Source organism: Rathayibacter iranicus NCPPB 2253 = VKM Ac-1602 (assembly GCF_003149025.1).
GTDB classification, from domain to species: domain Bacteria; phylum Actinomycetota; class Actinomycetes; order Actinomycetales; family Microbacteriaceae; genus Rathayibacter; species Rathayibacter iranicus.
On record NZ_QGDV01000003.1, the window covers coordinates 223149 to 336473 of the forward strand.

The following is a 113325-nucleotide window of genomic DNA, read 5'->3' on the forward strand; positions in this document are numbered from 1 at the left end:
TAGCGACCTCACCCGGATCAGCAACCAGCAGGTGTTCCTCTCCTCCCTCGTGCGAGAGATCAAGAGCGCCGACACGCTGCTGAACCCGGTCGCCCTCTACGGCCTCGCCAAGGCGGCGCTGGGGAATATGACGCTCTCGACCGAGCTGAACAACGTCAACACGATGGTGCAGATGGGTCTCGCCCTGAAAGACGTCGATCTCGCGAACGTTGTCTTCGCGCAGTATCCGACCGGTCCGACGGGAAGCGGCGTCATGCCCGACCGTGCCGCGGGCGACGTCCTTGCTACCGCGCTCCAGACCGACCAGACCATTGCTCTGACCGGCGGCACGGGCGCCGGAGCGAAGACGGAGGGCGAGACACCGGCTCCGTCCGATCCTTCTGCTCCCGCCGGCTCGGCGAGCACCGACCCGCTCGCGACGGCGCAGGCGACGCCCGGCACTTCCGCATCCGCCGCCGAGGACGAATCTAAGGTTGCCCTGCCACAATCGGTGACCGGCCAGAGCGCCGACCAGCAGACCTGCTCGGTCGGGTTCTTCGGCTGAGTCGAGGGCGGGCGCGCACTGCGGGTGCGTACCTCCTCGCACGCTGACTCCGGGACGACCCGCGCCCCGCAGCCGAGAGAGAGTACGACCCGATGAGAGAACGCGCCCCCGGCAGGACCACCGCAGCACGGCACGGCCGCCTGCGACGTCAGAGCGGGCTGCGCTTCCTCGCGCAGGTCCTCGCGGCCTGTGTTGGAGTCGGAGTGGTGAGTACCGTCTGCATCGTCGCTATCGCGGTCTCGATGATCGCGGGTGGCGCGCGGGACGCCGTCGATCTCGGCAGTGGGCCGGCTCCCGAAATCAGTGCGATCGAGGGCGGGGTCAACATTCTGCTCGCCGGTAGCGACAGCGCGGAGGGATCGGCCGCGGGCGCGTTCGGGGAGCGTTCCGAGAACCTCAACGACGTCACGATGCTGATGCACATCTCGGACGATCACTCGACAGTCGAAGTCGTTAGCTTTCCGCGCGACCTCTACGTGCCGATCCCCTCGTGCACGAACCCGGCCACGGGCGCTGTCTCCTCGGCGGTCGACTCCGCCAAAATCAACACCTCGCTCGAGGCCGGAGGATTGGCCTGCACCGTGAAGACGGTGGAGCAGCTCACCGGGCTGCAGATCCCCTATGCCGCACTGATCCAGTTCGAGGGCGTCATCGAGATGTCGAATGCGGTCGGCGGAGTCGATGTCTGCGTCGCCTCGCCGATCCAGGACGAATACACGGGGCTGAACCTCGGCGCCGGGACCCACACGCTGGTGGGAGCCGAGGCGCTGGCCTTCCTGCGCACCCGGCACGGAGTCGGCGATGGCAGTGACCTGACGCGCATCTCGAGCCAGCAGGTCTACCTCTCGTCGCTCGTGCGAAAGGTGAAGAGCGCGTCGACGCTCTCGAATCCGGTCAACCTCTACGGACTGGCGAGGGCGGCGGTCTCGAACATGCAGCTCTCGACGTCACTCGAGAACATCAACACGCTTGTCTCGATCGGGCTCGCCGTGAAGGACGTCGACCTCGCCAAGGTTGTCTTCGTGCAGTACCCGACATTCATCGAGGGCAATGGCGTGTATCCCAGCAAAGAGGCGGCGTCGGCACTGAACGCCGCGCTGCTCGCCGACCAGCCGATTACGCTGACCGGCACGACGGGCGGAGGAGCGCAGGCGCCGGGTGCCACTCCGGCTCCGACCGCCGCGGCTTCTGCGGATCCTGCCCCCGCTGCGCCGACGACGCAGGGCCCGGTGACTCTTCCGACTGACGTCTCGGGCCAGACTGCTCAGCAGCAGACGTGCACGGTCGGTCGCCCGCTCTCGGACCAGTAGGGTGGCGGCGCACCGCTGTCGGCGCACCGCGACGGTCCGCTGGTGCGAAGACACCGTCGCCGCCGGGCCGTCTCGGTTGGCCTCGCGGTGTCGGACCGCTGCTGCCGAACGCCGGTGTCGCAGGCGTCGCGTACGTGCGGTTATGATGGTCGTCGTGCGTCCGCCAGCGGGCGCTCAGGAGTCGTCGCATAGTCCGGCCGAGTGCACCACCCTGCTAAGGTGGAGAACCCTTTATTGGGTTCCGTGGGTTCAAATCCCACCGACTCCGCACTTCCCGAATGCCCCGCTCCGGCGGGGCATTCGCCGTTTTTGAGCGTGTCGCCTGGGGGCCGCACGACCTCGCGGTCGGGCCTGGCGTCGGATGGACCGGCTACCCTAATCGAATGCCCAGCCCGATCCTCGACACCCTGTCCGCACCTCCCGCGCGGAGGGACGTCGCCTCGATCCGCGGCGCGCTCGCGGAGGTCGCGATCGGTGACTCCGTCCGCGTCCTCGTCCGCTCGCCGCGCTACGGTCTCTACGGCATTGAGGGTGTCGTCAGGCAGGCGGTTGGCGGCGAACTTGTTGTCGCTGACGTGTTCCTCGGCACCGGCACCGAGATTCAGAGCATCGCTCTTGCGCCGGTTGCCGACGAGGTGGGCGGAGAACGCTCGGTCGAGGGGCTGCAGCACGGGGACTTCGTGCGGGTCGCCTTCTCCACTCCCGCGCTCGGCTCTTTCACGATCACCGGTCCGCTGACGGCCGGTGGTCGCGATCCGCTCCTTCTCGTGGGCAGCTGGATCGTCGCCGATGGCTCAGACGTTGGGCGCCATGTCGACCGCATCGAGCGTGTAACCGCATCGAGGATTCACGAGAAGCACGTCCCTGGGCACCGGTCGGCGGTCGAGGAGTAGCCGCCGTCAGCTTTGGTGGTTCTGGTGCTCGGTCAGCTCTGACAGTGCGGGCACCAGTACGTGACTCGCAGCTGTAGCTCGTCGTCGCCGAGTTCGCCGCGCTCGATCGGGGTGCCGCACCGACGGCACGGCTTTCGGTCGCGCCCGTACGCCCAGAGCTGCTGACCGGGGCGCAGGTTACCGGTGGTGGTGCGCTCGATGCGCTCGCGGTTGACCGTGATGAGGCGTTTCGCGAGCGCGATGGTGCGCACGAGGTCGCCGCTGTCGCCGACCGGGCGAGTGGGGAGAACGCCACGAAGGAAGCAGAGTTCGGCGCGGTAGACGTTGCCGAGTCCGGCCATGATCCGCTGGTCGAGCAGGGCCAGTCCGATCGGGCGATCGCGGTCGGCGGAGAGACGGCGCAGCGCCTCATCGGGGTCCCAGTCCGGGCCGAGCAGGTCGGGGCCGAGGTAGCCGACGACGTCGTCCTCCGCTGAGCGCGGCACGATCTCGAGCAGACCGAGCTCGAAGCCCACGGCTTGCCAGCGCTCGGTCTCGAGGATGATCCGCGCCTGGAACGCCGGCCGATGCCATTTCGGCTGCCGGTCGTCGCTCCGCGCATAGAGGTGCCAGCTGCCCTCCATCTTGAGGTGGGAGTGGATCAGCGCGTCACCCACCCGCATCAGCAGATGCTTGCCGCGGGGGATGACCTCGTGGATCGTCTCGCCGGAGAGATTGATGGTCGCGTACTTCGGTACGCGGACGTCGCAGCGGGTCAGCACATGGCCATCGAGCGCTTCGGCGAGGTTGCGGGCGGAGCGGTAAACGGTGTCACCCTCGGGCACGGCTGCCCCTTCCTGCGCTCACGAGCGCATCCTCAGGCCGCGGGGGTTGGCGACGAAACCCGCGGCGACGAGCGCGTCGCCGAAGGGCGTACCTAGTGCGAAGACACCGTCGATCTTCTCGACGGTGAGTTTGTCCACTCCCCGGGAGCGCACGAGCTGCGAGAGCGCTCCGGCGGCGTCGGCCAAGACGGCCTGGTCGTCGCTGAAGGTGAGCGCGGTCTTCCCGCCGCGCTCGAGGTACACCGCGAGCGCGCCATCGACCACGGCGACGAGGGCGCCCGCTTTGCGGCCAGGACGGTGGCCCTCGCTCTGCGGCCACGGGAGCGCTGCTCCGAAGGGGTTGGCCGGGTCTGTCGCGGCCAGCGCGAGGACCGGCCATGGTCGCTCCTGGGCCTCGTCCTGCGGCGCGAAGGTGCGGAGGCGGTCGACGCTGCCAGCGGTGCCGAACTGGGCCGCGCCGAGCTTCTCGATGAAGTAGCCGCGGCGAGCCCGGCCCTGCTGCTCGAAGCCGCTCAGCACCTTGTAGGCGAGCGCGAAGCCGCCAAGAACCCCCTCGGCCTGCACGGAGCCGCGAGTCACGATGCCGTAGCGCTCGAGCAGGGTTTCGCCGAGCGCGTGCCCGCGGACCGTCGCGTCGGACTCGGCCAAGGGCACGATCGACCAGCGACCGCCCGCAGTTGGGGGACCGACCCGGGTGGCCATGGTGGGGCGCACGGTCATCCGGCCTCGGGGGGCGCGAGCCCGGGCAGGTGCGCGCGGCTGCCGATGCGCACCCCCGGTCGATCCGACGAGCGTGCGCAACGGCGCGAGCGTGTCGTTGGTGACCAGCCCAGCCCATACCAGCTCCCAGAGGGCCTGGACGAGGCCGGCGTCGTCAGTTGAGCCCACCGCGTCCGAGAGCTGGCGGAAGAAGTAGCCGCCACCGGAGCCGAGTACGCCGACGATCTCCTGCTGCAGATCGCCGAGCGGCACAGTCTCGGCGGCGGGGACAGGCAGGGTCAGGCCGGCGGTATCGGCGAGGTGCAGGCTCACCCAGCCGTCGTTGCCGGGGAGGGTGCCAGCGCCGGCCCAGAGCACCTCGCCAGTGGCGGTCAGCTCATCGAGCATGGCGGGAGAGTAGTCACGTACCCGCGCGGGTAAAATCAACGACTCCCAGGCCGAGGCGGGGATCGGTGCGCCAGCGAGCTGGTCGATGACGGACGCGACGCCGTCGACTCCGCGCAGCGAGCCTCCGACGTGCTGCCAGGCGGGGAGGAAGCGGCCGTACACGGCGGCATCGACCGGCTCGACCTCTTTGCGGAGCGCGGCGAGCGATCGGCTGCGCAGGCGCCGCAGCACCTCAGCGTCACACCACTCCGTGCCGGTGCCGTTCGGCCTGAATTCACCCTCCGAGACGCGGCGCTCCCCGGCGAGCCGGCGCAGGGTATCGGTGACGACCGCGACGCCGAGGCCCAGCCGCGCGGCGACTGCGGCAGCGGTGAACGGGCCGTGGGTGCGGGCGTAGCGGGCCGCGAGATCGCCGAGCGGATCACGGACCGGGTCGATGAAGGCGACGGGCACACCGATCGGGAGGGGCACGCCGAGTGCATCGCGCAAGCGCGAGGCGTCCTCCATCGCGGCGTAGCGCTGCTCGCCGCCGAGGCCGACCGGCAGCACGCGCTTGGCGCGCACGAGTGCGGCGACCTGCGTCTCCAGGACTTCGCGGTCGATCGGCGCGGCCTTCGCGACGTCGGCGGAGGTGACCGACTCGTCGACCAGCCGCTCGCCGAGTTCGTCGATGGTCAGGGGTCCGAGCAGGCGGAGGAGATCGGCGGCCCCTTCGAGGCCGCGCAATCGGCGTTCCGGCTCGACGCGCTGCAACTCCCGCTCGATCTGCGCGAGGACGAGCGGATCAAGCAGCTCGCGCAGTTCGGCGCGGCCGAGGAGTTCACCCAACAGGGTGGCGTCGACCGAGAGCGCGGCGGCGCGGCGCTCGGCCAGCGGGCTGTCACCCTCGTACATGAAGGCGGCGACATAGCCGAACAGCATCGAGCGGGCGAACGGGCTGGCGGTTGGAGTCTCGACCTCGAGAATTCGCAGCTCGCGGCCGTCGAGACGTGCCGCGAGGCGCAGCAGCGCGGGCAGGTCATAGACATCCTGGAGACACTCGCGCACGGTCTCGAGGATGATCGGGAAGGTCGGGTAGGTGCGCGCGACGTCGAGAAGCTGCGCCGCGCGCTGACGCTGCTGCCAGAGCGGGGAGCGCTTGCCGGGGTTGTAGCGGGGGAGCAGCAGTGCTCGGGCCGCGCACTCGCGGAAACGGGCGGCGAAGAGCGCCGAACCACCGACCTCGCTGGTCACCAGCTGCTCCAGCTCCTCGCGCTCGAACAGGAACAGCTCGGCGCCGGGCGGCTCGGATTCTGTGTCGGGGATCCGCACGACGATGCCGTCATCGCCGGCCATCGCCGCTCCGTCGACCCCGTGTCGCTCGCGGACGCGGGCACCGATGGCGAGTGCCCACGGCGAGTGCACCTGCATGCCGTAGGGCGAGTGCAGGATGAGCCGCCAGTCGCCCAGCTCATCACGGAAGCGCTCGAGCACAAGGGTGCGGTCGTCAGGGATCTGCCCGGTCGCGAGTCGCTGCTCGTCGAGGAAGGAGAGCAGGTTGTTCGTCGCGAACTCGTCGAGACCTGCCGCGATGCAGCGCTCGCGGGCCGTCTCCGGCGCTGATCCGCCGACCTCCCGGGTGAAGGCTCCGATTGCCTCGCCGAGTTCGGCAGGGCGGCCCTGCGAATCGCCCTTCCAGAAGGGGAGGCGCCCCGGCTCGCCGAATGCGGGCGTCACGATCACGCGGTCGTACGTGATCTCTTGAATCCGCCAGCTCGTCGCTCCGAGCGCAAAGACGTCGCCTACGCGCGACTCGTACACCATCTCCTCGTCGAGTTCGCCCACCCGGTTGCCGGTGGAGCCCGGCTCGCCGACCATGAATACGCCGAAGAGCCCGCGATCGGGGATGGTGCCGCCGCTCGTGACGGCGAGGCGCTGGGCGCCCGGGCGGCCCGTGAGCGTGTTCGCATCGCGATCCCAGACCAGGCGCGGACGCAGTTCGGCGAACTGATCGGAGGGATAGCGGCCAGAGAGGAGGTCGAGGGTCGCCTCGTACGCCGATCGCGGGAGCGACACGAATGGGGCGCTGCGGCGGACGGTGTCGAACCACTCATCGACATCGAGACTTTCGAGTGCGGTTGCCGCGACAGTGTGCTGGGCGAGGATGTCGAGCGGGTTCGCCGGCACCGAGAGGGACTCGATCATCCCTGCGCGCATTCGCTCGGTGGTGACGGCCGTGTGGAGCAGGTCGGCGCGGTGCTTGGGGTAGAAGGAGCCGCGCGAGACCTCGCCGACCTGGTGCCCGGCGCGGCCGACGCGCTGCAGAGCGCTGGCGACCGAAGGCGGCGTCTCGACCTGCACGACGAGGTCGACCGCGCCCATGTCGATGCCGAGCTCGAGGCTCGAGGTCGCTACCACACAGCGCAAACGACCCGACTTGAGGTCGTCCTCGATGATCGCCCGCTGCTCCTTGCTCACGGAGCCGTGATGCGCGCGGGCAAGCAGCGGTTCGTCTTCTAGAGCCGACTGTCCGATTCCGCTGGTGCCACCGGCAGCGCCCATCAGCTCGGCAGGTGGGCGGCGGGTAGAGGAGGAGACGGCTTCGCCCAGCAGCGTGCCGACCGCGACCGGTTCGCTCGCCTCGCGCGCCCGCTCGGCCTCTGCCTCCCGGCGCTCAGCGTGGATCTCGTTTAGCCGGGCGGTCAGCCGCTCGGCAAGCCGTCGGGAGTTGGCGAAGACGATGGACGAGGTGTGCGCGAGCACCCGGTCGACGATCGACTCCTCGACGTGCGGCCATATCGATCCACTCTGCGGGCCGGTCGCCCCCATCGTCGAGCCCTCCTGCGGCGTGGCGGCGCCCAGCTCGGACATGTCTTCAACGGGGACGACGACGCTGAGGTCCCATTGCTTCTCGGAGGCGGGCGCCACGATCGCGACGGGCGAGCGGCCTGCAAGAAACCGCGCCACCTCCTCCCGGGGTCGCACGGTCGCGGAGAGGCCGATCCGCTGGACAGGCTTCGGGAGTAGCGCGTCGAGCCGCTCGAGCGAGACGGCGAGGTGCGCACCGCGCTTGGTCGACGCGACGGCGTGCACCTCGTCGACGATGACCGTCTCGACCCCGCGCAGCGACTCCCGCGCCGCAGAAGTCAGCATGAGGTACAGCGACTCGGGCGTGGTGATCAGGATGTCGGGCGGCGTCTTCTGCAAAACCCGACGCTCGGCAGCCGGAGTGTCACCGGAGCGGACGCCGACCGTGACAGTAGCCGGCTCTGTGCCGACGCCCTCTGCACTGAGCCGGAGCGCGGTCTGCGTGACGCCGACCAGCGGAGAGCGGAGATTGCGCTCGACGTCGACCCCGAGTGCCTTCAGTGGCGAGACATACAGCACGCGTGTGCGGTGCTGCGGATCCTCCGGAGGTGGGCCCTGCACCAGCCGGTCGATCGCCCAGAGGAACGCAGAGAGCGTCTTGCCCGAGCCGGTGGGAGCAACGACGAGGGCGTGCGCTCCGCTCGAGATGGCCGACCACGCCCCCACCTGAGCGGCGGTAGGAGCCGGGAACGCGCCCTCGAACCATGCCCGCGTGGCGGGGGAGAAGCGATCGAGGACGTCCGGCATGCGTTTATCCTCTCTGCCACCACCGACATTGCCCGGCGCGTCCGCCGGGGGCGAGCCCTTGACGGCGGGTCTGGAGCGCTCGGTGGCGTGCGTCAGGCGAAACCGAGGCGGATAAAGGTGCCGATGTCGGCGAGCTCCGCCTGGCTCACGCCGTGGGCTACTCCCTCGTAGACGCGCGCGTCCAGGGCCGTGTGCTCAACAAACCACGCTCCCGCGTCTCGGACGAGCTGCTCGGGAATCACGGAGTCGAGCGTGCCGCGTCCCCAGAAGACCGCAGGACGGTCGCGGGCGAGACGCTCGTCGGCGTCGTCACCTTCGGCGAGCGGCACGACGAAGCCAGAGAGCGCGACGGCGAAAGCGAAGCGGCCGGGCGCCCGCCGCAGCAGCTGCACCGCGAGGGCCGCGCCCTGCGAGAAGCCGAGCAGCCCGACCGGACCCGAGTATTCGAGGGCGTCGAGCCAGTCGAGGACCCCGCCCACTGCCTCCTCGACCGCGGTGGGGTCCGCGCGCGGCTGGTCCGGATCGAGCGGAACTTGCAGTGACCACCAGGCGTTCGCTCCGCCGCCCAGAGGCAGGGGCGCCCGCAGCGATGCGAGCACCGGCTCTAGCGGCAGGTAGGCGCCGAGCGAGAAGAGATCGCCCTCGTGGGAGCCATAGCCGTGCAGCAACACCAGGAGAGGACGTCCCCCGTGATCGCGTTCGGACGAGGACCACAGCACTGCGTTCGCGTCAATTCCCACCTGACCATCCTCTCCCGAAGCGCCCGAAGCGCCCGTGGCGGATGTGGCCCGAAGAGCCTTCGCGTCGGGTAAGAATGGCACCATGAGCGTGCGAACCCCTGACCCGAACTCTGGGTGGCTGTCTGACGATGAACTCGCCGAGATCCGCCGTCGGCTCCCGCTGCTGTACGTCGAGGCGGTGCCGGTGCGGGTCGACGGACTCGGGCAGGTCATTGAGGTTGGCATGCTGCTACGCGCGACGCCCTCGGGCCAGATCACGCGCACGATCGTCTCGGGCCGCGTGATGTACGGGGAGACGTTACGCGACGCGCTCTTCCGCCACCTCGAAAAGGACCTCGGCCCGATGGCCTTCCCCCTCCTTCCGGCGAGCCCCCTGCCCTTCCACGTCGCGGAGTATTTCCCGATGCCTGGGATGGGCCCGTTCACCGACGACCGTCAGCATGCGGTCTCGCTCGCCTACGTGGTCCCGGTCACCGGCACGTGCGACCCGCGTCAGGACGCGCTCGAACTCACCTGGATGACCCCCGACGAGGCGTGCTCCGAAGCAGTCTCAGCCGAGATGGAGGGCGGCCGCGGCGCCCTGCTGCGCGCCGCACTGGCGTCCGTCGGCAAGCTGAGCTGACCATCGTGGACGCTGGTTAACAGACCTGGTAGCCGTCGGAGGCCCGCTCGTAACCGAGGTTGAGAATCGGTTTTCGGGGGATTCCGAGAGGTGTGGCCGCGACCAGCCTCGGTTACAGACACGAGTGACTGCTGCATCCGATGCCGCAATCGAAGATCGCGGTGGATCACGACAAGCTCGACGCCGTGGTTCTTACTCGTGCGGGCGGATCGGCGTGGCCCGCTGCACCCCGCTCCGCAAGAAGCAAGAAACACCGACAAGCGGCGTTGGTGCGCCGCCTCGCGGCGCACCAACCCGTCAGCCCTGCGCGCGTCGCCCTCCGCGGCGCTGACCGCCGGCAGACTCGCGGGCGGGTGCAGCCGAGGAGGCACCGCCCGTGGCGGTGCTATAGAACGAGCGCGATCCACCTGAGGTCGAGGGTGCGCCGGCCGAACGACCGCGGCCACCGCGCGCACCCCCGCGAGCGGCTCCCTCGGTGGCGCGGTCGCGACGGGGACGGTCGGAGTCCGCGTTCGAGCGTCCTCCGCGGGATGCCATGGTGCCCTCGGTGCGTGCAACGCGCTTGCGCTGAGCGTTCGCGCCCTGAGAACGGCCGCCCTGCGACTGGCCGCGGACAGGCTCGACGACGGCGGTCGGTGTGACGTAGGCGGCGACGTCACCGACGAGCTTCGCGACGGCGGCCGAATCGGCCGTGACCTGCTGAGGGGCGACCTGGATCGCGGCCTTGCGCAAGAGCGTCTTCACGTCGCCGCGCTGCGTCGGTAGAACGACGGTGACGACGTCTCCCTCGCTGCCGGCGCGGGCGGTGCGGCCCGAACGGTGCAGGTACGCCTTGTGTTCCATCGGCGGGTCGACATGGATCACGAGCTCGACGTCATCGACGTGCACGCCTCGAGCGGCGACGTCGGTGGCGACGAGGACCCTCACGGTGCCGGCTCCGAACGCCGCGAGGTTGCGGTCGCGAGCAACCTGCGAGAGGTTGCCGTGCAGGTCGACGGCGGGGATGCCCTGGCCAGTGAGCTGCTTGGCGAGCTTCTTCGCGTGGTGCTTGGTGCGCATGAAGAGGATCCGGCGGCCGGTACCCGATGCGAGCGTCTTCACGAGCGCGTTCTTGGCGTCGAGACCATCGACCTCGAACACGTGGTGGGTCATCAGAGCGACCGGCGAATTAGCCTCGTCCACCGAGTGCAGTACCTCGTTCTGCAGGTACTTCTTCACCAGCTTGTCCACGCCGTTGTCGAGCGTGGCCGAGAACAACAGACGCTGGCCACCACGCGGGGTCTTGTCGAGGATCCGCGTCACGACGGGGAGGAAACCGAGGTCGGCCATGTGGTCGGCCTCGTCGAGCACGGTGATCTCGACGGCGTCGAGGTTGACGAAGCCCTGCTTCATCAGATCCTCGAGGCGCCCGGGGCAGGCCACGACGATGTCGACGCCCTGCTTGAGCGCGGCGACCTGACGCTGCTGCGACACGCCTCCGAAGATCGTGGTGGTGACGATGCCGTAGGCGTCCGCGAGGGGCTGCATCGCCGCGGTGATCTGCGTCGCGAGTTCGCGGGTCGGCGCGAGGATCAGGCCGAGCGGACGGCCCGGACGGCGGCGACCACCGGAGAGGGCTCCGCCAAGTCGGGCGATCATCGGGATGGCGAAGGCGAGGGTCTTGCCGGAGCCGGTCTTGCCCCGGCCGAGGACGTCGCGGCCGTTCAGGGTGTCTGGCAGCGTGTCGACCTGGATCGGGAAGGGCTCGGTGATGCCGCTCGCGGTGAGCGCCGCCACGAGCGGGGCCGGAACGCCGAGAGCGCTGAAGGAGGGGATGTTCGACATGGAGTGGTGCCTTTCAGGGGCATCATGCCGATCGGGAGTCGCGCGGGCGGTGGCCGGGGCGCGGTGATCGGCGTTCGGGCGAAGGTGACGGTGGTCACATCCGTTCGCCGTACGATTCGGTGCGCGCGGCCGGGGGCCTCATGCACGTGCGCCAGATGGTCGGGACGGATCCTCGACGGTCAGAGTCCTAGGGGACAAGGGGCGTTCTACGACGCGGGGGAGCGCAGTCGTCGCGCTCGCACCGCTCCACTCTAGCGCGTGGCGATCCATCCGCGCATCGCCGCCTGCACCCGGGAGCCGTCGATGTCGCTCAGCTTGGTGCTGACGAAGCGTTCCGCCCAGTCCGAGGTCTGCACCCGGAACGGCGGCATCTCTTCGCGCAGGGTCCTCAGGATGACGGCGGCGACGTCGCCCGGATCCTGCGCGTGTGTCGAGGAGAAGGTGGACGCGGCACGGTCGAGGTACGCGCTGAGTGCGGACGCGTAGGGGCCGGCCTGGGCGAGCATCGCGCTCGCGTCGATGCCTGCGTTCTCGACAAAGCTGCTCCGCACGGCACCCGGTTCGACAAGTGACACCTGCACGCCGACCGTGGCGGCGACCGGAGCCAGCGACTCGAAGAAGCCCTCGACGGCGAATTTTGCGGCGCAGTACGCCTCGGCGAACGGTTGGCCGACCGCGCCGCCAATGCTCGAGACCGTGACGATCCGCCCGCGCGAGCACCGGAGCATCGGTAGTGCGGCGCGCGTAACCGCGACCGTGCCGAAGAAGTTGACCTCCATCACCCGGCGCAACTCTGCCGGGTCCTCGTGCTCCGCCGTGCCGAGGTGACCGACGCCGGCGTTGTTGACGAGGGCGTCGAGTCGGCCATGCTCCTTCTGCACGGTGTCCAGGCATACAGCGACGGAGTCCGCATCCGTCACGTCGAGTTCCCGGATGTCCATGTCGACCCGGGCTTCTGCGGCCGCGGCGCGAAGTCCCTCGGCCCGCTCCGAGTCGCGGACCGTCGCGACCACCTGCCAACCGGATCGGGCGGCCTCGACCGCGGTCACGCGGCCGATCCCGGTAGAGGTTCCGGTCACGAGGAGGACGGGACGGGGCATGCGAGGTTCCTGCTTCCCGGCGCTCGGCAGCACCGCGAGGAGGCTAGCGGCCGAGGCTCCGAGCGCGTCCAGCCTCAGGCCGGGCCGCAGCATTCGATGCCCGAATCAGCCGCGGTAGCGCTCGCCCACCGGCACCTCGACCGCAAGCGTGTTGCCCGCCGGGGCGAGAGGGCACGCCCAGGCCGGGTCATACGCGCACGAGGGGTTGTAGGCAAAGTTGAAGTCGAGCACCAGGGTTCCGGGCGCGGCACCCGGTCCGAGATCGGCTCCCTTGATGGTGTCGAGAAGGTAGCGCCCGCCCCCGTAGGTGCCCCCGGGCGTCCCGGCCAGGGCGTCCTTGACCGGGAGAAACAGCCCGCCGCCGTAGGAGGCGAGCCGCCACACATCGAGGCTGCCGACGTGAGGCACCTCGACCGTGCCGACCAGCTCGAACGGTACGGTGCCGTCGGTGCCGGTCTCCACCTCCATCTGGCGTGCTTCCTCAGCCGGAGCGATCGCCAGCTCGAATCGCCAGGCAGCGTCGTAGGGCGCGATCGGGAGGGAACGGAAGTGCGCTCGATCGCCCGGTAGGAGGGGAGTGGCTGGATGCTGTGCGAAGAGCGCGTTCCGCCCGCGGATCCACGAGGCGTGCGCGGCGAGCAGGTCGACGTTCGAGAGACGACGAACCTCGGCGTAGAGGGCCTGCGTGCGGCGGCGCCAGTCCGTGACCTCGATCGCGCTCGCCAGCGTCCTGCTCGGTGAGGCGATGCCGGTGTCCTGCTCATCCTCTCCGGCCGAAGGCCAGTGCAAGTGCAAGAGCTCAGAGCGCGAGATCTCTTCCGTGCCGTCGGGACTCATTCTGCGGCCTCCCCACGCGCGCGGGTGTCGGCGCCGACGTCGTGCCGCCACGAGGGCGCGAGCGAGCGGATGCGGATGCCCCGCCACTGCCAGAACGCCCACACAGACGGCCAGAGCGCCGCGGAGGCAAGGCCCGCCGAGAATTCGAGCCGGTCGCGGAACAGGGTGCGTCCGTCAGCGAGCGGTGCGACGGCCATGCGGTGATCCCAGGCGGTGATGAGGCGGAGGGAGCCCGAGAGCGGACCGCCGCTGTCGCGGAGGATCCGCACGTGAGGCATCGAGGGCACGCGGCGGTAGGAGAGGTCGATTTCCTGCGCGCCCATCGGCAGGATCCCGAGCGCGTCGATCGCGACGTCATGCGGGCCCAGCCCCCAGGTCGGCCGGAAGCCGCCCTCGTCGAGCGAGGCAGCGCTGAGGAGGGGGGACATCACCTCGCGGAATACGGCCGGACTCTGCAGGGCGCGCCAGGCGGAGTCGGCGTCGGTATCGAGCACGTGCTTGAGCATCACCTTCACGAAGGACATCCTCCTCTGCCGGCCGCCGCGCGGGAACCGGATGCGCACGCGCGCTGCGACGTGTATGCGCCGCGTGCTCGGTAGCGTGGCAGCGTGATCGCCGCTTCCCTCGACCAGTCGACGTACCAGATCCGCTTCGACTGGGGAGCTCGGGCGCTGCGCGTGCTCGCCCCCGCCGCTGTCACTGTCGTCGTGGATGCTCTGCCGGGCGGTCGCGAGTTCGACGCGGGCTCCGTCGAGGGCTCCGTCGAGGGCCGGATAATCCGCGCCGGGCTGACCGACCGCACCGCTGTCGCCCGCTGGATCCTAGCCCGTCAGCACGAGAACGGTGGCCGCATCAGCATCAACGTCGTCGCGATGGGTGATGTCGACGAGAGCGGCGAGGTGCGCTTCGCAATGGAGGACCAGCTCGCCGCCGGTGCCGTCATCGACGCCCTGATTGGCCTCGGCGTCGACCACGTGTCGCCCGAGGCGGCCGTGGCCTGCGCCTCCTATGACGGACTGCGCCGCGCCTGTGCGCACCTGCTCACCGCCTCCGCCTCCGGTCGGCTGCTGGCTGCGGAGGGACGCGCCGATCAGGTGCGCGCCGCCGCTCGCGTCGACACGGTCGATGAGGTGTCAGTGCTGCGCTGATCCGCGCGCGCCTCCCTCGACTCCGGCCTCGTGCGATTCGCAGGACGACGTGCGATTCGCAGGACGACGTGCGATTCGCAGGACGACGTGCGATTCGCAGGGGATCCATGCCTCGACATCGCGATCGTGCGGTGGGATCCACGTCCGCGGACGCATCCCCTGCAGATCGCACCGTCCCCTGCAGATCGCACCCGTTTCCTGCAGATCGCACGAGTTCCCGCGCCCCCTGCAAGCCCCGCGGATCGCAGCCCGCCCTCGACCACCGCGCCCGCATCGGCGTAGCGTTCGGACGGGAGCGGATACTCCGCCCCTGCGCCCCGACCGAAAGCTGGCCCCATGAAAGCCGTCCTCCACGACGTCGTCCTCGCCGACGCGCCCGACTCCGACCTGATCTCAATTGAGGGCAACTGGTACTTCCCGCCGTCGAGTATCGCCGAGGGCGTCCTCGTCGAGAGTCCCACCCCCTACACCTGTCCCTGGAAGGGCGAGTGCCAGTACTTCTCGGTACAGACCAGCGACGGTCTCGAAAAAGACAAGGCCTGGTCGTACCCGCACCCGTACCCGACTGCGTTCGACCGCGTCGGCAAGGACTTCTCGGGCTACGTCGCTTTCGACGCCTCCGTCCGCGTCTCCGACTGACCCGCTTGCCGTGGCGTCGACGCAATCACTCGGACGGCGCCACGGCAGGTCGCTGGGAGGCGGCCGCACGCTCGCGATGGGCGCGCACCTTCGCCCGGTTCCCGCAGCGCTGCATCGAGCACCAGCGCCGGGATCCCGCGCGCGACGTATCGAGGTACAGCATCCGGCACTCGGGAGCCGCGCATCGCCGCAGCCGGTCGGCCGCAGACCCCAGCAGCTCGACCGTCTCGCGAGCGATGGTTGCTAGCGCTTGCCCGCCCGACGCGCTTGCGCGCCCCGCCTGTCGCGAGCCGCCGCTGAGCGTGGGTGGGATGTCGGGCATCGCCGCGACGAGATTCACCACGTCGATGTCGCGCGGGTCGAGTCCCGTCGCAGCCTCGGCCGCCTCTGCCAGCCGAGCGATCGCCGAGCGGAGCATCAGGGCGTCATCGAGCCGAGCGTCGCGGCTTCCCGTGTCCACCGCATCGAAGTGCTCGGCGAGCCAGAGAGTGAGCGCAGCGTCGGAGCCAAACTGCTCGGTCGCCCCGAAAGTGAGGGCTCCGGTCGTCGCAAAGTCGAGCGCGAGGCTTCCGGAGTCGAACCACCAGCGCCGGCCGTCCGCCTCGGCGAGCCATTGCCCGGTGCTCGGAGCGTGCCCGCGGATCGTCCGTAGCTCCCTGCTCATGGAAGCTGCACCGTTCGTCGCCGCCACTGGATCGCGTTCGCCGCGTCGAACCTGCGCGCGCACCTTCCGCAGGCGAGCGGCCGGGTGGGGCGACGGTGGCGGTAGAAGAGGTGCCCGCCCGGGCAGCTGCCGATCCACGGGGCGAGTTCATCTGCGGTCGGGCTGTTGTGTGTGCGCCCTCCGGTATAACCCAGGCGATCCGCGATCCGGCGCCACTGGCTGCCGTGCGCCGCATCCGGTCCGGCGAGTGCGTGCGCGACCTCGTGCAGAAGAGTCTGGTGTACCTCCTCGTCGCTCCAGCGTGCGGCGAGATGGCGGGAGACGGTGATGCGGTGCCGCGTCCAGTTGCAGGCTCCTGCTCGGGTGCGCGCGTGATCGAAACCGAAGCTCCACGAGTCGTCGAGGTGCTTCTGGATCAGTGCGTGCGCCCAGCGGGTGACGTCGTCGAGGTCAGCCACGCGGCGTCTCTTGAAAGGTCAGGACTCGTCGGCCCGGCGGCGGCCGCGGAGACTGCCGTCGGCGCGCGAGCCGCGCTCGGACTCGGACTCCTCCTGGAACTCGGAGGCAGCGGCGAACCCCAGCCGCGCGACTTCCAGATCCGCCTCGGAGACGCCGACGCGCTCGCCGAGGGCCGTGGCCGCGTCGAAGTCGCGGACGGCCCGGCCGTACTCACCGAGCTCGAAGAAGGCCAGCCCGCGGTGCTTGAGCGCGAAGGAGTGTTCGAGGTGCCACTCGTGGGTACGCGCCTCTTCGACGCACAGGGCGAGTTCGGAGAGTGCCTCGTCGGGGCGGCCGCGGAGCTGCATCAGGCGGGCGCGGCGGACGCGCGCGGTGAGCAGCTCGGCGCGGTCGCCCGAGAAGCGGGTGCGGCGGACGGCCTCGTTGGCGATATCCCATGCCTCGTCGATCCGGCCCAGCAGGCGCAGCAACTCTGCCTTCTCGGTGAGTGCGGCGAGGCTGCGCAGCGCTCCGATTTCCTCCAGGCGGTCCTGGGCGGCGTCGGCGTCGATCTCCTCGCGCAGTGTCGCGGGGTCGTGGCGGATGATGATGCTCAGGGCGATGCTTCCTCGTGGAGTGCGGATCCGGGTCATCGCGCACGGTGGACGGGAGGATGGGCGGCGGCGCGTGGGGACGCCGACCCCCCGGCGTCGAGTGTACCGGCGGGTCCGGCGCCCAGATCCCGGCGTGCGGCGCGTTCGGTTCCGCTTGCTGCCTGCTCAGCCGCGACGAACCTGGAAGACGCTGCGCGCCGGTAGCGGCGAGGGAGTTGCCGTCTCATCAGTGACGGCGAGGGCGCCCGCCACGAAGTTCGCGAGTTCGTGCCCGTGCACCAGCTTCGATGGCGCGGGGTCGGCGGCGAGGCGCCGCGGTAGCGCGTCGAGCGGCAGCGGGTTGGCGGAGGCGAGCATCACCACATTCCCGAATCGCTGTGCCTTCAGCATCTGCGTGTCGGTCATGATCGCGGTGTGCGCGAAGACGGAGGCGAGGGTCGCCGCCTGCGCGCGGGCGAAGGCGAGCGCACCCCCGTCCGCGACGTTGACCGCCACAACGCCGCCCGGTGCGAGCAGCGGTCCGATCGCTCCGTAGAACTCGGCGCTGGTCACGTGCGCCGGTGTGCGGGCGCCCGAAAAGATGTCCACGACGACCACATCTACTGCGCCCCGGAGGCCGGGCGGGAGCGTGCCGAGCACCTCGCGCGCGTCACCCTGCCGTATGCGGATCTGCGCACCGCGCGGCAAGGGCAGCTGGGCGCGGACGAGTTCCACGAGTGCCGCTTCGATCTCGATGACCTGCTGGCGTGAACCTGGCCGCGTCGCGGCGACGTAGCGCGGGAGGGTGAGCGCGCCGGCTCCGAGGTGCAGCGCCGTGATGCTCTCGCCCTCGGGAGCGAGGAGGTCGATCGCGTGCCCGATGCGCCGGACGTACTCGAACGAGAGGTGGGTGGGGTCGGCCAGGTCGACGTGCGACTGCGGCGTGCCGTCGACGACCAGCGTGGCCGCCTGGGCCGAATACCGGTCGGGCTCGATCTGCGCGGTATAACCACTCGCGAGTACCGCGCGGGGGTGATCGGAGTCGTCCTTGCGTCGGCGTCCGGTGCGTTCCTGCATCCGATCAGTGTGCCGTGGGAACGACGTGTGCCGCGGGAACGACGAGTCGCGCCGCCCGGGAGCCAGCCGTATACCCGACCCCGGGGAGCGACGCAAGCATCTGCACTTGCGCGGCGTGGCGCCGTGCGTCTATAGTCGTACTTTGCGCTCCCGAGTACCCATGCCCTCATATCGCGGTCGGCAGGTCACCGGAACCCGGCATCAGATGGTGGATGCCGTTGCCACACTCTAGCTCCGCTCCGAAGACCGAGTCACGTCGGTCCGCACGGCTCGGCAGACGAGTGTCGGCCCGCGACGGCGGGAGCCCACTCCACACATCCCACAGATTGAGACCCGCGAGGGTCTACGGAGGTTCCTTCCTTGGCTGCTGCGTCCACCGCGACCACCACCTCACCCAAGAACGGACGCGGAGCATCGCGTCTTTCGTTCGCCAAGATCAGCGACACCCTGACCGTTCCGGATCTGCTCGCGCTGCAGACCGAGAGCTTCGACTGGCTCGTCGGCTCGGAGGCGTGGAAGACCCGCGTGGCCGAGGCGAAAGCCGCGGGCAGGGAGGACCTTCCTGCCAACTCCGGTCTAGACGAGATCTTCGAGGAGATCTCCCCGATCGAGGACCTCAGCGAGACGATGCAGCTGAGCTTCACGAACCCGTACCTCGAGCCCGAGAAGTACACCATCGGAGAGTGCAAGGAGCGCGGTAAGACCTATGCCGCCCCGCTCTACGTCGAGGCTGAGTTCATGAACCACCTCACGGGTGAGATCAAGACTCAGACGGTCTTCATGGGCGACTTCCCCCTGATGACCGAGAAGGGCACGTTCATCATCAACGGCACCGAGCGTGTCGTGGTGTCCCAGCTCGTGCGTAGCCCCGGTGTCTACTTCGAGCGTCAGCAGGAGAAGACGTCCGATAAGGACATCTACTCGGCCCGAGTCATTCCGAGCCGCGGTGCCTGGCTCGAATTCGAGATCGACAAGCGCGACCAGGTCGGCGTGCGTATCGACCGCAAGCGCAAGCAGTCGGTCACCGTGTTCCTCAAGGCTCTGGGCCTGACGAGCGAAGAGATCCTCGAGCAGTTCGCCGGCTACGAGTCGATCGAGCTGACCCTCGAGAAGGACAACATCCTCACCAAGGAGGACGCGCTCCGCGACATCTACCGCAAGCTGCGCCCGGGCGAGCAGGTCGCCGCCGAGGCCGCGCGTGCGCTGCTCGATAACTTCTACTTCAATTCCAAGCGCTACGACCTCGCAAAGGTCGGTCGCTACAAGATCAACCGCAAGCTCGGCATTGATAAGGCGCTGTCCGACTCGGTGCTCACGGTCGAGGACATCATCGCGACCATCAAGTACCTGGTCGCGCTGCACGACGGCCGTACCACGCTCCCCGGCGTGCGCGACGGCGGCGCTGTCGACCTGCGCCTCGATGTGGACGACATCGATCACTTCGGCAACCGCCGCATCCGCGCGGTCGGCGAACTGATCCAGAACCAGGTCCGTACCGGCCTATCCCGCATGGAGCGTGTCGTCCGCGAGCGCATGACCACGCAGGACATTGAGGCGATCACCCCGCAGACCCTGATCAACGTTCGCCCCGTCGTGGCTGCGATCAAGGAGTTCTTCGGGACGAGCCAGCTCTCGCAGTTCATGGACCAGAACAACCCGCTCGCGGGCCTGACCCACAAGCGCCGCCTGTCGGCGCTGGGCCCCGGTGGTCTCTCCCGTGAGCGCGCCGGCGTCGAGGTCCGCGACGTCCACCCGTCGCACTACGGCCGGATGTGCCCCATCGAGACTCCCGAAGGTCCGAACATCGGCCTGATCGGTTCGCTCGCCTCCTTCGCGCGGATCAATTCGTTCGGCTTCATCGAGACCCCGTACCGCAAGGTCGTCGACGGCACCGTTACCTCGCAGATCGACTACCTCACGGCGTCGGAGGAGGACGAGTACCTGGTTGCCCAGGCGAATGCTCCCCTCACCGCCGATTTCCGCTTCGCCGAGGGCAAGGTCCTGGTTCGTCCGAAGGGCGGAGAGGTCGAGCTCGTCGATGCCGACCGCGTCGACTATATGGATGTCTCCCCGCGCCAGATGGTGTCGGTCGCGACCTCCCTGATCCCGTTCCTCGAGCACGACGACGCGAACCGCGCGCTGATGGGCGCCAACATGCAGCGTCAGGCCGTCCCGCTGCTGCGCAGCGAGTCGCCCGTGGTCGGTACCGGCATGGAGGGCTTTGCGGCCGTCGACGCCGGCGACGTGATTACCGCCGACAAGGCGGGTGTTGTCCAGGAGGTCTCCGCCGACTCCGTCACTGTCCAGCTGGACGAGGGCGGCACGCAGACCTACTTCCTCCGCAAGTTCGACCGCTCCAACCAGGGCACCTCGTACAACAACCGCGTGGTCGTGTCGGCCGGTGAGCGCATCGAGGTCGGCGAGGTCGTCGCCGACGGTCCCGCCACCGAGAAGGGCGAGCTCGCACTCGGTAAGAACCTGCTGGTCGCGTTCATGCCGTGGGAGGGCCACAACTTCGAGGATGCGATCATCCTCAGCCAGAACCTGGTGAAGGATGACGTCCTCTCCTCGATCCACATCGAGGAGTACGAGGTCGACGCCCGCGACACCAAGCTGGGCAAGGAGGAGATCACCCGCGACCTCCCGAACGTCAGCCCCGAACTCCTCGCCGATCTGGACGAGCGCGGCATCATCCGCATTGGAGCCGAGGTTCGCCCCGGCGACATCCTCGTCGGCAAGGTCACGCCGAAGGGCGAGACCGAACTCTCCGCTGAGGAGCGCCTGCTCCGCGCCATCTTCAATGAGAAGAGCCGCGAGGTCCGTGACACGTCGCTGAAGGTGCCGCACGGCGAGCGGGGCACGATCATCGGCGTCAAGGTGTTCGACGCACAGGACGGCGACGACGAACTCGGTTCGGGCGTCAACCAGCGCGTGGTCGTCTACATCGCCCAGAAGCGCAAGATCACCGAGGGCGACAAGCTCGCCGGCCGCCACGGCAACAAGGGCGTCATCTCGAAGATCCTGCCGGTCGAGGACATGCCCTTCCTGGTCGACGGCACTCCGGTCGACATCGTCCTCAATCCGCTCGGCGTCCCCGGTCGGATGAACTTCGGCCAGGTCCTCGAGATCCACCTCGGCTGGATTGCGAAGCAGGGGTGGAAGGTCGAGGGTCAGCCGGAGTGGGCTGCGCGCCTGCCCGAGCACGCCCGCGAGGCGGCGCCCGGTACCAAGGTCGCGACTCCCGTCTTCGACGGTGCGGCGGAGGAAGAACTCGCCGGCCTCCTCGACTCGACCATCCCCACGCGGGATGGCGAGCGCTTGATCGGTTCGTCCGGCAAGACGCAGCTGTTCGACGGCCGCTCGGGCGAGCCCTACCCGGACCCGGTCTCGGTTGGCTACATGTACATCTTGAAGCTGCACCACCTTGTCGACGACAAGATCCACGCGCGCTCGACAGGCCCGTACTCGATGATCACTCAGCAGCCGCTCGGTGGTAAGGCGCAGTTCGGTGGTCAGCGCTTCGGCGAGATGGAGGTGTGGGCCCTTGAGGCCTACGGCGCTGCATACGCCCTCCAGGAACTCCTCACCATCAAGTCGGATGACATTCTCGGCCGCGTGAAGGTGTACGAGGCCATCGTCAAGGGTGAGAACATCCAGGAGCCGGGCATTCCGGAGTCCTTCAAGGTCCTCATCAAGGAGATGCAGTCGCTCTGCCTGAACGTCGAGGTCCTGTCTGCCGACGGCACCGCGGTCAGCCTGCGCGACACCGACGACGAGGTCTACCGCGCCGCGGAAGAGCTCGGGATCAACATCTCCTCCCGGTTCGAGTCGTCCTCCGTCGACGACATCTGATCCGCGCCAGCCTCCGACGACTCCCGTCTCTACGAGACACCCTGTTTTCCGACAAGGAGAAAACATTGCTCGACGTAACCACATTCGATGAGCTGCGCATCGGCCTCGCGACGGCCGATGACATCCGTCGCTGGTCGCACGGTGAAGTAAAGAAGCCCGAGACCATCAACTACCGCACCCTCAAGCCCGAGAAGGACGGTCTGTTCGGCGAGCAGATCTTTGGACCTTCCCGCGACTGGGAGTGCTCCTGCGGCAAGTACAAGCGAGTCCGCTTCAAAGGCATCGTCTGCGAGCGCTGCGGGGTCGAGGTCACCAAGTCCTCGGTCCGCCGTGAGCGGATGGGCCACATCGAGCTCGCCGCCCCCGTCACCCACATCTGGTACTTCAAGGGCGTTCCCTCGCGCTTGGGATACCTCCTGGACATGGCCCCGAAGGACCTCGAAAAGGTCATCTACTTCGCGGCATACATGATCATCGACGTGGACGACGACGGTCGTCACGCCGACATGCCTGGCCTCGAGAACGAGCTCCGGCTCGAGATCAAGACCCTCTCGGATCAGCGCGACTCCCGCATCGCGGACCGTCTGGCACGCCTCGAGACCGACCTCGCCGCCCTGGAGGCGGAGGGCGCGAAGAGCGACCAGAAGCGCCGCACGAAGGATGGCGCCGAGAAGGAGATGGGCCAGATCCGCAAGTCCTTCGACGAGGACATTGCGCGACTCGAGAGCGTGTGGGAGCAGTTCCGGACCCTCAAGGTCGGCGACCTCAAGCCCGAGGACGCCGTCTTCAACGAACTCGTCGACCGCTACGGCATCTACTTCGAGGCGTACATGGGCGCCGAGGCGATCAAGAAGCGCCTCGAGCAGTTCGACCTCCAGGCCGAGGCCGAGACGCTGCACCTGCAGATCGCCGAGGGCAAGGGTCAGAAGAAGATCCGCGCCATCAAGCGCCTGCGCGTCGTCAACTCGTTCCTCGCCACCGGTAACTCGCCGGCCGCGATGGTCCTCGACGTCGTCCCGGTCATCCCGCCGGAACTGCGCCCGATGGTGCAGCTCGACGGAGGCCGCTTCGCCACGAGCGACCTGAACGACCTCTACCGTCGCGTCATCAACCGCAACAACCGACTTCGCCGCCTGCTCGATCTCGGTGCCCCCGAGATCATCGTGAACAACGAAAAGCGCATGTTGCAGGAGGCGGTCGACGCCCTCTTCGACAACGGTCGCCGCGGTCGCCCCGTCACCGGTACCGGCAACCGTGCCCTCAAGTCCCTGAGCGACATGCTCAAGGGAAAGCAGGGGCGCTTCCGCCAGAACCTGCTGGGCAAGCGCGTCGACTACTCGGGCCGTTCGGTCATCATCGTCGGCCCGCAGCTCAAGCTGCACCAGTGCGGTCTGCCCAAGCAGATGGCGCTGGAGTTGTTCAAGCCCTTCGTCATCAAGCGCCTGATCGACCTCTCGCACGCGCAGAACATCAAGGCTGCCAAGCGCATGGTCGAGCGTTCACGCCCGCAGGTGTGGGATGTGCTCGAGGAGATCATCCGCGAGCGCCCCGTCCTGCTGAACCGTGCGCCCACCCTGCACCGACTCGGCATCCAGGCCTTCGAGCCTCAGCTGGTCGAGGGTAAGGCGATCCAGCTGCACCCGCTCGTCTGCGCCGCGTTCAACGCGGACTTCGACGGCGACCAGATGGCCGTCCACCTGCCGCTGTCCGTCGAGGCCCAGGCGGAGGCGCGCATCCTGATGCTTGCGTCGAACAACATCCTCAAGCCCTCCGACGGTCGCCCGGTCACCCTGCCCACGCAGGACATGATCATCGGCCTGCACCACCTGACGACCCTCCGCGAGGGGGGCGCCGGTGAGGGCCGCGCGTTCTCCTCCGTCTCGGAGGCGATCCTCGCGAAGGACCAGGGCTCGCTGCACCTGAACTCGAAGGTCAAGATCCGCATGTCGGATGTCTACTTCGCGCAGGGCCAGGCTCCCGAGGGAGTCGAACTCGACGAGAGCGGCAAGGTCACCGCACCGATCCTGCTCGAGACGAGCCTTGGCCGCGCTCTCTTCAACGAGGCGCTGCCTGAGGACTATCCCTACTTCGAGCAGGTCGCCGACAAGACGACCATCTCCGGGATCGTCAACGACCTCGCGGAGCGTTACCCGAAGGTAGAGGTCGCCGCCTCGCTCGACCGGATCAAGGACGCTGGCTTCTACTGGGCCACCCGCTCGGGTGTCACCGTGGCGCTGTCCGACATCCTCACGCCTCCGTCGAAGCCCGAGATCATCGCGGGCTACGAGAAGAAGGCCGCGAAGGTCGAGACCGAGTACGACAAGGGTCTGACCACTCAGGCCGAGCGTCGTCAGGAGCTCGTGAAGATCTGGACCGAGGCGACCGACGAGGTCGCCAAGGCGATGCGCGCGAACTTCCCGAAGGACAACACCATCAACCGCATGGTCACCTCCGGTGCCCGCGGTAACTGGCTGCAGGTGCGCAACATCGCCGGTATGCGAGGCCTGGTGAACAACCCGAAGGGCGAGATCATCGCCCGACCGATCATCTCCTCGTACCGCGAGGGACTCTCGGTCGCCGAGTACTTCATCGCCACGCACGGTGCCCGCAAGGGTCTGGCCGACACCGCGCTCCGCACCGCGGACTCGGGGTACCTGACACGTCGACTCGTCGACGTCTCGCAGGACGTCATCATCCGCGAGGACGACTGCGGCACCACCAAGGGCCTCGATCTGCCGATCATGCTCCAGGACGCGACCGGCACCTGGATCCAGGACTCGAACGTCGAGAACTCGGTCTACGCCCGTTCGCTCGCCACCCCGGCGACGAATGAGGCGGGCGCCGTCATCGCTGCCGCAGGCGAGGACGTGGGCGATGTGCTCATCGAGAAGCTGGTCGGAGCAGAGGTGCGCCACATCAAGGTGCGCTCCGTTCTGACCTGCGAGTCCGCCGTCGGCGTCTGCGCGGCCTGCTATGGCCGATCGCTCGCCACCGGCAAGCTCGTCGACATTGGAGAGGCCGTTGGCATCATCGCGGCCCAGTCGATCGGTGAGCCCGGCACCCAGCTCACGATGCGTACCTTCCACACCGGCGGATCGGCGTCGGCCGACGACATCACGCAGGGTCTGCCCCGCGTGCAGGAGCTCTTCGAGGCCCGTACCCCCAAGGGTGCGTCGCCGATCGCGGAGGCTGCCGGTCGCATCACGATCGAGGACACCGACCGTGCTCGCCGGGTCATCCTCCAGCCGGACAACGGCGACGAGGCGGTCATTTACCCGGTGCTCAAGCGCTCGCAGCTCCTCGTCGAGGACGGCCAGTCGGTCACCCTCGGGCAGCAGCTGCACGTCGGAACGGTCGACCCCAAGGAGGTCCTGCGTGTGCTGGGCGTCCGCGAGGTTCAGAAGCACCTGGTCGGAGGCGTCCAGGGCGTCTACCGCTCGCAGGGCGTGCCGATCCACGACAAGCACATCGAGGTCATCGTTCGTCAGATGCTCCGCAAGGTCACCGTGGTCGACCACGGCGACACGGAGCTGCTGCCGGGTGAGCTCGTCGACCGCTCGCGTTACAGCGAGGTCAACCGTGCGGCTCTGACCGAGGGCAAGCGGACCGCGTCCGCCCGCCAGGAAGTCATGGGTATCACGAAGGCCTCGCTCGCGACCGAGTCGTGGCTGTCAGCCGCGTCCTTCCAGGAGACCACCCGCGTCCTGACGCAGGCGGCCATGGAGGGCAAGCGCGACCCGCTGGTGGGCCTCAAGGAGAACGTGATCATCGGAAAGCTGATCCCGGCGGGGACCGGTCTGCCGAAGTACCGGAACGTGTCGGTCGAGGCAACCGAAGAGGCGAAGTCGGAGCGGTACCCCAACCGCATCTTCGCCGACGACGCCGCCTTCAGCGATGCCGATCTGTCCTTCGTCGACTTCGACTCATTCTCGAGCGACGGTTACGAGCCGGGCAACTACAGCTGACTCCAGTGAGCTGACTGATCGAGGGCCCCGCCGGCATGCTGGCGGGGCCCTCGTCGTACCTGGTCGCGATCAACCGCACGGACGGCGGAAAAGCTGGTTAGGGCTGGTCGTCACTGATGACGTTTCGGTGACGTGAGGTGGGGAAATGTGGGCCCTTCCCGTATCGAACTGCCGTACCGCGTGTCTGAACAGAGGTCCTCACCAGGATCTCCTGACCTACGAGTTCTTGAAGTATGTCGCGAGACGTGTAGACATCGACGTCGAAAAGCCGCTGAATTGTCGCATTGTTGATGGAGTCGTATTCGCGGACATGGTCGACTATCTTGCGGTTTCGATCGCTAGCCGACCGTGTCTGGTACGACAGCGCTGGTCCGAGTGCTGCGATGGCTGTGGCGCGTAATCGGTAATCAGGGTACAAGCGGGAGGCCGTGCGGGACGTCGGTTCGATAAGACCCACCTCGTCGGCCGCCAGCCTCAGGAGGGTCGATTGCGCAGCTGGTGCATCGCGTTGGGCGATGGGGGCAAGCTTCGTCGCGTTGGTCCACCGTTGATGTGTCAGGATCGTCACGACGAGCAGACCGTTCGTGTCGTCCTGCGCCTGTTCCGGCAGGGAAGAAATGAACTTCGCGATCCTGATGTTCGGCGGGCCGCCGAGGAAGCGCACAATCGTCTCCGAACCTTCTCCGACTGATTCCGAGAATGTCGGCGTGGATCTGCCGTTTCGAATCGTCTCTCGATACATCCGACGCGAGCGAGAGTGTGCGTGGCCGTCCTCGACGCCGATTCCACGTGAACTCTTTCTCGATCCGTTCTGCGAGGATCGCGTAGTGCTCGGCCGTCATTCCCGTAGTAGTCTGTGTGCACACCGGCTGGTTCCTTTGCGAAGAGTGTCTGTCAGATGTTGCTCTTCAAGCACAGCGGACCAGCCGGTGTTAACCGTGAACGACACGCACAAATCCATCTCTATGAGGCTTATGCAAAACGGAATCACGCGCTTAACGAAGGTGCCTTTGACCTGGGGTTTTGTGACGCTCAAGCGAGTTTTGCATAAGCCTCTATACAATGGCAACAAATGACCAACCGGGTTCGAGATCGAGTAGGAGATCGACGGGGATTTTGTTTCTGATACCATTTCGGATTCTTAACAGGAGGATGAGCGTGGAAAACGAAACCGGTTTTGAGAGGCTTTCGCACCTTCAGGGATCCTCAAGAGGCGCACCGACGCGAAGTTGAACTCAGAAACCCGGACATCCAGCCCTGGATCGGTGATCTCGAAAATCCGGCGCCGGAGGACGGAGGCATCCAAGGCGGTACCGAGGAACGCGTCAGGGCCAGCACTGCGATCGCCGATTCCTACGACGATCGTTCCGCCCCCGGCATTCGCGAAGCAGGCGGAAGCCTCAGCGAGGACGTGGTGCGTGTCCTTTAGGCTGGCTGCCTCCCGCTTAAAGTCGAGCGACTGCCCCTCGAGGTCGTCGGCGACCGCGTGGCCGGCCAAAATCTGCCGCAGCGCCTCATCAATGGACATCCTTTGGTCCTCCTTTGGGGTTTCTGCAACTCGTGCACGTTCCCCAAAGGGACGCCACACTCCGGTCGAGACATCCGGCGGGGGCCTTCGTTGTGCCCGGACGCGGTCACCCGCACGGGGGCTCCCTGTCTCGCATCGCTGATGCCCCCACTCGGGGGAGGGGTGATTAACTTATGGGGGCTTGCTCGGTCGAGCCTGTACCCGTTCCCCGTCATGCCGAGGCACGGGAGGAGACGCGCGGATGAGAGTCGTGATCATCGTGCTGGCCGCCCTGCTCGTCGTGGTCGGTGCTGTCGTGGTGCCCCTCAGCCGAGCCGATGCAGCGGAGGCAGTTGCGCCCGCGTCCTGCGGCGTAGCACAGCTCGCTCCGGTCCTCGCCGGCGACGACGTGCAGCCGCGCTCCGTCTCCGCTGTGGTTCCGATCGTGCTGTTGCACGGCTGGCTCGGTACCGCGACCCACGACGTGAGCCGCACCGGTGCCTTCTCGCACCTCGTCGACCTGGTCTCGTCGGAGTCGCCGACCGCTCCGCTTGGCGCGCCCGAGCCCTCCCTCCTCGGCCGTCTGCAGCAGATCGAGGGCGCCGCCGTGTACACCTTCGACTACCGTCGGCTTGCGGCGCGCTGGGTGACCGACCCTGGGATCAGCGACGCTCTGGCCGCCTCCATCACCTGCGTCGTCGCGGCGACCGGGCATCGCGCGATCATCGTTGCTCACTCGATGGGTGGTCTTGCAGCCCGGCAAGCTCTGAGCGCCACCGTCGACGGCACAGCGGTGGCGTCGATGGTGTCGACCGTGCTGAGCTTCGGCACGCCGAACACCGGGTCGGACGTGGCGGCGCAGCTTGGGCGGATGGTCGATGCCTCCCCAGCCGCGAGCCCGGCTGCCACGGCGGGGCTCGACCTGCAGAGGCTCGGGTTGTCGTCCCCTCTGGCGTCGTGCGGCGACGCGGTGTCTGAGAATGCGGCCTCCGCGGGCGAGTGCACTGGAGTGCCGATGATCGACGCTCTCTCGTCGGAGGCGGGGCTCGGCCTGCGGACAGGATCCGCTCAGCTCGGTTCACTGCCGCCGTGGCCGGCCGGCGTGCATGTGCTCGCCCTTGTCGGCGACATCCAGGTCACGGCGGGTGTCGTGCTCGGTCAGGCGACGGAGCCGGTCGACCTGGGCGACATCATGGTCGCAACCGGCTCGGCCGCGGCGGGGGTCGACGACTCCGTCGTCTCGACCTGTCGCTACACGCTGCTCGCCGTGCCGGACGTCCCCTCGGTGGTCGCCGAGATCTCGCCGCTCGCGCGACTTGGTACGAGCCTGCGCTTCGCAAAGCTTGTCATCGACGTCGATGCGAGCCCGTGTCATCACGCCCGTCTCACCCGCAACGTCGACCTGGTCCGGCACGCCACGTCGGCGGTCGCGGAGGCGATCGCTGCCGAACTCTCGGCGCCCCGGCTGGACAATCCAGGCACCAAGGGCGCGCCTCCCGCGCCAGAGCCGAGGCGCGTTCGGTGCCCGGTCCGCGACGAGTCGTCGTGCGCGACGTGACGGAGCGGCGTCGGGTATCAGCCTGTTCCGGAAGGTGGACGGGCAGGGGACGGGCAGCGCGGCCTTCGCGGCAGTCGAGTGCGCGAAAGACCCCCGTTCGCAGGCCACGACTCCCCTACCTGCTCTCCTGCCCGGTACGCTCACTGCACACCAGATGTCGGGGGGATCCCCGCTTGTCCCGGCGCCGGAGGCAGAATGAGCGACAATCCCCTCGAGGCGCAGGCGAGCGAGCGTAGCGCCCGCCTCAGCCGCGAACAGGTCCGAACGAGGCTCCTCGATGCCGCTCTGGCGGTGGTGCGGGTCGAGGGTCTGCGGGTCGGAGTAGGGCACCTTCCGCTCGAGGAGGTGATCCGCTCCGCAGGCGTCCCACGGAGCGCCGTCTACCGGATCTGGCCGACTCGGCAGTCTTTCTACAACGACCTCATCGCCGCAGTCCCCGAGCGCGTGCTCGCGACCCGGCTCGATCAACCATCGTTGACGGCGGGGGACTCGTTCCTGCACCGCCACCGCATCGAGGAGCCGACCGCCGAGCAGCGTCGAGCGACGCTGGTTGCCTCGGTGCGAGTTGCGGTCGACGCGAACGTCGAGAATGTCTTTGCCTCGCAGCACTGGCGCAACTTCATCGCGCTGGCTGGGGCGGTCGAGTCGCACCAGGAGCCGGCGCGTACCGGCATCCGGACGGCATTGCGAGTACGGCAGCTGCACTTCATCGACAACATGGCGAAGTACTACCGACACACGCTCGAGGAGGCGGGCCTACACCTTCGTCCGGGGCTCGGCCATGCGGAGCTGGCCTCCGCAGTCTCTGCGCTGGTGGAGGGACTCTGCATTGCACGGATCGCGGCGCCAGAGCTGGTCACAGGCCCGGTCGACCCCGACGATCCGGACTCGCCCTCGCTCGCCGTCACTGCGGTGCTGATGCTGATTGACGGCTTCACGGAGCCGACGCCCTAGTCCTCCGGGTCGACCGGCTCCAGCATCCCGTCGACGATCGAGCGGATCGTCCAGGCCGCAAGAGTCCACTCCACCGGCTCGCCGTCGAGGCCGGGAGCCGTGACCGGGGAGTCGAGGTCGTCGTCGAGGAGAAGGCCGCGATGCGCGAGCCCGTCCACGACGATCGCGGTGAGGTGGGCGAGCTGCAGCGTCGTGAATCCGGGCCGCATCGAGCTGCTGAACACTGCCAGCATCTCGTCGTAGTAGGCCTGCATACGGCGGGTCAGCATGCTCTCGATGCGCTTGGCGGTCGCGCGCACCGCATCCCGAGCAGGACCTTCCTCCATGGAGAACGTGCAGGCGAGCAGTGCGTTGTATGACGACCAGTCGACGGAACGGCGCAGCGTCTCTGCATTGGAGTTGGCGCCGATGCGGATGGTTTCCCAGGCCACCCGGCGACGACCCGCAGCGGTGAGGAGCAGGTCGCCGGAGCGCTCGTACACCTCCCGGATCCGCTGCTGAGCTTCGGGGTCCACGCCGTCGGCGTAGCGGTCTCGCTCGAACACCTCGCCGATCAGGTCGGCGACGAACTCCTCGCGGGTGCTCCAGATCCGGTAGACGGAGCTGCGGGGGACTTCGGCGAGGCGGATGTACTCCTCCATCGGGAGATGCGCGAAGCTGACCGTCAAGCCGTTGGTGGAGATGACCGCACGCGCCGCGTCGATCATGCGGCTGCGGACCTGGTCCGCAGGGATCCTCCTGGCGCGGTTCGGGCCTGGTGCGCTGTCGCTCATGCGTACGGACACTAGTCGGACGCGTCTCTGCGCAACCTCCACATCTGTCCTCTGGGACGCCTCCGTCGAGTCGCGAAATTGAGACGGAATGTCGCAAAACGTGCGGATCGCGACACAGAGCCGCTACCGTGCAGCCGGGGCGGACCTGACCTGTCCCTGCAAGGGGATACCTGTGACCGAGTTTCATCGCTTCGCGTTGGCCGTCGTCGACGGCCCAGCGATCAGCCGTGCGGCGTTGCGCGCGCTGCTCCTGCAACTGCTGCCGCAGTTCTCCCGCGCGGAGGGTGAGGCTGGCATCGAGACGATCGCGGTCCTCGACCTCGATGGCGTGCCGGGTGACGAGGTCGCGGCCGCGATCGAGCGCGCCGCCGAGCGCGCCGTCGGCCTCGTCGTCCTGTCCTCATCCGACTCCATGCAGCCGGCGCGCGCCGTGCTGCGCCGCGAGCGTTCGGCCTTCGTCTGGAAGGGCGATGACCCTACCGAGCTCGCCGCCGCCGTCGTCTCCGTGGCATCGGGCCGGACCTGGGTCTCGGACACCGCCCGCCATCGTCTGGTGCACGGCCTCGAGGAGCGTCGTCCTGTGCTGAGTCCGCAGGAAAGCCGCGTCATGCGTGCCTACGGGTCGGGCGCCGCGGTGCGGACGGTCGCGCTCGACCTCGACGTCGCGGAGCACACCGTGCGCACCTACATTAAGCGGATCCGCGCGAAGTTCCTCGAGGCCGGGGTTGTCCTGGATTCACGGATCGACTTCTACCGGCACCTCGGCGAGCACGACGTCGCGATCCGGCGCAGCAGCGACCGGGTGCGGCCCGGCGCGCAGCAGATGGCCGGCGATGCGCGAGGCGCGTCCGGAGCGTGAGCCGAGCAGGATCGCGTTGCCGCTCGTACGTCCCTCGAGGAATGCCGTCGGAGCGACCGCGACCGTGACAGGGAGCGCCGTCCTCAGGGCCGCGCGCAGCCGCTCGAGCCGGTGGTGCTCGGCATCATCGGCGACGTTGATCGCGAGCACGCCTCGCGGGCCACAGTGTGAGGCGAGGTGCGCGAGGAGATCGGCGTCGTAAAACACCTCGGGGATCTCGTCGCCGTCGTAGACATCGAGCACAACGAGGTCTGCGTCCCACTCAGGAAGCGGGCTCGCCGCGTCGCCGGTGACCAGCTGCAGTCGGGTGCCGCGAGGCAGCGGTGCGTGGGCGAGCACGAAGTCAACCAGGCCCTCCGCCCGCTCCACCGCGAGTTGCTCTGACCCGGGACGGGTCACCGCGACGTACCGGACGAGCGAGAGACCGCCCGCGCCCAGGTGCAGCACGCGGAGCGGGTGCTGTGCGGGCGCGAGGGCGTCGACCACCGCGCCGAGTCGCGCCATGTACTCCAGGGGGAGTGCCCGTGGATCGCGCGGGTCGATCAGCGACTGCTCCGCGCCATCCACGGTGAGCAGCAGGGCAGTGGGGCGTACCGGGTCCGGCTCAAGCGCAGCGACGCGGCCGTCCGGGAGCACGAGCGACGGAGGCATCCCGTCACGCTAGCGCGCAGCTCGCGGTCTGCGCCCCGCCGCCACTACGGTGGCAGGCATGGCCGCGCTGATCCTGCTCGACGTTGACGGTGTCCTCAACCCCTCCGTTCGCAGTGACCGCGCCGCGAGCAGCCATCGTCTCGAGCTTGCGCCCGCTCGGGAGGAGTTGGTCCGCCGCCTCGCCGCGGTGGGGACCGTCGTCTGGGCCACGACCTGGCCACCCCGGCTCACCTCCGTCCTCACCGAGGATCTCGGCCTCCCGAGCACCACCGAGGCGATCGTCTTCGACGGCGGTCTCCCGCACGACCCGCGCTTTCCCGGGCAGACCGGCAAGCTGGAGCCGGTCGCCGCCTGGCTCGACGCAGCACGCGGACGCGGGCCAATCGACGCGGTGGTCTGGATCGACGACAATCTTCGTGAGGACGCCTACGCCTGGGCGCGGGAGCAGAGCACGCCGTTCCACCTTGTCCGGCCGGACTCGGCCGCGGGTATGACGAGCGACGAGGTGGCCGGTGCGGAAGAGTTCCTTGCCGCGCTGCCGCCGTCACACAATGACATCCGGGAATAGGCGTGACCCCTCCGCCGGTTAGTGTCACTCTGGGTGGTACCGCCACGAGGTGGTCCGCTCCCTGACGACCCGCTCCGTCGTCGCCCCTCTCGCCCCTCCGTGCAGGGGGATCGCGACTCCTCTCGTATTGCACTGAAGGACAGATACTGTGACTCTCTCCGCCCGCGCGTCTGTGCGCGTCCTACTCGGCACGACCATCGCCGCAGCCGCCCTGGTCCTCGCCGGCTGCGCCCCTGCCTCCACGAATGATGTCGTGCCGGGGTCCTCGGGAGAGAGCACGACCTCTGCGAACGCCGGACTGACTCTGGCGGAGGTCAAGGAGGCCGGGAAGCTGACCATCGGCACCGAGGGCACGTACCAGCCCTTTTCATTTCATGCGGACGGCGGCACCGGCGCGCTGACCGGCTATGACGTCGACGTCATCACCGCGGTCGCCACGAAGTTGGGCGTCGAGCCCGAGTTCGAGGAGACGCAGTGGGACGCAATGTTCGCGGGTCTGGACGGCGACCGCTTCGATGTGATTGCGAACCAGGTTTCGATCAATGACGAGCGCAAGGCGAAGTATGACCTTTCGAAGCCCTACTCCCTCAGCCCCGGAGTGGTGATCGTGCCTGCCAGCGACACTTCGATCACCGACCTCGCGGGTTTGTCGGGCAAGACCACTGCGCAGTCACTCTCGAGCAATTGGTCCACCGTGGCGAAGAAGAACGGCGCCGAGGTCGAGGGCGTCGAGGGCTGGGCTCAGGCCATTGCCCTTGTCGAGCAGGGTCGAGTCGACGCGACGGTCAATGACCGCCTCACCTGGCTCGACTGGTCCACGAACTACCCGGATCAGGCCGCCGGTCTCAAGGTCGCCGTCACGATCGACGACACCTCTGCGAGTGCTTTCGCCTTCCCGAAGGGATCGGATGATCTCGTCGCCGCTGTCGATTCCGCCCTCGACGAGCTGCGGGCCGACGGCACCCTCGCCTCCATCTCGACGCGCTACTTTGGAACCGACATCACCCAGTAGCCCCTGTGCCGAGCGATTCCGAGGATGCGCGTGAGCATGTCACGGGAAGCGGACTCGAACCGTTGTGCTCATCACCATCACCCGACCAAACCGACCGCGGTCTTGTCCCGTTTCGGTGGGAGAAGACATGGATCTAGCACTGCGGTCGTTTTGGCCGATCCTCTCCGGGGGAATCGTCGGAACAATTCCGCTTGCTCTCGCAAGCTTCGTTCTCGGTCTGGCGCTCGCGTTAGCCGTGGCGCTGATGCGCCTCTCGCGGGTGCGGATCCTGGCATGGATTGCCCGGGCCTACATCTCTGTCATCCGCGGGACGCCACTACTGGTGCAGCTGTTCGTGATCTTCTACGGCCTGCCGAGTCTGGGAATCAAAATCGATCCGTGGCCGAGCGCGATCATCGCCTTCGCCCTCAATGTCGGCGGCTACGCAGCTGAGGTGATTCGCGCTGCCATTCTCAGCGTCCCGAAGGGGCAGTGGGAGGCGGCGCACACCATCGGCATGGGCCGTTCGCTGGCGTTGCGGCGGATCATCCTGCCTCAGGCCGCGCGAGTCTCGGTGCCGCCGCTGTCGAACACGTTTATTTCACTGGTGAAGGACACCTCGCTTGCGTCCCTGATCCTGGTGACCGAGCTCTTTCGGCAGGCGCAGCAGATCGCGACTGCTTCCAGCGAATTCATGCTGCTCTACCTCGAGGCGGCTCTGATCTATTGGTTGATCTGCCTGGTGCTCTCGAGCGGCCAGGGTCTGCTCGAAAAGCGATTGGACCGCTATGTCGCCCGCTGAGACTCCGAGCGATGCGCGCCCCGTTCTGACTGCCCGCGGCCTGCGCAAGTCCTTCGGTGGCGTGGAGGTGCTGCGTGGCATCGATATCCAGGTGCGCCGAGGCGAGGTTGTCGCCCTGATTGGTCCCTCTGGGTCGGGCAAAACCACCGTGCTGCGTTCCCTCAACAGCCTCGACGTACCCGACGGCGGAGTCGTCGAGCTTGCTGACGGCACCGTGCTCGACTTCGACCGGGGCGTCGGCAAGAAGGCGCTGACCGCGTTGCGCGACCGCTCCGCGATGGTCTTCCAGCATTTCAATCTCTTCCCGCATCTGACCGTGCTGCAGAACGTGATCGAGGGCCCAGTCCGCGTGCAGCGCCGTCCAGCGGCAGAGGTCGTCGCCGAGGCGGAGCAGCTGCTCGAGAGAGTCGGTCTGGGCGGGCGCGGCGGCGCGTACCCCTTCGAGCTCTCCGGAGGCCAGCAGCAGCGCGTGGGCATCGTCCGCGCCCTCGCGCTGCGCCCCGATCTCCTACTCTTCGACGAACCTACGTCCGCACTCGACCCGGAACTCGTCGGCGATGTCCTGTCGTTAATGCGGGAGCTGGCGGGGGAGGGCTGGACGATGCTCGTCGTCACCCACGAACTCGAGTTCGCTCGACAGGTGGCGTCGGAGGTCGTTTTCATGGCCGAGGGCGTGGTCGTGGAGCGCGGTACCCCTGCGCAGGTGCTCAGGGAACCACGCGAGCCGCGGACCCGCCAGTTCCTGCACCGCCTCCTCCACCCCCTGGAGTAGGCACCGGAGGTTCTCTCCTCGTGAGGCGCGAAGCCGCGCGGCGCGCCGGGCGGGCGAGGGACCCGTGCCTATGCTGTCCGGGTGACCTGGAGCAGCGACGCCGAGACCACGCGGATACCCTCCGCGACCGACACGCCCGGCGGAACCGGGCCCGAGCCGACCCGGGAGTACGTCTGGCCCGAACCCGAGACGGACCGACCACCGACTACCGAGCCTCCTGAGGCGACGGCGTCTGCCGGTGCCACCGCTCTCGGTGTCGTGGAGGCGGAGCCAGAGCGGGTGGTGCGCTCCGGGAATCGCCTCGCGGGCGTCGCTCTCGCCCTGCTGACGACAGCGTTCTTCGCGGGGCTGTACCTCGTCGCCCTTACCGCGATCCGCGTCCTCGCCGACCAGACCGGCGCAGATCCCGTCGCCCTCGGCCTCGCTCAGGCGCCGACGGCCCTGTTCCTCGCGCCGGTGGCCGCCTTCTTCGTCGGCCTCGCCCTGATCGTGCTAGTCGTGAACCGCGCCGGATGGTGGGCGTACGTCCTTGGCGGGTTCCTCGTCGCCGTCCTCACCGCCGCAGCCGCTTTCGTCGGCAGCTGGAGCGGCGTCGGTGGACTCGCTGTCCCGGCCGCCCCCTCACTGCTCGCTGACCACCTCCGCGATCCGGTCGTCCTCGCGTCTGTACTCGCGGCGGGCGTCCTCGGGCGTGAAGCCACTGTCTGGGGTGGCGCTCTCATCGCCGCTCGCGCTCGCGGCGTCAAGCGACGCAACGCCGAGCGGGAAGCCGCCGCCTCGTCGTGACTGCCCAGGGGCAGGGTCGCGGGTCGGGGCTGGGCTACGGCCTCGCCCTCGCTGGCTTCGCCGCCTTCCTCTACCTCGCGCTCGTCGTGTGCGCGTTCGGAGTGCTTAGTCTGCTCCTGGATCAGGATGTCGTGCCCGAGCGCGACGCCGGGCCGATTCTCGGGCCGGTGTCCGTCGCCGTCTGCGTCGTCGCCGTGCTGATCGCGATGATCACGCTCGCCGCGCGCCCGGCGGTGCACCGCGTGGTCGGTCCGTCGCTGCTCACAGGATTCGTGGTCTACCTGCTCTTCCTCCTCACTGGAGGCGCGCTCTACGGCCTCGGGAAGCAGGAACCGAGCGAGATCCTCGGCTGGGTGCTGCACCACGCATCGACCGTCTTCGCCCTCGCAACGGGAGTGCTGGCTGTGGCGGTGCAGATCGCCTTCCTGCTGCTCCTCGCGCGCCGTGACGCGGGTGGCGGGACTCCGCGCTGGGGCTGGGAGGGCGACGAGCGCGAGTGACCGGCCCGGACGCGGTGCTCTCCGCAGGCGAACGCGCGTCGGTTGACCGGCCCCGTCACTCCCCGTAATATTCTCTTGGTGTGCGCTGTGTCGTGCGCTTGTGTCGTGCCTTCGGGCCGACGTGATCGCCGCATAACGCTCCACCGGGTCCGTAAGGATCCGCGGGTTCGTCCGATCGGGCGGCCCCCACGGCATACCCCTCATTCTCCTCGAACCCGCTTGCGGGCTCAGAGGAGCGCGGTGGGTCCAGATGAACTCGGCCGTCCCGGAGACGGGTAGGCCGAATGTCGACCATCGATCCGCTGTCACCGTGCAGCATCCAAGGAGCAAACCAGTGCCAACGATTCAGCAGTTGGTCCGCAAGGGACGCACGCCGAAGGTCACCAAGACCAAGGCTCCCGCCCTGAAGGCCAACCCCCAGCAGCGCGGCGTCTGCACGCGCGTCTACACGACCACGCCTAAGAAGCCGAACTCGGCCCTCCGCAAGGTGGCCCGCGTGAAGCTTTCCAACGGCACCGAGGTCACCGCCTACATCCCCGGTGAGGGCCACAACCTGCAGGAGCACTCGATGGTGCTCGTGCGCGGCGGTCGTGTGAAGGACCTCCCCGGTGTCCGCTACAAGATCGTTCGCGGCGCCCTGGACACCCAGGCCGTCAAGAACCGCAAGCAGGCTCGCAGCCGCTACGGCGCGAAGATGGAGAAGAAGTAATGCCTCGTAAGGGCCCCGCTCCCAAGCGCCCCGTCGTCGCAGACCCCGTCTACGGCGCACCGATCGTCAGCCAGCTCGTCAACAAGATCCTTCTCGATGGCAAGAAGGGCCTCGCCGAGCGCATCGTCTACGGTGCCCTCGAAGGCGTCTCCGCCAAGAATGGCCAGGATGCGGTCGTTACCCTCAAGAAGGCGCTCGACAACGTCCGCCCGACCCTTGAGGTCCGCAGCCGCCGCGTCGGTGGCTCGACCTACCAGGTCCCGGTCGAGGTCAAGCCGCACCGCGCCAACACCCTCGCGCTGCGCTGGCTCACCAGCTACGCGAAGGCTCGTCGCGAGAAGACGATGACCGAGCGTCTCATGAACGAGATCCTCGACGCGTCGAATGGTCTGGGTGCCGCTGTGAAGCGTCGCGAGGACACCCACAAGATGGCCGAGTCGAACAAGGCCTTCGCGCACTACCGCTGGTAGCGCGCACCGCGGCCGTCCCTGGCGACCGCGACCGCCGGGTCCGCAGTGGCAGCGCTGCGGACCCGGTCCCGGCGGCGGATCTTCCGATCCCCGCGACCGGGAGATCCGCCACCACAAGACCCCCAGCCATTCGGCCAAGAACCCGGTGCGCTGGCTCCATCACCTATCGGAGGAACTCCGTGGCACAAGATGTGCTCACCGACCTGAACAAGGTCCGCAACATCGGCATCATGGCCCACATCGATGCCGGCAAGACCACCACCACCGAGCGCATCCTGTTCTACACGGGTATCACGCACAAGATCGGCGAGGTCCACGACGGCGCCGCAACGATGGACTGGATGGCGCAGGAGCAGGAGCGCGGCATCACGATTACGTCTGCCGCGACGACCTGCTTCTGGAACAAGAACCAGATCAACATCATCGATACCCCCGGACACGTCGACTTCACGGTCGAGGTCGAGCGCTCGCTCCGCGTCCTCGACGGCGCCGTCGCCGTCTTCGACGGCAAGGAGGGTGTCGAGCCCCAGTCCGAAACCGTGTGGCGTCAGGCCGACAAGTACGACGTTCCCCGGATCTGCTTCGTCAACAAGATGGACAAGCTCGGCGCCGACTTCTATTACACGGTCGACACCATCGTCAACCGCCTCGGTGCGAAGCCGCTGGTCATCCAGCTTCCGATCGGCGCCGAGTCGTCGTTCGAGGGAGTGATCGACCTGGTCGAGATGCGCGCGCTCACCTGGCGCGGCGACTCTAAGGGAGACGTCGCTCTCGGCGCCAAGTACGAGATCGAGGAAATCCCGGCGGATCTCGCCGATAAGGCTGCCGAGTATCGCCACAAGCTCCTCGAGACGGTCGCCGAGACGTCTGACGAGCTGCTCGAGAAGTACTTCGGCGGCGAGGAGCTGACCGTGGCCGAGATCAAGGCCGCGATCCGCAAGCTCACCGTCAACTCGGACATCTACCCCGTTCTCTGCGGCTCCGCGTTCAAGAACCGCGGAGTGCAGCCGATGCTCGACGCGGTCGTCGACTACCTCCCCTCTCCGCTCGACGTCCCCGCCATCGAGGCGCACGACGTCCGCGACGAGGAGAAGGTCATCCTCCGTCACGCCGACTCGACAGAGCCCTTCTCGGCGCTCGCGTTCAAGGTCGCGGTGCACCCGTTCTTCGGGCGCCTCACCTACGTCCGCGTTTACTCGGGCAAGCTCGACTCCGGCGCTCAGGTCATCAACTCGACCAAGGGTAAGAAGGAGCGCATTGGCAAGATCTTCCAGATGCACTCCAACAAGGAGAACCCGGTCGACTCGGTCACCGCCGGCCACATCTACGCCGTTATCGGCCTCAAGGACACCACCACCGGTGACACCCTGAGCGACCCGCAGGCGCAGGTCGTGCTCGAGTCGATGACTTTCCCGGAGCCCGTCATTGAGGTCGCCATCGAGCCCAAGACGAAGGCCGACCAGGAGAAGCTCGGCACCGCGATCCAAAAGCTCGCGGAGGAGGACCCCACCTTCCGCACCGAGCAGAACCAGGAGACTGGTCAGACGGTCATCAAGGGAATGGGCGAGTTGCACCTCGACATCCTCGTGGACCGCATGAAGCGCGAGTTCAATGTCGAGGCGAACGTCGGCAAGCCTCAGGTCGCGTACCGCGAGACGATTCGCCGCACGGTCGAGAAGTACGACTACACCCACAAGAAGCAGACGGGTGGCTCCGGTCAGTTCGCCAAGGTGCAGATCACCATCGAGCCGATGGAGGTCGACGCCGACAAGACCTACGAGTTCGTCAACGGCGTCTCGGGTGGACGCGTGCCCCGCGAGTACATCCCTTCGGTCGATGCGGGTATCCGCGACGCCATGCAGGTCGGCGTCCTCGCCGGCTATCCAATGGTGGGCGTCAAGGCGACCCTCGTGGATGGAGCCGCTCACGACGTCGACTCGTCTGAGATGGCGTTCAAGATCGCCGGCTCGATGGCGTTCAAGGAGGCTTCGCGCAAGGCGCAGCCCGTCCTCCTCGAGCCGCTCATGGCCGTCGAGGTCCGTACTCCCGAGGAGTACATGGGCGACGTCATCGGCGACCTCAACTCGCGTCGCGGGATGATCCAGTCAATGGAAGACGCGACCGGCATCAAGGTCATTCGGGCCAATGTCCCACTGTCTGAGATGTTCGGCTACATCGGGGACCTGCGCTCGAAGACCTCGGGTCGGGCCGTCTACTCGATGACCTTTGAGACCTACTCCGAGGTCCCGAAGGCCGTGGCCGAGGAAATCGTTCAGAAGAACAAGGGCGAGTAGCTCCGCTCTGGGGCCACCGCCGTTCCCCGGAGCGGCGGTGGCCTGGTAATGTCGTGCGGGTTTGCTGCCGAGTGCAGCGCGCCCCCTGTCGCAGCGGGACGGCCGCACGACCACTGCCGGTAACATCACTACACAAACCCCCGCAAGTCCTCCTGTCCTCATGCCGCCCTGTGCGGTGGTCGGATGCGGATGCTTGCACCTAAGTCCTGAGGAGGACCCACAGTGGCTAAGGCCAAGTTCGAGCGGACCAAGCCGCACGTCAACATCGGAACCATCGGTCACGTCGACCACGGAAAGACCACGCTCACCGCGGCGATCTCGAAGGTTCTTGCCGACAAGTTCCCGTCCGCGACCAACGTCCAGCGTGACTTCGCGTCGATCGACTCCGCTCCTGAGGAGCGCCAGCGCGGCATCACCATCAACATCTCGCACGTCGAGTACGAGACGCCGAAGCGCCACTATGCGCACGTCGACGCTCCCGGCCACGCCGACTACATCAAGAACATGATCACCGGTGCGGCGCAGATGGACGGCGCGATCCTCGTGGTCGCCGCCACTGACGGCCCGATGGCTCAGACCCGTGAGCACGTCCTCCTCGCCAAGCAGGTCGGCGTCCCCTACCTCCTGGTCGCCCTGAACAAGGCCGACATGGTGGACGACGAGGAGATCCTGGAGCTCGTCGAGCTCGAGGTGCGCGAGCTCCTCTCGTCGCAGGGATTCCCGGGCGACGATGCTCCGGTCGTCCGTGTCTCCGGACTCAAGGCCCTCGAGGGCGACGAGGCCTGGACCCAGTCGATCCTCGACCTGATGGACGCGGTCGACGAGTCGATCCCGGACCCGGTGCGCGACAAGGACAAGCCGTTCCTCATGCCGATCGAGGACGTCTTCACGATCACCGGTCGTGGAACCGTCGTCACCGGCCGTGCGGAGCGTGGAACCCTCGCTCTGAACTCTGAGGTCGAGATCGTCGGAATCCGCCCGACGCAGAAGACCACGGTCACCGGCATCGAGATGTTCCACAAGCAGCTCGACGAGGCCTGGGCCGGCGAGAACTGTGGTCTGCTCCTGCGTGGCACCAAGCGCGAGGACGTCGAGCGCGGTCAGGTCGTCGTCAAGCCGGGTTCGGTCACGCCGCACACGGACTTCGAGGGCACCGCGTACATCCTGTCCAAGGATGAGGGTGGGCGTCACAACCCGTTCTACGCGAACTACCGCCCGCAGTTCTACTTCCGCACCACCGACGTCACCGGCGTCATCACGCTGCCCGAGGGCACCGAGATGGTCATGCCCGGCGACACCACCGACATGACGGTCGCGCTGATTCAGCCGATCGCCATGGAGGAGGGCCTCGGCTTCGCCATCCGTGAGGGTGGACGCACCGTGGGTGCCGGAACGGTCACCAAGATCGTCAAGTAGGTTCGTCCTACCGATCTCGGGAGAGGGGTCGTCCGCGTGATGCGGGCGGCCCCTCTTCGTCGTTCGTGATCGATGCGGCGACGAGCCCGGCTAGCGTAATCGGATGCCTTTCGTGAAGAGCGACCCCGACGCGCACCCGCTGTTCTTTGAGTGGGAGGCAGCCGGCCTTGATTGGCTGCGCGAAGCCCGCGGGGGAGCGGCCTGCGTCACCGTGCTCGCGGTCTCCTCGGGGCGGATCGAGCTGGAGGAGGTTCGCTCAGTGCGGCCTACGGCGGCGGCGGCGCGGGCGTTTGGTCGGGCGCTCGCCCGGACCCACGATGCCGGCGCGGAGGCGTTCGGGGCTCCTCCCGAGGGTTGGTCCGGCCCCACCTACATCGGTCGGCGGTCGATGCCGTGCGTGCCCGATACGTCGTGGGGTCGCTTTTATGCGGAGCAGCGGGTGCGACCGTTCCTCGCTCCCGCCGTCGACGCGGGCAACCTCGCCCCGGCTGCGGCTCGGATCGTCGAGCGCGCTCTGGACCGGGTGGCCGACGGCGCCCTCGACGACGACTCCACCCCCGCCCGCATCCACGGTGACCTGTGGTCCGGCAATGTGCTCTGGTCCGCCGAGAGCGTCGTGCTGATCGACCCCGCCGCGCACGGCGGCCATCGCGAGACCGACCTGGCGATGCTCGCCCTGTTCGGGGCGCCGCACTTCCGCGCGATCCTTGAGGGCTACCGCGACGAGCATCCGCTCGCTGCGGGTCTGGAGGAGCGGGTGCCGCTGCACCAGCTTCATCCGCTGGCGGTACACGCTGCTGGTCACGGCCCCTCCTATGGCCGTGCTCTGTCCCAGGCCGCGGCCCGCGTGCTCGCGCTGGCGGGCTGACCGGCGCGCCGCCCCATTCGCTCAACCGGTGCGCCACACTGAGGCACGCGCCACTGTCGTGCGCGTCGACAAGGAGGCACCATCGTGGATCTGGGAAAGCTCGGACAGCAGGCCGGCGAACTGCTGAACAGTGAGAAGGCGCAGGAGGCTCTGCGGAGCGAGAAGGCTGAGGAGGTCTCTGACCAGGTGCTCGAGAAGACCAGCGAGATCGCTAGTCGCCTCACTCACGGCCAGTACGACGAGCGCATCGAGGATGTTAAGCGCCAGGCCGACAAGCGGGTCGGAAACGACTGACTCCGCTCCTCCTGCTAATCCGCCCGAGCGTCAAGTGGGTGCGGCCGTCTGTTGCCGCGTTCTAGGGTCGCAGCGATGGCTGACACTCGTGCTCAACGACTCCGCAGGACCGACTCAAGCGGTCGTGGCTACACCCGGGTCAGGGCGGGATCCGGGTTTAGCTACCGCGACCCTCGGGGCGCGACGGTCACCGACCAGGAACTTCGCTCGCGGTTCGATGCGCTGGGTATTCCGCCGGCCTGGAAGGACGTCTGGATCGCGCCGTACCCCAACGGCCACATCCAGGCGATGGGCATCGATGCGGCTGGGCGACGGCAATATGTCTACCATCCGACCTGGCGCGAGCAGAAGGATCGGCTCAAGTTCGACCGGGCGCTGAGGCTCGCGGAGGCCCTACCCGGTGCCCGACGCGCAGTCACCCTGGCACTGCGATCCGAGGGACCGACGCGCGATCGCGCTCTCGCGACCGCCTTTCGGATGCTCGACACGGGTTCTCTCCGTGTCGGCAGCGAGCGCTACGCGAAGGAGCACGGCAGCATCGGCCTCTCGACGCTGCTGTGCTCGCACGCCACCACGCACGGCGACCGGGTCGCGCTGGCGTTCCCCGGCAAGAGCCATCAGGCCTGGACGAGCGAGATTCTCGACCGCGATCTCTCGCGAGTCGTCCGGGCGCTGAAGCGCAGAGGACCGAACGCGCGCCTGCTGGCCTGGAAGGACGGCAAGCAGTGGCGCCCGATCTCGGCGCCGGAGGTCAACGACTACGTGCGGGAGCGGGCGGGCGACGACTTCACGGCCAAGGACTTCCGCACGCTGCACGGCACCGTCGCCGCCGCTCTCAGCCTCGCCAAGGCAGGCCCGCAGTCCACTCAGCGTGCCCGGAACGCTGCGATCGCGCAGGCCATGCGCGATGCCTCAGAGGTGCTCGGCAACACCCCCACGGTCGCCCGCACGAGCTACGTCGACCCCCGCCTGCTCGACCACTTTCGCGCTGGCGAGACGATTGACCCCTCGCGCCCCGCCTCCGCTGAGACAACGCTCCGCGCCCTCCTCTTCGAGTAACCCCCGCCTCTCGCGAAATCTCGCGAAATGTCGCGAGATGTGCCCGAACGGTCGAGATGAGGCGCCGCGGCGGGTGATCTCGTCCGTCCTCCCCCATCTCGCGGATCGCAGGAGCGTCCTCCACAGGAAGGGATGGCGGGACACTCTCCACGGGAACGCGGAATCGGCGAGCGGACGACGTAGAGCGCGTCAGTGTGCCGTCATGACTCAGATACCTGAACTTCTCGTCGCCCGTGAACTGAGCAGAGTCGGCAGCGATGCGCGCCGCCTCCGACCGGACAGGTCGAAGGGGAGGCACCGACGTCTCGCTCCTGGCGTCTTCGTCGAGGCGCGGGCGTTCGGGGAGCTCCCCGACCGGGACCAACACCTGCTAAAGGCCCGCGCGATCGTCCGGACCCGCGGCGAGGAAGCGGTCCTCGCCCTGCACTCCGCAGCCGCGGTGTGGGGGCTCCCCCTCCTTTCGCGCAGCCCACCTCAGGTGCACTTGCTCGGTGCGCCGGGTGTCGCCGATGGTGTAGATACCATTCGGCACCGAGAGCGAATCCGCGACGGCGATGTCGTCGAGCATGACGGCCATCTCGTCACCAGTCTCGAGCGGACCGTGCTCGACCTCGCGCGGCTCGCGTCACGCGAGGACGCCATCAGCGCCATCGACCACTCACTCCGCAAGCCTTTGGGCGGGCTCGCGCAGGGTGATCTTCTCGAGCGGATCGAGGACTTCCGCGGATACCGGGGCGTCAAGCAGGCACGCCAGCTGATCGCCCTGGGTGACGGAGCCGCAGAGTCGACGGGGGAGAGCGTCAGCAGACTGAGAATGTCCGACTGCGGCGTTCCCACTCCGGTGCTGCAAAGCACCTTCCGCGACCATCGCGGCTTCGTCGGCCGGGTCGATTTCGACTGGCCGGGGTGCGAGGCCGTGGGCGAATTCGACGGTCTCGGGAAGTACCGCGACCCCCGACTGCTCGCGGGAGCCGATCCCGCGGACGCCGTCATCAGGGAAAAGCTCCGCGAGGACCGCCTCCGCGCGCTCGGGCTTCGCGTCATCCGGTGGACTTTCGCCGACCTGCACGGACTGCACACTCTGTGCGCACTCCTGGGCTCCGCAGGCCTCCCGCCGACCCACACCGGCGTCGCCGCTTCGAGATAGCGAGGACCGGACGAAACAACCCGCTGTGGCGCGGTAGGTCGTCCGGAGGGTGGGATGTCGCGACATTTCGCGGAGCAAGGAGAGCGAGGGGGGTGGGAGGGCGAGGGGGAGTGAGGGGAGGGGGTGGGAGGGCGACACGCCCGGGTTGCAGGGGTGGCCCATGTGTGGGAGACTCGTCTAGTTCAAAATTTCTTCCTGGGCGGTATGCCGCACGTGGAGGGACACTGCCAGGCAGTGCCGAGACCGCATCGCGGAGGCTCGACCCGAGAGGGCGGCCCGGCGGGTGCGACGTCGAGGCGGCGGGTAGCAGAACGACAACAACCGACATTTCCACGGGCTCTTCGCGCGTCGTGCTATTTGCATGACGATCGGAGCGCTCCAGATGCGGTGATTTTGACAGAAGAACACTGGTTGCACGTATCCGGGTTACCGGAGTTCCTTCGCGAGCGCGTCCAATGCGAGACGAGTCCGGCTTCGGTCGGAGGAGTCGCGTACGACGCAATAACAAGAGAGTGAGAGATCACACATGGCGGGACAGAAGATCCGCATCCGACTGAAGTCGTATGACCACGAGGTCATCGACACGTCGGCGCGCAAGATCGTCGACACGGTCACCCGTGCCGGCGCCACGGTCGTCGGCCCCGTGCCGCTGCCGACCGAGAAGAACGTGGTCTGCGTGATCCGTTCGCCGCACAAGTATAAGGACAGCCGCGAGCACTTCGAGATGCGCACGCACAAGCGCCTCATCGACATCATCGACCCGACGCCCAAGGCAGTCGACTCGCTCATGCGCCTCGACCTGCCGGCCGACGTCAACATCGAGATCAAGCTCTAAGGAGGAGTGCCACCATGTCTGTCACTGTTTCCCCCACGCTGAAGACCAGCAAGGGCCTCCTCGGCACCAAGCTCGGAATGACCCAGGTCTGGGACGAGAACAACAAGCTCGTGCCGGTCACCGTCATCGAGATCAGCCCCAATGTCGTGACCCAGGTCCGCACGGAAGAAAAGGATGGCTACACCGCCGTTCAGCTCGCCGCCGGTGCCGTCGACCCGCGCAAGGTGAAGAAGCCCGCCGCCGGTCACTTCGAGGCCGCCGGCGTGACGCCGCGCCGCCACCTCACCGAGGTCCGTACCTCCGACGCCTCCACTTACTCGGCCGGGCAGGAGCTGACCGTCGATGCAGTCTTCGAGGCCGGCACCAAGGTCGATGTCGTTGGCACCAGCAAGGGCAAGGGCTTCGCCGGTGTCATGAAGCGTCACAACTTCAAGGGCGTCTCGGCTTCGCACGGTTCGCACCGCAACCACCGCAAGCCCGGCTCCATCGGTGCCTCCTCGACTCCTAGCCGCGTGTTCAAGGGCATGCGCATGGCCGGTCGTATGGGCGGCGAGCGCGTCACCGTGCTCAACCTCAAGGTGCACTCCGTCGACGCCGAGAAGGGCCTGCTGCTCGTCAAGGGCGCTGTCCCCGGTGCCCGTGGTCGCCTCGTGTTCGTTCGCAACGCCGTGAAGGGAGCGTAGTTCCATGGCTACCTCTGTCGACATCGTCGACGTCAAGGGCCAGAAGGCGGGCTCGATTGAGCTTCCCGCCGCGCTCTTCGATGTCCAGACCAACATCCCCCTGATCCACCAGGTCGTCGTGGCCCAGCTCGCTGCGGCGCGCCAGGGAACCCACAAGACGAAGAACCGCGGTGAGGTCTCCGGAGCCGGTCGCAAGCCGTTCAAGCAGAAGGGAACCGGTCGCGCACGTCAGGGCTCGATCCGCGCCCCGCACATGACCGGTGGTGGCGTGGTCCACGGGCCGACACCCCGCAACTACTCGCAGCGCACCCCCAAGAAGATGATCGCCGCTGCCCTGCTCGGTGCTCTCTCGGATCGTGCTCGCGGTGCCCGCATCCACGTGGTCGAAACTCTCGCCCTCGGCGAGACTCCGAAGACCAAGGACGTCCTCGTCCTGCTCGACGCCCTCTCGGTGTCGCGCAACGTCCTCGTGGTCCTCGAGCGCGACGACTTCATCGCCGAGCTTTCGCTCCGCAATGTGCCGTTCGTGCACATTCTGCCGGCCGATCAGCTCAACGCGTACGACGTGCTCGTCTCCGATGACATCGTGTTCTCGAAGGGCGCGCTCGACGCGTTCATCGCGGCCAAGTCGGGCGTCGAGTCCAACAAGGAAGAGGTGAACGCATGAGCCAGTCCGCCGCGTTCAACAAGGACCCCCGCGACGTCATCATCTCCCCGGTGGTGTCGGAGAAGTCCTACGGTCTGATCGACGAGGGCAAGTACACCTTCGTGGTCGACTCGCGCTCGAACAAGACCGAGATCAAGCTCGCCATCGAGAAGATCTTCGGCGTCGAGGTCGCGTCGATCAACACGCTGAACCGTCAGGGCAAGACCCGCCGCACGAAGTTTGGCACTGGCAAGCGCAAGGACACCAAGCGCGCGATCGTCACGCTGAAGTCCGGCTCCATCGACATCTTCACGAGCGTCGGCTGAGCCGAAGAAGCGTAGAGGAAACAGACAATGGCTATTCGTAAGTACAAGCCCACGACCCCCGGTCGCCGCGGCTCCAGCGTTGCCGATTTCGCCGAAATCACCCGCTCGACGCCCGAGAAGTCGCTGCTGCGCCCGCTCTCCAAGACTGGTGGCCGCAACAACTCCGGCCGGATCACGACGCGTCACATTGGCGGTGGACACAAGCGCCAATACCGTCTGATCGACTTCCGTCGCAACGACAAGGATGGCGTCAACGCCAAGGTTGCTCACATCGAGTACGACCCCAACCGCACCGCGCGTATCGCGCTGCTCCACTTCGTGGACGGCACCAAGCGCTACATCCTGGCCCCGAACAAGCTCTCGCAGGGCGACATCGTGGAGTCGGGCGCTGGCGCCGACATCAAGCCCGGCAACAACCTGCCGCTGCGCAACATCCCGACCGGTACGGTCATTCACGCCATCGAAATCAAGCCGGGAGGTGGCGCCAAACTCGCTCGCTCTGCCGGCACTTCGGTCCGCCTCGTCGCGAAGGATGGCCCCTACGCGCAGCTTCGTCTGCCGTCGGGTGAGATCCGCAACGTGGATGCCCGCTGCCGCGCCACGATTGGTGAGGTCGGCAACGCCGAGCAGTCGAACATCAACTGGGGCAAGGCCGGTCGCATGCGCTGGAAGGGCGTTCGCCCGACCGTCCGCGGTGTCGCGATGAACCCGGTCGACCACCCGCACGGTGGTGGAGAGGGCAAGACGTCCGGTGGACGCCACCCGGTCAGCCCCTGGGGTCAGTCCGAGGGACGCACCCGTCGCCCCAACAAGGAAAGCGACAAGCTCATCGTTCGCCGCCGCACCGCCGGTAAGAAGCGCAAGTAGGAGTTGTAGAAGATGCCTCGCAGTCTCAAGAAGGGCCCCTTCGTTGACGACCACCTGCTCCGCAAGGTGTTCACCGCTAACGAAGCCGGCAACAAGAACGTCATTAAGACCTGGTCGCGCCGATCGATGATCATCCCGGCGATGCTGGGTCACACCATCGCGGTCCACGACGGTCGCAAGCACATTCCAGTGTTCGTGACCGAGACCATGGTCGGCCACAAGCTCGGCGAGTTCGCCCCCACTCGGACCTTCCGTGGTCACGAGAAGGACGACAAGAAGGGCCGTCGCCGCTAAGCGGCGACGAGAAGGAGGAGAGAAATGGTGGAGTCGATCGCACGCGTGCGACACATCCGCGTCACCCCCCAGAAGGCTCGCCGTGTCGTGAACCTGATCCGCGGAAAGCAGGCTCAGGAGGCACTCGCCATCTTGAAGTTCGCGCCGCAGGGTGCGTCCGAGCCCGTCTACAAGCTCGTCGCCTCGGCGATGGCGAACGCTCGCGTCAAGGCTGATGCCTCAAACGAGTACCTCGACGACCAGGACCTGTTCGTGTCCCGCGCCTTCGTCGATGAGGGAACCACCCTCAAGCGATTCCAGCCCCGTGCTCAGGGTCGTGCCTTCCGCATCAACAAGCGCACCAGCCACATCACCGTCGTGCTGGCCACTCCTGAGGAGGGGACCAAGTAATGGGTCAGAAAGTAAACCCCTACGGTTTCCGTCTGGGAATCACCACCGACCACGTGTCGCGTTGGTTCTCCGACAGCACCAAGAAGGGCCAGCGGTACAGCGACTACCTCGCCGAGGACGTCAAGATCCGCCGACTTCTCGCCACGCAGCTCGACCGTGCGGGCGTTGCTCGCATCGAGATCGAGCGCACCCGCGACCGCGTCCGTGTCGACATCCACACTGCCCGCCCGGGCATCGTGATCGGTCGCCGCGGTGCCGAGGCCGAGCGCATCCGCGCCGACCTCGAGAAGCTCACGGCCAAGCAGATTCAGCTCAACATTCTCGAGGTCAAGAACCCCGAGGCCGAGGCTCAGCTGGTCGCCCAGGGTATCGCCGAGCAGCTCTCCGCCCGCGTGGCTTTCCGCCGCGCGATGCGTAAGGGTCTGCAGGGCGCGCAGCGCGCCGGCGCCAAGGGTGTTCGCATCCAGGTCTCCGGCCGCCTCGGCGGCGCCGAGATGAGCCGTTCAGAGTTCTACCGCGAGGGACGCGTGCCGCTGCACACCCTTCGGGCGAACATCGACTACGGCTTCTACGAGGCGAAGACCACCTTCGGCCGCATCGGCGTGAAGGTCTGGATCTACAAGGGCGACATCACCAATAAGGAGCTCGCCCGCGAGCAGGCGAACAGCAAGTCGTCGCGCCCCGAGCGCAGCGACCGACCACGCCGTGCCCCCCGCCAGCAGAGCGAGGCGCCCGTCGCAGCAGGAGTTGAGGCATAACCATGTTGATTCCGCGTCGAGTCAAGCACCGCAAGCAACACCACCCGGGCCGTTCCGGCCAGGCCACCGGTGGCACCAAGGTGTCGTTCGGTGAGTTCGGCATCCAGGCCCTCACGTCCGCCTATGTGACCAACAGGCAGATCGAGTCCGCTCGTATCGCCATGACGCGCCACATCAAGCGCGGCGGGAAGGTCTGGATCAACATCTACCCGGACCGCCCGCTAACCAAGAAGCCCGCCGAAACCCGCATGGGTTCCGGTAAGGGCTCGCCGGAGTGGTGGGTCGCTAACGTCAAGCCGGGCCGCGTCCTCTTCGAGGTCGCCGGTGTCGATGAGCAACTTGCTCGCGAAGCCATGACCCGTGCCATCCACAAGCTGCCCCTCAAGGCACGCATCATCAAGCGCGAGGAGGGAGACGCGTAATGGCGATCGGATCCAAGGAGCTCGCCCCCGCCGAGCTCGACACTTTTGAGGACGAGCGTCTCGTCACCGAGCTGAAGAAGGCCAAGGAGGAGCTGTTCAACCTCCGCTTCCAGTCGGCCACCGGTCAGCTCGATACCAACGGCCGCCTCCGTGCCGTCAAGCGCGATATCGCCCGCATTTACACGGTCATCCGTGAGCGCGAGCTGGGTATTCGCGCCACCCCCGCACCCGTCGAGGCTCCGGCCAAGGCGGAGAAGAAGTCCAAGACCAAGAAGGCCGCCAAGGCTGAGGTCGAGGCGACCGAGTCGACAGAGGAGGCCAAGTAATGGCAACCGTCAATGACACCGCCGGCCACGAGTCGGCCGCGCACGACGTCAAGCAGGAGGGCGCTCGCGGTTACCGCAAGACCCGCCGCGGCTACGTCACCAGCGACAAGATGGACAAGACCATCACCGTCGAGGTCGAGGACCGCGTGAAGCACCCCCTCTACGGCAAGGTCATCCGCCGCACCTCGAAGGTCAAAGCTCACGACGAGCTGAACACCGCGGGAATCGGCGACCTCGTCGTCATCAGCGAGACCCGTCCCCTCAGCGCCTCCAAGCGCTGGCGCCTGGTCGAGATCCTCGAGAAGGCCAAGTAGGCCGCGGCCTACTTGAGTTAGCAGGAGAGACACATGCTTCAGCAAGAATCCCGAGTCAAGGTTGCCGACAACACCGGCGCCAAGATGCTCCTCACCATTCGAGTCCTCGGAGGCTCCGGTCGCCGCTACGCCGGTCTCGGCGATGTCATCGTCGCCACCGTCAAGGACGCCATTCCCGGTGGGAACGTCAAGAAGGGCGATGTGGTCAAGGCCGTCATCGTTCGGACCATCAAGCAGACCCGTCGATCCGACGGCTCATACATCAAGTTCGACGAGAACGCCGCCGTCATCCTCAAGAACGACGGGGACCCCCGCGGCACCCGCATCTTCGGACCGGTCGGTCGCGAACTCCGCGACAAGAAGTTCATGAAGATCGTCTCGCTGGCACCGGAGGTTATCTAGTCATGGCCAAGATCAAGAAGGGTGACCTCGTCCAGGTCATCTCGGGGGCTACCCAGGAGCGCGGCGGAGACCGTGGCAAGCAGGGCAAGGTCCTCGAGGTGCTGGTCGAGCGCAACCGCGTCGTCGTCGAGGGTGTGAACTTCGTCAAGAAGCACACCCGCGTCGGTCAGACGCAGCGAGGCTCGAAGGAGGGCGGCATCGAGACTGTCGAGGCGTCCATCCACATCTCGAACGTCGCGATCGTCGACCCGAAGACCAAGAAGCCGACGAGGGTTGGCCACCGCAACGTGGCCGTCACCAAGGATGGCGTGACCAAGACCGTTCGCGTGCGCTACGCGAAGGCGTCGGGTGAGGAACTGTAATGACTGACACCACCGCAGTGGCTGCGAAGGTTCAGCCGCGGCTCAAGGCCAAATACCAGGCCGATATCATCCCCGCTCTCCAGGAGCAGTTCGGTTTTGGCAACGTGCACCAGGTTCCCGGCCTGGTCAAGGTTGTCGTGAACACGGGCGTTGGCGAGGCTGCCCGCGACGGCAAGATCATTGATGGCGCGGTCAAGGACCTCACCGCTATCACCGGTCAGAAGCCGCAGATCACGAAGGCCCGCAAGTCCATCGCGCAGTTCAAGCTGCGCGAGGGTCAGGCCATCGGCGCACACGTCACCCTCCGTGGTGACCGTGCGTGGGAGTTCCTGGACCGCCTGCTCTCGGTGGCGCTGCCGCGCATCCGCGACTTCCGCGGTCTCTCGGACCGCCAGTTCGACGGCAACGGCAACTACACCTTCGGTATCACGGAGCAGTCGATCTTTCACGAGATCGACCAGGACCGCATCGACCGCGTCCGCGGCTTCGACGTCACCGTTGTGACCACCGCGAAGACCGACGACGAGGGACGCGCGCTGCTCAAGCAGCTCGGCTTCCCATTCAAGTCCTCGGACAAGGCGTAAGCAGCATCCTCGAGGCCGGGGGACGGTGAGAACCGCCCTCCGGCCTCGTCGTTCGTCCGCGGATCATCGCGGGCACGATCGGCCCTCGACCGCAGACCATCGGCCATGTATCATGGCACGTTGGCCTGCGCTCGCGCGGCCGCATGGGCGTCGACGTCGTCGGCGCCGTCCCACACCACAGGTCGGCACTCTTGTAAAGGGTGTCGAAACCAGGCGAGAAAGGCACCATCAGCCATGACCATGACTGATCCGGTCGCAGATCTGCTGACCAGAATCCGTAACGCGAACTCAGCGCACCACGACTCCATCACCCTCCCCGGCTCGAAGCTCAAGGCGAACATCGCCGAGATCCTCAAGACCGAGGGCTATATCGCCGACTGGAAGGTCGAGGAGGCGCGCGTCGGCACGACGCTCTCCATCTCCCTCAAGTACGGCCCCAACCGCGAGCGCTCCATCGCGGGCATCAAGCGGGTCTCGAAGCCCGGCCTCCGTGTCTACGCGAAGTCGGCCGAGATTCCCACCGTGCTCGGCGGCCTCGGCGTCGCCATCCTGTCCACGTCGAGCGGTCTGCTGACCGACCGCCAGGCCGAGAAGAAGGGCGTGGGTGGGGAAGTCCTCGCCTACGTGTGGTAATCCCTTATGTCGCGTATTGGAAGACTTCCCATTGAAATCCCGGCGGGCGTCGACGTCTCCGTCGCCGGATCCGCGGTAACCGTCAAGGGCCCGAAGGGCGAGCTGACCGTTCCGGTCGCCAGCCCCATCCAGGTCGCCGTCGAGAATGGTCAGGTCCTGGTCTCGCGGCCTGACGACGAGCGCGTGTCGCGCTCGCTCCACGGCCTCACCCGCACGCTCATCGCGAACGACATCATCGGTGTCACGCAGGGCTACTCCAAGGGCCTCGAGGTCGTCGGGACCGGATATCGCGTTCTGGCGAAGGGCTCGGACATCGAGTTCGCGCTCGGCTTCTCGCACCCGGTCGTCGTGACCCCGCCCGCGGGCATCTCGTTCACGGTCGAGGGCAATAACAAGCTCACTGTGCACGGCATCTCTAAGCAGGCCGTCGGTGAGGTGGCCGCCAACATTCGTAAGATCCGCAAGCCCGAGCCCTACAAGGGCAAGGGCGTGCGCTACGCCGGCGAGGTTGTTCGCCGCAAGGCCGGAAAGAGCGGTAAGTGATCATGGGACTCGGAACCAGAGGAAAGAGCAAGTCCGCTGCGCGCGGTCGTCGTCACGACCGTTTGCGCAAGAGGGTCGTCGGATCCGCCGAGCGCCCCCGCCTCGTCGTCAACCGTTCGGCTCGCCACGTCTTCGTGCAGATCGTCGATGATGCGCAGGGTCGAACCCTCGTGTCGGCGTCGACCCTCGAGGCCGACCTGCGCGTGTTTGACGGCGACAAGACCGCCAAGGCCCGCAAGGTTGGCGAACTCGTCGCCGAGCGTGCCAAGAACGCCGGTGTCGAGGCGGTCGTCTTCGACCGCGGAGGCAATAAGTACGCCGGTCGCGTTGCCGCGATCGCCGATGGAGCACGAGAGGCAGGGCTCAACCTGTGAGCGCGGCAGAGAACAAGGAACCCGAGGTCGCCGCAGTGTCGGAGGCCCCCGTCGAGACCGCTGCGTCCACGCAGCCGCAGCAGGAGGCTCGTGAGCCCCGCCGCGGCGGCCGCGACCGCAACCAGGGTGGCCGCGACCGCGGTGGACGTGACTCCGAGAAGAGCCAGTTCCTCGAGCGCGTCGTGACCATCAACCGCGTGTCGAAGGTCGTCAAGGGTGGTCGTCGCTTTAGCTTCACCGCGCTCGTGGTCGTCGGAGACGGCAATGGACTGGTGGGCGTCGGCTACGGCAAGGCCCGCGAGGTCCCGACCGCCATCTCCAAGGGCGTCGAGGAGGCGAAGAAGAACTTCTTCCGTGTTCCGCGCGTCGGATCGACCATTCCGCACCCCGTCCAGGGTGAGGCCGCCGCCGGTGTCGTGCTCCTGCGCCCCGCCGCGGCGGGTACCGGTGTCATCGCCGGTGGTCCCGTTCGCGCCGTCCTCGAGTGTGCCGGCATCCACGACGTCCTGAGCAAGTCGCTCGGCTCGTCGAACACCATCAACATCGTCCACGCGACCGTCGAGGCTCTGCAGCAGCTCGAGGAGCCGCGCGCCGTCGCCGCTCGTCGAGGTCTCGACTTCGATCAGGTCGCTCCGGCCCGTCTCGTCCGTGCCGAGGCCGACGCTCTCGCCGCCGCGTCCAACGCGAAGGCAGGTGCCTGATGGCCCAGCTCAAGGTGACCCAGGTCAAGTCGAAGGTCAGCGAGAAGCAGTACCAGCGGGACACGCTGCGCTCGCTCGGCCTCAGGAAGATCGGTCAAAGCGTGGTCCGCGAGGACAACGCCCAGAACCGCGGATACGTGAAGACCGTCGCCCATCTGGTGAAGGTCGAGGAGATTGACTAATGGCTGAGACGAACAACGCCGCCGCGGAGTCCACGACTTCCGCGTCGGCGTCCACCACCAAGGGTGCGACGGCGCCGACGACCAGAGAGCATGTGCTCAAGGTCCACCACCTCCGTCCCGCCGCCGGCGCTAAGAAGGCCAAGACCCGTGTCGGTCGCGGTGAAGGCTCGAAGGGCAAGACGGCCGGGCGCGGCACCAAGGGCACCAAGGCTCGCTACACGGTGCGCATCGGTTTCGAGGGTGGGCAGATGCCGCTGCACATGCGCACTCCGAAGCTCCGCGGCTTCAAGAACCCGTTCCGGGTCGAGTACCAGGTCGTGAATCTGTCAGCTCTCGCGGATCTCTACCCCCAGGGTGGGGAGGTCACCGTCAGCGACCTCGTCGCCAAGGGTGCCGTCCGCAAGAACGAGAAGGTCAAAGTCCTCGGGGACGGCGACATTGCGGTTAAGCTGAACGTCGCGGTCGACAAGGTCTCCAGCTCTGCCGAGCAGAAGATCGTCGCGGCGGGCGGATCCATCAAGTAGCACCAGCAGCTTGTCGGTCGAGCTTGCCACGCCGACTCCCTCCGGGAGCGCGTGGCAAGCTCGACCTGTATCCCGCACCACAGAACTGAGCAGGAGACCCTAGGTAGTGTTTGGCGCCGTAGCGCGGATCTTCCGCACCCCCGACCTCCGCCGCAAGATCGGCTTCACTCTCGCGATCGTGGCGATCTTCCGGCTGGGATCTTTTATCCCTGCTCCGTTCGTCAGCTTTAGCGCCGTGCAGGCGTGTCTCGCGGGCAACCAGGGCACCTCAGGGCTCTACGAACTCGTGAACCTCTTCAGCGGTGGGGCTCTGCTCCAGTTGTCGATCTTCGCGCTGGGGATCATGCCGTACATCACGGCGTCCATCATCGTTCAGCTGCTGCGGGTGGTCATCCCGCACTTCGAGACGCTGTACAAGGAGGGGCAGTCCGGTCAGGGCAAGCTCACGCAGTACACGCGTTACCTCACGATCGCGCTCGGTGTCCTCCAGTCGACCACCCTCATCACCGTCGCCCGCTCGGGTGCGCTGTTCGGCAACTCCGGAGTGCCGGAGTGCTCGGCGCTCATCATCACCGACGAGTGGTACTCCATCCTGCTCATGGTCATCACCATGACCGCGGGCACCGGCATCATCATGTGGATGGGCGAGCTCATCACCGAGCGCGGCATCGGCAACGGCATGTCGCTGCTGATCTTCACCTCGATCGCCGCTCAGTTCCCCACGTCGCTCTGGTCGATCGCGCAGTCGCGCGGCTTCGAGACTTTCCTTCTCGTTCTCGGCGTGGGCCTCGTACTCGTGGTCGCCGTGGTCTTCGTGGAGCAGTCGCAGCGGCGGATCCCCGTGCAGTACGCGAAGCGCATGGTCGGCAGGCGCACTTACGGCGGCAACAACACGTACATCCCGATCAAGGTCAACATGGCCGGCGTCGTGCCCGTCATCTTCGCTTCGTCCCTTCTCTATCTGCCCGCGCTCATTGCGCAGTTCAACCAGCCGGGCGCGGGCCAGGCGGCGCCGGGGTGGGTGTCGTGGATCACGAGCTACCTCACCAAGGGCGACCACCCGCTCTACATGGCGCTGTACTTCCTCCTGATCGTCGGGTTCACCTACTTCTATGTCGCGATCACCTTCAACCCCGACGAGGTAGCCGACAACATGAAGCGTTACGGCGGCTTCATCCCCGGTATTCGCGCCGGCCGCCCGACCGCCGAATACCTGAACTACGTGCTCACCCGCGTGACCCTGCCCGGGTCGGTCTACCTGGGGCTCATCGCGTTGGTGCCGCTTGTCGCGCTTGCGCTGGTGGGCGCGAACCAGAACTTCCCGTTCGGCGGCACGTCGATTCTCATCATCGTCGGAGTCGGACTGGAGACGGTGAAGCAGATCGACTCCCAGCTGCAGCAACGCCACTACGAAGGACTCCTCCGATGAGCTCGAATCCGGTCGGCTTCCGTCTCCTGCTGATCGGCCCTCCGGGCGCTGGCAAAGGGACCCAGGCCGCCCGGCTCAGCGACATCCTCGAGGTGCCCGCCATCTCGACCGGCGACATCTTCCGCGCGAACGTTGCGAACGAGACCGAACTTGGCCTCCAGGCAAAGACCTACCTCGACGCGGGCCATTACGTTCCTGATGAGCTGACCAACGCGATCGTGCACGACCGGCTCCAAGAGGCCGACGCATCGACCGGGTTCCTGCTCGACGGCTACCCGCGCACGACGGAGCAGGTCGACGAGCTCGACAGGATTCTCGCCGCCGATCACAACCGCCTCGACGCGGTCGTCCAGCTCACCGCGGACCCCGACGAGGTCGTCGCCCGCCTGCTCAAGCGCTCGCTCGAGCAGGGGCGCAGCGATGACACCGAGGAAGTCATCCGCCGCCGCCTCGCGCTCTACGAGGAGCAAACTGCTCCACTCATCGACGTCTACGCTGCCCGCGGCATCGTCGTCGTGGTCGACGGCCTTGGTCCGGTCGAGGAGGTGACCGAACGAATCGTCGTCGCGCTCGAGGGTCATCGGGTCAGCCGCCTCGATAATCCAGCCGCCTGATCGTGGCGCTACGTTCCTCCCTCTACAAGACGCCCGTGCAGTTACGAGCCATGATCGCCCCCGGGCTGGCGACGGCCGCATCGCTCGATGCGGTTCGTGCTGCGATCCGTCCCGGCATCACGACGCTCGAGCTTGACGCAATCGCCGAAGCGGCGATCGTCGAGCGCGGAGGGCACTCGAACTTCCAGCTCGTCCCGGGGTACCGGCACACGATCTGCGCGTCGATCAACGACGAGGTCGTGCACGGCATCCCCGGCGACCGTGTGCTCGAGCCCGGCGACATCGTCTCGATCGACAGCGGCGCCGAGATCGACGGCTGGAACGGCGACTCTGCGATGACCCTGGTTCTCCCCGATCCTGCCGGACAGCACGAGGAGGTCGCGGCGCGGCTCGAACTCTCGCGGGTCACCGAGGGCTCGCTCTGGCGCGGGATCGCCGCGCTCGCCTCCGCTCGGCACCTCAATGAGGTTGGCGCCGCGATTGAGGGGTATGTCGAGGATGAGGCGGAGCGGACCGGCCGCGTGTACGGGATCCTCACCGATTACATCGGCCACGGCATTGGCCGGTCCATGCACGAGGCGCCGCCGGTCTTCAACTATCGGGTTCGCCAGCGCGGCCCGGAGGTGAAGCCCGGTCTCGTCGTCGCGATCGAGCCGATGGTCACCGCGGGCGGCGCCGAGACCGTTGTGCGTGCGGATGAGTGGACCGTGGCAACCGAGGACGGCACTGCTGCCGCGCACTGGGAGCACTCGGTTGCCGTGCACAGCGACGGCATCTGGGTCACGACGCTTGCCGACGGCGGCGCTGCGGGGCTCGCGCAGTACGGGATCGTGCCAACGCCGATCGCCTGAGGATCGGGTCCAGTCAGCTGTCGATCACCCGGACCAACTCCTCGATGAACGCTGCGAAGTCGGTGGAGCGACGGACCAAGCGCTGCACCTCCGCTCGCTCCGCAAAGACCTCCACGAACTGGTCGAAGACCGACTGGAAGGTGCTGCGCCCCGTCGACGCGAAGGCGATCATCGCGATGACGTTCACCCGCTGCTCGCCCCACTCCATCGGGACGTCGTTAACGACGATCGCGATCGAGGTTCGTTGCGCACTCATTGCCATCGCGTGCGGCACAGCGAGGTTGTCGGTGAATGCCGTCGAACTCATCCGCTCCCGCTCGATCGCCCCGGCGACGTAGTCCTCGTCGATGATGCCGCCAGCGATCATGCGGCCTCCCAGCATTCGGATCATCGCCGCCTCGTCGCGGGCGTGCACGTTGCGAAAGAACAGCGATTCGTCGAAGAACTGCAGGAGTTCGTCCTTGATCTGCGCCCGGCGCCGATGCCGGCGGACGCGCGCGATTGCCCGGCGCACCGTCTCCACATCGTGATCGGTGAGAAAGGGCTGCACAACGACCACATCATCGGCGTAGGGCCGCTCGGCGATCGTCGTGATCACGAGGTCGGCGGTCAGCCGGTCCCAGTCGACATCGCTGCGCGTGATCAGGGAGCGGACCTCGACCTCGGTTCCTAGTGATCGTTCGACCCGAAGCCGCAGCATGTGCGCGAGATCGTAGTAGTTCGGGCACACGATCACGCACGAGAGCCGCTCCGCCCGCCGCGAGACGCGCTCGAGGAACGAGCCGACATGCAAGGCGATGTAGGCGATCTCGTCCTCATTCACCGCGATACCGCGGCGGCGCTGCAGTCCACTGGCGAGGAAGACGGCGATTTCGTAGGTCATGGGGTAGCTGGTCTTGATCGAGCGCGTCAGCGGGTTCCGGGAATAGCCGCCCTCGGAGGCGCGGGCGACGAGATTGCGGACATGGAGGGCGAGCCGCACGATAAAACCCTCGTCGTCCAAGTCGACGAGGTACTCGCGATTGACATCGGCGACGAGCGCGCGGACCACGGCGAGGTCCTCCGGGTCGAGATAGTTTTCGGCGACCGCGGCGACCGGCTCGTTGTGCCCGGGAGTCGCCACGCGGGTCGTCATCAGGATCGCCAGCTGCGCAAGCTCGGCGTCGGTCAAGCGCGTCGCAAAGTGCCGCTCGACCAGCTCAGCCAGCAGCGCGGCCAGCTCGCCGTGGATCGCGGGAGAGGGGTGGGAGCCGGAGGGGTCGCCGATGCCTCGCGCGACCCGATCGACCGCGATCGCGATATGCAACAGGACGCTATTCACTCCGTAGTCATTGATGTAGTAGCCGCGGGTCTCGAGCGCGGCCAACAGCTCGGTCTTGAACGCGCCCAAGCCGGGGGAGGCAAACTCGCGCTGTACATCGTCGAGCGTGAACACACCCTGCGCGCTCTCGTCGCGGAACATCCGTGAGATCAAGCGGCGGCGCGCCTCCTCGCTGCCCTCCAGCCGCACAGAGGGGCCGCGCCGGAGAATGCTGAGTCCGGCCTCGTCGGCGAGTGCTTTCACCCGCCGCACATCCGCATCGATGGTCGACTCACTCACGGACAGCACCTCGGCGAGGGCGGGCACGTCGAGTCCCTCGTTGCCCTCGACCAGCCGACGCACGATGCTGTAGAGCCGGTCGCGCGGGGTGTCCGGCTCGACGTCCCGGCTGCGCTGCGCGTCGAGGAACGCGGCATACGCCTCGCGAGCGAGGCGATAGCCGTTCGCGGAGGACTCGACGGGCTCGAGCGGAGCGGCCTGTGCCTTGACTGCGGTGACGTAGCTGCGGACGCTGCGGGTCGTCACCCCCAGCCGGTCGGCCAGCTCGTGCGCGGTCACCCAACCATCGGCACGGGAGAGATACTCCAGCAGACGTTCGCGGTTGTCAGGCATCAGGCTCCAGGCGTGCGGACCGGGGCGGACGCGAGGAGCGCCACGACCCTGCCGCGGGCCCGCTCGGAGCGGGCAGCGAGTCGTTCTTCCTGGCAGTCAATCACCTCGTCAGCACACGGGGGAGCCCCCGCGCCGCCGCGGCTTCCGCCCCTGCGGAAGATTGTCTACGTCACGCCCGTGCTCCTCGTCACTGATGCTTGGATGGTCCACGACCCGGACGCGAGGAGGCGAACGCGGTGCGGAAGATCCTCATCGTCTGCGGGGCAGGCGCATCGAGCACGTTCCTGGCCCACCGGCTGAGAGCGGGCGCAAAAGAGCACGGCATGGATGCCGTGTTCCGGTCCGAGACCCTCACGGGTCTGGAGGAGTCTCTCCCCGATGCGGACGTCCTGCTGGTGGGTCCGCACCTCGAGTCGCAGTTCGACGTACTCCGCCTCCGTGCGGAGCATGTGGGAGCCGCGGCCGCTCTTCTCCCGCACGACGTCTTCGGAGCGCACGGTGCCGATGCCGTGCTCGAGACCCTGCCCGCCCTCTTCGCCGCTCGCGCGGTCGTCGCGGGAACGGACGAGGACTCCTCCACCCGCCCGGACACCGAGCCCGACTCCGGGCACCACTGATGCAGCCATCGCTGCAGGATCAAGGAGAAACGTTCATGGTCGAGCGCACCGTGCAAGTTGCATCGTCGAAGGGCCTCCACGCCCGCCCCGCCTCGCTTTTCAGCCAGGCCGCGGCGAAGTCGGGTCAGAAGGTCCTGATCGCGAAGGGCGACGCCACGCCGGTCAACGCTGCGTCGATCCTCGGGATCATCTCGCTCGGCATCGAGCACGGCGACGCGCTCACCGTCAGCGTCGAGGGTGACAACGAGGAGGCCGTGCTCGAGGAACTCGCCACGTTCCTCACCACCGACCACGACGCCTGATACCCCTCCGCCCGAATCCCCGCGCACGACAGGAACGAGCACCCATGACGCTGTCCACTCCTCAGACCGCCTACGCCTCCGCCAAGCTTCTCGGCACCGGGGTCGGACGCGGACTGGCCCTCGGGCCTGTTCTGCGCATGCCGGAGCCGCTTCCCGAGCCCGAGGACGTCGCCAGCACTCGGACCGTCGTGCAGGAGGAGGAGCGCGCTGTTTCGTCGCTCTCCGCCACCGCCGCAACGATTCGCCACCGTGGTGAGCGGGCCGGCGGCTCGGCGAAGGATGTCCTCGACGCGCAGGCCCTGATGGCCGAAGACCCGTCGCTCGCCGAGGACGTCAAGACGCGGATCGCCGGGGGCAAAACAGCCGAGCGAGCCGTGCACGAGGCCTTCGCCGGCTTCCGCGACCTGCTTGTGGCGATGGGCGGCTACATGGCCGAGCGCGCGGCCGACCTCGACGACGTTTCGCAGCGCGTCGTCGCCCACCTGCGCGGCGTCGCTGCTCCGGGTGTTCCGGAGTCGGACCAGCCGTTCGTGCTCGTTGCCCGCGATCTCGCTCCGGCCGACACTGCTTTGCTCGATCTCGACAAGGTTCTCGGCCTGATTACCAGCGACGGCGGTCCGACCTCGCACACGGCGATCCTCGCTCGTGAGAAGTCGATCACTGCCATCGTCGGCACAACCGGTGCGCTCGACCTGCGTGACGGCCAGCTGGTCATCCTCGACGCCGCCTCTGGCGTCGTTACGGTGAATCCCTCGGACGCCGAGATCAGTGCCGCGAAGTCGCTGATCGCCGAGCGTGCCGAGATGCTCGCCGCCCCGGTCGCTCCCGGCGCCCTCGCTGACGGCCACGCCGTGCCGCTGCTCGCGAACCTCGGCTCGGTCGACGGAGCGGCGAATGCCGTCGAACTGGGAGCCGAGGGTGTTGGCCTGTTCCGCACCGAGTTCCTTTTCCTTGATGCAACGGAGGCGCCGACCGTCGCCGAGCAGGCCGAGCAGTACACACGCCTGCTCGCCGCCTTCCCCGGTCGCAAGGTGGTCGTCCGCGCGCTCGACGCCGGTGCTGACAAGCCGCTGAGCTTTCTCAACGACAGCCACGAGGAGAATCCGGCGCTGGGTCTGCGCGGATTGCGTGCCCTCCGTGCGAGCGAGCAGATCCTGCGCGACCAGCTCACCGCTCTCGCGCACGCCGACGCCGCCACCGATGCCGACCTGTGGGTCATGGCACCGATGGTCGCGACCGTCGACGAGACCCGCTACTTCACGGCGATGGCGCGGGAACTCGGCATCCGCACCGCTGGTGTGATGGTGGAGGTCCCCTCCTCCGCGCTGCTCGCCGACCGCATCCTCGGAGTCGCTGACTTCGCCTCGATCGGCACCAACGATCTCACCCAGTACACGCTCGCTGCGGATCGGATGCTCGGCACAGTCTCGGCGTTCCAGGACCCGTGGCACCCGGCCGTGCTCCGCCTCGTCGGAGAAGTCGGCCGTGCGGGAGCGGCGCTGGGCAAACCCGTCGGCATCTGCGGCGAGGCCGCCGCTGATCCGCTGCTCGCCGTGGTCCTCGTCGGCCTCGGCGCGACGACCCTCTCGATGTCGCCGTCGGCTCTTGCAGACGTGCGCGCCGAGCTGGCCGAGCACACCCTCGCCGAGGCTAGACGGTACGCCGAACTCGCGCTCGCGGCCGAGAGTGCCGCCGACGCCCGTTCTGCGGTGACGGAGGCGATCGCCGCCTCCTGATCCACGGATCCCCACAACCCACCCCCGCACTACCCAACTACCCCGCCTGCACTACCCCGCCACTCGGGAGTCGGGACGCCTCAGGAGCGTCTCGGTCACCCGGACCTAAAAATCGGAGAACAACCACATGACAACGACGTCAGCGACGTCGACGCGCGGTGGAGCGCGCGTCTACGTCCAGCGATTCGGCACCTTCCTCTCGGGGATGGTTATGCCCAACATCGCGGCCTTCATCGCCTGGGGCTTCATCACGGCCCTCTTCATCCAGACCGGATGGCTCCCGCTCCTCGGCGTCGACGCCACCTGGGTCCAGCAGCTCGGCGGGTGGAGCACCAACCCCGACGTCATCAACGTCGGACTCGTCAGCCCGATGATCACCTACCTCCTCCCGCTTCTCATCGCGAACACCGGTGGCCGCATGGTCTACGGCGCACGCGGAGGAGTGGTCGGCACTATTGCGACCATGGGCGTCATTGTCGGTGCCGGCATCCCGATGTTCATCGGCGCCATGATCATGGGCCCGCTCTCGGCATGGCTGATGAAGAAGATCGACGCGCTTTGGGACGGCAAGATCAAGCCCGGCTTCGAGATGCTGGTCAACAACTTCTCGGCCGGAATCCTCGGTCTGGTTCTCGCGGTCCTCGCCTTCCTTGGCGTCGCGCCAATCATCGCCGCCTTCTCCGGCGCGCTCGGAGTCGGCGTGGAATGGCTGGTCAACGCCGGTCTGCTCCCGCTGACCTCGATCTTTATCGAGCCGGCGAAGATCCTGTTCCTCAACAACGCGATCAACCATGGCGTGCTCACCCCGCTGGGCGTGCAGCAGGCGGAGGAGACGGGCAAGTCCTTCCTCTTCCTCCTCGAGGCCAACCCCGGCCCCGGCATGGGCGTTCTGCTCGCGTTCTCGATCTTCGGCGTCGGCGCCGCCCGCGCCTCCGCTCCTGGTGCGGCGATCATCCACTTCATCGGCGGTATCCACGAGATCTACTTCCCGTATGTGCTGATGAAGCCGGCCCTGCTCGCCGCCGTCATCCTCGGCGGCATGACCGGAGTCGCGACCAACGTCGCCTTCAACTCCGGCCTGCGCGCCCCCGCTTCGCCCGGCTCGATCATCGCGGTGCTGCTGCAGACCGCGAATGACAGCTTCCTCGGCGTGATCCTCTCGGTGATCCTCGCGACCGCTGTGTCGTTCCTCGTCGCCTCGGTGATCCTGCGCGCAAGTCGCAAGCGCGACCTCGCCGCTGCGGAGGAAAACGACGACAAGCTCGCCGCCGCCGTCTCCGCAAACGAGGCCAACAAGGGCAAAGAGAGCGCCGTCGGCTCGCTGATCAATGCCCGCGGCGCTAACGCCCCGCAGGACTCCTCGGGCGCTTCGACCGCGGGGGCCACGGCCACCGCGACCCAGGTCCGCTCCATCGTCTTCGCCTGCGACGCCGGTATGGGATCGTCCGCTATGGGCGCCTCGGTACTGCGCAACAAGATGAAAAAGGCGGGCTATGAGGACGTCACGGTCACCAACAAAGCGATCGCCGCTCTCGAGGACGACGTGGACCTGGTCATCACCCAGGCCGAGCTCACGGAGCGCGCCCGCCAGCGCACCCCGGGCGCTATCCACGTCTCCGTCGACAACTTCATGAACAGTCCGAAGTACGACGAGGTCGTCTCGCTGGTCGCGGAGCAGCACGGCAAGTAGTACGCCACCTCGGAGAAGGGAACCCGTAGGGTGCGACAGAGCGGACACGCTCCGCTCGCCCCCGCGGGTTCCCTCATTGTCAGCACCTTTACGGAAGGACGCACGCCATGAGCGAAGTGCTCACCATCGGACAAATCAACGCCTCCGGCACCGCCACGACGAAGGAGGCCGCCATGAAGGAGGCCGCCGACATGCTGGTGGGAGTCGGCGCAGTCACCACCGCCTACTACGACGCCATGCTCGCCCGCGAGGCGACCGTCTCGACGTACATGGGCAACCTCCTCGCCATTCCGCACGGCACGAACGACGCGAAGGACGAAATTCGCTCGTCCGCCCTTTCTTTTGTCCGCTACGCGCAGCCCATCGACTGGAATGGCAACGAGGTGCGCTTCGTCGTCGGTATCGCTGGCGTCAATAACGAGCACCTCGAAATCCTCTCGAAGATCGCCATCATTTTCTCGGAGGAGGACGACGTGCAGAAGCTCCTCGACGCTCCCGACGCGCAGGCGCTCTACAGCCTGCTGGGTGAGGTCAACTCCTGATGCCCACAGCCGTCCACTTTGGCGCCGGCAACATCGGCCGCGGCTTCGTCGGCCTGATCCTGCACGGTGCCGGATATGAAATCGTCTTCGCCGATGTCAATGCGGACCTGATTAGCCAACTTGCCGCCGCCGACAGGTATGAGGTGCACGAGGTGGGGGAGGAGCCGACGACCCACCTCGTTGATCGCTTCCGCGCGATCGACTCCTCCGCCGACGAGGAGGCGCTCGTGCGCGAGATCGCCGCGGCCGACATCGTGACGACAGCCGTCGGGCCGAACATCCTCCGCTTCGTCGCGCCGGTGATCGCCAAGGGCCTCGCCGCCCGCGCGGAGTCGGCACCGCGACTGGCGGTCATGGCCTGCGAGAACGCGATCAACGCCACCCGCCTGCTCCAGACCGAGGTCGCCGCGAACCTGGGCGCGGACGAGTGGGAGCGTCTGCGCTCGCGCGCTGTCTTCGCCGACACGGCGGTGGACCGCATCGTGCCCAACCAGGCGCCGGGCCAGGGCTTGGACGTCACCGTCGAGACATTCTTCGAGTGGGTCATCGACCGCACCCCTTTCGCGGGGAGTGAGCCGGAGCTCCCGGGCGCGACCTACGTGGACGACCTGGAGCCGTTCATCGAGCGCAAGCTCTTTACGGTGAACACGGGCCACGCGACGGCGGCCTACGTCGGCTTCGCGGCGGGAGCGCACAAGCTCTCGGACGCGCTCGCGCTGCCCGAGGTGCGCGACGCGGTGCAGGCCGCGCTCGAGGACACGAAGGCACTCATCGTCGCGAAGCACGGTTTCAGCGATGCGGAGCAGCAGGCGTACCTCGAGAAGACGCTGAAGCGCTTCGCCAACCCGTACCTGACGGACACGGTCGACCGGGTGGGCCGCCAGCCGCTGCGCAAGCTCTCGCGGCACGAGCGCTTCATCGGGCCGGCGGCCGAACTCGCGGAGCGCGGGCTGGTCCCCGAAGGGCTGCTCGCGGCCATTGGCGCTGCGCTTCGCTTTGACGTGCCGGAGGATCCGCAGAGCGTTGAGTTGAAGCAGAAGCTGGCGGCGCTCTCGCCGGAGGAGTTCGTCGCCGACGTCACAGGCCTTGCTGCCGGGCACCCGCTCTTCCCCCACCTCGTGGCGGTCGTGCGGGGCTAACCCCGCTGCGACGGGCGCAGGAGGTCCCGCCTCGGCCGGGATCTCCTGCGTTCACGGGCATGACGCGCGGTGCGAACTGGCTGTCCTCCCCATCGAGGTCGAGGCGCACCTTTCTTTCTCGTCCGCCGAGGAATTGGTAAGGACGATCTCGAGCTTTTCGTTCACGCTCTAGCCGAAGAAGAGTGGTCCATCTCGGCGCAGTCGTGGTGCCCAGCACAGACGCGGCGGCCAGTCGCTCCGCGGAGGTGGGGACTGTCCGCCAGGCTCAACCTGACGAGGATCGTCTGCCGCGAACAACACACCTCACGCAGAGCGGATAGTCACGCCTCAACTATCGCGCCATCTTGGTTGGCCGTCGCGGAGAGGGTAGCTAAAATCTCACGATGCCTGCCCATTTTGCTCCACTCTTCGACGGCGAGGTCCGGGTGTGGCAGCAGGCCGTCCGCGGAGCATCAGCCGAGGACCGGGCCCTGCTGGACAGGGTCGAGACCGAGCGCGCGGCTCGCTACCTACGAGCGTCGGATCGCGATCGATTTGTGACTGCCGCGGTGACGCTCCGTCGTGCTGTTGCGGCCGTCACGGGGTTCGCAGCGGCGGAAGTCGTCGTGGACCGGACCTGCGTGGGGTGCGGGCGACCGCATGGCAAGACGACGTTGAAGACGTTGGGGATCGAGGCATCGCTGTCGCATGCCGGCGAGGTGGTCGCTGTCGCGCTGACCACGATCGGCCCCGTCGGGGTCGATGTCGAGCGGGTGGCGGAGATCGATTTCGCTCGTCTGGACGAGCAGATCACGGCGCCGGGCGAGTTGGCGTCGGCTTCGCGGCTTGAGGTCTTTCAGCGCTGGACGCGCAAGGAGGCCGTGTTGAAGGCGGTTGGCACCGGTATGGACACCGCCATGGCAGAGGTTCGGCTCGGCCTGGCGGAAGGCGGGCACACTGTACTCGCTTGCCCTGGCGTGGCCGACGTCGCCTTGCGCGACCTGGACGTCGAGGACGGATACGTCGGCGCTGTCGCGGTCGTCGGCCGGGCTGCGCCAATCGTGAGCATTCGACGCGCCAGGCCGACCTGAGATAGATTCCGTTGTGCTACGGTGACACTCGCTCACCTCGACGTTCTGTCGGGGCTGCACTGAAACCGATGGCTTCAGGGGTCAAACCGGATCCGCTCGCCTAGCAGTGACTCACTCCCATAATCTTTGAGGTCTCACCGTGGCTAATCATCCAGCGTCTTCTACCTGCGCGCGCCAACCGAATGCTGATCCGCTCTTCGCGGCTCGGACCGCTTTCGCGGCGGTCTCGAACGGCGTCGCAGCATGAGCGGACTATATGCACGACCCGCCAGGGATAACGATCGTCCACTACGTGTTGCGCTGCTCGGCGCTGGCGCGGTTGGCAGCCAGGTCGCCCGCTTGCTGCTCGAGCACCGTGACGAACTCGGAGACCGGGTCGGCGTAGACGTTGAACTGGTCGGTGTCGGCGTACGCACTTCGGACCCGTGCAAGTATCCCGACATCCCGTCGGTACTGCTCACGTCCGACTTCGAGCAATTGATCGTCGGCGCCGACCTCGTGATCGAGGTGATCGGCGGCATCGACCCGGCGAAGCGTTTGATTGAATTGGCGCTCAGCTCCGGATCAGACGTGATCACGGCGAACAAGGCTCTGCTTGCCGCCTACGGCGCGGAACTTTTTGCCCAAGCCGAGCGGTTCGGAGCTGAGATTCACTATGAGGCTGCCGTGGCCACAGCGATTCCCATTGTGCGCCCGCTGAGCCAATCCCTCGCGGGGGACCGGGTCACCCGAGTGCTCGGGATCGTCAACGGCACGACCAATTTCATCCTCGATCGGATGGACGCTCACGGCGAGAGCTTCGCCGAGGCTCTTGCGACGGCAACGGCCGCCGGCTACGCCGAAACAGATCCGACCGCCGACATTGAGGGTCTGGACGCCGCGAACAAGGCAGCGATTCTCGCCCGGCTTGCCTTTCACCAGGATGTGCCGCTCGAGTCGGTGTACCGGGAAGGGATCACGCGGATCACTCGGGAGCAAATCGACTCGGCACGACTGAACGGCCTGGTGATCAAACTTCTGACCATCTGCGAACAAATCTTCGGTCCGGGCGGAGAACCAGTCGGGATCAGTTCGCGCGTCTACCCGGCGCTGATCAGTCGTGACCATCCGCTCGCGACCGTCCGCGGCGCCTACAACGCGGTGTTTGTCGAGGCAGAAGCCGCGGGAGACCTGATGTTCTACGGTGCCGGCGCGGGCGGCGCCGAGACGGCGTCGGCGATTCTCGGTGACCTTGTCTCTGCGGCGCGTCGGCACGTCGCGGGTGGCCCCGGAATGACGCCGGTCGTTGTCGGCTCCCTTCCCATGGTGCCGATGGGGGATGTTTTCACGCGATATCAGGTTGCTCTCACCGTCGTCGATCGCCCCGGTGTGCTGGCGAGAATCGCGGCAGTGTTCGCGGACAATGACGTCTCGGTGGAGACCCTCACTCAGACCTCACCGCGAGAACGAGGGGCCAGAGCAGATTGCGATCACATTGCGACCCTTCTCATTGGAACCCACTCGGCGCCGGAAGGCAAGCTCCGAAGTACCGTCGCCGCGCTGGATCGACACGAGTGCGTCCGTGCGGTGACGTCGATACTTCGCGTCGAATGACGTTGAACAATCTAAGTGTGAATTGCATTCACCCTTCTCTGGAGCACTCGCGTCTGTGGGGTGTCGTACCGGAGTGTAGCGGCAACGCGGGCGAGCCTCCGATACCCGCCAGCGACATTTCGGCTGCGGCCTTGCGTCTCGCGGGAAATATTTACTTCGTCACAACTTGCGTGTCCCTCGGCAATTAAGATGCGGGCACGCTAATTCACAAACATGGAGGTTTGATGCGAAAATCGCGGGATCAGATCCTTAAGTCAAGCTATAGTGGTTCGGACAATTTTCCGCCAGATCGGTTCAGGCAAGTATTCAGAAGCCACGCTGCCGGCGTCTGTCTCGTAACGGCGGAATCAGGCGGACGGCTGGCCGCTCTGACGGTAACAAGCGTTTCGTCGGTGAGCGCGGAGCCGCCGGTTTTTGCGTTCTCGCTGTCGGCGCTCTCTTCGGCGGCGGTGCACGTGGCGCGGGCCGACAGTGTTGTCGTTCATATGTTGGATGAGCGCAGCATCGATTTGGCGCTTCTCGGGGCGAGAAGCGGAGTCGATCGCTTCGCGAATACCGACGGCTGGCGTCGGCTGCCGACCGGAGAGCCCGTCTTCTGCGGTGCGCGGACGTGGCTTCGAGGGCAGGTCTTCGAGCGAATCATCATCGGGGAGTCCACCATAATTATTGCAGGTGCAGTCGAGAGTAGCTTAGACGACGATTCAGAGCACGAGGAAGAAGCCCGCCCGTTGCCACTCGTCTACTACGACCGGGCCTGGCACTCGGTGGGTGATCACTCGCGGATTAACAACTAAATTTCGGCTTGCGTTACTTCACCCCCATCTTCACACATCCTGCACTCGCCGTGCCGTCGCGGGGGTGAGTTAGTCACGTCCGCACATATACGACGAACGCCAATACTTCATTGAATTCAAGAACATCAAACTGACAGGAATAGTTCTTTGGCACTTAGCATGTGGGTCACCTGTTTCATGGCATCGTGGATATTTTCACTCTCGCCCGGGTCAGGCTCCGTATTCTCAATGACGAATGGATTGAACTACGGCTTCCGCCGCGGATACTTCGGCGCCATCGGCCTCGTTATAGGCCTCTGGGCGGTATTCCTGGTCGTTGTCGTCGGCCTGGGAGCCATCATCCAAGCATCTCCATTGGCCTTCAATGTTCTGAAATGGGCCGGCGTAGGATACCTGTTCTATCTCGGGCTCACGCAGTGGTTTTCCAAGGCGACGCCCATCTCGGTCTCTCGAACCGAAGGATCGATGGCGAGCATTGGCGGATTGATCGGAAAGGGCATCGCCCTGAACGCCATCAATCCAAAGGGCTACATCTTCATGTTGGCGATCATCCCGCAGTTCCTCGTCTCCTCGGCCCCGATGCCACCGCAGTACATTGCCGTCGCCCTAACCTTTGCGTTCACTGATCTCGTCGTGATGGCCGTCTACACTGGACTCGCGGCGAAGGTGGCCGGGTACCTGAAGACCGAGAAGCAGATCAAGTTCGTCAACCGACTGTTCGGCGCTCTCTTCATGGTCGCAGCCCTCGTTCTCGCGACCTTCCAGCAGGTCGGGCACTGACGCGATGATCGACAGGGATGCAAGCGGGGACGCGGAATCGGTCGATAAACTCATCCAGCGTGCGTGCGCCGAATTCTCCGAGGCGGTGGCGATCGAATCGGGGACGGAGCGCATCACCTACACCGCTCTTCTGGTGCGCGCAGAGGAGCTGGCAAGCCGGCTGCGAGGATCGGGTCTCAAGCGCGGAGGTATCGTTGCCATCGTCGGGTGCCGGAGCGCAGCGGTGATAGTAGCCGTGTTTGCTGTCTGGCTAGCGGGTGGCATCGTCCTCCTCATTGACGAGACGCTCCCGGAAACGCGGCGAGAGTTGATGCTCGACAGCGCGGCGGCCAGCTTCGTCGTACAGTGCGGGGCGACCTCGCGCATTCGAACGCGGGCAGGTGGGGTAGGCGCACCTGCGGCGTGGTCCTCCAACGCTGATCACGCTTACGTCGCGTTCACTTCTGGATCGACCGGCGCGCCCAAGGCGATCGTCGGCAGTCATCGGGGGCTTGCGCACTTCTTGAAGTGGCAGGTCGAGGAATTCGCAATCGGAGTAGAAGACCGGTTCGCGCACTTGACGAACATTTCGTTCGATGTCTGGTTCCGCGACGCCCTCTCGCCACTGCTCGGGGGTGCGACGCTTTGCATTCCCATTGAGACCCATCTCGGGGCGGACAACGTGCTCGATTTCATTCGGGGTAATGCCATCAGCGGTCTGCATGTCGTGCCGTCGATCGCGGAGATGTGGCTCGCCGCAGCGGATGATGTGCAGCAGATCGTTGGCCTCGGTCGTGCGTTCTTCGCGGGTGAGCCACTCGACGGTTCGCTCGTTTCCCGCTGGAACGATGTCTTCCCGGGCTGTCAGGTCGTCAATCTGTATGGGCCGTCTGAGACAACACTCGCTCAATACCATCTTAGGGTTCCAAGCGCGCCCGCTCCGGGCATTCAATCGGTTGGCCATGCCATCCCGGGATCCCGCTCGTTCGTTCTCGATGAGAATCAGGCGGAATGCCCGCCCGGTGTGGTCGGCGAGGTGTATATCAATGCGGCGTGGCCGTCGCACGGGTATCTGGTCAAAGGACGGATCGTCAGTCCGTTCGTTCGGATAGAGATCGGTGACGATTCTCATCACTGCTACCCGACGGGGGATTTGGGCAGAGTCTTACCGGACGGTGCGCTCGAGATCTCGGGGCGACGCGATGACCAGGTGAAGATCGGGGGCGTGCGGATCGAGCTGCAGGAGGTTCGCTCCGTCGTTCGCTCCGCTCCGCGCGTTCGAGACGCCTTCATCTGCGCCGTGCCCGGCCTGACGGGAAAGATCCTGGCTGGAGTCGTGCAGATGGACGATCCAGACGAATCCGTGTTACGTAATCATCTTCGCTCGCATCTGATGGGAATGATGATCCCGGCCATGATCGTCTTCGTGCCCGAGTTGCCCATGCTGTCGAACGGAAAGCTCGATCGTCAGCGGCTCGCTGACATGGTTTCGGACCGATTGGCGGAGCAGGCGCGGTCGGCCACGGCTAGAAAAACCTCTGAATCTAGACGCACCGTGCCGGAGCGGCTGGAGGACATCTGGGCCGAATTGGTCGGAACCGATGCGCTCACTGGCGGAAATGCACCCTTGACGTTCTTCGAAGCGGGCGGTACCTCGCTGACGATCGTCGGACTCCACGCGAAGATCCAACGCGAGTTCGGCATCCAGTTTCCCCTGGTTCGCTTGTTCGAGAAGGTGACACTCCATGCGCAATGCCATCTCATCGAGCAATTGATGGGGCGAGGTGAAGCGACAGACGCCGGCCGCGACACCGCGGCACCACGTGCCCCTGGTCGGCGACAGCTCGTCGCCGCGCGGCAGGCACGCCGGATTTAGCTCACCGAAGAAGTCAAGAACGAAGGTTTGAATCATGGAAAACACGGATGAACTTGTCGCGATCGTCGCGATGGAATGCAAACTGCCCGGCATAGCGAATGTTGAAGAACTCTGGCAACGGCTCGTGGACGGGGAATGCACGATCTCCGATCTGACCGAAGAGCAACTCGCTGAGGCCGGCGTCCCGGAAGAGCGGTATTCTGCCTCGGACTACGTTCGTCGGGCCGGGATCCTTGAGGATCTCGACGAGTTCGACTCCGCATACTTCGGCTACTCGCCGAAGGAAGCCGACGTTCTGGACGTTCAGCAGCGACTGACGCTGCAGTTGTGCGTGGCGCTCCTCGAACGGGCGAACATCGATCCGCACCGTACCGACAAGCGCATCGGCGTTTATCTCGGCTCTGCGATGAGCTCCTACCTCTTCGGAGTGTTGCAAGACGAGGACCTGGTCGATTCACTCGGCGAAATGATGGTCCGGCAGGCGAACGACAAAGACTTCCTCGCGACTCGGGTCTCGTACAAGTTGAACCTTCGTGGACCGAGCGTCAACGTCCAGACAGCGTGTTCGACCGGGCTGGTTGCCGTGCATTCGGCGGTGCAAAGCCTGATCCTCGGTGAATGTGACATGGCGATCGCCGGCGCGGTCTATGTTCGGGTGCCGGAGACCGCAGGGTATCGGTATCAGGTCGGCGGAGTTCTGTCACCCGACGGCACCTGCAGGCCCTTCGATGCCGACGCCAACGGAACCCTGTTCACGAACGGCCTCGGCGTCGTCCTGGTTAAACGCCTCGCGGATGCGATCGAGGATGGCGACGAGATCGTCGCGGTGATTGCAGGCAGCGCCGTCAACAATGACGGTGCGGAGAAGGTCAGCTTTACAGCGCCGAGTGTCGTGGGACAGGTAGCCGTACTGCGGGACGCATTGACCGTCGCTGGGGTCGATCCGGCTGATGTCAGCTATATCGAGGCCCACGGGACCGGAACCGCGCTCGGCGACCCGATCGAAATCGAAGCCATCAAGCAGGCGTACGGCTCAGACGGGAGCCCCTGTGTGATCGGTTCACACAAGGGCAACTTCGGCCACCTCAACATTGCGGCCGGCATCATCGGCTTGATCAAGGCAGCGCTCGTGCTCCGCCACGAGTTCATTCCGGGCACCGTAGGATTCAGCAACGAGAACCCGGGGCTCGAGCTGGCGGGAACCCGCTTCAGCGTGCGAGGACAGGGGATCCAGTACGAATCCGACCGTATGAAGTGGGCGGGCGTGAGCGCGTTCGGGATGGGCGGTACCAACAGCCACGTCCTGCTGCGTAACCATCTGGTGAGCGAGAACGCCGTCGACGACGAGGTCGCGGGGCCCCGCATTCTGACCTTCTCGGGGACGTCAGACGAGGCGCTAGCGCGCCAGGCCCGCGTGCTCGGCGAGCATCTCGACACGGATGCAGGACGGATGTCCCTGTCGGAGTGCGCCTCGACGCTGGTAAGCGGTCGCACGCGTCATCCGTTCCGCGGGGCCGTCGTCGCGTCGAGTTCAGTCGATGCTGTGGCGAGGTTACGCTCGGGCAAGTTTCATCGTGGGGGTCCGCGGAAGCGAGAACCAGTCGCGTTCGCTTTCGGCGGGCAGGGCACCCAGCACCCGGCGATGGGCGCCGCGCTTGCGCGCGGGAACCCCGGCTTCGCGAAGGCTCTTGAGCAGACCGTGGAGACGCTGGACAAGTATCTTGACTTCTCGATCATGGATTACCTCTGGTCCGGACGGGACGCGGCCGACCTGAAGGACACATCCGTCGCCCAACCACTGCTCTTCGCGGTGGAATATGCTTTGGCGACTTCGCTCATCAAGGCAGGTGTGAAGCCTGACTACCTCTTCGGGCATAGCCTCGGCGAGGTCGTGGCAGCAGCGGTCTCCGGTGCGTTCGACTTGCGCACCGCCGCAGAACTCGTCGCTCAGCGTTCGCGACTGATGAGCCGGAGCGTTCCGGGTGCGATGCTGGCCATCGACCGCCTCGACCCGTTCCTTGACCTGGTCGCTGATGCGACCTTGTCGATCGCAGCGCGGAATTCTCCGCGGCAGTTCGTGCTCTCGGGGAGCGTCGATGCGATCGACGCAACGATCGTCCGCGCTCAGGAGCTCGGCGTCTACCACCAGCGCTTGGCAACATCGCACGCATTCCATTCGGCGTCGATGCAGGAGGCGAGCGACGCATTCGCTGAATTTCTTACCGGATGCCGGTTCCAGATTCCGACGATTCCGATCATTTCGAACATCACCGGGCGAGTCCTCAGTGAGTACGAAGTCTGCAATCCGCGGTACTGGGCTGATCACATGGTTCGCACGGTCGACTTCTCCGGCTCGGTCGAAACCCTCCTTGCCGCGGGTGTGCGCACCTTCATCGAGATCGGTCGTGGCCGGGCAATGAGTAATCTGGTGCTCTCGTCGTCGGGGGCGATCACTGTGACGACGATTGCCGCACTGGGTGAGCAGGACGACGAATGCGAGTCCTTTGCCGACGCGATCGCGTTTGCATGGGCGCACGACCCGGCGACCGACATTGATGCCTTCACTCCGCGCACCCGCAGCGTCCTGCTGCCGACCTACGCGTTCGAGAAGCGCAAGCACTGGATCCGCCCGATCTCGGGATTCGGACGGAGCGTCAACTCCGACCTGACGCGGCCCGATGAGGCTCCGGCCTGCGCGGACAAACAGCCCGGTATCGTCAGCCTGGCAGCGGACGTGCCGAGTAGCGGCGACATTGGCATTGATGCCGGCGAAGACGTGCTGACCGCTGTGGTTAGTGAGCTGTTCACGAGATTCCTGGGCGGGGACTTGCTCGACGAGGCATCCAGCTTCTTCGACCTCGGCGGCAACTCACTGATGGCGATCCAGCTGATCAACAAATTGCGAGAGACGTTCCAGGTCGACGTCTCCGTTCGCGATTTCTACCAGAACAGCTCTATCTCGGGTGTCGGAGCGATGCTCGAGAACCTTCTCAGTCAGGAGCCTTCACATGCCTGAAAGTATCTACCTCGACCCAGAGCGCCTCGCGAAGCTCACAGAGAGTCTCCGGAAGCGTAAGGCCGTGGTCGGCTCTGCCGACCAGCCAGCACCTGCGCCGCGGAAGACTCCCGATCTCGGCGTGATCTTCTTCTCAGGATCAGCGGACGGCCGCGACCCATACGCGCTACTCCTCGACGCAGCGCGGCTGATCGACGATTCTGGGTTTACCGCGATCTGGACTCCCGAGCGGCACTTCACTGACGTCGGAGGGTCGTATCCGAATCCGTCGGTTCTGGGCGCCGCTCTTGCAATGGTGACGAAGAATGTCCGGATCCGCGCGGGGAGTGTGAACCTGCCCCTCCACGACGTGCTCCGCGTTGCCGAGGAATGGGCGCTTGTAGACAACCTCTCGCATGGGCGAGTCGACCTCGCGGTGGCGCCCGGATGGCATACTCGTGACTTCGTCCTTAACCCTGGTGCTTTCGATGATCGCTCGGGCCGGCTCAACGAATCACGCAAGCAGCTGCAGTCGCTCTGGCGCGGCGACACGCTTAGTCGAACCGACCCTCATGGGGAATCGCACTCAATTGTCACCTATCCGCGTCCGATCCAGCCTGAGCTACCGATCTGGTTAACGACGTCACAGAGAACTGAGGCATGGGAGTTCGCGGGCCGGGAGGGATTCAACGTGCTGTCCGCGCTCATCAACTTTGGACCGAAAGATCTGGAGAAGCGCATCACCATCTACCGCGAGGCTCGAGCACAGGCCGGGTACAACCCCGCGAGCGGGGTGGTGTCGCTGATGCTGCACACTTACGTCGGCCTATCGGTCGAGCAGGCGGTCGAACGCGCGCGCCCGGCAATGACTGAGTACCTGAGCTCGTTCGTCTCCCAGCACTCCACGTCGGGCCAGTCCGGGGCGGAGGCGAAAGCCGAGACGTTGCAGAACCTCGGCGACGATCGGGATGATTTCATGGAGATGGTCTTCCAGCGATACGTCAGCACAAGCTCTCTGATCGGCGACGCCACCAGGGTCACACAACGGATGGAATACTTCCGATCGATTGGCGTCGACGAGATCGCGTGCCTGGTGGACTTCGGCCTGACCAACGACGAAGTGTTGGCAAGTCTGGGCCGACTCGCCATGCAGACGAAGACAGTGGCAGCATCATGAGCGTCTACGGTTTTCACGGGCGCTACCCGCTGATCCATCCGAGCGCCTACGTGTTCGACAACGTGACCGTGATCGGGGACGTCGAGATCGGCCCCGACGTCAGCCTATGGCCGGGCGTGACGATCCGAGGGGACAAGGGGGCGGTTCGGATCGGCGCGGGGGCGAATGTGCAAGACCATGCGATGGTACATTCGGATCCCAATCATCCCGTGATCATCGGTGCTCAGGTGACCATCGCGCACAGCGCAGTACTCCACGGCTGCACGATCGGCGATGGCTCCGTCATCGGTATCGGAGCCATCCTCCTGAACGGCGCAGTCATCGGCGAGCACAGCAGGGTCTCCGCCGGCGCGCTGGTCGGGGCAGGGCCGAGCTATCCGGCGGCGAGCCTGATCGCGGGGTCGCCAGGATCCGTGCTGATGTCACTCAGCAAGAGTGACATTGACGTCCTCTTGGCGACCGCGGGCGAGTACCAGGACCTCGCGCAGGAGTACCGTCGCCACCTCGAAGTCCTTGGAACCTCGGCGACTGCGGAATGACGAGCGTATCCGGCGAAGCTCTCGGCTCGTTCGATGCAAGACTCCTGCGGCTTTTCGACTTCGGGCGCTCGCGAGTGGTCGTGTGTTTTCCCCACGCCGGATCGGGTATATCGGCCTTCCGCTGCTGGCCAGAGGCGCTGTTCGGATTTGCGGACAGCATGCTCGTGCAGCTGAAAGGGCGGGAGGATCGGATCGGCGAGAGCGTCGCTGACGACACGGTGGCCGACGTCGCGGCCACGATCGCGGCCGAGCTGGCTCGTTCGCGGTATGAGCAGGTGGTTCTGGTCGGACACAGCATGGGCGCTACGCTCGCGTGGGCCGTCGCCGAGATGGCATGGCGGCTCGACCGTCGGAAAATGACGGTTGTAGTGTCGTCGCAGCTGCCCCCATCGTCCGCCGCCGACACGGCGGCGGACTGGGACGAGCGCGGCCGATTGGTGCGTTCGACGGCGATTAGCTACCTCCCGGTCGAATCCGAAGTGCGTGCGCTGCTTGCGGAGACTCTTGACGCGGATCTGAGCTGGATCGCGCGGGAGTTCCCGCAACTGCGGCACAATGTCCTTCCGATCGATGTACACGCTGTTTCAGCGGATGACGATCCGCTCGTCGATGTAAGGACGATGGCCAATTGGGCACTGCACACCTCCGCTGGCTTCCAACTCTCACTGATCGAGGGTGGACATCTTCACCTGCTTGAGCAGCCCGAAGCACTGCGCGGGATCGTGATTGACGTGCTGGAATCAGAAGCGACCGAGGGGCGATTGTTATGAGCATGACCGGCGGGCGAGAAGACGGCGCTTTCCGTGTCGGCTATCAGCGTCGCACGGCGCCCTTCTGTTACGCGGTCGGATCGCCGTTTCGGCCGATCGGGTTTTCGGTGGATGTGGCCCGAATCGTGCTCAGCGAGATTCTCGGGGCCGATCGGTTCGCCGCGACGCAGGCTGTTGAAGTCACATCGACCACGCGCGAGTCGTTGCTGCTGAACTCAGCAATCGACATCGAATGTGGATCTACCACAATTACTGAGGCGAGGTTGGAGAAGGTCGCGTTCACGGTGCCGATCTTCGAGACTCGTCATCGGATCGCGGTGAGGACGGGCTCGATGCGGAGGCGAGACGCTGCTGTGTCGGTGGCAGGAATCCGCGGCTCGACGAGCCAGGCTGCGCTCGAAGCGGCCGGCGACCTCGGCTTCCAGCCAACCTTTGTCGGGCACTCGTCTATCGGAGAAGCGTTCGACGCCTTCACCGACGACCCAGCGGTCGGGGGTATCGTGGCTGACGAGGTTATTCTGCGGTGTGCGCTCGCCGCGTCGCCCCGTTCGGACGTCGAGCTCCTCGACATCCGGCTCGGTCTGGATCGTTACGGGTTCATGATGAGACCGCGGGACACAGCACTGCGCAGTGCACTCGACGAGTCACTAGTTCGTCTGCTCGCCTCGGCGAGCTACAAGGCACTTCTCGCGAGATGGTTTTACGACGAGCTTCCCGGCCTTGGCTACGGATTGGGAATGCGATCTGTTGGAGGACAGGTCACGTAGCTCAGCTCGTGTGCGGCCGGGGTGCCGGAGTGCCGTCCGCTCAGCGCGCGTCGTATCAAGGATGCAGATCGGGAAGTTCTTAGTCCGACGTCTCGAGTCGGATCAGATTATAAGGGGGCTTATTCAAAGCCCGTTTGTGAGTCACGGCTCCAAGCGTGTCGCTCACGAATGATACCGACCGACCCGCTTTGCTCGAGAAGTGCATATGAAGAAACCCCTGACAGAAGAACCGGCCGGTGCGCGCACAGACGACTACGGGAATTGCCTCCGAGCAATACGCTCTCCTCGCCGAACGAATCGACAACGAGTTTATCTGGCGCAGACCTACCGGGCGCCCGCGGAAGCTTTCTCCCTCACGAGCACTTCAGATCACGCTTCTCTCCTTTCGCGACAGCCTTACCGAGCACCTGATCGCCGGCCTCGTCGGCGTCAGCCAATTGACCATCTCGCGCACGATCGCAGACGTCGAAGCGATGCTCAAGGTCCCCGCCGAGGACGAGCAGCCCGACGTTGCGGCAGCCCCGGAGGCTTATTCAGAGCACACGATCTACAGATTGGAAATCGGCGTTGATCAGGGCGTTCATGGTGACACTGGAACCTCGGTTACGTGCAGATGGCCTGTTGATATCGCTTCGCGTGCTGAGCGTTTCGCGCCCGACGACCCGGTCGGTGCGGGTTTCGTTGCGCCTGGGGCTCGGACCGCGGCGACGCGGTCGCTGGGCGGTCACTTCGATAACACCTGGGCGCCGACCCGGTCGATCGGCACGGTCTTCACGCAGGAGTCGATCGCCCCTAAGTCCTGTGCGGTCCGCGAGATCGCGGGCTACGGACGAGATCCTCTGCCGGGGCGGGGGATCTCGTCCGTTCGGGGGCATCTCGCGACATTTCGCGGGCGGGAGGGGGAGGGGACGGGGTTAGAAGAGGTGCCAGCGGGTGAGGGGCCAGGCTACGGCGAAGACGCGGCCGGTGACGCGGTCGAGAGGGACGGTCTTGACGCAGGAGTCGACTGGGCCGGAGGTTCCGCGGCACTCGCCGAGGGAGTCGTTCGAATTGGAGCGGTGGTCGCCGAGGACGAAGAGGGAGTTCTCGGGCACCGTGTACTCCTCGAAGCACCGCAAGGAGGCGGGACTGGTCGTGCAGTCGAGGGTTCCTGGTGCGAACGGGAAGTCCTCGAAGACGTAGGACTCGTCGAGGGGCTGACCGTCCACGAGAACGTGGCCCTCCGCGTCGCAGCACGAGACGGTGTGACCTCCGGCTGCGATCGCGCGCTTGACAAGGAACTCCTCGTGCGAGGGGCCGATGCTGGTGACGTCGCCGAAGGTCTTGACCACCTCGGACAGGGGGCTGCCAGGGGAGTCGCTCGCTCCCCATCGCGCGTCGCGCGAGAAGACCACGATCTGCCCCTGCTCGGGGCCGCCCTGGAGGTTCAGGGTCCGGTCGACCAAAATCCGATCGCCGAAGAAGCCTCCGCCCTGCAGAGTGTTCTCCATCGATCCCGACGGGACCGTGTACACCTTCACGAAGAAGGTCTGCACCAGTGCGATCACCACGATTGCCATCACCACGGTCACTACCGGGTGCGCGTACCAGCGTCGTCCACCGGTCGTCCTCGTCCTGCGCGCCATCTGCTGTCCCTCCGCTCGACGGGGCAAGCCTAGGCGGAGCGACCGGGGAGCCCGGCGCGAGGCAGCGGATCGAGCGACGAGGCGCCGTGCTGGAGTGCACTCCGCGCCGCCAGGAGCGGCGACACGCCCGAGCTGGCGGATCGTCGAGGATTCGCGTATTATCGACCCTTGGTGTTTTGCGCGTGCTCCGGCACGCCCGCGAACCCCGATCCAGGCGCTCGCCCGGTGGTGGATCGTCGCGGAAACATTCGCACGACCAGTACACACACTACTTCCGAACGACAGTGAGGCTATGGCCAAAAAAGACGGTGTCATCGAAATCGAAGGTGCGGTTGTCGAGGCGCTCCCCAATGCGATGTTTCGCGTGGAGTTGACCAACGGACACAAAGTTCTCGCCCACATCTCGGGCAAGATGCGTCAGCACTACATCAGGATCCTCCCCGAGGATCGGGTGATCGTGGAGCTGAGCCCCTACGACCTGACCCGCGGCCGGATCGTCTACCGCTACAAGTAGACATCCGCTCCGCTGACGTTCGCGACGTGCGTGTCCTGTAAGGAACGGCCCCGGCATCCGCCGGGAGCACGACGCCAGCGAAATCAAGGACAAGAACAATGAAGGTCAACCCCAGCGTCAAGCGCATCTGCGACCACTGCAAGATCATCCGCCGCCACGGCAACGTCATGGTCATCTGCAGCAGCAATCCCCGCCACAAGCAGCGCCAGGGCTAGTCCCGCCGCTTCGGCAAGGGAGTGCAGGGTGGCACGCCGCCCCGCATGAGCACGACGAGCACGTCAATACCCCCGCTACACCAGAAATCGCGCAGCACTCCGGCTTAGCCGGGATGGACGGCGAGGACACCTTCGGTCGGAGGCCGAGGCACCGGTGTTGCTTCATACCTCCACTCACTCACAGGAGAAGCCACAATGGCACGTCTGGCAGGAGTAGACATCCCGCGCGAGAAGCGCGTGGAGGTCGCACTGACCTACATCTACGGTGTCGGCCGCACTCGCGCGCTCGCGACCCTCAGCGACACCGGGATCGACGGCAACATCCGCGTCAAGGATCTCAGCGACGAGCAGCTCATCGCTCTGCGCGATCACATCGAAGGCAACTACAAGGTGGAGGGTGACCTCCGTCGCGAGGTCGCCGCCGATATCCGCCGCAAGGTCGAGATCGGCTCGTACGAGGGCCTCCGTCACCGTCGCGGCCTCCCGGTCCGTGGACAGCGCACCAAGACGAACGCGCGCACCCGCAAGGGACCCAAGCGCACCGTCGCCGGCAAGAAGAAGGCCGGCCGCAAGTAACGCGGGCGACACGGACCTAGAGGAGATACAGAATTGGCTACCCCCAAGTCGGCTGCGCGCAAGCCGCGCCGCAAGGAGAAGAAGAACATCGCAGTGGGTCAGGCCCACATCAAGTCGACGTTCAATAACACGATCGTCTCGATCACCGACCCCGCCGGTGCCGTCATCAGTTGGGCCTCGTCCGGCGTGGTGGGCTTCAAGGGCTCGCGCAAGTCGACGCCGTTCGCGGCGCAGCTCGCCGCTGAGTCGGCTGCGCGTCAGGCGCAGGAGCACGGTATGAAGAAGGTCGACGTCTTCGTCAAGGGCCCGGGTTCGGGTCGTGAGACTGCGATCCGTTCCCTCCAGGCCGCAGGCCTCGAGGTCGGCTCGATCAACGACGTCACGCCGCAGGCGCACAACGGCTGCCGCCCGCCGAAGCGTCGCCGCGTCTAAGCAGCACTCGCAGCCGTCGGTCGGCCGCACGATCCGCTGTCGTAGCGGGGACTGGGGTCGACCGGCGGATCGCGCATTTCTTTCACAACTCCACACCTCGCAAACGCACGTGTCATATAGCGGACACGTGATCGAAAGGAATCATCAGTGCTTATCGCACAGCGCCCGACGCTCACCGAGGAGAACATCTCGGAGTTCCGTTCCCGCTTCGTCATCGAGCCCCTCGAGCCCGGCTTCGGCTACACGCTCGGAAACTCGTTGCGTCGCACCCTGCTGTCCTCTATCCCCGGCGCCGCTGTCACCAGCATCCGGATCGACGGAGTCCTGCACGAGTTCACGACCGTCCCCGGGGTCCGCGAGGATGTCACCGAGATCATCCTGAACATCAAGGGTCTCGTCGTCTCCTCGGAGCATGACGAGCCGATCACCGCCTACCTGCGCAAGCAGGGCGCCGGTCAGGTCACCGCCGCCGACATCTCGGCTCCGGCCGGCGTCGAGATCCACAATCCGGAACTCGTCATCGCCACGCTGAATGACAAGGCGAAGTTCGAACTCGAACTCACCATCGAGCGCGGCCGCGGCTACGTCTCGGCGACCCAGAACCGCAGCGAGTTCTCCGAGGCCGGCCAGATCCCGGTCGACTCGATCTACTCGCCCGTGTTGAAGGTCACCTACCGCGTCGAGGCCACCCGTGCCGGCGAGCGTACCGACTTCGACCGCCTGGTCGTCGACGTGGAGAGCAAGGCCGCGATCACGCCCCGTGACGCGATCGCCTCCGCAGGACGCACGCTGACCGAGCTCTTCGGGCTCGCCCGTGAGTTGAACAACGCGGCCGAGGGCATCGAGATTGGCCCCGCGCCGGTCGATGCTGTCCTCTCGACCGAGCTGTCCATGCCCATCGAGGACCTCGACCTCTCGGTGCGCAGCTACAACTGCCTCAAGCGCGAGGGCATCAACAATGTGAACGAGCTCGTCGCCCTCTCGGAGACGCAGCTCATGAACATCCGCAACTTCGGTCAGAAGTCGGTGGATGAGGTCAAGGAGAAGCTCACGGAGCTGGGCCTGTCGCTCAAGGACTCGGTTCCCGGGTTCGATGGTGCCCACTTCTACAGCTACGACGACGAGAGCATCTAGGTCTCTCGCCCCGGAGCCCCGGCTTCTCGCGTCCGACCTGCTGACACCCCTTTAGTACTGGAGTAAACCCATGCCCAAGCCCACCAAGGGCCCCCGCCTCGGAGGCGGTCCCGCACACGAGCGTCTGCTCCTCGCGAATCTGGCCGCGGCCCTGTTCACGCATAAGAGCATCAAGACGACCGAAACCAAGGCCAAGCGCCTGCGTCCGCTCGCCGAGCGTCTGGTGACGTTCGCCAAGCGCGGCGACCTGCACGCCCGCCGCCGCGTTCTCGCGACGATCGGCGACAAGTCGGTCGTTCACGAACTCTTCACCGAGATCGCTCCGCTCGTCGCCGAGCGCGAGGGCGGCTACACCCGCATCACCAAGATCGGTCCCCGCAAGGGGGATAACGCGCCGATGGCCGTCATCGAGCTCGTCCTCGAGCCCGTGACGCCGAAGGTGAAGAAGTCGAGCACCACCACGTCGCCCGTGTCCGCTCCGGTGGACGAGGCTCCCGTCGAGGAGGCGTCCGTGCAGGATGCTGCCGCCGACGATGCCGCTGCCGACGACGCCGCAGTGCAGGACGCTCCGGTTGAGGAGACTCCGGTCGCGGAGACCGGCGAGACCAAGTAGTCACATCCACATAACGAGAGCCCTCCGCCCCCACCGGGACGGGGGGCTCTCGTCGTCTCCACGAGCGGTGGCGATGGCGTGAAATGCCGCTTACGATGACATGGCCGGGCTCGACGAGCGTGGTTGCGCCGGAAATAGCGCTTACGGGGAGAACCCTCGTCACCCTCGGAGGAGCCCGTGCGACTGCATCGTCCGGCTCGTCTGGCGATGCTCGCGCTGGTCCTCGGTGCGGTGCTTAGCGGCTGCGCATCCGGCGATGTGATCGACGTGCCGGAGTCGGCGGGCAACGTCATCGCGAACGCCGCGCCGAGGAGCACGCCCTCGGTCGGCGCAACGGTCGATTCGGTGGACTGCGGCGTCGCTCTTCCGGCCATCGTCGTCGAGCACGACCTCGGCCTGCCGGCCGGGACCGTGACCCTCGCACCTGCCGGACAGGTGTGCTCCTACACGATCGCGGGCGACGACTCGGCCGTCGTGCTCACCCTGCGCCGGGGACCGCTCCTCGAGACATTCACGGATGCGGGAGAAGCCGTCGGCGCTGTCCCTCTCTCGCTCGGCATGGCGGGCTATTGGCTCCCCGGGTCGGGATCGGCCCCGTCGGAACTCGCCGTGCTCGCGGGTGGCTGGGAGCTGCACGTCGTCTCCTCTCTCGGTGGACAGTCGACTCTGGTCGGCTGGGCATGCGTCGCGCTGGCCTCGGTCGGGGTGCCGCTCGCGGTGGCGTGAGAGCGACTCCGCTCTAGGATCGAGGGATGCCGCACCGCGTCCGCCTCGATCTGGCCTACGACGGCACGCATTTTTCTGGCTGGGCCAAGCAGCCGGGTCTTCGGACGGTTCAGGGGGTGCTCGAGGAGTCGCTGGCACTCGTGCTGCGCTCCGAGGAGCACCCGACAGTGACCGTCGCCGGGCGCACCGACGTCGGTGTCCACGCGAGCGCGCAGGTCGCCCACGTCGACCTGACTCCCGAGCAGTGGGCCAGGTTGAGCGGCGGAGGTCGTCGCGCAGAGGAGGAGCCGCTGCCTCCTGCCGCGATCCTCGAGCGGCGGCTGCGCGGCATCTTGGGTCAGTACTCCGATGTCTCGGTGCACCGCGTGACGCAGGCAGCGGCGGGATTCGACGCCCGCTTCTCGGCCCGCTGGCGCCGGTACGAGTACCGCCTCGCTGACGCCTCCTCACTGCGGCATCCGCTCGAGCGGGTGTTCACGACCTGGATCACCGAGTCCCTCGAGCTCGACGCGATGAACGGTGCCGCTCGCTCGCTCCTCGGTCTGCACGACTACGCGTCGTTCTGTCGGGCGAGGGAGGGCGCTACGACTATCCGCAGCCTCCTCGACTTCGCCTGGGAGCGGGACGTCGACGGTGTGCTGCATGCGCACGTCCGCGCCGATGCGTTTTGTCACAGCATGGTCCGCGCGCTGGTGGGGGCCTGCGTGGCGGTAGGCGCGCGCAAGCTCGACGCGGCGGCCGTACCCGTGCTGCGCGACGCGGCCCGGCGGACGAACGCGTTCGCGGTCATGCCGGCTCGCGGCCTCATCCTGCGCGAAGTCGACTACCCCGAGGATGCGGCGCTCGCAGCGCGCGCGGTCGTGACGCGCGCCAAGCGCACGGCGCAATCGGAGGGGTCGGAGTAGGAGCACCGAGTCGGAGGCGGGCGGCGCTTCCGAGAATCGTGCTTGGGATCACCTGGGCTTTGCTGTAATGTCGACCCTTGGTGTTTTCGGCCGTGTGTCGAGCGCCCGAAGTTGAGCCCTCCACCGGATCAGTTCGCCCCTTCGCGGGTCGAACAGCCACGGAGCGGGATTCACGAACACCTCACTCCGATCAGAAAGCAGCACTCACGTGACTCGCACTTTTTCTCCGAAGCCGGCTGATGTCCAGCACGACTGGATCGTCATCGACGCGGCCGACGTCGTGCTTGGTCGTCTCGCCACCCACGCTGCGGCTCTCCTGCGCGGCAAGCACAAGGCGACTTTCGCGCCGCACATGGACATGGGTGACTTCGTCATCATTGTCAACGCGGATAAGGTCGCACTGACCGGCCAGAAGCTCTTGCAGAAGAAGGCCTACCGCCACTCCGGCTACCCGGGCGGCCTCTCGGCCACCACGTACGCCGAACTCCTCGAGAAGAACCCGGTCCGCGCCGTCGAGAAGGCCATCCGCGGCATGCTCCCCAAGAACTCCCTCGGCCGTGCGCAGTTGCGCAAGCTGAAGGTCTACACGGGCTCCGAGCACCCCCACGCGGCGCAGCAGCCTCAGGCGTACGCCTTCAACCAGGTCGCCCAGTAGGCTCCGGCCCCTCCCCGACATCTCAGACTTCGAAGACAAAGGATCACCTGAACCGTGGCGCAGATCGCAGACCAGATTGACGTGGCTCCCGAGAGCTACTCCACCGAAAGCCCGGCCACCGAGGCGTCCCCGACGCCGCGCGCCGTGCTCAACGTCTCCGGCGCAGCCGTGGGCCGCCGCAAGCAGGCCATCGCCCGCGTGCGCCTCGTCCCCGGCAACGGTGGCATGACCGTGAATGCTCGCGAGTTCGCGGAGTACTTCCCCAACAAGCTGCACCAGCAGCTCATCACAGACCCATTCAAGGTGCTCGACCTCATCGGCTCCTACGACGTCGTGGCGAAGATCACCGGCGGCGGCCCCTCCGGTCAGGCCGGCGCTCTGCGTCTCGCGATCGCCCGTGCGCTGAACGAGATCGACCGTGAGAACAACCGCGCCGTCCTCAAGAAGGCGGGCTTCCTGACCCGCGACGCCCGCGTCATCGAGCGCAAGAAGGCCGGTCTCAAGAAGGCCCGCAAGGCGTCCCAGTTCTCGAAGCGCTGATCGACGCGGCCGTCCGGCCGTTCGACCAGAAGCTCGAGAAGGGACTGCGCACCATGCCGCGCCTGTTCGGAACAGACGGAGTCCGTGGCCTCGCCAATCGCGAGGTCACGGCAAACCTGGCCCTCGGCCTCGCTCAGGCGGCCGCCCGTGTACTCGGAGCGGTCGCCAGGGCAGAGGGTCGTCGGCCCGTCGCCGTGCTCGCCCGCGACCCCCGCATCTCCGGTCAGTTCATCGGTGCGGCCGTCGCTGCCGGGCTTGCGAGCGCCGGTGTCGACGTGCTCGATGCTGGCGTCATCCCGACTCCAGCCACCGCCTACCTCATCGCCGACGAGGGTGCGGACTTCGGCGTCATGATCTCGGCGTCGCACAATCCTGCTGCCGATAACGGCATCAAGTTCTTCGCCGCCGGTGGACGTAAGTTGCCCGACGAACTCGAGAACCGCATCGAAGCGGCGCTCGGAGTCCCTCCGCTCACGCCTACCGGCGCTGACGTCGGACGCATCCGCCGCTTCTCCGACGCCGAGGACCGCTACGTCCTCCATTTGCTCGGCTCCCTGGAGGGCACGCGGCTGGACGGCCTGCATGTCGTCATCGATTGCGCGCACGGCGCCGCGGCCGGTATCTCGCCCGAGGTGTTCACCGATGCCGGAGCGACCGTGACCGTCATCGGCAACGATCCGGACGGCCTCAATATCAATGACGGGGTGGGATCGACTCACCTCGACACCGTCGCGGCAGCCGTGCTCGCTGCCGGTGCCGACCTCGGCATCGCTCACGACGGCGACGCCGACCGTTGCCTCGCCGTTGACGCCAAGGGTCGTGTCGTGGACGGCGACCAGATCATGGCGATCCTCGCGACCGCGATGGCGCGCCGCGGATCTCTCCGCGACGGGGTGCTCGTCGCGACGGTGATGAGCAACCTAGGCCTCAAGCTGGCGATGGCCGACGCCGGCATCCGCGTCATCGAGACAGCGGTCGGCGACCGCTACGTCCTCGAGGCAATGAACGACGGCGACTTCTCTCTCGGCGGGGAGCAGTCCGGCCACGTGATTATGAGCCGTTACGCCACAACCGGCGACGGCGTCCTCACCGGGCTCCAGCTCGCGGCCGAGATGGCACGCACGGGGCGGAGCATCGCGGAACTCGCCGCCGTGATGGACGTGTTCCCGCAGACGCTCGTCAACGTTCGCGGCGTCGACCGCGAGGGCGTCCACGACGACGACGTGATCGCCTCCGCGATTGCCGATGCCGAGGCCGAGCTGGGCAGCGACGGGCGGGTGCTCCTGCGCCCCTCGGGCACCGAGCCGATGGTGCGGGTGATGGTGGAGGCCAAAACGCAGGAGACGGCCGACCGCCTTGCGGACTCCCTGGCCGCCGTGGTGCTGGAGCGGTTGCGCTCCTAGTCGCCGCGCGTCGGTCGGCGTCTTCCGCGAGGCTCTCGCTCGCGAGATGGGGCGAGTCGGACGAGATGGCCTGCCGCGGCGGCGGATCTCGTCCGTTCGCGCGGATCTCGCGACATTTCGCGGCGGGCGGCGGTCAGATTTTGCGGAGGAGGATGGAGGAGACCGTGTGGTCGGCCTGCTTGCGCAGGACGAGGCTCGCGCGCGAGCGGGTGGGACGCACGTTCTGCACGAGGTTCGGCTCGTTGATGGCTGTCCAGATGCTCCGGGCGCGCTCGCGGGCCTCATCGGGCGTCAGCGCCGCGAAGCGATGGAAGTAGGAGTTCGGATTGGCGAAGGCGCCCTGCTGCAGGGTGAGGAAGCGCTCCTCGTACCAGCGCGCGATGTCGCTGATGCGTGCATCCACGTAGACGGTGAAGTCGAACAGGTCGCTCACCGCCAGGCCGCGCCCGGGAGCTGGAGGTTGCAGCACGTTCAAGCCCTCGATGATGAGCACGTCCGGCCGGCGCACAACGATCTCGGCATCGGGGACGATGTCGTAGAAAAGATGCGAGTAGAAGGGAGCGCGGACCTCCGCTGCGCCGCCCTTCACCTCCGAGACGAAACGCAACAGGGCGCGGCGGTCATACGACTCCGGGAACCCCTTACGGCTCATCAGCCCGCGCCGCTCGAGCTCGCGGTTCGGCAGGAGGAAGCCGTCGGTCGTCACCAGCTCGACCCGCGGAGTGTCCTCCCAGCGCGCGAGCAGCTCCCGCAGCAGGCGGGCAATGGTCGATTTCCCCACCGCGACGGAGCCGGCGACGCCGATCACGAACGGCGTGGGCTGTGCGCGCTCGCCGAGGAAGGTGCTTGTCGCGCGGTGCAGATGCTTCGCGCCCCGCGCGTAGAGGGAGAGCAGGCGCGAGAGCGGCAGGTAGACCTCGGCGACCTCGGTCAGGCTCAGCCGGTCGCCGAGTCCACGCAGTTGCACGACCTCGGTCTCGGTGAGGGGCAGCTCGGTGTTCCGGGCCAGTTCGGCCCAGTCGGAGCGGACGATCTCGACGAAAGGGGAGGGATGGGCGTCGCGCGCGGGATCGCGGAGTGACGACGGCATGACGACCGATCCTAGCGTCCGCCCCGCCGTGCGCTTCACGCCGCGGGAGCGGTCCCTGCGCCGCTTAGAATCGAGCCCATGTGTGGAATCGTTGGATACGTCGGTGCGCGCGATAGCTTGGCCGTGCTGCTCGGAGGCTTGAAGCGTCTGGAGTACCGGGGGTACGACTCGGCGGGCGTGGCCGTGATCGACGCCGACGGACAGATCGACAGCCGCAAGCGCTCGGGCAAGCTCAGCATCCTGGTCGATGACCTCGAGGCGACTCCGCTGGCCACGGGCACGACCGGAATCGGGCACACCCGCTGGGCGACGCACGGCGGCCCCACCGACCACAACGCACACCCCCATCTGGCCGATGACGGGAAGCTTGCGGTCATCCACAACGGGATTATCGAGAACTTTCAGCCTCTCAAGGAGCAGCTGCTCGCTGACGGTGCCGTCTTCGAGAGCGAGACCGACACTGAGGTCGCCGCCCACCTCATTGCTCGGGAGTATCGCCGCACCGGCGACCTCGTGCTCGCGTTCCAGGCCGTGGTCGCGCATCTCGAGGGCGCGTTCACGCTGCTCGCGCTGCACCAGGACCACCCCGGAGTCGTCGTCGGCGCTCGCCGCAACTCGCCGCTCGTCATCGGCCTGGGCGACGGCGAGAACTTCCTCGGCTCAGACGTCGCAGCCTTCGTCGAATTCACGCGCCGCGCGGTCGCGATCGGCCAGGACCAGATCGTCACCATCACTCCTGAACTCGTCACCGTCACCGACTTCTTCGGCAACGCCGTCGAGACCGAGCCCTTCGAGATCGCTTGGGATGCCTCCGCTTCCGAAAAGGGCGGCTGGTCGAGCTTCATGGCGAAGGAGATCACGGAGGGGCCGGAGGCGGTCGCCAACACCCTCCGCGGCCGCATCCACGAGGGCACGATCACGCTGCCCGAACTCGAGGCGCTGGATCCAGTCCTCACCCAGATCGACCGCATCACCGTCATCGCCTGCGGTACCGCCGCCTACTCGGGAATGGTCGCGAAGTACGCCATCGAGAAGTGGGCGCGCGTTCCGGTCGAGGTCGAGCTGAGCCACGAGTTCCGCTACCGCGACCCGGTGCTCTCTCCGCGAACGCTCGTGATCTCGATCAGTCAGTCCGGCGAGACGATGGACACGCTGATGGCGGTCAAATACGCCAGGGAGCACGGCGCCAGAACTCTCTCGGTCTGTAATACCCAGGGGGCGACGATCCCGCGGGAGTCGGACGCTGTGCTGTACACGCACGCGGGTCCGGAGGTCGCGGTCGCCTCGACCAAGGCGTTCGTCGCCCAGATCGCGGCGCTCTACCTCTTCGGGCTGCACCTCGCCACGGTCCGTGGCGCCGCCTCCGCCGAGGTCGTCGCCTCGCAGGCCGCCCAGCTCGCAGCCATCCCTGAGAAGCTCTCGCAGGTGCTCGACGCTTCCGAAGACATCGCTCAACTTGCCGGCTGGATGGCCGACACCCGCGCGGTCCTGTTTCTCGGCCGCCACGTCGGCTACCCGGTTGCGCTGGAGGGCGCGCTCAAGCTCAAGGAGCTGGCCTACATCCATGCCGAGGGCTTTGCTGCGGGCGAGCTGAAGCACGGGCCGATCGCCTTGATCGAGCCGGGCCAGGTCGTCTTCGTGATCGTTCCCAGCCCGAGCGAGTCGTATGAGTTGCAGCGCAAGGTGATCTCGAACATCCAGGAGATCAAGGCCCGCGGCGCTCGCGTCATCGCGATTGCGGAGCAGGGCGATACTGCCGCGATCCAGATCGCCGACGAGGTTGTGCCGATCCCGCTCGCCGATCCGCTCTTCGAGCCGCTGCTGGCCGTGACTCCGCTGCAGATGTTCGCGATGGAGCTGGCGAGTGCCAAGGGTTTGGACGTCGACCAGCCGCGCAACCTCGCCAAATCGGTCACCGTCGAATGATCGTGGCGTGATCGTCGGGATCGGGGTGGACGTGGTCGATCTCGCGCGCTTCGAGCGCTCGTTGCTGCGCACACCCCGCCTCCGCGAACGGCTGTTCGCCCAGAGCGAACGCACACTCCCCGTCGCCTCGTTGGCTGCGCGATTTGCAGCCAAGGAGGCACTGATCAAGGCGCTCGGCGATTCGGTCGGCGCTCGCTGGCACGACATGGTCGTCGAGCGCGACGAGCACGGTAATCCGTCGTTCGCCCTGCAGGGACCCGCGCGCGCTGCGGTTGCGGCGCGCGGGATCACCCGCGTGCACCTCTCAATGACTCATGACGCCGGCGTCGCCTGCGCCTTCGTCGTGGCCGAATCGTGAGCGCGCCGCTGTCGTACCGCGAAGCAGTGATCGACGTGGACGCGATCACGGCGAACGTCGGCCGACTCCGCGAGCTGACAGGGGCCCGACGCCTGATGGTCGTCGTGAAGGCCAACGGCTATGGGCACGGCGCGCTCGCCACCGCGCAGGCGGCGCTCGCCGGGGGAGCCGACGCCCTCGGGACGGCGGAGCTGCGCGAGGCCGTTGCCTTGCGCACAGCCGGCATCGTCGCTCCGCTGCTCTGCTGGCTGCATGACCCGGGCGAGGACTTCGACGCGGCGCTCGAGCACTCGATCGACGTCGCCGTGTCCTCCGTTGCGCAACTCAACGCCCTCGCGCAAGCGGCCGAGGATCGCGGCGTGCGGGCCGCGGTCCAGGTGAAGGTCGACACCGGCCTGAGTCGCAACGGCGCTCCGGAGGGGGAGTGGGTACCGGTCGCCCAGGCGCTGGCCCGGCACGCCGCGCGCGGCACTGTGCACCTCACCGGTCTGTTCTCGCACCTTTCGAATACGTCCCGCGAAGACGACCTCGCCCAGCTCGGGCGCCTCCGAGCCGCGGATGCGGTCCTCCGTCGGTTCGGCATCCAGTCGCCGGTCCTGCACCTCGCGGCGACGGCGGCCGCGCTCCGCATCCCAGAGACACGGCTGGATATGGTGCGGACGGGCATCGGTGTCTACGGCCTGTCGCCCGTCGAGGACGAGACGTCGCTCGGACTCGGCCTCGTGCCGGCGATGACGCTGCAGGGCCGGGTCGCCGGCCTCCGTCGGGTCGCGCGGGGGACCGGGGTCAGCTACGACTACACCTACCGGGCCGGAGGCGAGACAACACTCGCGCTCGTCCCGTTCGGCTATGCAGACGGCATCCCGCGCAGCGCGTCCGGCGTCGCCGAGGTCTCGGTCGGCGGCCGGCGCCACCGCATCGCGGGACGCGTCGCCATGGACCAGTTCGTCGTCGATGTCGGCGACGACCCCGTCCTGGTGGGCGATCCGGTGGTCCTCTGGGGCGACCCCACGACCGGCGTTCCCTCGGTGGACGAGTGGGCGCGCTGGTGCGGGACCATCAACTACGAGCTGGTCACCCGTCTCGGCCCGCGCGTCCCGCGACGGCTGCTCCCTGCGGCGGCGAGCCGTGCCTGATCGATCCTGGTTCGTCGAGCGGACGGTCGAGGCCACCGATCCGGAGGCGATGGCCGCGCTCGGCCGCTCGCTGGGTCGCGTCCTGCGTGCCGGCGACCTGCTGGTGCTCACCGGTCCGCTGGGCGCCGGCAAGACCACCTTCACGCGCGGTCTGGGTGAGGGCCTGGATGTGCGGGGCCCGGTCACGAGCCCCACCTTCGTGATCGCGCGTACGCATCCGCCCCTGCACAACGGGCCTCCGCTCGTGCACGTGGACGCCTACCGGGTCGGCTCACCCGTCGAACTCGATGACCTCGACCTTGACCTCGAACACTCGGTCGTCGTGGTCGAATGGGGCGCCGGGATGCTCGATGGAGTCGCCGAGTCGTGGCTGGACATCGTCATCGAGCGGCCCACCGCTGGCGGTGACGCCGGAGACCTCGAGGAGGGCCAGGAGCCGATAGAACCGCGCACCGTCCGCTTCCGCGGCACCGGCTGGAGCTGATCCCGCCGGTATCCTGAGCGGGTGCTCCTCGCGATAGACACCTCCTCCGGAACCTCCGTCGCCGTCGTCGACGCCGCGGGCGAGGTGCGCTCCGAGCGCACCGAGACCGACACCATGCGTCACGCCGAGGTCGTCGGTCGGTTGATGCAGGAGGCGCTCGACGCGGCCGGAGCGACGCCGGCCGACATGGAGGCGGTCGCGGTCGGTATGGGTCCCGGCCCCTTCACCGGACTGCGGGTTGGCATCGCCGCCGCCCGGGCCTTCGCACTCGGCCGCGGTATCCGGACATTCCCCGTCGTCTCGCACGACGCGATCGCCCTCGAGGCGCTTCGTCACGGTCGGTCAGAGGGCTTCCTCGTGGTCACCGACGCTCGTCGCCGCGAGCTGTATTGGAGCGCCTACGACGGCCTCGACGAGCAGGGCGTCCCCGTGCGCGTCGCCGGTCCCGGCCTCGAGAAGCCCGCCTCCCTCCCGCACCCGGAGCTCCCGCGCCTCGACGCCGACTCAGTGTCCGCCGCCGCACTCGGAGTCGTCGCCGCCCGGCTGCGCGCCGTCGGCCGCATCGGAGCGCCCGACGTGCCCCTCTACCTCCGCTCGCCCGACGTCACACTGTCGGCCGGCCCCAAGCGGGTCACCGCGTGAGTGACGCGACGCTCCGCGAGGCCGCAGCCGGCGACCTCGCGGCGATCATGGCGATCGAGGAGTCGGAGTTCGCGGGCGACGCTTGGTCGCGCGGAACGATGGCGGAGGAGATCCGGAGCCGGCACACCCGCTATCTGGTCGCCGAGCGCGAGGGGGCGCTCGTCGGCTATGCCGGCCTGCTCTGCCCGGTGGGGGCGCACGAGGGTGACGTGCAGACGATCGCGGTCGTCGCCTCCGCACGCCGCACCGGCCTCGGCCGCCGCCTGCTGCACGCACTTCTCGAGGCCGCCGCCGAGCGTGGAGCCCGCGACGTCTTCCTCGAGGTGCGCGCCGACAATCCCGCCGCGCAAACCCTCTACCGCTCCGCTGGCTTCGAGGAGATCGGGGTCCGCCCCGCCTACTACCAGCCCGACGGAGTGGACGCGATCGTGATGCGCCTGCCCCTCGCCCCGCCCCAGGAGGCATCATGAACGCCGGACCCCTCGTCCTCGGCATCGAGACCAGTTGCGACGAGACTGGCATCGGGATCGTTCGCGGCACGACGCTGTTGGCGAACGTCGTCGCCTCCTCGATGGAGGAGCACGCCCGCTACGGCGGTGTCGTTCCCGAGGTCGCCGCTCGCGCGCATCTGGAGGCGCTCGAGCCCACCCTGCACGCCGCGCTCGCCGAGGCTGGAGTCGCCCTTGGCGACCTAGACGCCATCGCCGTGACCTGCGGCCCCGGCCTCTCGGGCGCTCTGATGGTCGGCGTCGGGGCCGCAAAGGCCCTCGCGGTCTCGCTTGGCCTGCCGCTCTATGCGGTCAACCACCTCGTCGGCCACGTCGGCGCCGACGTGCTCCGTGCCGAGGGGGGCGAGGGCAGCCCGGTGGAGGTGCCCACGATTGCCCTCCTGGTCTCGGGCGGGCACACCTCACTCCTGCACGTGCGCGACCTGGTCTCAGATGTCGAACTCCTCGGCGAGACGATCGACGACGCCGCGGGCGAAGCCTTCGACAAAGTGGCGCGGGTGCTCGGCCTGCCCTACCCCGGCGGCCCGCAGATTGATCGGGTCGCGGTCGGCGGCGATCCCCGCGCAATCCGCTTCCCCCGTGGACTGAGCCTTCCGAAAGACCTGGAGCGGCACCGCTACGACTTCTCGTTCTCGGGACTGAAGACGGCCGTGGCGCGCTGGGTCGAGAAGAAGCACGACGCCGGCGAGGAGGTGCCCGTCGCCGACGTCGCCGCGAGCTTCCGCGAGGCGGTCGCCGACATCCTCATTACCAAGGCCCTCGCCGCCTGCCGCGACCGTCACGTCCCGCGCCTCCTGCTGGGCGGCGGAGTGGTAGCGAACGCGCGGGTGCGTGTGCTTGCGGAGGAGCGCTGCGCGGCAGCCGGAGTCGCGCTGCGGATACCTGCACTCTCGCTCTGCACCGACAACGGCGCCATGATCGCAGCGCTGGCGGCCCAGCTCATCGAGGCGGGACAGCCGCCGTCGGGCCTCGAATTCGGGGCCGACTCCACACTGCCGGCGACGCACATTCAGGTGCGCTGAAGCAGTGGCGACAAGCAGCACCTCGCCTTTTGACAGGCCGATCGTTCCGCTGCCACTCTTGGCCCGTCCATTCGTTTCTGATCAGGGGGATCCAGATGACCACTCACTACACGCCCACCACCGAGCGCTACAACGTCCTCGCGATCGTCGGCTTCATCACCTCGTTCTTCATCTCGGTCGTCGGCGTCGTGCTCGGCTTCATCGCCCTTTCGCAGATCAAGCGCACAGGAGAGAAGGGGCGCGGCCTCGCTCTCGCCGCGGTCATCATCGGCTTCGTCACGGTCATCATCTACGCCGTCATCATCGTCGCCGTCTTAGCCATCGCGGCCACGGCGCCTCATCGGGGTTGGTGATGGTGACCGCAGGCGACCACACCCCATTCGGCGGGACACCATGACCGACGAGACAGGCCACGGAGTGCACAGTGCACCGCAGGCCGGATCGACACGGGCCGGATCGACACGGGCCGGATCGACGTCCGTGCCGTTCGCCCCTCCGCTCGGCGAGCCGTCGGCTGCCTACCCGCCGCCGGCGGCTCCCGCTGACCTCTCCCCTCCAGCGCCGCCGCGCCGAGCGCCGCTGAATCCGCTCGCAGTCGCGGCGCTGGTCTGCGGCCTGCTTGGCCTCGCACCGGCCGCGATCGTGCTGGGTCATGTCGGGGTCGTTCAGGCGGGTCGCTCGGGGGAGCGCGGCCGAGGGCTCGCCGTCGCTGGCCTGGTCCTCGGCTACGTCGCAATCGTCCTCATGGTCATCGCCTTCTTCGCCTGGACCGCCTTCGTCGCCGACCTGCGTGACAGCGGCTACCTGCCTGCGTGAGGTGAACTGCCGCCGCTCTCGACGCGCTGGCTAGACTCGGCCCATGAGCGACAGCACCCAGCCCGGCTCCGACGAGCAGCAGGGCTCCGTCCCCGTTCCGCCTCTCCCGCCGGCACCACCCGTCCCGCCCGCTCCTCCCGTTCCTCCCGCACCGCCCTCAAGCGGCACACCCGGGTATCGGCCGGCCACGCCCGGTGCCGACTCCACTTCGCCGAGATACGGCACGCCGCCGGCGGCCGCGGTCGCCTTCGCATACTCGCCGGCCCCGACCACGTCGCGCACGCTGAGCCTCGTCGGGATGATCCTCGGCATCATCGGCTTGGTCATCACCGTCCTCGCCTGGGGCTTTGGCTTCCTCCTCTCGGCCCCCGCGGTCGTCCTCGGTTTCCTGGGTCGGCGCCGGGAGCCAGGCGCCCGCGGCTTCGCGCTGACCGCGATCATCACCGGCTTCGCGGGAATTGTCATCTCGCTGATCTACCTCGCGATCACGATCGTCGTGGTCGCTGTTGCGTTGGCGAACGTCAGCACCAGCTCGTAAGCGTCGGGAGGCTCACGGCGCGGTCGGTCGCTCCACTCGCTCGGCGAGCAGCGCGCGGTGCCTGCCCTGAATCCTGGTGAGGATCAGAACGCCATCCCGGCTGCCCGCAAGCCCCAGCCGCCTGCGGAAGCGCGCAGGATCGACATCGACGCCACGCTTCTTGATCTCGAGCACTCCGATGCCTCGCGCGCGCAGCTCCTTTGCCAGAGTCCGCTCGTCGAGCGGCAGTTCGGCGAGCACGCGGAAGCTGCGCAGGAACGGCGAGGAAGCAGCCTCGTCACCGGTGAGATAGGCGATTCCGGGGGAGAGCATTCGGGAGTCGCTCGCGCGCGCCAGCTCTCCAAGCAGGCGCGCACGGATCGCGGAGCCGTCCGGCTCGTGCACGAAGGCGCCGAGGACGCCCACCTCCTCGTCCTCGCTGTCCGCCGCCGCCGTGAGTTCAGCCGTCCCTCCCGCACCGAGCAGCAGAGCGGAGCGGCGCACGCCCGGTCGCGCCAGTGAACCGAACCAGAGGCCCGTCTCGACCAGCTCGCCGTCGACCGAGATCCACTGTGCCTCCGCCTCGTTGGGCAGGCGCTCGCGGTCGAAGCCGGGGCCGACCTTGACACCGACTGGCCGGTGTTCGGCGAGGCCGAACGCGAACTCGAGCGAGGGGGAGTAGTCGTCAGGATTGTCGAGGCGCCGGGTCTCGCGGTGGCCGGTCGTCCGCCGGGCCGGGTCGAGGTAGATGGCGTCGAAGCCGGTCAGGTCGAAGGACCCCGCGTCAGCGTGCACCGCCCGCGCGGCGGGGAAGGGTGCGAGGTTGAAGCTGGCGAGCGCGGCCGTGACCTCGTCGGCCTCGACGGCGGTCACCTCCAGGTCGATTGCGGCCATCGCGAGAGCGTCGCCGCCGATGCCGCTGCCCAGATCGGCGATACGCGTTGCTCCGGCGGAGGCGAAGCGACCCGCGTGCAGGGCGGCGACCCGTAGGCGGGTGGCCTGCTCGAGGCCCGAGTCGGTGAACAGCATCGACCGCGCGAACTCGCCGAACTTCGCCTCCGCTTTCTGGCGCAGGCGTGCCTGGGTCAGCACAGCCGCGACCAGCACCGGGGAGTGGCCGGCGGAGCGGAGGCGGGACACGGCGCGCACGAGGTCGGCCGACTGATAGCCGTCGAGGGAGTCGAGGAGCCGCAGGCCCTCAGGGGAGAGGAGCTCGACCAGCTCGGCGCGTTGCATCCGGCCATGCTAGGCCACGGTCTCGGACGCGCTTGCCGCGATGCTTGGCACTCTAATTGCACGAGTGCCAGCGATGCCCCTACGATGGAGCTAGCACTCTCGGAGCGTGTGTGCCAATGACCGCGCTCCGCCCACATCGTCGTCAAGAAAGAGGTCAACCGTGTCGGTGTCCATCAAGCCGCTCGAAGATCGCATCGTCATCAAGCAGGTCGAGGCGGAGCAGGTGACCGCTTCCGGTCTCGTCATCCCCGATACCGCCAAAGAGAAGCCGCAGGAGGGCGAAGTCGTCGCGGTAGGCCCCGGCCGCATCGACGACAACGGCAACCGCGTCCCGCTCGACGTCGCGGTCGGTGACAAGGTCATCTACTCCAAGTACGGCGGAACCGAAGTCAAGTTCGGTGGTGAGGATCTCCTGGTTCTCTCCGCTCGCGACGTCCTCGCGGTCGTCGTCCGCTAGTCCGGACTCCTCGAAGGGCCCGGCGACTCAGGTCGCCGGGCCCTTCGTCGTTCGCAGCCGGTCCTCCTGGCGGACACTGGCCTGATTCCGCCTACTTGAGCCGGTACCGATGCCGGTCTCGTGCGTAGCATCGGAGGGGTGTCCACGTCCCCAACCCCAACCTCCTCCGACTCCCTCGAGCCCACGGCCGCAGGCGTAGCTGTCGGCGAGGGGGTAGAGGCGCTCTCGGTGTCCGCGTCCTCACAGGCTCCCTCCGCGGGTGGGATGTCATCGACGGGTCTGCTGTTCGCATTCGGCGCGTACCTGCTGTGGGGTGCGATGCCGCTCTATTTCATCGCCATGGCGCCGGCGTCCCCCTTTGAGATCGTCGCTTTCCGCGTCCTGTTCTCGCTCGTGTTCTGCGTGATTCTGCTCACGGTGACGCGCGGTTGGCACTCGTTCGCGGCGCTGCTGCGCCAGCCGCGGATGCTGGGAGTCATGGCAATCGCGGGCGTGCTGATCTACATCAACTGGCAGGTCTACGTTGCCGCCACCACCACGGGGCACGTGATCGAGGCGGCGCTGGGCTACTTCATGAATCCGCTGGTGACGGTGCTTCTGGGCGTGCTCGTCCAGCGCGAGCGCCTCCGCCCAGCGCAGTGGGTGGCAATGGGTATCAGCGCCGTCGCAGTGCTGGTCATCGCGGTGGGGTACGGAGCGTTCCCCTGGATCTCGCTCGCCCTCGCCTTCTCGTTCGGTTTCTACGGCCTGGTGAAAAGCCGGGTCGGCGGCCGAGTGGACGCGGTGGGCGGGCTGACCTTGGAGACGCTGTGGCTGACTCCGCTCGCCGTCGTGCAACTCGCGGTGGTCGGCTCGACGGTGGGCTTGACCTTGACTACCCATGGGCCGGGGCACGCGCTGATCCTCGCCTCAGCCGGCATCGTCACCGTTGTCCCGCTGCTGCTGTTCGCCGGAGCGGCACGGCGCCTGCCGCTGTCGATCGTCGGCTTCGTGCAGTACCTGACGCCGTTCCTGCAATTCCTGGTCGGGGCGTTCGTGCTGCACGAGGAGATGCCTCCGGAGCGCTGGATCGGCTTCGCGTTGGTGTGGGCTGCCCTGGCTGTTTTCTCAGCCGACCTCATTGCTGCAGAGCGCAGACGACGCCGCTTGTCCGTGTGATCTGCGGAACGCGTCGTGCCGCCGCCATCCAACGGCGGAAAGGTAACGATCCGGTCGCGAAACGTATTGGAAACACCTCTGTATTGTTCACGGGTGCTTCGGAGGTTAGGTTGGCCGAGCGGTTGCCACCGGCGCCGCTCCCACTGACACATACCTCTCAAGGAGCAACATGGGCGTTTACGCGAAGGCCGGTTCGGGCCCCGCGCGGTCCCTCCGGGCAACCCTCGGCGGTGTCGCCATCCTGGGCGCTAGCGCTCTCGTCCTCGCCGGCTGTGCCGGTGGCGGCGGCAGCGGATCGGGCGGCGGCAGCGGCTCGGGCGACCTGTCCCTGAAGATCGGCACGATCCTCCCCCAGACGGGCACTCTCGCTGTGCTCGGCCCGCCCGAGATCGCGGGCGTGGAGGCGGCGGTCGTCGACATCAACGACGCAAAGGCCGGCATCACCATTGAGGCGGAGCAGAAAGACTCGGGCGACACCACGACCGACATCGCGACGCAGTCAGCGACGTCCCTGATCGCCGACAACGTCTCCGCGATCATCGGCGCGGCCTCCTCGGGCGTCTCGAAGACCTTCATCGACCAGGTGACCCAGGCGGGCGTCGTTCAGATCTCGCCGGCCAACACCTCGCCGGACTTCACCACCTACGAGGACGACGGCTACTACTGGCGCACCGCGCCCTCGGATGTACTCCAGGGCCGCATCCTCGGCAATAAAATACTCGGCGATGGTAAGACGAACGTGTCGATCCTCTACATGAACGACGCGTACGGGACTGGACTTGAGAAGAACATCAAGGAGACGCTCGAGGCGGGCGGGGCATCCGTCGTGGGTGAGGAGATCTTCGAGCCGGCGTCGACCGACTTCAACTCGGCGTTGACCTCGGTCCTCGCTCCGAACCCCGACGCGCTGGTCGTCATCTCGTTCGACGAGATCAAGACCATCGCGGAGCAGCTCTCGGCGAAGGGCTTCGACTTCTCGAAGCTCTACGGCACGGACGGTAACTACGGAGTCATCACCGAGGCCGACAGCAATGTCGACATCGCCGGCGCACAGTTCACCAATCCCGGTGTCCAGGCGTCCGACGACTTCCAGTCGAAGCTGCAGTCGCTCGTCAAGTCGCAGGGCAACGACGCGCTGACCGTGTTCAGCTATGCGCCGGAGTCGTACGACGCCACGGTCCTGACGGCTCTCGCCTCGCTCCAGGGCGGCGCGACCGACGGTGCTACCATCCGCGACAACCTCAAGTCAGTCTCGGAGGGCGGCACGAAGTGCACGACCTTCGCCGACTGCGCGACGAAGATCGCTGCCGGGGAGGACATCGACTACGACGGCCTATCGGGTCCGATCTCGTTCGACGACAACGGCGACACCAGCGAGGCGTCTGTCTCGATCTACAAGTACGGGGCGGGCAACACCACCTCGTTCGAGGAGACCGTCGAGGGTTCGCTGAACTGACACGCGAGGACACGGCTACGGCCGTGATCTAGGAGGGGCTCGGTCGCATGACCGGGCCCCTTTGTCGCGTGCGAGTCGGGCGGTGGACACTGAGGCGATGAGATTCGGGCCAGCGGACGAGCCACTCATAAGGCTGCAAAGCCGCCGGTCGTGAGCGCAGATCAGACGGTGCAGTGCCGTTCCAGGTCACGTCGTCGAACTCATCATCGAGATCAGCAGAACCTGGCCGGTACTCAACGCCGGATACTGCCGTCGACTTCCACCGTGTGCAATGCGGATCGCAAGCTGGTTTACATCAGCTAAGAATCGCGTTTATTGTGCGATCCTCAGCCTTAGGTGTTATAATCTCAATTATCGACGGCACCGCCAGTTGACGCGATCCACAACCCGGGAGGTGACCAAACATGGGTAAAGTTGTGCCATGCCATCAAACAAGCCCGGACGCCCGTATGCAACCGGGATTGCAGAGGCGCTCCTTCAAGCGGCCGAGCGCGTCATGGTCGATAAAGGATACTCGGCGCTGACGGTTGATGCTCTTGCCGCTGAGGTCGGCACCACAAGGCCCACCTTCTACCGCCGCTTCCCGAGTGTTGCCCACCTGGCTCTTGCTGTCATTAAGAACCGCTTCGGAACCGGTACACCTCCTGACACCGGCTCCCTTTATAATGATCTCCTCGCTCTTCAGCGTCAAGAAGTTGCGATGCTTGCCACGCCCCTACTTCGCAAGAACCTTCCAGGATTGCTCTACGCTGCACACACTGACAATGAATTCAGCGTGCTTTATGAAGCGGAATTTGTACTACCGCGCCGTGCAAACGTCGTGCACATTATTGACGCAGCGGGTCGTCGAAATGAGATCGGGGTCGAGATACTCGATGTCGACTACGTGTGTGATCTCTTGTTGGGGCCGATTTTTTTGAGGGCGCTCCCGTCGGCGCGGGCACCTCTGGACGACAGATTTGCACGTCAGACGGTGGAGACGGCGATATGTACCCTTGCTGGACATGCGTCCGCGGGAGAGTAATTCCTGCGGTGTCTCCTGTCCGATTCACTGGGTTTTCGGGTCGGAGATGGTGAACTCCCTGTTGATGAGGTCGTGAGCCGGTCGGTGGTCGTCTCCGTGCGTCGTGGTGGCGCCAGGCAGCGGGTGACGGCCGCGCAGTTCTGCGGCTCGTATCGGCCGGTGACCCCGTTTGCGGCTGAGGCGCCCGTCTCTCGCTGACAGCTCAATCGACGAGCGGCGCACTCCGGGGTTACCCGTGCAGGGAGGTGTGTGCACCATGGATGACCGCGAGTAGAGACTCGTCGGCGAGTGCTCGCGCATTCACCGCTTCTCTCTGCCACGCGTAAAACTTCGCTCTTGATACATTCACTTCGAGGCGCATGGAAGCGATAGGGGCGGCGGGCGAAGCAGTTCATTCCGCGAGGGCGGCGAATAGTACTGCTGGCCGCTCTCGAACCAGGTCGATACTCTTTTCGCGAAATCCATCCGTATTCTCAGATGTGCGGTCACGTCGACGCTTCACGTCCGCATGTTCTAATTTTGCTAAAGGCTCGTCATCATCGCCGCCGAGGTCGACGGGGGCGGGAGGATCGGCTCGTACATCAATCTTTTTACGACCTCAGCAACGGAATAGCCGTTGTCACTGAGGTCGCGATCGCGTCGCGCTTGTATTCCTCGGTAAGGCTTCATCGGCTGGAACCCATGGCCTCGTCAAATTCATGGTTAGCTGGTGAGGAGCAGTTTCGCTGGTCGCTGAGGGTTTCTGGCGTGGTGTCGGTGGGCTTGAGGGAATTTGGCGCGAGCGAAGAGTCTAGAAGGCCCGAAGCAGGTCGGCTTCCTGGGCCAGGCGATAGGTGACAAAGGAGCGGCTGTAATTGCGGCGCTTTCCATTGGACGTTTCGGCGATCACTACCTGGGCATACACGCCGATGACACTCCAACGCTCATAGTCGCCGATGGCTCCGGTGCCAAAGCTCGCACCGAGTGTGATGGGGGCGGGGGTGTAACTCTTCATGGACGGCTCCTTCGACGTGGACGACACGGCGCTTGTGGCACCGTCAGCGGGGGGTGGATCGGCAAACGAATGCGACCCTTCCGGGGAAGAGGCGAAAGGATGCTCCCCTCATGAGGGGGAGGAACCATGTCCCCAAAACTACGGCAACGAAGAAGAGAGGGCGTCACCCAGGAGGGGGGTGCCGCCTCGGAGAATGCCTCGTGGCGCACCCGGACAGGAGCAGGACCAACGCGGGTGCGCTGCTTGGGTCGGCAGTCCCTAGGACCACAGATGCGGCTCCATCGCCGTCTTCCGGGAACGACAAAGGGCCCGCCGTCCGACGACGACGGGCCCTTTGCGGCGGTGCTCAGCCGCCGACCGTGGGGGTGTTCGTGGTGACCTCGTTCGTCGTCGCGAGCGTGCCCAGGTAAAGCTCGATCACCTTGGGATCGTTCATCAATTCGCGGCCCGCGCCCTCGTAAGCGTCGCGGCCCTGGTCGAGGACGTAGCCGCGGTCGCAGATCTGCAGCGCCCGCCGAGCGTTTTGCTCGACGATCATGATCGACACGCCCGCGCGGTTGATTCGCTGCACGTTGACGAAGGTCTCGTCCTGACGCATCGGTGAGAGTCCCGCGCTGGGCTCATCAAGGAGAAGCATCGACGGATCCATCATCAGGGCCCGCGACATTGCCACCATCTGGCGCTCACCGCCCGAGAGCGAGCCTGAGCGCTGCTTGAGCCGCTTGCTCAACTCGGGGAAGAGCTCGGTGACGAACTCGAGCCGCTGACGGTACATCTTCGGCTTTTGGTACATGCCCATCTCGAGGTTTTCCTCGATGGTGAGCGACGGAAAGACGTTGTTGTTCTGCGGAACGAAGCCGACGCCCTTCGACACCAGCTTGTCGGCCTTCTGCCCGGTGATGTCCTCGCCATTAAGCAGGACTGTGCCCTGGCGAATGTTCACGAGTCCGAACATCGCCTTCAAGAGCGTCGATTTTCCGGCGCCGTTCGGGCCGATGATGCCGACGAGTTCGCCGCGCTTCACGTAGACGTTCGAGCCGTTGAGGATGTTGACCCCCGGCACGTAGCCTGCGTGCAGATCGTGCGTCTCGAGCGTGTTCGGCGTTTGCTGCGTGGTCCGCGTCTCCTGGCTCACTTCTCGTCCCTCCCCGGCTCCACCGCGTGGGCCGTCGTCCGGTCGTGCTCGTGCGGATGCAGTCCTGCCTGCTCGGCCTGCTTCTCGACGTCCTCCCGCACGAGGTCCGACTCCATCTCCTCGGCGATCTCGAGCTGGCCCTCGATCGTGCCGAGGTCGGTGTCGTGGTGGGCGCCCAGGTAGGCGTCGATAACGGCCTGGTCGTTCATCACGCTCGACGGGGGTCCCTCAGCGACGACCCTGCCCTCGGCCATCACGATGACCCAGTCCGCAATCGTGTTGACCATGTGCATGTCGTGCTCGACGAACAGCACGGTCATGCCTTCGTCCTTCAGATTCACGATGTGTCCCAGGAGCGACTGCGTCAGCGCCGGATTCACGCCCGCCATCGGCTCGTCGAGCATGACCAGCTCGGGCTCGGACATCAACGCCCGCGCCATCTCCAGCAGCTTTTTCTGCCCGCCGGAGAGGCTGGACGCGTAATCATCCTTCTTCGTGTCTAGCTTGAACTTCTCGAGCAGACGGATCGCGCGCTCCTGAATTGACTCCTCCTCCTTCGACCACAGCGGACGAATGAGCGAGGTAAGGATGTTCTCGCCCTTCTGACCCTTGGCGCCGAGGAGCATATTCTCGAGCACGGTCATTCCGCCGAGTGCCTTGGTGAGCTGGAAAGTGCGCACCATGCCCATCCGCGACACCTTGAACGCCGGGACGTTGGCGAGGTTCTTTCCCTTGAAGGTCCAGGTGCCCGTGTTGGGCTTGTCGAAGCCGGTCAGCAGATTGAAGAACGTCGTCTTTCCGGCCCCGTTCGGGCCGATCAGGGCCGTGATGGAGCCGCGCGGAATCTCGACGTGTGCGACGTCGACCGCCGTGAGACCGCCGAAACTGCGGCTGACGTTGTCGGCGACGACGATGGGGTCTTTCTTCTTGACCCCGGGGACGATGTTTTCCTCGGTGATGTCCGAGACGGGCGTTCTCGGGGTTGTTGTCTTAGGCAAAGTGGAGGTCCTTCTTCTTACCGAAGATGCCCTGTGGTCTGAAGATCACCAGGAGCATGAGAGCCACCCCCACCACGATGAACCGGATCGGTCCGGTCTGTACGGTGGTGAGGCGGATGAGGTCGTTGTTGAGGACCCCGGTGTCGATCCCGAGCGTGAGCAGTCCGTCGGTCAGACCGAGGACGACCCAGAAGATGATCGAGCCGGCGACGGGTCCAAAGACCGTCGCGGCGCCGCCCAGCAGCATGATCGTGTAGAGGAAAAACGTGAGCTGGGTGCCGTAATTATCGGGCTGAAGCGAGCGGGGGAGGATGAACAGCGCACCCGCGAGTCCGCCCAAAACGCCTCCCAGGATCAGCGCCTGAATCTTGTAGGAGAAGACGTTCTTGCCGAGCGAGCGCACGGCGTCCTCATCCTCACGAATGCCCTTGATGACGCGTCCCCAGGGGCTACGCATCAGGAGGAAAACCAGGAGGCAGGCCAGCAACACGAGGCTCCAGCCGACGATGCGCACCCACCACTGGTCTTGGGTATAGGTGAGGACACCGATGCCCCAGCGGCCCTCCGGCAGCGGGTTGAGGTCGTTGAACGCCTTTGCCGCGCCGTTGATGCCCTCGGAACCGCCGGTGATCGCCGAGAACTCGGGCGTCTTGACCGAGAGCCGGATGATTTCGGCCGCCGCAATGGTCACGATCGAAAGGTAGTCGGCCCTCAGGCGCAATGTCGGGATGCCGAGGATAAGGGCGAAGACCGTTGCGGCGACGATGGTCGCGAGGAACGAGCCCCAGACGGGCCATTCGAATTTGACCGAGGTGATGGCGAAGGCGTATCCACCCACCGCCATGAAGCCGGCCTGTCCGAAGTTGAGCAGGCCCGTGAATCCGAAGTGGATGACCAGGCCGATGGTCGCGAGCGCGTAGGCCGCGACAGTGGGATCGACGATCTGCCCGATCGCCAGCCAGATGAAGTTGAGATTCATGGTGTCCTAGCCGATCCGTTCCTTGCGGCCGAGGATTCCCTGCGGCCTGACCAGAAGGATGATGATCATGAGGATGAGCGGAGCCACGTACTTGAGGTTCTCCGGGATCCAGATCGTCGAGATGTTCATCATCAGGCCGATGATGAGCGAGCCGATCAGCGCTCCGTAAGCGGAGCCGAGTCCGCCGAGCGTGATCGCCGCGAAGATCAGCAGCAGGATCGACGCTCCGGTGTCCCAGCGCAGCGACTGGTAGTAGCCGATGTAGACGCCCGCCAGTGCGGCGAGAGCGCCCGACATAATCCAGACGACGCGGATGACGCGCTCGACGTTGATGCCCGAGGCGGAGGCGAGGGCCCGGTTATCCGAGACTGCGCGCATCGCCTTGCCGATCTTCGTCTTCGTGAGCACGTATGCCACTCCGACGATGCAGATGACTCCGACGGCCGCGCCGACGAGGTCGGTGAATTTGAGACTGATCCCGAGCGCCGGCACTGTAAAGAATGGCGCGGTGCTGTTCGGGAGCGAGAGCCGATCGGCTCCGAAGAAGAACACGAACGTGTAGCGCAGCGCCAGCGAGAGCCCAATCGTCACGATCATCAGCGGGATCAGCTGGATGCCCTTTTTGCGCAGCGGCTTCCAGAGCAATCCATCCTGGGCGTAGCCGAAGGCCCCGCCCAGGATGACCGCGATGGGGATGGCGAGCAGTGCGGGGAGCCCGAAGACGCCAGAAAAGAGGTAAGCCATCAGCGCGCCGAACGTGACCAGCTCGCCGTGGGCGAAGTTGTTCAGCCCGGTCACGCCATAGATCAACGAGGCGCCGATTGCCGCGAGGGCGATCAGGAGTCCGAAGATCAGGCCGGTGACGACCTTGGGCCAGAAGATGATCCAGAACGTGTCCGCCGAGACGGGTTGATTGACAGTGTTCGACGTCCCGTCGGGGTTCGTCGCGTCGTTGCCGGTGGTGCCCTCTGTTGCGGGACTGGTCGGCGCGGCGGAATCTGTCGGGACAGGGACGCTCGCCCCCGTGCCCTTCGAGTTCGCCGTCGAGACGATGAAATTCACGATCTGGTTCTGCGAGGCGACGATCTTCACCTGCTTGGGGTTTTGACCAGCGGCTGGATAGCCCTTGTCGGCGGCGAGGGATTCTTCATCGACGGTGACCGTGTAGGTGCCCGCGGCCTCCAGGGGAAACGTGGCCCGGCCGTCCTCGCCGGTCGTGACGGTCGCGGAGGCGTCGCCGCCGAGTTCGACGCTTACCCCCGTCAGGTTCTCGTTCGTCCCCTGTACGCGGACCCAGGCGATGATGGATTGATCGGCGGTGGTGGCCGCGAGGGCCGCGGGGGCGGCGACCGCGATGCCGGTCAGGGATGCGGCGAGCAGACCGAGCGCGAGCAGGCGGGCGCGGAGTCTCGAGCGTCTCCTATCCACGGTGCACCTCCCGGTCCGTCGGGTGCAGGGTCGTTGAGCGCTGGCGGCGCATCGAACGGCTGGCTGTGAGCAAGACGTCTACCTCTCGTCAGGGTGCACAGACGGGTGGGGTCTCCGGGCACGCCCGAATCACCGTCGTCAAACAACGTTGGTTGACCATACGTTCCGCGTGTGTCGGCAGTGTTTCACCGTCGGCACGGACGCGTGACGACATTATGGGGGAGAAGAGAGCGCTCCAGCGCGCGACAAGGGCGGAGAAGACGATTCAACAAGGAGGAGACAAGCCCTCAGAACGCTTAAGATCGAACATCCGCGGCGCTCGGGAGCGGACGCACCGTCCCTCCGGAGCCCCGCTCTCGACCTGCTAAGGGGCATTGATGGACCAGCCGGATCCCTTCGGATTCCTCGGACTCACCTACGACGACGTCATGCTCCTCCCCGGGCACACCGACGTCATTCCGAGTGAGGCCGACACGACCTCCCGGTTGACCACACGCATCACCGTGGCGACTCCGCTGCTCTCGGCGGCCATGGACACTGTCACCGAGTCACGGATGGCCATCGCGATGGCTCGCCAGGGCGGGATTGGAGTCCTGCACCGCAACCTCTCGATAGCTGACCAGGCCGACCAGGTCGACCGCGTCAAGCGAAGCGAATCGGGCATGGTCACGAACCCGGTGACCACCACTCCCGACGCCACCGTTGCTCAGGTCGATGACCTCTGCGGGCAGTACCGCATCAGCGGGCTCCCGGTCGTCGACTCCACCGGCGTGCTGGTCGGCATCATCACGAACCGCGACATGCGCTTCGTCTCACCGTTCGAGAAGGCGACGACGCTCGTTCGTGACGTGATGACCAGCGCTGGCCTGATTACCGGCCGCGTGGGCATCCCCGACAGCGAAGTGATCGCCCTCTTTGCGCAGCACAAAATCGAGAAGCTGCCCCTCGTCGATGCGCAGGGCAAGCTCGCCGGCCTCATCACCGTCAAGGACTTCGACAAGTCGGAGCAGTATCCGAACGCGACGAAGGACGACGAGGGCCGCCTGCGGGTCGGTGCCGCGATCGGATTCTTCGGTGACGCCTGGCAGCGTGCTACCGCACTGCTCGACGCCGGAGTCGACGTGATCGTCGTCGACACCGCCAACGGCGACTCCGCCGGCGTCCTCGACATCATCCGCCGGCTCAAGGGTGACTCCGCTTTCTCCGGAGTCGACGTTATCGGCGGCAACGTCGCCACCCGCTCCGGTGCGCAGGCGCTCGTCGACGCGGGTGCCGACGCTATCAAGGTGGGAGTCGGACCGGGCTCGATCTGCACCACCCGCGTCGTCGCCGGCGTCGGTGTGCCGCAGGTGACCGCGGTCTACGAGGCCTCCCTCGCCGCCCGTGAGTCTGGCGTCCCCGTGATCGCGGACGGCGGGCTCCAGTACTCCGGTGACATCGCCAAGGCCCTCGTCGCTGGAGCCGACACGGTGATGCTCGGCTCGCTCCTCGCCGGCTGCGCGGAGAGCCCGGGCGACCTCGTCTTCCAGAACGGCAAGCAGTTCAAGACCTACCGCGGCATGGGCTCGCTCGGCGCGCTGCAGACCCGCGGGGAGCGCACCTCCTACTCGAAAGACCGCTACTTCCAGTCCGACGTTCCCAGTGACGACAAGCTCATCGCCGAGGGCATCGAGGGCCAAGTCCCCTACCGCGGACCGCTCGCGAATGTGGCATACCAGCTCGCCGGCGGGCTGCGCCAGTCGATGTTCTACGTCGGTGCCCGCACCATCCCCGAGCTGAAGGCGCGCGGGAAGTTCGTGCGGATCACGGCGGCGGGACTGAAGGAATCGCATCCGCACGACGTGCAAATGGTGGTGGAGGCGCCGAACTACCGGCGCTGATTGTGGTGCGGGGGCGGCGGCGAGTCGGGATTGCGGCCCCTCTGCCCGATGGGCCTTCGACCCATACGCCCACCACGCCGGAGGGGCCGCAATCCCGACTCGCCGCCTCTCTCCGAGAGTCGAGCGTGGCGCTCAGCGGGCGAGCCCGGGGGCACGGCGCGAGCGGCGCTGTGCGCCGCCGCGACTGCGCCGCCGCTTCTGCATCCCTTCGGACGGCTTCTGCTATCCCGTCGGACGAAGTGGTACCGGCGGACCGTAGGGAAGGAGCGCTAAGCGGCGATCCGCGTGCCAGCGGATCGCCGTGGCGCGGACGCAGGACGCTCCGCGGGACGCGGCCACCCCCGGGAACCGACCGCGGGCGAGCGACGAGCGGAGCGAGGAGCGAGCCACAGTAAACTCAACGCCATGGAAATCGAGATCGGGCGTGCCAAGCGCGCCCGCCGTGCGTACGCCTTCGACGACATTGCCGTCGTCCCGAGTCGGCGGACCCGGGACCCCGAGGTCGTGTCGGTGAAGTGGTCGATCGACGCTTACCAGTTCGCGACGCCGATCCTCGCCGCTCCGATGGACTCGGTGGTCTCGCCGGCGACCGCGATCACGCTGGGGCGGCTGGGCGCACTGGGCGTGCTCGATCTCGAGGGCCTGTGGACCCGCTACGAGGATCCGGAGCCGTTGCTGGCGGAAATTCGTGAATTGCCCGCCGAGATGGCCACACAGAGGATGCAGGAGATCTACTCCGCGCCGATCCGCCCCGAGCTGGTGACCGCCCGCCTGGCCGAGATTCGGGCCGCGGGCGTCACTGTCGCGGGTGCGCTTTCTCCGCAGCGCACGGCCGAACTCCACCAGACCGTGGTGGACGCGGGAGTGGACGTCTTCGTCATCCGCGGAACGACAGTCTCGGCCGAGCACGTCTCCCGCGACACCGAGCCGCTCAATCTCAAGAAGTTCATCTACGAGCTCGACGTACCGGTCATCGTCGGAGGCGCCTCCACTTATACGGCTGCCCTGCATCTGATGCGCACTGGCGCTGCCGGCGTCCTCGTCGGCTTCGGGGGCGGCGCCGCCTCCACCACGCGCGCGACCCTCGGCATCCAGGCCCCGATGGCGACCGCCGTCGCCGACGTGGCCGGCGCTCGCCGCGACTACCTCGACGAGTCCGGCGGACGCTACGTGCACGTCATCGCCGACGGCGGACTCGGGACTTCCGGCGACATCGTCAAGGCCGTCGCGGTCGGAGCGGACGCCGTGATGCTCGGTTCGGCCCTCGCCCGAGCGACCGATGCGCCCGGCGGTGGCTGGCACTGGGGGGCGGAGGCACACCACCCGCAGCTCCCGCGCGGCCGCCGCGTCCAGGTTGGCACCGTCGGCACGCTCGAACAGGTCCTCTACGGCCCGGCCACCGGAGCCGACGGCACCGCCAACCTGATCGGCGCTCTTCGCCGCTCGATGGCGACCACCGGCTACTCCGACCTCAAGGAGTTCCAGCGCGTCGAGGTCGTCGTAGCCCCATACCAGCCCAGCTGACGTTCACCGAACGAGGGGACCCCGGACCGTCGAGGCCGCCACAAACAGCGGGCTCCCTGAATGGGCCAGGGTTCCCTGGGTGGAAGGGGCCGACGGCCGTCTTCTGGGAGCGAACGGGACACGGCGTGTGCAGGAGCGCATCTAAGCTGGAGGTTCTGAGTCAGGAGCGTCGCAGGGCGCGGATGGAGCACGCATGGTCGAGGTCCGCAGGGTCAAGCTGCCCGGAGTCGGCGTTCTGCACACGTTCCTGACCGCCGATGGCGGCAAGGTGGGCGTCATCGCGCACCGGTCCGGTCACAGCGATCTCATCACGTTCGCTGAGGGCGACCAGGACGGTGCGAAGGTCTCGCTCCGGCTCAGCGACGACGAGGCGCACACCCTCGCCGAGCTGCTCGGCGGCACGCAGATCACCGAGTCCCTCACCGCACTCGACCAGATCCCCGGCCTTTCCATCGACTGGTTCACGGTCGACTACGACGACCACATCGCCGGCCAGCAGCTCGGCAAGCCGGCCGACCGCGGGATCGTCGGCCTCACGGTCGTCGCCGTCGTCCGCGGTGACGCGGCCAACCCGGCTCCCGCCCCCGACTTCAGGGTCTTCCCCGGCGACACCCTCGTGGTCGCGGGGAGCCCGGAGAAGGTCGCCAAGGCGTTCGCTTTCTTCCGCACCGGCAGCTTCGCCAAGGCGGTCGACGCCCCGCCCGGAGCCTGAGGATGCATCACGGCGAAGACCTCATCGTCCTCGGGATCCTGTTCGTCGTCGCCTACGTCCTCGGTCGGCTAGGGAGGACGATCGGGCTCCCGGCCATTCCCATCTACATGGTCGTCGGACTCCTGGCGAGCCCGAACTTCCAGCTGTTTCCCCTCGACTTCGAGTCGAGCTACATCGAGCTGACGGCCGTCTTCGGCCTGATCCTCCTCTTGTTCAACCTCGGGCTTGAATTCGACCAGGACGAATTCTTCGGTAACGCCGGGAGGCTGATTCTCTCTGGCGGCTCCTACATCGCGGTCAACATGGCGGTCGGCCTGGTCTTCGGCTTTATGCTCGGCTGGGGGAGCCGGGAGGCGCTCATCATCGCCGGCATCACGGCCACGAGTTCGAGCGCGATCGTCACCAAGCTGCTGATCGAACTGAAGCGGTTGGCGAACCCCGAGACGCCGATGATCCTCGGTGTGACCGTGGTTGAGGACATCTTTATCGCGGTATATCTGGCGATCGTGTCCGTCGTTCTCTCGGGGGAGACGGAACCGTGGCCGGTCATCCTCAAGCTGCTCATCGCCTTCGCATTCCTCGTGGTGATGTTCGCGGTCGCTCGCTGGGGTGGCCGCGTGGTCTCGAGGTTGTTCCGCACCCGCGACGACGAGCTGTTCACGATTCTGTTTTTCGGACTCGCGATCCTCTTCGGCGGGATCGGCGAGGTTCTCGGAGTGACGGACGCAATCGGCGCCTTCCTCATCGGCCTTGTCATCGGAGCGACCCGCTTCCGCTCGCGGGTAGAGCACATCGCGATCCCGCTCCGGGATGTGTTCGGCGCGTTCTTCTTTGTCAACTTCGGGCTGGGGCTCGATCCGGGAGCGTTCCCGAGCGTCGTCGTCCCGGTGCTGATCGCCTCCGTCATGACGATCGTGCTCAACCTCGGTGCAGGCCAGTTTGTCGCCTGGCTGAACAAGCTTGGGCCGCGAGCCGGGCTGAACGCGGCGTTCATCCTGCATAACCGGGGCGAGTTCGCGCTGATCCTGGCGACGCTCTCGCTCTCGGCAGGCCTCGACGAGCGGATCCAACCTTTTGCTGGTCTGTACGTTCTCATCATGGCGATCGTTGGCCCGATCCTGGCCTCGCGCTCCGAGACCATCGGAGCATTCCTGTCGCGGCGTCGGCGCCGTCCCACTCCGGCGCGCCCCGCGATGACCGACGAAAACTTCGCTCTCGTTGAGGCGGCGATGGTGGCTCCCGGGGCCGAGGCGACCGAGGCTCTCGAGGAGCCGACGGAGCCGCCACGGAGGTCGATCGAGCACGACGAACTCGACGACGAATTCCCTGACCCGATGCGACAGGCCCTGATCGACCAGGCGATGCAACAGTCGGACGGGGCGGATAACGGCCGCCCGAGGCGTCCGCGGGAGCCGGACTACTGACCCAGCGGGGCTCCGACACTCGCGGGTTAGGCTTCCTGAGGCTCGTGGGACATCCCGGGGGACAAGCGCGGACGAGGAACGAATGACGCAAAGCACGGTCTGGCAGGTGGCCCGGCGACCGCGCTGGATCGCCGCGCTCCTGCTCGCCCTTGTGATCGCCGGACTGTTCGCGGCGCTCGGGCAGTGGCAGATAGGCCGCGCTGTCGACGCGGCTGCGCCCGATTCCGGAGTGTCGGAGTCGACGCTCGCGCTCGAGGACGTTGCGATGCCCTCGCGCTCGATCACTGCGACCGCTGACGGTCAGCGCGTCGAGGGCAGCTCGAGCGTCGTCGCCGGGGGCGCTGAGATCCTCGGCGGCCGCCTGAACGGGGAGCGGCCGGGCTGGTGGGTCATCGCCCGCACCCGTACGGTCGACGCCGATCTGGTTCTCGCCTACGGCTGGACGGCTCACCGTGACCAGGCGCAGAGCGTCGCCGACCGAGTGAACAGCGGCGAGGAGCGGACCCCTCTTGCTTTCACCGGCCGCCTTGTCGCGAATGAGGCAGCCGAGGTCCCCGCCGCTGGACTGGATCCGATGACCCTCACCGCGCTGTCGATCCCGGCCCTCATCAACCGCTGGCCGGATCCTCCGCAGGACGTCTATCAGGGCTATGTCGTCGTCGACCAGCCGATCAATGGCCTCGAGGCCATTGACTCCCCGGCCCGGGTCAGCGATGTGTCGCTCAATTGGCTGAATGTGTTTTACGCGGTCGAGTGGGTCGTGTTCGCTGGATTCGCGCTCTACCTGTGGTTCCGGCTCGTCCGCGACACGTGGGAGCGCGAGGCAGAGGAGGCGCTGGAGGCCGAAGAGCGGGCACGAAGCGACCGGGCCGAGGCTCCCGCTCCCGCCCCGTAAACTGGGCATCATGCCCCTCGAGCCCAAGCCCGCGCAGTTTCCTGCGATTCGGAGCGCCCTGCGATTCTACCGGGTGACC

General features: G+C 66.7%; 118 protein-coding genes and 1 tRNA gene (2 of these 119 running past the window's edge). 96 read left to right on the forward strand and 23 right to left on the reverse strand.

All coding sequences use genetic code 11. From position 1 onward, the window contains the following. The 4 genes from B0H03_RS05225 to B0H03_RS05240 form a co-directional block, all read left to right on the forward strand. Positions 1-544, forward strand: the end of a protein-coding gene (locus B0H03_RS05225; RefSeq protein WP_104265266.1) for an LCP family protein. Its footprint begins 776 nt before the window's first position; the window shows 544 of its 1320 coding nt (coding positions 777-1320); its start codon lies off the left edge, out of view; it ends in the stop codon at positions 542-544. Positions 545-636: 92 nt separating this feature from the next. After that, positions 637-1854, forward strand: coding sequence for an LCP family protein (locus B0H03_RS05230; protein ID WP_104265265.1), 1218 nt, complete (start codon positions 637-639; stop codon positions 1852-1854). Positions 1855-2031: 177 nt separating this feature from the next. After that, a tRNA-Ser gene (locus B0H03_RS05235) sits at positions 2032-2122 on the forward strand. A gap of 115 nt (positions 2123-2237) precedes the next feature. Next, positions 2238-2747 (forward strand): hypothetical protein, encoded by a 510-nt coding sequence (locus B0H03_RS05240; protein ID WP_104265264.1) that lies wholly within the window; start codon positions 2238-2240, stop codon positions 2745-2747. A gap of 32 nt (positions 2748-2779) precedes the next feature. On the opposite strand, the gene B0H03_RS05245 is transcribed toward B0H03_RS05240, so the two are convergent. From B0H03_RS05245 to B0H03_RS05255, 3 genes are all read right to left on the reverse strand, one after another. After that, positions 2780-3571 (reverse strand): DNA-formamidopyrimidine glycosylase family protein, encoded by a 792-nt coding sequence (locus B0H03_RS05245; protein WP_104265263.1) that lies wholly within the window; start codon positions 3569-3571, stop codon positions 2780-2782. An 18-nt stretch (positions 3572-3589) separates the two neighbouring features. Then, complete coding sequence (locus tag B0H03_RS05250; protein WP_104265262.1) at positions 3590-8272, reverse strand: ATP-dependent helicase; 4683 nt, start codon at positions 8270-8272, stop codon at positions 3590-3592. 92 nt (positions 8273-8364) lie between these two features. Further along, positions 8365-9012 carry an alpha/beta hydrolase gene (locus B0H03_RS05255; RefSeq protein WP_241560438.1) on the reverse strand — a complete coding sequence of 216 codons (648 nt, stop codon included), beginning with the start codon at positions 9010-9012 and terminating at the stop codon, positions 8365-8367. An 82-nt stretch (positions 9013-9094) separates the two neighbouring features. Between B0H03_RS05255 and B0H03_RS05260 the strand changes: the two genes are divergently transcribed. Next, positions 9095-9634 (forward strand): NUDIX hydrolase family protein, encoded by a 540-nt coding sequence (locus B0H03_RS05260; protein ID WP_104265260.1) that lies wholly within the window; start codon positions 9095-9097, stop codon positions 9632-9634. Positions 9635-9931: 297 nt separating this feature from the next. Here the strand turns inward: B0H03_RS05260 and B0H03_RS05265 are convergent, their stop codons facing one another. From B0H03_RS05265 to B0H03_RS05280, 4 genes are all read right to left on the reverse strand, one after another. Further along, positions 9932-11458 (reverse strand): DEAD/DEAH box helicase, encoded by a 1527-nt coding sequence (locus B0H03_RS05265; protein ID WP_104265259.1) that lies wholly within the window; start codon positions 11456-11458, stop codon positions 9932-9934. Between the two features lie 251 nt (positions 11459-11709). After that, positions 11710-12558: an SDR family oxidoreductase gene (locus B0H03_RS05270; RefSeq protein WP_104265380.1), complete on the reverse strand. Its 849-nt coding sequence runs from the start codon at positions 12556-12558 to the stop codon at positions 11710-11712. A gap of 105 nt (positions 12559-12663) precedes the next feature. Continuing rightward, positions 12664-13395, reverse strand: a complete 732-nt coding sequence (locus B0H03_RS05275; protein WP_104265258.1) for a DUF1684 domain-containing protein — start codon at positions 13393-13395, stop codon at positions 12664-12666. Continuing rightward, positions 13392-13919 (reverse strand): hypothetical protein, encoded by a 528-nt coding sequence (locus tag B0H03_RS05280; protein WP_202129874.1) that lies wholly within the window; start codon positions 13917-13919, stop codon positions 13392-13394. The genes B0H03_RS05275 and B0H03_RS05280 overlap by 4 nt, the downstream gene beginning before the upstream one ends. 84 nt (positions 13920-14003) lie before the next feature. Between B0H03_RS05280 and B0H03_RS05285 the strand changes: the two genes are divergently transcribed. Beyond that, entirely contained in the window at positions 14004-14543 is a 540-nt protein-coding gene (locus tag B0H03_RS05285) for a 2-phosphosulfolactate phosphatase (RefSeq protein ID WP_104265257.1), read from the forward strand. Positions 14544-14879: 336 nt separating this feature from the next. Next, entirely contained in the window at positions 14880-15182 is a 303-nt protein-coding gene (locus B0H03_RS05290; protein WP_104265256.1) for a DUF427 domain-containing protein, read from the forward strand. A gap of 25 nt (positions 15183-15207) precedes the next feature. On the opposite strand, the gene B0H03_RS05295 is transcribed toward B0H03_RS05290, so the two are convergent. The 4 genes from B0H03_RS05295 to B0H03_RS05310 all read right to left on the reverse strand — a co-directional run bounded on the left by B0H03_RS05295 (position 15208) and on the right by B0H03_RS05310 (position 17954). Beyond that, a complete protein-coding gene (locus B0H03_RS05295) occupies positions 15208-15846 on the reverse strand; it encodes a CGNR zinc finger domain-containing protein (RefSeq protein ID WP_104265255.1) in 639 nt (212 codons plus the stop codon). Beyond that, the gene (locus B0H03_RS05300) at positions 15843-16304 is read right to left on the reverse strand and encodes a SprT-like domain-containing protein (protein ID WP_104265254.1); all 462 of its coding nucleotides are present in this window, start codon (positions 16302-16304) and stop codon (positions 15843-15845) included. The genes B0H03_RS05295 and B0H03_RS05300 overlap by 4 nt, the downstream gene beginning before the upstream one ends. 18 nt (positions 16305-16322) lie before the next feature. Then, the gene (locus tag B0H03_RS05305) at positions 16323-16937 is read right to left on the reverse strand and encodes a hypothetical protein (RefSeq protein ID WP_104265253.1); all 615 of its coding nucleotides are present in this window, start codon (positions 16935-16937) and stop codon (positions 16323-16325) included. Positions 16938-17063: 126 nt separating this feature from the next. Then, a complete protein-coding gene (locus tag B0H03_RS05310) occupies positions 17064-17954 on the reverse strand; it encodes a spermidine synthase (RefSeq protein ID WP_104265252.1) in 891 nt (296 codons plus the stop codon). Positions 17955-18314: 360 nt separating this feature from the next. Here B0H03_RS05310 and rpoB point away from each other — a divergent pair, with 360 nt between their 5' ends. Together rpoB and B0H03_RS05320 are read left to right on the forward strand one after the other, a co-directional pair. After that, positions 18315-21806, forward strand: coding sequence for a DNA-directed RNA polymerase subunit beta (gene rpoB / locus B0H03_RS05315; RefSeq protein WP_104265251.1), 3492 nt, complete (start codon positions 18315-18317; stop codon positions 21804-21806). Positions 21807-21871: 65 nt separating this feature from the next. Then, on the forward strand, positions 21872-25771 hold the full coding sequence (locus tag B0H03_RS05320; protein ID WP_104265250.1) for a DNA-directed RNA polymerase subunit beta': 3900 nt from the start codon (positions 21872-21874) through the stop codon (positions 25769-25771). Positions 25772-25868: 97 nt separating this feature from the next. Here the strand turns inward: B0H03_RS05320 and B0H03_RS05325 are convergent, their stop codons facing one another. Together B0H03_RS05325 and B0H03_RS05330 are read right to left on the reverse strand one after the other, a co-directional pair. Continuing rightward, entirely contained in the window at positions 25869-26435 is a 567-nt protein-coding gene (locus B0H03_RS05325; protein ID WP_104265249.1) for a hypothetical protein, read from the reverse strand. A gap of 477 nt (positions 26436-26912) precedes the next feature. Next, a complete protein-coding gene (locus B0H03_RS05330; RefSeq protein WP_104265248.1) occupies positions 26913-27299 on the reverse strand; it encodes an RNA-binding domain-containing protein in 387 nt (128 codons plus the stop codon). A 241-nt stretch (positions 27300-27540) separates the two neighbouring features. Between B0H03_RS05330 and B0H03_RS05335 the strand changes: the two genes are divergently transcribed. Both B0H03_RS05335 and B0H03_RS05340 read left to right on the forward strand, forming a co-directional pair. Then, positions 27541-28836 carry an esterase/lipase family protein gene (locus B0H03_RS05335; protein ID WP_104265247.1) on the forward strand — a complete coding sequence of 432 codons (1296 nt, stop codon included), beginning with the start codon at positions 27541-27543 and terminating at the stop codon, positions 28834-28836. Between the two features lie 195 nt (positions 28837-29031). Then, entirely contained in the window at positions 29032-29790 is a 759-nt protein-coding gene (locus tag B0H03_RS05340) for a TetR/AcrR family transcriptional regulator (RefSeq protein WP_104265246.1), read from the forward strand. On the opposite strand, the gene B0H03_RS05345 is transcribed toward B0H03_RS05340, so the two are convergent. Beyond that, positions 29787-30563: a TetR/AcrR family transcriptional regulator gene (locus tag B0H03_RS05345; protein ID WP_127843976.1), complete on the reverse strand. Its 777-nt coding sequence runs from the start codon at positions 30561-30563 to the stop codon at positions 29787-29789. The genes B0H03_RS05340 and B0H03_RS05345 overlap by 4 nt on opposite strands. 172 nt (positions 30564-30735) lie before the next feature. Here B0H03_RS05345 and B0H03_RS05355 point away from each other — a divergent pair, with 172 nt between their 5' ends. The 38 genes from B0H03_RS05355 (at position 30736) to map (ending at position 57809) form a co-directional block, all read left to right on the forward strand. After that, positions 30736-31422, forward strand: coding sequence for a LuxR C-terminal-related transcriptional regulator (locus B0H03_RS05355; RefSeq protein ID WP_127843975.1), 687 nt, complete (start codon positions 30736-30738; stop codon positions 31420-31422). 709 nt (positions 31423-32131) lie between these two features. After that, positions 32132-32641, forward strand: a complete 510-nt coding sequence (locus tag B0H03_RS05360) for an HAD domain-containing protein (protein ID WP_104265242.1) — start codon at positions 32132-32134, stop codon at positions 32639-32641. A gap of 148 nt (positions 32642-32789) precedes the next feature. Next, the gene (locus B0H03_RS05365; protein ID WP_241560437.1) at positions 32790-33653 is read left to right on the forward strand and encodes an amino acid ABC transporter substrate-binding protein; all 864 of its coding nucleotides are present in this window, start codon (positions 32790-32792) and stop codon (positions 33651-33653) included. A 127-nt stretch (positions 33654-33780) separates the two neighbouring features. Further along, a complete protein-coding gene (locus B0H03_RS05370; RefSeq protein ID WP_104265241.1) occupies positions 33781-34434 on the forward strand; it encodes an amino acid ABC transporter permease in 654 nt (217 codons plus the stop codon). Beyond that, entirely contained in the window at positions 34421-35206 is a 786-nt protein-coding gene (locus tag B0H03_RS05375) for an amino acid ABC transporter ATP-binding protein (protein WP_104265240.1), read from the forward strand. The genes B0H03_RS05370 and B0H03_RS05375 overlap by 14 nt, the downstream gene beginning before the upstream one ends. Positions 35207-35287: 81 nt before the next feature. Continuing rightward, positions 35288-35992 (forward strand): hypothetical protein, encoded by a 705-nt coding sequence (locus tag B0H03_RS05380; RefSeq protein ID WP_104265239.1) that lies wholly within the window; start codon positions 35288-35290, stop codon positions 35990-35992. After that, positions 35989-36492 carry a DUF6121 family protein gene (locus tag B0H03_RS05385; RefSeq protein WP_104265238.1) on the forward strand — a complete coding sequence of 168 codons (504 nt, stop codon included), beginning with the start codon at positions 35989-35991 and terminating at the stop codon, positions 36490-36492. The genes B0H03_RS05380 and B0H03_RS05385 overlap by 4 nt, the downstream gene beginning before the upstream one ends. Positions 36493-36826: 334 nt before the next feature. Next, positions 36827-37201, forward strand: a complete 375-nt coding sequence (rpsL, locus tag B0H03_RS05390; RefSeq protein ID WP_011186743.1) for a 30S ribosomal protein S12 — start codon at positions 36827-36829, stop codon at positions 37199-37201. Next, positions 37201-37671 carry a 30S ribosomal protein S7 gene (gene rpsG / locus B0H03_RS05395; RefSeq protein WP_104265237.1) on the forward strand — a complete coding sequence of 157 codons (471 nt, stop codon included), beginning with the start codon at positions 37201-37203 and terminating at the stop codon, positions 37669-37671. Before rpsL ends, rpsG begins: the two co-directional genes overlap by 1 nt. Positions 37672-37850: 179 nt before the next feature. After that, entirely contained in the window at positions 37851-39965 is a 2115-nt protein-coding gene (fusA, locus tag B0H03_RS05400) for an elongation factor G (protein ID WP_104265236.1), read from the forward strand. A 222-nt stretch (positions 39966-40187) separates the two neighbouring features. Then, on the forward strand, positions 40188-41381 hold the full coding sequence (tuf, locus tag B0H03_RS05405; protein ID WP_104265235.1) for an elongation factor Tu: 1194 nt from the start codon (positions 40188-40190) through the stop codon (positions 41379-41381). Between the two features lie 103 nt (positions 41382-41484). Continuing rightward, entirely contained in the window at positions 41485-42249 is a 765-nt protein-coding gene (locus B0H03_RS05410) for a fructosamine kinase family protein (RefSeq protein WP_104265234.1), read from the forward strand. Between the two features lie 84 nt (positions 42250-42333). After that, entirely contained in the window at positions 42334-42543 is a 210-nt protein-coding gene (locus B0H03_RS05415; protein WP_160487241.1) for an Rv0909 family putative TA system antitoxin, read from the forward strand. 75 nt (positions 42544-42618) lie between these two features. Continuing rightward, positions 42619-43602, forward strand: coding sequence for a DNA topoisomerase IB (locus B0H03_RS05420; protein WP_104265232.1), 984 nt, complete (start codon positions 42619-42621; stop codon positions 43600-43602). Positions 43603-43804: 202 nt separating this feature from the next. After that, a complete protein-coding gene (locus tag B0H03_RS05425) occupies positions 43805-44749 on the forward strand; it encodes a hypothetical protein (RefSeq protein ID WP_104354351.1) in 945 nt (314 codons plus the stop codon). 526 nt (positions 44750-45275) lie between these two features. After that, positions 45276-45584, forward strand: coding sequence for a 30S ribosomal protein S10 (rpsJ, locus tag B0H03_RS05430; RefSeq protein WP_005050520.1), 309 nt, complete (start codon positions 45276-45278; stop codon positions 45582-45584). 14 nt (positions 45585-45598) lie between these two features. Beyond that, complete coding sequence (rplC, locus tag B0H03_RS05435) at positions 45599-46267, forward strand: 50S ribosomal protein L3 (protein WP_104354350.1); 669 nt, start codon at positions 45599-45601, stop codon at positions 46265-46267. A gap of 4 nt (positions 46268-46271) precedes the next feature. After that, positions 46272-46934 (forward strand): 50S ribosomal protein L4, encoded by a 663-nt coding sequence (gene rplD / locus B0H03_RS05440; RefSeq protein ID WP_104354349.1) that lies wholly within the window; start codon positions 46272-46274, stop codon positions 46932-46934. Continuing rightward, positions 46931-47239 (forward strand): 50S ribosomal protein L23, encoded by a 309-nt coding sequence (gene rplW, locus B0H03_RS05445; RefSeq protein ID WP_104265224.1) that lies wholly within the window; start codon positions 46931-46933, stop codon positions 47237-47239. The genes rplD and rplW overlap by 4 nt, the downstream gene beginning before the upstream one ends. A 27-nt stretch (positions 47240-47266) precedes the next feature. Further along, on the forward strand, positions 47267-48106 hold the full coding sequence (gene rplB, locus B0H03_RS05450) for a 50S ribosomal protein L2 (protein ID WP_055787074.1): 840 nt from the start codon (positions 47267-47269) through the stop codon (positions 48104-48106). Between the two features lie 12 nt (positions 48107-48118). Beyond that, on the forward strand, positions 48119-48400 hold the full coding sequence (gene rpsS, locus B0H03_RS05455; RefSeq protein WP_055787078.1) for a 30S ribosomal protein S19: 282 nt from the start codon (positions 48119-48121) through the stop codon (positions 48398-48400). Positions 48401-48424: 24 nt separating this feature from the next. Then, a complete protein-coding gene (gene rplV, locus B0H03_RS05460; RefSeq protein ID WP_082480979.1) occupies positions 48425-48790 on the forward strand; it encodes a 50S ribosomal protein L22 in 366 nt (121 codons plus the stop codon). Then, positions 48790-49548, forward strand: a complete 759-nt coding sequence (gene rpsC, locus B0H03_RS05465) for a 30S ribosomal protein S3 (protein ID WP_085475022.1) — start codon at positions 48790-48792, stop codon at positions 49546-49548. Before rplV ends, rpsC begins: the two co-directional genes overlap by 1 nt. Before the next feature lie 2 nt (positions 49549-49550). Continuing rightward, on the forward strand, positions 49551-49970 hold the full coding sequence (gene rplP / locus B0H03_RS05470; protein WP_104265223.1) for a 50S ribosomal protein L16: 420 nt from the start codon (positions 49551-49553) through the stop codon (positions 49968-49970). Further along, positions 49970-50296 carry a 50S ribosomal protein L29 gene (gene rpmC, locus B0H03_RS05475; protein WP_104265222.1) on the forward strand — a complete coding sequence of 109 codons (327 nt, stop codon included), beginning with the start codon at positions 49970-49972 and terminating at the stop codon, positions 50294-50296. The genes rplP and rpmC overlap by 1 nt, the downstream gene beginning before the upstream one ends. After that, the gene (rpsQ, locus tag B0H03_RS05480; protein WP_104265221.1) at positions 50296-50610 is read left to right on the forward strand and encodes a 30S ribosomal protein S17; all 315 of its coding nucleotides are present in this window, start codon (positions 50296-50298) and stop codon (positions 50608-50610) included. Before rpmC ends, rpsQ begins: the two co-directional genes overlap by 1 nt. 33 nt (positions 50611-50643) lie before the next feature. Next, the gene (gene rplN, locus B0H03_RS05485; RefSeq protein ID WP_104265220.1) at positions 50644-51012 is read left to right on the forward strand and encodes a 50S ribosomal protein L14; all 369 of its coding nucleotides are present in this window, start codon (positions 50644-50646) and stop codon (positions 51010-51012) included. Between the two features lie 2 nt (positions 51013-51014). After that, a complete protein-coding gene (rplX, locus tag B0H03_RS05490; RefSeq protein ID WP_104265219.1) occupies positions 51015-51374 on the forward strand; it encodes a 50S ribosomal protein L24 in 360 nt (119 codons plus the stop codon). Beyond that, positions 51374-51958, forward strand: coding sequence for a 50S ribosomal protein L5 (gene rplE, locus B0H03_RS05495; RefSeq protein WP_104265218.1), 585 nt, complete (start codon positions 51374-51376; stop codon positions 51956-51958). Before rplX ends, rplE begins: the two co-directional genes overlap by 1 nt. A 234-nt stretch (positions 51959-52192) precedes the next feature. Continuing rightward, positions 52193-52591 carry a 30S ribosomal protein S8 gene (rpsH, locus tag B0H03_RS05500; protein WP_068209423.1) on the forward strand — a complete coding sequence of 133 codons (399 nt, stop codon included), beginning with the start codon at positions 52193-52195 and terminating at the stop codon, positions 52589-52591. A 6-nt stretch (positions 52592-52597) separates the two neighbouring features. Continuing rightward, positions 52598-53134 (forward strand): 50S ribosomal protein L6, encoded by a 537-nt coding sequence (gene rplF / locus B0H03_RS05505; RefSeq protein WP_104265217.1) that lies wholly within the window; start codon positions 52598-52600, stop codon positions 53132-53134. Positions 53135-53136: 2 nt separating this feature from the next. After that, entirely contained in the window at positions 53137-53508 is a 372-nt protein-coding gene (rplR, locus tag B0H03_RS05510; RefSeq protein ID WP_104265229.1) for a 50S ribosomal protein L18, read from the forward strand. After that, complete coding sequence (gene rpsE, locus B0H03_RS05515; RefSeq protein ID WP_104265216.1) at positions 53505-54209, forward strand: 30S ribosomal protein S5; 705 nt, start codon at positions 53505-53507, stop codon at positions 54207-54209. The genes rplR and rpsE overlap by 4 nt, the downstream gene beginning before the upstream one ends. Then, entirely contained in the window at positions 54209-54391 is a 183-nt protein-coding gene (gene rpmD, locus B0H03_RS05520) for a 50S ribosomal protein L30 (RefSeq protein ID WP_173248919.1), read from the forward strand. Before rpsE ends, rpmD begins: the two co-directional genes overlap by 1 nt. Then, entirely contained in the window at positions 54391-54915 is a 525-nt protein-coding gene (gene rplO / locus B0H03_RS05525; RefSeq protein ID WP_104265215.1) for a 50S ribosomal protein L15, read from the forward strand. Before rpmD ends, rplO begins: the two co-directional genes overlap by 1 nt. Before the next feature lie 106 nt (positions 54916-55021). Continuing rightward, on the forward strand, positions 55022-56344 hold the full coding sequence (secY, locus tag B0H03_RS05530) for a preprotein translocase subunit SecY (RefSeq protein ID WP_104265214.1): 1323 nt from the start codon (positions 55022-55024) through the stop codon (positions 56342-56344). Continuing rightward, positions 56341-56958 carry an adenylate kinase gene (locus tag B0H03_RS05535; RefSeq protein ID WP_104265213.1) on the forward strand — a complete coding sequence of 206 codons (618 nt, stop codon included), beginning with the start codon at positions 56341-56343 and terminating at the stop codon, positions 56956-56958. Before secY ends, B0H03_RS05535 begins: the two co-directional genes overlap by 4 nt. Before the next feature lie 2 nt (positions 56959-56960). After that, positions 56961-57809: a type I methionyl aminopeptidase gene (gene map / locus B0H03_RS05540; protein ID WP_241560436.1), complete on the forward strand. Its 849-nt coding sequence runs from the start codon at positions 56961-56963 to the stop codon at positions 57807-57809. 13 nt (positions 57810-57822) lie between these two features. On the opposite strand, the gene B0H03_RS05545 is transcribed toward map, so the two are convergent. Beyond that, positions 57823-59742, reverse strand: a complete 1920-nt coding sequence (locus B0H03_RS05545) for a BglG family transcription antiterminator (protein WP_104354347.1) — start codon at positions 59740-59742, stop codon at positions 57823-57825. Positions 59743-59978: 236 nt separating this feature from the next. Between B0H03_RS05545 and B0H03_RS05550 the strand changes: the two genes are divergently transcribed. The 16 genes from B0H03_RS05550 to B0H03_RS05625 all read left to right on the forward strand — a co-directional run bounded on the left by B0H03_RS05550 (position 59979) and on the right by B0H03_RS05625 (position 78108). Continuing rightward, positions 59979-60359, forward strand: coding sequence for a PTS sugar transporter subunit IIB (locus tag B0H03_RS05550; RefSeq protein WP_160487242.1), 381 nt, complete (start codon positions 59979-59981; stop codon positions 60357-60359). Between the two features lie 35 nt (positions 60360-60394). Further along, the gene (locus tag B0H03_RS05555) at positions 60395-60661 is read left to right on the forward strand and encodes an HPr family phosphocarrier protein (RefSeq protein WP_104265210.1); all 267 of its coding nucleotides are present in this window, start codon (positions 60395-60397) and stop codon (positions 60659-60661) included. A gap of 44 nt (positions 60662-60705) precedes the next feature. Beyond that, entirely contained in the window at positions 60706-62397 is a 1692-nt protein-coding gene (gene ptsP / locus B0H03_RS05560) for a phosphoenolpyruvate--protein phosphotransferase (protein WP_104354345.1), read from the forward strand. Between the two features lie 127 nt (positions 62398-62524). Then, positions 62525-64087, forward strand: coding sequence for a PTS mannitol transporter subunit IIBC (locus B0H03_RS05565; RefSeq protein WP_104265208.1), 1563 nt, complete (start codon positions 62525-62527; stop codon positions 64085-64087). 107 nt (positions 64088-64194) lie between these two features. Further along, the gene (locus tag B0H03_RS05570) at positions 64195-64629 is read left to right on the forward strand and encodes a PTS mannitol transporter subunit IIA (RefSeq protein ID WP_104265207.1); all 435 of its coding nucleotides are present in this window, start codon (positions 64195-64197) and stop codon (positions 64627-64629) included. After that, entirely contained in the window at positions 64629-65768 is a 1140-nt protein-coding gene (locus tag B0H03_RS05575; protein WP_104265206.1) for a mannitol-1-phosphate 5-dehydrogenase, read from the forward strand. Before B0H03_RS05570 ends, B0H03_RS05575 begins: the two co-directional genes overlap by 1 nt. Positions 65769-66151: 383 nt before the next feature. Then, positions 66152-66838, forward strand: coding sequence for a 4'-phosphopantetheinyl transferase family protein (locus B0H03_RS05580; protein ID WP_104265205.1), 687 nt, complete (start codon positions 66152-66154; stop codon positions 66836-66838). A 243-nt stretch (positions 66839-67081) separates the two neighbouring features. Next, a complete protein-coding gene (locus B0H03_RS05585; RefSeq protein ID WP_104265204.1) occupies positions 67082-68431 on the forward strand; it encodes a homoserine dehydrogenase in 1350 nt (449 codons plus the stop codon). A gap of 224 nt (positions 68432-68655) precedes the next feature. Further along, complete coding sequence (locus B0H03_RS05590; RefSeq protein WP_104265203.1) at positions 68656-69225, forward strand: flavin reductase family protein; 570 nt, start codon at positions 68656-68658, stop codon at positions 69223-69225. A gap of 177 nt (positions 69226-69402) precedes the next feature. Continuing rightward, positions 69403-70005: a LysE family transporter gene (locus B0H03_RS05595; RefSeq protein ID WP_258062032.1), complete on the forward strand. Its 603-nt coding sequence runs from the start codon at positions 69403-69405 to the stop codon at positions 70003-70005. 4 nt (positions 70006-70009) lie between these two features. Further along, a complete protein-coding gene (locus tag B0H03_RS05600; protein ID WP_104265201.1) occupies positions 70010-71860 on the forward strand; it encodes a non-ribosomal peptide synthetase in 1851 nt (616 codons plus the stop codon). 34 nt (positions 71861-71894) lie between these two features. Next, complete coding sequence (locus tag B0H03_RS05605) at positions 71895-74876, forward strand: type I polyketide synthase (RefSeq protein WP_104265200.1); 2982 nt, start codon at positions 71895-71897, stop codon at positions 74874-74876. After that, the gene (locus tag B0H03_RS05610; RefSeq protein WP_104265199.1) at positions 74869-76032 is read left to right on the forward strand and encodes a MupA/Atu3671 family FMN-dependent luciferase-like monooxygenase; all 1164 of its coding nucleotides are present in this window, start codon (positions 74869-74871) and stop codon (positions 76030-76032) included. The genes B0H03_RS05605 and B0H03_RS05610 overlap by 8 nt, the downstream gene beginning before the upstream one ends. Beyond that, positions 76029-76571: a gamma carbonic anhydrase family protein gene (locus B0H03_RS05615; protein WP_097167715.1), complete on the forward strand. Its 543-nt coding sequence runs from the start codon at positions 76029-76031 to the stop codon at positions 76569-76571. Before B0H03_RS05610 ends, B0H03_RS05615 begins: the two co-directional genes overlap by 4 nt. After that, complete coding sequence (locus B0H03_RS05620; protein WP_104265198.1) at positions 76568-77341, forward strand: thioesterase II family protein; 774 nt, start codon at positions 76568-76570, stop codon at positions 77339-77341. The genes B0H03_RS05615 and B0H03_RS05620 overlap by 4 nt, the downstream gene beginning before the upstream one ends. Then, a complete protein-coding gene (locus B0H03_RS05625) occupies positions 77338-78108 on the forward strand; it encodes a transporter substrate-binding domain-containing protein (RefSeq protein ID WP_104265197.1) in 771 nt (256 codons plus the stop codon). Before B0H03_RS05620 ends, B0H03_RS05625 begins: the two co-directional genes overlap by 4 nt. A gap of 914 nt (positions 78109-79022) precedes the next feature. Here the strand turns inward: B0H03_RS05625 and lepB are convergent. After that, positions 79023-79733, reverse strand: coding sequence for a signal peptidase I (lepB, locus tag B0H03_RS05630; RefSeq protein ID WP_160487244.1), 711 nt, complete (start codon positions 79731-79733; stop codon positions 79023-79025). 292 nt (positions 79734-80025) lie between these two features. On the opposite strand from lepB, the gene infA reads away from it, so the two are divergent. From infA to glmM, 11 genes are all read left to right on the forward strand, one after another. Then, on the forward strand, positions 80026-80247 hold the full coding sequence (gene infA, locus B0H03_RS05635) for a translation initiation factor IF-1 (protein WP_022883252.1): 222 nt from the start codon (positions 80026-80028) through the stop codon (positions 80245-80247). 98 nt (positions 80248-80345) lie between these two features. Then, positions 80346-80462 (forward strand): 50S ribosomal protein L36, encoded by a 117-nt coding sequence (gene rpmJ / locus B0H03_RS05640; RefSeq protein ID WP_055787164.1) that lies wholly within the window; start codon positions 80346-80348, stop codon positions 80460-80462. A gap of 195 nt (positions 80463-80657) precedes the next feature. Beyond that, positions 80658-81038: a 30S ribosomal protein S13 gene (rpsM, locus tag B0H03_RS05645; RefSeq protein ID WP_104265191.1), complete on the forward strand. Its 381-nt coding sequence runs from the start codon at positions 80658-80660 to the stop codon at positions 81036-81038. A gap of 33 nt (positions 81039-81071) precedes the next feature. After that, a complete protein-coding gene (gene rpsK, locus B0H03_RS05650; RefSeq protein WP_104265190.1) occupies positions 81072-81470 on the forward strand; it encodes a 30S ribosomal protein S11 in 399 nt (132 codons plus the stop codon). 147 nt (positions 81471-81617) lie between these two features. Continuing rightward, the gene (locus B0H03_RS05655) at positions 81618-82604 is read left to right on the forward strand and encodes a DNA-directed RNA polymerase subunit alpha (protein WP_104265189.1); all 987 of its coding nucleotides are present in this window, start codon (positions 81618-81620) and stop codon (positions 82602-82604) included. 70 nt (positions 82605-82674) lie between these two features. After that, positions 82675-83217: a 50S ribosomal protein L17 gene (rplQ, locus tag B0H03_RS05660; protein WP_104265188.1), complete on the forward strand. Its 543-nt coding sequence runs from the start codon at positions 82675-82677 to the stop codon at positions 83215-83217. 177 nt (positions 83218-83394) lie between these two features. Then, the gene (locus tag B0H03_RS05665; RefSeq protein ID WP_127843973.1) at positions 83395-83943 is read left to right on the forward strand and encodes a hypothetical protein; all 549 of its coding nucleotides are present in this window, start codon (positions 83395-83397) and stop codon (positions 83941-83943) included. A gap of 26 nt (positions 83944-83969) precedes the next feature. Next, positions 83970-84848, forward strand: a complete 879-nt coding sequence (locus tag B0H03_RS05670; RefSeq protein WP_104265186.1) for a tRNA pseudouridine synthase A — start codon at positions 83970-83972, stop codon at positions 84846-84848. A gap of 208 nt (positions 84849-85056) precedes the next feature. Then, positions 85057-85503: a 50S ribosomal protein L13 gene (gene rplM / locus B0H03_RS05675; protein WP_104265185.1), complete on the forward strand. Its 447-nt coding sequence runs from the start codon at positions 85057-85059 to the stop codon at positions 85501-85503. 54 nt (positions 85504-85557) lie between these two features. Then, positions 85558-86043 (forward strand): 30S ribosomal protein S9, encoded by a 486-nt coding sequence (rpsI, locus tag B0H03_RS05680; RefSeq protein WP_104265184.1) that lies wholly within the window; start codon positions 85558-85560, stop codon positions 86041-86043. 53 nt (positions 86044-86096) lie between these two features. Then, a complete protein-coding gene (gene glmM, locus B0H03_RS05685) occupies positions 86097-87446 on the forward strand; it encodes a phosphoglucosamine mutase (protein WP_104265183.1) in 1350 nt (449 codons plus the stop codon). Positions 87447-87579: 133 nt separating this feature from the next. On the opposite strand, the gene coaA is transcribed toward glmM, so the two are convergent. Beyond that, positions 87580-88536 (reverse strand): type I pantothenate kinase, encoded by a 957-nt coding sequence (coaA, locus tag B0H03_RS05690; RefSeq protein ID WP_104265182.1) that lies wholly within the window; start codon positions 88534-88536, stop codon positions 87580-87582. Positions 88537-88614: 78 nt separating this feature from the next. Between coaA and glmS the strand changes: the two genes are divergently transcribed. From glmS to B0H03_RS16515, 10 genes are all read left to right on the forward strand, one after another. Beyond that, entirely contained in the window at positions 88615-90462 is a 1848-nt protein-coding gene (gene glmS / locus B0H03_RS05695; RefSeq protein WP_104265181.1) for a glutamine--fructose-6-phosphate transaminase (isomerizing), read from the forward strand. A gap of 7 nt (positions 90463-90469) precedes the next feature. Then, positions 90470-90820: a holo-ACP synthase gene (locus B0H03_RS05700; protein WP_104265180.1), complete on the forward strand. Its 351-nt coding sequence runs from the start codon at positions 90470-90472 to the stop codon at positions 90818-90820. Further along, the gene (gene alr, locus B0H03_RS05705; RefSeq protein ID WP_104265179.1) at positions 90817-91956 is read left to right on the forward strand and encodes an alanine racemase; all 1140 of its coding nucleotides are present in this window, start codon (positions 90817-90819) and stop codon (positions 91954-91956) included. Before B0H03_RS05700 ends, alr begins: the two co-directional genes overlap by 4 nt. A 49-nt stretch (positions 91957-92005) precedes the next feature. Next, positions 92006-92440: a tRNA (adenosine(37)-N6)-threonylcarbamoyltransferase complex ATPase subunit type 1 TsaE gene (gene tsaE / locus B0H03_RS05710; RefSeq protein ID WP_104265196.1), complete on the forward strand. Its 435-nt coding sequence runs from the start codon at positions 92006-92008 to the stop codon at positions 92438-92440. A 21-nt stretch (positions 92441-92461) separates the two neighbouring features. Then, positions 92462-93082 (forward strand): tRNA (adenosine(37)-N6)-threonylcarbamoyltransferase complex dimerization subunit type 1 TsaB, encoded by a 621-nt coding sequence (gene tsaB, locus B0H03_RS05715; protein ID WP_104265178.1) that lies wholly within the window; start codon positions 92462-92464, stop codon positions 93080-93082. Beyond that, positions 93079-93552, forward strand: coding sequence for a ribosomal protein S18-alanine N-acetyltransferase (gene rimI, locus B0H03_RS05720; protein ID WP_241560435.1), 474 nt, complete (start codon positions 93079-93081; stop codon positions 93550-93552). The genes tsaB and rimI overlap by 4 nt, the downstream gene beginning before the upstream one ends. Further along, positions 93549-94613, forward strand: a complete 1065-nt coding sequence (gene tsaD, locus B0H03_RS05725) for a tRNA (adenosine(37)-N6)-threonylcarbamoyltransferase complex transferase subunit TsaD (protein ID WP_104265177.1) — start codon at positions 93549-93551, stop codon at positions 94611-94613. Before rimI ends, tsaD begins: the two co-directional genes overlap by 4 nt. A gap of 95 nt (positions 94614-94708) precedes the next feature. Continuing rightward, the gene (locus B0H03_RS05730) at positions 94709-94966 is read left to right on the forward strand and encodes a DUF4190 domain-containing protein (RefSeq protein WP_104265176.1); all 258 of its coding nucleotides are present in this window, start codon (positions 94709-94711) and stop codon (positions 94964-94966) included. Positions 94967-95006: 40 nt separating this feature from the next. Then, a complete protein-coding gene (locus B0H03_RS05735) occupies positions 95007-95429 on the forward strand; it encodes a DUF4190 domain-containing protein (protein WP_104265175.1) in 423 nt (140 codons plus the stop codon). A gap of 43 nt (positions 95430-95472) precedes the next feature. After that, positions 95473-95967, forward strand: a complete 495-nt coding sequence (locus tag B0H03_RS16515; protein ID WP_160487245.1) for a DUF4190 domain-containing protein — start codon at positions 95473-95475, stop codon at positions 95965-95967. 12 nt (positions 95968-95979) lie between these two features. Here the strand turns inward: B0H03_RS16515 and B0H03_RS05750 are convergent, their stop codons facing one another. Further along, a complete protein-coding gene (locus B0H03_RS05750) occupies positions 95980-97182 on the reverse strand; it encodes a THUMP-like domain-containing protein (RefSeq protein ID WP_104265172.1) in 1203 nt (400 codons plus the stop codon). 160 nt (positions 97183-97342) lie between these two features. Between B0H03_RS05750 and groES the strand changes: the two genes are divergently transcribed. The 4 genes from groES (at position 97343) to B0H03_RS05770 (ending at position 101277) form a co-directional block, all read left to right on the forward strand. Further along, a complete protein-coding gene (groES, locus tag B0H03_RS05755) occupies positions 97343-97639 on the forward strand; it encodes a co-chaperone GroES (RefSeq protein ID WP_097167691.1) in 297 nt (98 codons plus the stop codon). 264 nt (positions 97640-97903) lie between these two features. Next, entirely contained in the window at positions 97904-98797 is an 894-nt protein-coding gene (gene rarD, locus B0H03_RS05760) for an EamA family transporter RarD (protein ID WP_104265194.1), read from the forward strand. A 169-nt stretch (positions 98798-98966) separates the two neighbouring features. Next, positions 98967-100253, forward strand: a complete 1287-nt coding sequence (locus B0H03_RS05765) for an ABC transporter substrate-binding protein (protein WP_104265171.1) — start codon at positions 98967-98969, stop codon at positions 100251-100253. Between the two features lie 421 nt (positions 100254-100674). Further along, the gene (locus B0H03_RS05770; protein ID WP_104265170.1) at positions 100675-101277 is read left to right on the forward strand and encodes a TetR/AcrR family transcriptional regulator; all 603 of its coding nucleotides are present in this window, start codon (positions 100675-100677) and stop codon (positions 101275-101277) included. Positions 101278-102067: 790 nt separating this feature from the next. Here the strand turns inward: B0H03_RS05770 and B0H03_RS05775 are convergent. The 5 genes from B0H03_RS05775 to B0H03_RS05795 form a co-directional block, all read right to left on the reverse strand. Further along, positions 102068-102271 (reverse strand): hypothetical protein, encoded by a 204-nt coding sequence (locus tag B0H03_RS05775; RefSeq protein WP_104265169.1) that lies wholly within the window; start codon positions 102269-102271, stop codon positions 102068-102070. Positions 102272-102617: 346 nt separating this feature from the next. Beyond that, on the reverse strand, positions 102618-103406 hold the full coding sequence (locus tag B0H03_RS05780) for an ABC transporter ATP-binding protein (RefSeq protein ID WP_104265168.1): 789 nt from the start codon (positions 103404-103406) through the stop codon (positions 102618-102620). Continuing rightward, positions 103403-104404 carry an ABC transporter ATP-binding protein gene (locus B0H03_RS05785; RefSeq protein ID WP_104265167.1) on the reverse strand — a complete coding sequence of 334 codons (1002 nt, stop codon included), beginning with the start codon at positions 104402-104404 and terminating at the stop codon, positions 103403-103405. Before B0H03_RS05785 ends, B0H03_RS05780 begins: the two co-directional genes overlap by 4 nt. After that, the gene (locus tag B0H03_RS05790; protein ID WP_104265166.1) at positions 104397-105383 is read right to left on the reverse strand and encodes a branched-chain amino acid ABC transporter permease; all 987 of its coding nucleotides are present in this window, start codon (positions 105381-105383) and stop codon (positions 104397-104399) included. Before B0H03_RS05790 ends, B0H03_RS05785 begins: the two co-directional genes overlap by 8 nt. Before the next feature lie 6 nt (positions 105384-105389). Next, on the reverse strand, positions 105390-106811 hold the full coding sequence (locus tag B0H03_RS05795) for a branched-chain amino acid ABC transporter permease (protein ID WP_241560434.1): 1422 nt from the start codon (positions 106809-106811) through the stop codon (positions 105390-105392). A gap of 377 nt (positions 106812-107188) precedes the next feature. Between B0H03_RS05795 and guaB the strand changes: the two genes are divergently transcribed. The 6 genes from guaB to B0H03_RS05825 all read left to right on the forward strand — a co-directional run. Next, complete coding sequence (gene guaB / locus B0H03_RS05800; RefSeq protein WP_104265165.1) at positions 107189-108691, forward strand: IMP dehydrogenase; 1503 nt, start codon at positions 107189-107191, stop codon at positions 108689-108691. Positions 108692-109096: 405 nt separating this feature from the next. Next, a complete protein-coding gene (locus tag B0H03_RS05805) occupies positions 109097-110215 on the forward strand; it encodes a GuaB3 family IMP dehydrogenase-related protein (protein WP_104265164.1) in 1119 nt (372 codons plus the stop codon). A 193-nt stretch (positions 110216-110408) separates the two neighbouring features. Continuing rightward, positions 110409-110927 carry a cation:proton antiporter regulatory subunit gene (locus B0H03_RS05810; protein ID WP_104265163.1) on the forward strand — a complete coding sequence of 173 codons (519 nt, stop codon included), beginning with the start codon at positions 110409-110411 and terminating at the stop codon, positions 110925-110927. Positions 110928-110929: 2 nt separating this feature from the next. After that, positions 110930-112351, forward strand: coding sequence for a cation:proton antiporter (locus B0H03_RS05815; protein WP_104265162.1), 1422 nt, complete (start codon positions 110930-110932; stop codon positions 112349-112351). Between the two features lie 82 nt (positions 112352-112433). After that, positions 112434-113246: an SURF1 family cytochrome oxidase biogenesis protein gene (locus B0H03_RS05820; protein ID WP_104265161.1), complete on the forward strand. Its 813-nt coding sequence runs from the start codon at positions 112434-112436 to the stop codon at positions 113244-113246. A 10-nt stretch (positions 113247-113256) separates the two neighbouring features. Next, a protein-coding gene (locus B0H03_RS05825; RefSeq protein ID WP_104265160.1) for a DUF3817 domain-containing protein crosses the window boundary here: on the forward strand, positions 113257-113325 show its beginning. 414 nt of this gene lie beyond the right edge of the window; the window shows 69 of its 483 coding nt (coding positions 1-69); the start codon lies at positions 113257-113259; its stop codon lies beyond the right edge, outside the window.

Coding starts and splice junctions, on each gene's coding strand:
- B0H03_RS05260 (WP_104265260.1), top strand. CDS start 9,095: ATGAGCGTGCGAACCCCTGACCCGAACTCTGGGTGGCTGTCTGACGAT.
- B0H03_RS05565 (WP_104265208.1), top strand. CDS start 62,525: ATGACAACGACGTCAGCGACGTCGACGCGCGGTGGAGCGCGCGTCTAC.
- rpmJ (WP_055787164.1), top strand. CDS start 80,346: ATGAAGGTCAACCCCAGCGTCAAGCGCATCTGCGACCACTGCAAGATC.
- B0H03_RS05620 (WP_104265198.1), top strand. CDS start 76,568: ATGACGAGCGTATCCGGCGAAGCTCTCGGCTCGTTCGATGCAAGACTC.
- rpsQ (WP_104265221.1), top strand. CDS start 50,296: ATGGCAACCGTCAATGACACCGCCGGCCACGAGTCGGCCGCGCACGAC.
- rplV (WP_082480979.1), top strand. CDS start 48,425: ATGGTGGAGTCGATCGCACGCGTGCGACACATCCGCGTCACCCCCCAG.
- B0H03_RS05765 (WP_104265171.1), top strand. CDS start 98,967: ATGGGCGTTTACGCGAAGGCCGGTTCGGGCCCCGCGCGGTCCCTCCGG.
- B0H03_RS05625 (WP_104265197.1), top strand. CDS start 77,338: ATGAGCATGACCGGCGGGCGAGAAGACGGCGCTTTCCGTGTCGGCTAT.
- B0H03_RS05420 (WP_104265232.1), top strand. CDS start 42,619: ATGGCTGACACTCGTGCTCAACGACTCCGCAGGACCGACTCAAGCGGT.
- B0H03_RS05600 (WP_104265201.1), top strand. CDS start 70,010: ATGATCGACAGGGATGCAAGCGGGGACGCGGAATCGGTCGATAAACTC.
- B0H03_RS16515 (WP_160487245.1), top strand. CDS start 95,473: ATGAGCGACAGCACCCAGCCCGGCTCCGACGAGCAGCAGGGCTCCGTC.
- B0H03_RS05605 (WP_104265200.1), top strand. CDS start 71,895: ATGGAAAACACGGATGAACTTGTCGCGATCGTCGCGATGGAATGCAAA.
- B0H03_RS05240 (WP_104265264.1), top strand. CDS start 2,238: ATGCCCAGCCCGATCCTCGACACCCTGTCCGCACCTCCCGCGCGGAGG.
- B0H03_RS05305 (WP_104265253.1), bottom strand. CDS start 16,937: ATGACCCGGATCCGCACTCCACGAGGAAGCATCGCCCTGAGCATCATC.
- B0H03_RS05570 (WP_104265207.1), top strand. CDS start 64,195: ATGAGCGAAGTGCTCACCATCGGACAAATCAACGCCTCCGGCACCGCC.
- rplX (WP_104265219.1), top strand. CDS start 51,015: ATGGCCAAGATCAAGAAGGGTGACCTCGTCCAGGTCATCTCGGGGGCT.
- rpmC (WP_104265222.1), top strand. CDS start 49,970: ATGGCGATCGGATCCAAGGAGCTCGCCCCCGCCGAGCTCGACACTTTT.
- B0H03_RS05790 (WP_104265166.1), bottom strand. CDS start 105,383: ATGAATCTCAACTTCATCTGGCTGGCGATCGGGCAGATCGTCGATCCC.
- B0H03_RS05555 (WP_104265210.1), top strand. CDS start 60,395: ATGGTCGAGCGCACCGTGCAAGTTGCATCGTCGAAGGGCCTCCACGCC.
- rpsG (WP_104265237.1), top strand. CDS start 37,201: ATGCCTCGTAAGGGCCCCGCTCCCAAGCGCCCCGTCGTCGCAGACCCC.
- tsaE (WP_104265196.1), top strand. CDS start 92,006: ATGGCCGCGCTCGGCCGCTCGCTGGGTCGCGTCCTGCGTGCCGGCGAC.
- B0H03_RS05810 (WP_104265163.1), top strand. CDS start 110,409: ATGGTCGAGGTCCGCAGGGTCAAGCTGCCCGGAGTCGGCGTTCTGCAC.
- B0H03_RS05330 (WP_104265248.1), bottom strand. CDS start 27,299: ATGTCCATTGATGAGGCGCTGCGGCAGATTTTGGCCGGCCACGCGGTC.
- B0H03_RS05805 (WP_104265164.1), top strand. CDS start 109,097: ATGGAAATCGAGATCGGGCGTGCCAAGCGCGCCCGCCGTGCGTACGCC.
- rplD (WP_104354349.1), top strand. CDS start 46,272: ATGGCTACCTCTGTCGACATCGTCGACGTCAAGGGCCAGAAGGCGGGC.
- B0H03_RS05580 (WP_104265205.1), top strand. CDS start 66,152: ATGCCTGCCCATTTTGCTCCACTCTTCGACGGCGAGGTCCGGGTGTGG.
- B0H03_RS05280 (WP_202129874.1), bottom strand. CDS start 13,919: ATGTCCTTCGTGAAGGTGATGCTCAAGCACGTGCTCGATACCGACGCC.
- rplQ (WP_104265188.1), top strand. CDS start 82,675: ATGCCCAAGCCCACCAAGGGCCCCCGCCTCGGAGGCGGTCCCGCACAC.
- B0H03_RS05345 (WP_127843976.1), bottom strand. CDS start 30,563: ATGAGCGACAGCGCACCAGGCCCGAACCGCGCCAGGAGGATCCCTGCG.
- rpsC (WP_085475022.1), top strand. CDS start 48,790: ATGGGTCAGAAAGTAAACCCCTACGGTTTCCGTCTGGGAATCACCACC.
- B0H03_RS05335 (WP_104265247.1), top strand. CDS start 27,541: ATGAGAGTCGTGATCATCGTGCTGGCCGCCCTGCTCGTCGTGGTCGGT.
- B0H03_RS05290 (WP_104265256.1), top strand. CDS start 14,880: ATGAAAGCCGTCCTCCACGACGTCGTCCTCGCCGACGCGCCCGACTCC.
- B0H03_RS05575 (WP_104265206.1), top strand. CDS start 64,629: ATGCCCACAGCCGTCCACTTTGGCGCCGGCAACATCGGCCGCGGCTTC.
- B0H03_RS05295 (WP_104265255.1), bottom strand. CDS start 15,846: ATGAGCAGGGAGCTACGGACGATCCGCGGGCACGCTCCGAGCACCGGG.
- lepB (WP_160487244.1), bottom strand. CDS start 79,733: ATGGCGCGCAGGACGAGGACGACCGGTGGACGACGCTGGTACGCGCAC.
- rplC (WP_104354350.1), top strand. CDS start 45,599: ATGTCTGTCACTGTTTCCCCCACGCTGAAGACCAGCAAGGGCCTCCTC.
- B0H03_RS05750 (WP_104265172.1), bottom strand. CDS start 97,182: ATGCAACGCGCCGAGCTGGTCGAGCTCCTCTCCCCTGAGGGCCTGCGG.
- rplW (WP_104265224.1), top strand. CDS start 46,931: ATGAGCCAGTCCGCCGCGTTCAACAAGGACCCCCGCGACGTCATCATC.
- B0H03_RS05375 (WP_104265240.1), top strand. CDS start 34,421: ATGTCGCCCGCTGAGACTCCGAGCGATGCGCGCCCCGTTCTGACTGCC.
- B0H03_RS05595 (WP_258062032.1), top strand. CDS start 69,403: ATGGCATCGTGGATATTTTCACTCTCGCCCGGGTCAGGCTCCGTATTC.
- rplN (WP_104265220.1), top strand. CDS start 50,644: ATGCTTCAGCAAGAATCCCGAGTCAAGGTTGCCGACAACACCGGCGCC.
- B0H03_RS05275 (WP_104265258.1), bottom strand. CDS start 13,395: ATGAGTCCCGACGGCACGGAAGAGATCTCGCGCTCTGAGCTCTTGCAC.
- rplP (WP_104265223.1), top strand. CDS start 49,551: ATGTTGATTCCGCGTCGAGTCAAGCACCGCAAGCAACACCACCCGGGC.
- ptsP (WP_104354345.1), top strand. CDS start 60,706: ATGACGCTGTCCACTCCTCAGACCGCCTACGCCTCCGCCAAGCTTCTC.
- rpsS (WP_055787078.1), top strand. CDS start 48,119: ATGCCTCGCAGTCTCAAGAAGGGCCCCTTCGTTGACGACCACCTGCTC.
- B0H03_RS05340 (WP_104265246.1), top strand. CDS start 29,032: ATGAGCGACAATCCCCTCGAGGCGCAGGCGAGCGAGCGTAGCGCCCGC.
- B0H03_RS05775 (WP_104265169.1), bottom strand. CDS start 102,271: ATGAAGAGTTACACCCCCGCCCCCATCACACTCGGTGCGAGCTTTGGC.
- B0H03_RS05670 (WP_104265186.1), top strand. CDS start 83,970: ATGCCGCACCGCGTCCGCCTCGATCTGGCCTACGACGGCACGCATTTT.
- B0H03_RS05770 (WP_104265170.1), top strand. CDS start 100,675: ATGCCATCAAACAAGCCCGGACGCCCGTATGCAACCGGGATTGCAGAG.
- B0H03_RS05815 (WP_104265162.1), top strand. CDS start 110,930: ATGCATCACGGCGAAGACCTCATCGTCCTCGGGATCCTGTTCGTCGTC.
- B0H03_RS05585 (WP_104265204.1), top strand. CDS start 67,082: ATGAGCGGACTATATGCACGACCCGCCAGGGATAACGATCGTCCACTA.
- B0H03_RS05410 (WP_104265234.1), top strand. CDS start 41,485: ATGCCTTTCGTGAAGAGCGACCCCGACGCGCACCCGCTGTTCTTTGAG.
- rplE (WP_104265218.1), top strand. CDS start 51,374: ATGACTGACACCACCGCAGTGGCTGCGAAGGTTCAGCCGCGGCTCAAG.
- B0H03_RS05730 (WP_104265176.1), top strand. CDS start 94,709: ATGACCACTCACTACACGCCCACCACCGAGCGCTACAACGTCCTCGCG.
- coaA (WP_104265182.1), bottom strand. CDS start 88,536: ATGCCGTCGTCACTCCGCGATCCCGCGCGCGACGCCCATCCCTCCCCT.
- B0H03_RS05820 (WP_104265161.1), top strand. CDS start 112,434: ATGACGCAAAGCACGGTCTGGCAGGTGGCCCGGCGACCGCGCTGGATC.
- B0H03_RS05735 (WP_104265175.1), top strand. CDS start 95,007: ATGACCGACGAGACAGGCCACGGAGTGCACAGTGCACCGCAGGCCGGA.
- B0H03_RS05270 (WP_104265380.1), bottom strand. CDS start 12,558: ATGCCCCGTCCCGTCCTCCTCGTGACCGGAACCTCTACCGGGATCGGC.
- B0H03_RS05610 (WP_104265199.1), top strand. CDS start 74,869: ATGCCTGAAAGTATCTACCTCGACCCAGAGCGCCTCGCGAAGCTCACA.
- rplB (WP_055787074.1), top strand. CDS start 47,267: ATGGCTATTCGTAAGTACAAGCCCACGACCCCCGGTCGCCGCGGCTCC.
- B0H03_RS05535 (WP_104265213.1), top strand. CDS start 56,341: ATGAGCTCGAATCCGGTCGGCTTCCGTCTCCTGCTGATCGGCCCTCCG.
- rplF (WP_104265217.1), top strand. CDS start 52,598: ATGTCGCGTATTGGAAGACTTCCCATTGAAATCCCGGCGGGCGTCGAC.
- B0H03_RS05590 (WP_104265203.1), top strand. CDS start 68,656: ATGCGAAAATCGCGGGATCAGATCCTTAAGTCAAGCTATAGTGGTTCG.
- rpsJ (WP_005050520.1), top strand. CDS start 45,276: ATGGCGGGACAGAAGATCCGCATCCGACTGAAGTCGTATGACCACGAG.
- B0H03_RS05230 (WP_104265265.1), top strand. CDS start 637: ATGAGAGAACGCGCCCCCGGCAGGACCACCGCAGCACGGCACGGCCGC.
- tsaD (WP_104265177.1), top strand. CDS start 93,549: ATGAACGCCGGACCCCTCGTCCTCGGCATCGAGACCAGTTGCGACGAG.
- rplO (WP_104265215.1), top strand. CDS start 54,391: ATGGCTGAGACGAACAACGCCGCCGCGGAGTCCACGACTTCCGCGTCG.
- glmM (WP_104265183.1), top strand. CDS start 86,097: ATGCCGCGCCTGTTCGGAACAGACGGAGTCCGTGGCCTCGCCAATCGC.
- B0H03_RS05370 (WP_104265241.1), top strand. CDS start 33,781: ATGGATCTAGCACTGCGGTCGTTTTGGCCGATCCTCTCCGGGGGAATC.
- glmS (WP_104265181.1), top strand. CDS start 88,615: ATGTGTGGAATCGTTGGATACGTCGGTGCGCGCGATAGCTTGGCCGTG.
- rpsH (WP_068209423.1), top strand. CDS start 52,193: ATGACCATGACTGATCCGGTCGCAGATCTGCTGACCAGAATCCGTAAC.
- guaB (WP_104265165.1), top strand. CDS start 107,189: ATGGACCAGCCGGATCCCTTCGGATTCCTCGGACTCACCTACGACGAC.
- B0H03_RS05310 (WP_104265252.1), bottom strand. CDS start 17,954: ATGCAGGAACGCACCGGACGCCGACGCAAGGACGACTCCGATCACCCC.
- B0H03_RS05545 (WP_104354347.1), bottom strand. CDS start 59,742: ATGCCTGACAACCGCGAACGTCTGCTGGAGTATCTCTCCCGTGCCGAT.
- rplR (WP_104265229.1), top strand. CDS start 53,137: ATGGGACTCGGAACCAGAGGAAAGAGCAAGTCCGCTGCGCGCGGTCGT.
- rarD (WP_104265194.1), top strand. CDS start 97,904: ATGTCATCGACGGGTCTGCTGTTCGCATTCGGCGCGTACCTGCTGTGG.
- B0H03_RS05250 (WP_104265262.1), bottom strand. CDS start 8,272: ATGCCGGACGTCCTCGATCGCTTCTCCCCCGCCACGCGGGCATGGTTC.
- rpsM (WP_104265191.1), top strand. CDS start 80,658: ATGGCACGTCTGGCAGGAGTAGACATCCCGCGCGAGAAGCGCGTGGAG.
- infA (WP_022883252.1), top strand. CDS start 80,026: ATGGCCAAAAAAGACGGTGTCATCGAAATCGAAGGTGCGGTTGTCGAG.
- B0H03_RS05615 (WP_097167715.1), top strand. CDS start 76,029: ATGAGCGTCTACGGTTTTCACGGGCGCTACCCGCTGATCCATCCGAGC.
- B0H03_RS05265 (WP_104265259.1), bottom strand. CDS start 11,458: ATGTCGAACATCCCCTCCTTCAGCGCTCTCGGCGTTCCGGCCCCGCTC.
- rpmD (WP_173248919.1), top strand. CDS start 54,209: ATGGCCCAGCTCAAGGTGACCCAGGTCAAGTCGAAGGTCAGCGAGAAG.
- B0H03_RS05360 (WP_104265242.1), top strand. CDS start 32,132: ATGGCCGCGCTGATCCTGCTCGACGTTGACGGTGTCCTCAACCCCTCC.
- B0H03_RS05425 (WP_104354351.1), top strand. CDS start 43,805: ATGACTCAGATACCTGAACTTCTCGTCGCCCGTGAACTGAGCAGAGTC.